The organism is Bordetella tumbae (assembly GCF_054780995.1).
Window position 1 is genome coordinate 115,344 of the sequence record NZ_BAAGVG010000004.1, and the last position, 90,655, is coordinate 205,998.

Here is a 90,655-nt window from a genome sequence, read left to right on the forward strand (position 1 = left end):
TGGCATCGACAGCGACGCAGATACCCAGTCTAGGCGTCTATATTGTCGATGTCAGGGACGACGCGCTTTTCATGAGGCTGCCTAAATTCCGCAGCGAGTCCCCTCATCATTTTGTCTTAGCCATCGGTGCCTTCAACGACGAAGCCCATAAGAGCCAGGCGTTACTTGCAGGCGCCGATGCCTGTCTTAACAGTGACTTTGGCGCCATAGAACTCGCAGCAAATCTGCATACGTTTTTCCGTAAGCATCCGGTTGCGCTCTCGGCGCACTCCCCATTCGCCCCATGCCCCAGACCCGAAGCCGCGCGGTCGATCAAGCTAACCCGCAGCAACGCGAGTGCGCCAGACGCAAATACAAGAGAAACCTGGGCGCTTTGTCACGACTCCTGGATCCTGCAAACCCCTGCGGGCAGCAAGCTGGAACTCTCCAAACACGAGCGCCGGATCTTTATTGAGTTATATCTACACCCCGACACGCCCGTCGATTTGTCGTCGATCGAGCAATTCGATCATGACCAGACAGATGGTGAGGAACCTGCAGCTGCCGGTCAGTCCGCCATGCGTACCCTGACTGTCGCAATCAGCCGCTTGAAAAAGAAAGCCATTCTGAATGGAAGCAAACTGCCGCTGATGAACGTACGACAACAGGGGTATATGTTCTTCGGAGAACTCATTCAAAAATAACGATTTAGCGGGTGCGTGCTGCCCCTGTTCATTCCTGAAGCCTTGAAGCGCGTTCCGAGATAGATGGTTATAGTGTCAACTATTACATACAGAAATGTGACCTATTTCTATGGACATGTTGGCAGCAATGCGAATATATATTCGCGTCGTAGAGTGCGGGACGCTTTCTGGCGCTGCGCGCGAACTGAACGTGGGCCAACCTGCTATCAGCGAGCGTTTGGCTCGGCTGGAGGACCATCTTGGCATCCAGCTCCTGACCCGCAGCGCACGGTCGCTGTCTTGCACCGAGGCCGGCAGAAAATTCTATGAACTAAGCATAAACACCATCGAAAGTGTCGATGGGGGTTTGCATGCGATCAAGTCTTTAGACACCAGTCCGTCGGGGACGTTGTGTATCGCTGTGCCGATTTGTTTTGACGACTACATCATGTCGTCTGCCCTGCTGAAAATTCGCAGCATTTTTCCCGAAGTCAGAGTTGAACTGAGGTTCTACGACGTGCAATCGGAATCAATGGGCGACGATGTCGACTTAATGATTCGGGTGGGGCCGACCAAAAATGAAAGGTTGATGGCATTTGACGTCGGGACGATTCACGGCCTGTTATTTTGCTCGAAAGAATACCTTGAGAAAAATAATGGCATACATCAAATCTCCGATCTGGAAAAACATCCCTTTATCAATCAACCCGGATTTTCTTCTGGAGAGAAGCTCTCGCTCGTCAATGACCAGGGCGGTAAAGCAGAAGTCATGATCAACGAAGTGATGGCGATCAACCACTGGGGCGCGATCTTTCAAATGATAAAGGAAGGACAAGGTATCGGCCTATTGCCGAATGTGATGAGCCTGTCTGCCACTGCCGAGAAAACGCTGGTCAGGATTTTCCCTGGCTACCGAACCGAAAAATCGGTGCCGGTATTTATCATGCTGCAAGAACGCCTGAAGAATTCGCTGAAGATCAGGAGCGCACTGGAAGCGATCAAGGATGCAATCCGGGGATGCGATAGCTAGTGCCGCGGGCGCTATCGCTCCAAAGAAACGAATAGGACCTCGAGGGTGACAGTATCATGCTCCCCGAGGCCCTGCAGGCAAGGCACAACACGGCCAATGCGCCAAATAGAGCAAACTGCGCCTCAATCCAGATGCACGCCCACACGATCCACCACCACCTTCCAATGCGCGGAGTCGCTCGAGACAGCCGCGGCAGTTTGTTCCGGAGATGACGGACGCGGCGTAATGCCAATGGCCAGCAGCTTTTTTCCCAGGTCGCCTTTTAACGCTGTCGTGACGACTTGATTGACCTGCTGCACGACCGCCTCCGGCGTCCCCGCCGGGGCGAACAAGCCGTACCAGGTCATCGATTCAAAACCCGGATAAGTTTCGGCAACAGTGGGCACATCTGGCAGTGCCGCCACACGCTCACGCGTCGTCACCGCCAACGCCTTCAGGTTCTGACTCTGTATCATGCCGATCACGGCCGGCACCTGATGGAACATCGCATCGATCTGTCCTCCCATGAGGTCCGTGACAGCGGTACCGGAAGACCGATACGGAACGTGCTGAATATCAACATCCGCGGTCATCTTGAACTGCTCTGCCGCGAGATGCATAGAGGTCCCGTTTCCGCTGGATCCATAATGCAGTTTACCGGGTTGGGACTTCGCCAGTGCTACGAAATCGGCGAGTGTGTTGACTGGCAGATTCTTGTTCACGATCAGCACATTCGGCACGTCGCCCAATATAGAAATCGGAGCAAAGTCCTTTTGCGTATCGAAAGGCAGCTTCCTGTAGATCAATGGATTGATCGCTTGCGTCGCCGAGGTGGCGACATACAACGTGTAGCCATCCGGAGCCGATTTTGCTACGACATCGGCGCCGATGTTACCTCCCGCACCGGGCCGCGGCTCCACATACACCGTCGCTCCAGTCTTCGCATGCAGTTGCTCTGCTATTTCCTGAGCCAGCATCTGGGTCGCTGCTGCGGCCGAAAAGCCATGCACAATGCGGATGGGCTTTTCGGTCGGCCATGATGCAGCCAGGACAGGGGAACTCATGAGAACGCCTAATGCGCCCATGATCAAAGCTTTTTTCATAGTTATCGACTCCTCCAGTACGTTATTTATCAATGGCTAGTGAAAAGCATCCATGCCAGTCAGCTTTCGGCCAATAATCAACTGATTGATCTGAGTGGTCCCATCAGGGATCGTGAGCATGCGTGCGTTTCGGAAATGACGCTCGACGGGAAACTCACGCGTCAAACCAAATGCGCCATGCACCTGTATGGCCTTGGATGTAATACGCTGTGCGGCTTCTGTGGTGAATGACTTGGCAATGGCCGCTTCCATTTCGCAGCGTTTTCCCTGCGACATCATCGACAGCGCGCGGTACACGAGCAAACGAGACGCGTCGAGCTCGCTCACCATCTCGGCCAGCAATCCCTGTACGAGCTGATGTCCCGCGATAGGTTTTCCGAACTGAGTCCGCTCACCAGCGTAAGACACCGCGTTGTCCAAAGATGCTTGCGCGATGCCCAAAGCCAGAGTGGACACGAAACAACGTGAACGATCGAAGCCTTTCATGGTTTCCCGCAATCCCGCTCCTAACGTTCCCAATAGATTCTCGGCGGGGACCACGACATCATCGAACACCATCTGCCCCATGGACCAACCATTCAGGCCCAGCTTTTCTATTTCCCGGGTTTCGAATCCGTGTTCACGACGATCAACCAAAAACATGGAGAATTCTTGCTCCCCGGTACGTGCGACGACGATCGCGATGTCCGCGACAGAGGCATTGGAGGTCCACATTTTCTCGCCAGAAATACGGAAATAGTTGCCGTCTCGCGTTGCACGGGTCCGCATTTCGCGCACGCTCGATCCAATACCCGGCTCACTGATCGCCGAACAGCCGATGATCTCGCCACTCAGCATTCCCGGCAGATAACGGTCACGTAACGCGGCGGAGCCATTCGTGTAGAGCTTCAGCGCAGCCCCTTCGGCCACCCATGCAAGCCCGGCGGCATCCGGCGACACACGGGCCAGCTCCTCGAATAGCAAGCCGCTGGTCAGAAAGTCATAGCCCGTACCACCGCCCTCCTCGGGAACCCAACCCGATCCCACACCATAAGGCGCCATCATCGACAGCAACTGATGCGCGACGTCCGGCGAAAACGCATGATCGCGAAATGGCAAAACCATAGGTGCAATTTCATTTTCAACAAAACGGCGCCAGCCATCGAGCGCCATCCGTTGTTCTTCAGTAGGTTCAAAGTCCACAATGTCTCCAGCCAATGAATGTCAATGAATCGGAATTTCGCGCGGGGAAAATTGCCCATCTCGGTCGAATGAAAGATGCGTCAACCACCGCGTATCGCTTTGAGGAAAATCTGTACGCTGATGTGCACCACGGCTTTCCGTACGTTGCAACGCCGCTGCCAAGACCATGACGGCGCAGCGGGTCATGCGCTCTGTCTCCAGCAACGCTACCGCTCCTGCCAAGGTTCTGGCACGCATGCTTTGCAGCTCGACGTCGAGCTGCTCCAACGTTGTTAAACCTTGATTCAGCCCCGTAGCGCAGCGCCAGATTCCGGCATGAGCGGCTACCGCCTGCTGAATACGGTGCTTCAGTGGGACAGGGTCGCCCTGCTCCTCTCCCCACCAGCGGCTCAATGCACGTAGCGAGATATCAATCGGCGCTTCACTGGCACACTCCAACGCTCGCGCCGCGCGCGCCGCATGCCTTCCCGCTACTGCGCCAAAGACCAGCGTGTCACTGCAACCATTCCCCGCGATACGGCTGGCGCCATGTACGCCGCCGCAAGCTTCACCCGCGGCATAGAGAGCCGTTACGCCAGTCCATCCACAATCGTCGACGAGTATGCCGCCCATCGCGCTATGCGCTGCGGGTGCGACGATCACAGCCTGGTTTGCGGGATCTACGCCTGCCGCACGCAATCGCGAACAATGAGAAACATAGCTTTCCCGTGTATCGGCATCCAACGACGTGGCATCGAACCACACGCCGCCCTCAGGCAACCCCCGACCCTCGTCGATTTCCTGTTGGATATATAGAGCCATACGCGCCTTCTCGATCTGGCGCTCGGCATGTGGCGGGTTATACCGGAGCATGAATCGTTCACCCGCCGCGTTCCGTAGCTGTGCCCCGTCGCCCAGCATTGCGGTTGGCATCTCCATGCCGCGGCATTGTGACGGCCATATCGTTACCACAGGTTCGAACTGCATGAACTCCATATCGATCAGCGTCGCTCCCGCCTCATAGGCCATCGCACAAGCATCGCCGGCGACATCTACGGGATAAGTGCTATCTGCGTAGAGTTGTCCCAGGCCTCCCATGGCGACGACCACGGTGCGCGCACGAACCAGTGTCAGCTGCTCGGTGTGCGGCTTCCATAACAGTGCGCCCTGTACGCCCGCCTCTCCATGCAACAACCCGATGACCTTCTCACCGCCTCGTTCGACTACCCCTAGCGTTCGAGCATGCCGAATCAAGGTATCGATGACCGCACGCCCCGTTCCATCAGGCACGTATACAGAGCGCGCATAGGAGTTTCCGGACAGATGGCGCTGCAATGCACGCTCCCGTTCTGCTTGCATGGCAAATGGCACGCCCAGCGCCTGCAATTCGCGATAAGCATCCGCAGCGCCGTGCGCCAATCGCCTCACCAACCGCCTGTCATTCAGACCATAACCACCACGCACCATATCGTCGAAATAGACGTCTGGACTGTCCCGGTCATCGCAGTGTCCCAATGGGGCATTAAAGCCAATCACATAGGGTGAAGCGCCTCGTCCGCGATAGGCCAGCACCACTTCGACACCCTCATTACGCGCGGCGATTGCAGCACGATATGCGGCCATGCCACCGCCTAGGACCAACACATCCGTTCGCATCTCCGTGACTCGGCTGGCGAGAGATGCCGCCGGGCCCCGTATATCGCTCATGTCAGGTAGATCGGAAAAAGCCGTTTTAGTCATGCAATTTTGTCGTGATGAAAGTGAGCACGACTTATTCTGAGCCGCTTGGTATAGGTATAACAAGCGATGTGTGCTTGTCACATCATGAGCTTTTGGTATAACCTGCGTGCATTATGGGCTGGCAACTTCCTTCTCTCGCTGCGCTGCGGACCTTCGAGGCCGCGGCCCGTCATCTCAGCTTCACCAAAGCGGCAGTCGAACTCAACCTGACGCAAAGCGCGGTGAGCCGACAGATACGCGTCATGGAAGACTATCTCGGTGTTTTGCTCTTTGAGCGCGTCAAACAGCGGCTGGAACTGACCCAGGCTGGCCGTTCCTATGTCGGAGAGATCCGCTCTGCACTCGAGCAAATGCAAACCGCGACGATCAATCTGCTCGCAAACCGCGGCGCCGGCGGTATCCTGACCCTCGCCACACCGCCTGCGTTTTGCGTCAAATGGCTGATTCCTCGGCTGGACCGTTTCAGCGCAGCGCATCCGCAAGTGCTCGTCAGCCTGGCAACCCGAGCAAAACCCTTTGACTTTGAAGCAGAGAAAATAGACGCCGCGATTTACTTTGGACGTCGCGACTGGCCTGGCGTGATGTCAGATCGCCTCGTCGGAGAAGATCTGGTCCTCGTGTGCTCGCCCGACTACCGCAGCTCGCAGCCTCGCCTGAAACGTCCGACGGATCTTGCTGCGCATACACTGCTGCAGCAAATACACCGGCCAAATTGGTGGAGCGATTGGCTGGTCGCCAAGGGCGGCAGTACCGTCAACGCGTGGGCCGGTCCCCGCTTTGAGCACTTCTATATGATCATGCAGGCGGCCGTAGCGGGCCTGGGTGTCGCGCTGCTGCCACGCCTGCTCGTCAAAGAAGACATAGCAGCCCGCAGGCTCGTCATACCATTCGAGTCGCCATTCGAGGGCCAAGACGCATACTGTCTTGTTTATCCGCCGGCCAAACGTTCCGACACGAGATTGGAACTTTTGCGTCACTGGCTGCTCGAAGAAGCCGCCTCCGAGCGGGCTGGCTAGCGTAATCTCATCAGATCGCTCCAACCTCACGCAGCGCCGCGATACGGCCATTGTCCAGACCCAGCCACTCACTCAGCACTTCGCTAGTGTGCTCGCCTAGCGTAGGAGGCGCAGTCCACTGTGCAGCCACATCAAAGGCCGAAAACTTCGCGGCCGACCCCACCTGCGGCAGCTTGCCATAGCCGGGATGCTCGACCTCACAGAGCATCTGTCGATGTCTCACCTGGCGATGGGTGAATACCTGCGAAAGATCATTGACCGGTGCGCACGGCACCTTGGCCGCCTCCAACTGCCCCAACAAACCCTCGACTGAATGTTTCGCGACCTCATCATCCAGTGTGGCGTATAACGCATCCCTGTTCACGACTCGATCGGCTTCGCTCGCGTAGCGCTTGTCGACCAACAGATCCTCTCGTCCCAGCACCCCCAAAAAGGCGGCAAATTGATTCTGATAACCTGCCGCCACGACCAGCCAACCATCATTGGCCTGAAACGCTTTATACGGCACCAATTGTGAGTGCTCCGATCCCCATTTTCCGGGGACTTTGTCAGTCAATTGATATTCCAGCGCCACATTCGCCAGGAAGGCAACCTCGCCTTCCAGCAGGCTGGTTTCGACTTTCTGACCCAGCCCGGTTTCCTTGCGCTGAAGCAACGCGGCAAGCACGGCTGCATAGCAATTCATGCCGGCCACGATATCAAAGGCGGAGGTCCCCAACTTCACTGGCGCACCGTCCCGTTCGCCGGTGATACTCATATACCCCCCCAACGCCTGTATCGTCAGATCAAAAGCCCCTTGCAAATGATCCGGCCCGTCCGCCCCCAGGCCCGATATCGACGCGTAGATCAGCTCAGGCCGCTGCGCGGATAATCGTTCGTAACTCAAGCCCAATCTCGGCATCACGTCAGGCCGGAAATTTTCCAGCACGACGTCCGCATGCATGCATAACTGATAAGCCAGCTCCTTACCTTCGTGCGTTTGCATGTCTACTGTCACCGACCGCTTGTTGCGGTTTGTCGCCAGGAATGTGACGCCTATGCCTGCATGATATGGCGGCCCTTGTACGCGTAACGGATCTCCCGTGCCAGGGATCTCGATTTTGACGACTTCAGCCCCCAGATCAGCGAGCAGCATTGCGCAATAGGGGCCCGCCAGCACCCGCGTGAAATCAACGATGCGTATTCCGGTCAGCGGTTTAAGGGCTGTATTTACAGGGGCTTGCTGCGTCATGACATGTGTCTCCAGGGCTCCCAAACCGACAGTGGTTCAGATACCTGGAAATTATCGGCATGCGTTGCTCAACTGAAAAACGATGCGTACTCACATAGTCATGAGGAATATGCATGACTTTTGCTCCACGCAACGCCCTGGATCGATGTGGATGCGAAACCCCACCCACGCGGAATGGACCTTGTGCGGAAAAGCCTGCATTGCAAAAAAATGCGGGTTTCCGAACCAGCCGGAAACCCGCATATTTACTTGGTAGCCCCCCTCGGAGTCGAACCGAGCACCAACGGATTATGAGTCCGCTGCTCTAACCAGGCATGAGCTAGAGGGCCTTTAAAACTGACTGCTTATTGCCCTTCGAGGAAGCTCTTGAGCTTGTCGGCCCGACTGGGGTGGCGCAGCTTGCGCAGCGCTTTAGCCTCTATTTGTCTAATGCGCTCACGCGTAACGTCGAATTGCTTGCCCACTTCTTCCAAGGTTTGGTCGGTGCTCATTTCGATACCGAAACGCATACGCAAAACTTTGGCTTCACGCGGGGTCAGAGAGTCTAACACTTCTTTGACGACATCGCGCATCGAACCATGCAAGGCAGCATCGGACGGCGCTAACGTAGCCGTGTCCTCGATGAAATCACCCAGGTGCGAATCATCATCGTCACCGATCGGCGTTTCCATGGAGATCGGTTCTTTGGCGATCTTGAGGATCTTGCGGATCTTGTCCTCGGGCATGTCCATCTTTTGTGCCAGCGTCGCGGGATCGGGCTCGCCACCCGTTTCCTGCAGAATCTGACGGCTGATGCGGTTCATCTTGTTGATCGTTTCGATCATGTGAACCGGAATCCGGATGGTACGTGCCTGGTCGGCGATCGAACGCGTAATGGCCTGACGGATCCACCACGTTGCGTACGTGGAGAACTTGTAGCCACGACGGTATTCGAACTTGTCCACGGCCTTCATCAAACCGATGTTGCCCTCCTGGATCAGATCCAGGAACTGCAGGCCACGGTTGGTGTATTTCTTGGCGATCGAGATCACCAGACGCAAGTTGGCCTCGGTCATTTCACGCTTGGCCTTGCGAGCCTTGGCTTCGCCGGTGGCCATGCGCTTGTTGACGTCTTTGAGGTCCTTGAGCGGCAGGACGACGCGCGTTTGCAGGTCGATCAGTTTTTGCTGCAGTTCTTGGACAGCGGGGACTTGGCGCTCGAGCGTCTCGGAATACGGATGGCCTGCGGCGACTTCGGTCAACACCCATTCCAGGTTGGTTTCGTGACCCGGGAATACTTTGATGAAGTGGCTGCGCGGCATGCCTGCGCGATCCACGCAGGTGTGCAGCACGGCGCGTTCGAGTTGGCGAACCTCCTCGACTTGCGCACGCAGCGTATCGGCCAGCTTTTCCACCATTTTGGCGGTAAAGCGGATGCCCATCATCTCGTTCAAGATGGCTTCTTGGGAGTTGACGTAGATGTCGGACTTGTAGCCGTCCTGTTCGTACGACTGACGCATCGTAGCGAACTGCTTGGCAATCTCGTCGAACTTGGCCAAGGCCTTGACGCGCAGGTCTTCGAGCTGCTTGCTCGACATACCGCCGGCGGGGCCGTCATCGTTCTCGTCTTCCTCTGCCGTCACACCGGCGCCGGCGTATTCTTCGCCGTCTTCGGGGTCGACCAGGCCATCGACGACTTCGTCGATCTGCGCTTGTCCGTCGCGCACACGCGAGACGTGGTTGAGGATTTCGTTGATGGTGGTCGGGCAGGCCGAGATCGCCATCACCATGTGTTTCAGACCGTCTTCGATACGCTTGGCAATTTCGATTTCGCCTTCGCGCGTCAGCAGCTCGACCGAACCCATTTCGCGCATGTACATACGCACTGGATCCGTCGTACGGCCAAAATCGGAGTCCACCGTGGTCAACGCGGCTTCGGCTTCGTCCTCGACATCGTCGTCGTTGGACGCAACCGGCGCATTTTCGCTCATGAGCAGCGTTTCGGCATCGGGGGCCTGGTCGTAGACCGCGATCCCCATGTCGCTGAACGTGCTGATAATGCCGTCGATGGCTTCGGCGTCAACCAGATCGTCAGGCAGATGATCGTTGATTTCGCCATAGGTCAGGTAGCCGCGATCCTTGCCCAGCTTGATCAGCTGTTTGAGGCGATTGCGACGGGCTTCGTATTCCTCGGGCGAAACGGGGCCGCGAGCGATGAGGTCTTTGGGATCGGCCTTGCCACGCTTGCCGCCGCGCTTGGGCGGCTTGAGATCGGGCAGGACCTCGCCTTCGCCATCCATCGAATCGTCGAAGCCGTCGTTGTCGTTATTCGCGTTCTTCGCAGGACGCCCAGGACGACGGCCGCTGGATGGGCGTGCACCGCCGCCCACCAGATCAGCCAGCTTGTCCTCGGCTTTTTTCGTGCGCGTTGCCTTGACCGCTTTCTCTCCGGTTGCGGGCTTTGCTGCCTTTTTGGCAGCGGTTTTCGTTGCTGTTTTAGAGACCTTCACTGCCGCTTTGGCAGGCGCTTTTTCCGCTGCCATGCTGACAGCACGCTTGGCCGTCTTGACCGGCGTGTCGGTCGCATCATTTGCAGGGGAGGTTTTGCCTGATGTTCTGGTCATAGTCGCTTCCGTGGTCGTCGCAACCCGTGATTGGGGCTATTGCACCGCAAGAACCGGCCGCACGCGCCAAAGCGCCGCGATCCGGTCGATGCGGGTAAAACAGGCAAGCGCGCTGAAATCGCGTGCGTTACATTGTCTGTAACGCGGGCCGCTCATCGGACCCCACAGATACTCCTCTCTGGCCAATTGGCCCAGGAGCATCTCGTATCGCGAACTCGTTCCGGCCGGGTTTCCGGGCATTGTGATGGGCTGTCTTGCCTGCGACAGGCTGGCAGTCTGAGGGGATCTTTCGCCCCACGCTGCTGCAATAGACACAGCCCCATCTGTTCAACACCGCTGGCCAAACCCTGGCCGGACTTGCGTACTTGCCACCTTTAATTGTAACAACTCCGGCGGCAAAATAAACGTAATCAACACGTCCACCCCTATAGGGCGTCGCAGCTGATCACGACATACCGCTGGAAAACCTTTAATTGTACCGTAATTAACGGATACCACTATGTTTTAAGACCACTAATCGCGCGGACAGTTCCTGGTAACGCTGCAGGGCGTCTGCGCTGCTCAAGCCCGCCTCGGCCAATTTGGCCATTTCTGCACGCGCCGCGTCGAATTCGATGCGCCGCAGCGCGTCGTCCCATTCGGTTTGGGGCTCGGGCAGGTCTTCCTGGGCAAGCAGATCGGCACGCATGCTTTTCAATACCGTGGCCAAGTCGGAATCCGGGTCGGCAGCCTGCAGCAGCGCACCCACGTGGCGCGCACCGCTGGTTTGGGCCAGCATGATCAAGTCTCTGACCAATCCTAGATGGGGTCCCTTGTCCAGGACTTCAAGCTGCTGGTCACCCATCGTATCGACTAATTCAGGGTGAGCCAGCAACAACGCCAGCAGACGTTTGGCCATGGACGGCATGGTGCGGCGCCCTTCGTAACCACCGACGCCATCGTCACGCTTGCCTTTCCAGTCGCCTTTACCGCCCTTCCAGTCGCCCTTTTTGCCGCCCTGCCAGTTACCCTTCTTGCCCTGCCAGTTTCCCTTTGAGCCGCCCTGGTCCCGCCAACCCGTATCTGGAGCCGGCGCATCAAAGGCCATATCAGCAGGCGGCTGGTCATCGTAGCCATAACCGACAGGCTCGTAGTCGAAATCCGGAGGGGGCACATCAAAAGGGTCGTAACCGTCGGTCCCGGCGGACGGGGACGAGGCAGCTGACGAGCCCGCTGAGGATGATGGCGCGGCGGAGGTTGAGCCGGCCGGCTTGCTTGCAGCAGGTTTGCCCGTGCCTGGCGGCACAAATGGGCGTGCGGGCGCCTGAGCGAGGATTTGAGCCATTTCCTCCGGCGTCAATTGCACCTGGCGCGCCATTTCGCGCTCGATTTGCAGGCGCAGGGCGCACTCGGGAATGGCCGCCAACAGGGGCTTGGCCTCGTGCAGGCAACTGGCGCGGCCTTCTGCTTCGCTCAGGTTGTGCCGTGAGGCGAGCTCTTCGAGCAAAAAGCGCGACAACGCGGTCGCCTCACCGAGGCATGTCCGAAACGCCTCTGCGCCCAACTCACGAACGTAGGAATCCGGATCGTGTTCGGTGGGTAAAAACAGAAACCGAATCGATATGTCATCCCGCAAGACAGGCAAACACGCCTGCAAGGCTCGCCAGGCGGCCCGGCGGCCGGCACCATCGCCATCGAAGCTGAAGACGACCTTGTCGCTGGCCCGCAGGAGCTTTTTGACATGATCGGGGGTGGTCGCCGTGCCCAGTGTGGCGACAGCGTGGGCGATGCCTTGCTGAGCCAGGCCTACCACGTCCATGTAGCCTTCGACGACGATTACCTGGCCTTCTTTGCGGATGGCCTGGCGCGCCTCCCAGAGTCCATAGAGCTCCTGGCCCTTGGAAAACACCGGGGTTTCGGGTGAGTTCAGGTATTTGGGCTCGCCCTTGCCGATAATGCGCCCGCCAAAGCCGATCAGGCTGCCGCGCGCATTACGGATGGGGAACATCACACGTTCGCGAAAGCGATCATAGCGGCGACCATCCTCGGACTCGATGACGAGCCCGGCTTCGACCAGCGTCGGATCGTCGTAATGCTCGAAAACCTTGGACAAACCATGACGATCGGTACCTGACCAGCCCAGCCCGAAATGCGCTGCGATCTCGCCGGTCAAACCGCGCTGTTTCAGGTACTGGATAGCGGCAGGCGACGCGCGCAACTGCTGCAGATAATGCGCCTGGGCAGCATCAAGGACCTGGGTATGGCGTGAGGTTTCGGCCTTGCGGCGCGCAGATTCGGCTTGTTGGCGAGGACTGCGGTCTTCTTCGGGGACCGTCATTCCCACCGAGCCGGCGAGCGTGCGCACGGCCTCGGGGAAACTCGAGCCCGTGTGTTCCATCAGGAAGGTGATGGCGGTACCGTGGGCGCCGCAACCGAAACAATGGTAGAACTGTTTGGTCGGGCTGACGGTAAACGACGGGCTTTTTTCGTTATGAAAAGGGCACAGGCCAAGTAAATTGGCCCCACCCTTTCGCAACTGCACATATCGCCCGACGACGTCTGCGACATCGACCCGGGCGAGTAAGTCTTGAATAAATGATTCTGGAATCAATAAATTCGGGAATCAAAAATCAATACATGCGGGGAGGCAGTTGCTGGCTACGAATCCGCTTGTAGTGGCGCTTGACCGCGGCGGCGTGCTTACGCTTGCGCTCAGCCGTGGGTTTCTCGTAGAACTCGCGCGAACGCAGCTCGGTGAGCAAACCGGTCTTTTCGATAGTGCGCTTGAAGCGGCGCAGGGCGGCTTCGAACGGCTCGTTTTCCTTCAGTCGGACAATAGGCATAAAAGTAGTAGGCCTGCTTGGGGTAACAAAAAAGTTGAAAACACAGGGCGCGCTGACTGCAAGCCTGGCATGGTTTGTTGATAGGTCTCTGCCCTATTCAGGCTCGTTTTTTGAGCCCGGCAGCCTCTAGTGACAAAGCCCGCTAAGCAAAAAACTGCAATAAACCACGCCCGTGCACCCTGGCACCCCCCTATGGGGTTTAGCGATAACCCGAGATTCTAACACGGTTTGAGTATTTTGATACTACTCGCACCAAACCTCAATACAACACTCACCCATAGCCACGGGGCGATCCAGCAGGGAAACTGCCCTGCCCGATCGAGCCTCAGGTGGACGTCGACCCCTTGCGGATCCAGGCTTCGAGCTGATGCGGACGCAAACTGTCGTAGTCCTCGAAGGGCTGGTGAATCCAGGGATTGGTGGGCAGTTTGTCCACGTAGTAGTCGGGAATCGCCTTGGAATGCCCCTTCCACCATAATACCGCGCTGCGCAATTCGGTAATCGCCGGGAATTGCTCCTGCAGATGCTCGCGCACCCGGTTGAACGTCAGACCCGTATCCACCATATCGTCCACCAGCAACACGCGCCCTGCCGGCGCGCCACGCGTGATGGTGATGAACTTGGCGATATCCAGCTCGCCTTGCTTGGTGCCGGCAGCCTCGCGGTAGCTGCTGGTTGCCAGGATACCCAGCGGCACATCGAAAATACGCGACATCACGTCGCCCACCCGCACGCCGCCGCGCGCCAGGCATAGAATCAGGTCGAACTCCCAACCAGACTGATACACCTGCAACGTCAGGCGTTCGATCAGACGGTTGTATTTCTCCCAAGTCACCCACACGTGGCTATCATCGTCGACAGGTGTGCTCATGGAAAAGGTCTCCTAGGAATGCAAAAAAGCCGCGATCGACGATAGCCGACGGCGGCTTGGAATCATAACCCGACTGGTGCCTGACCTGAAATCGGATTTGCGCGGCATGCTTCAGAGGCCTGCCGCGCTTTATTGACTGCGTATCAACCCTTGAGGGGGTGACGCAGCACGATGGTTTCGTTACGGTCCGGACCGGTGGACACGAGGTCGATCGGCACACCGCAGACTTCGGAGACGCGCTCCAGGTAGCGGCGCGCTGCCGCCGGCAGCTTGTCGTATTCGGTGATGCCGACGGTGGACTCGGTCCAGCCAGGCAGTTCCTCGAGGACGGCTTCGGCTTGGGCCACTGCATGGGCACCGTAGGGCAGCACGTCACGGAATTCGCCATTGACGCGATAGCCGACGCCCAATTGGATTTTTTCCAGGCCGTCGAGCACGTCGAGCTTGGTGATGCACAGGCCGGTGATGCCATTCAAACGCACCGAACGTTTCAGCGCTGCGCCGTCAAACCAGCCGCAACGGCGGGGACGGCCAGTCACCGAACCGAATTCCTTGCCGATGGTAGCCAGACGCGTGCCGACTTCGTCGACCAGTTCGGTCGGGAACGGGCCAGAACCCACGCGGGTGGTATAGGCCTTGGTGATCCCCAGCACGTAGTCGAGCGATTGCGGGCCCACGCCAGCGCCGGCCGAGGCCGCGCCCGCCAGGCAGTTGCTGCTGGTCACGAACGGATAGGTGCCATGATCCACGTCCAGCAGCGCGCCTTGTGCGCCCTCGAACAGCAGACGCTGACCGGCTTGTTGCAAGGCATACAAATTGCTGGAAACGTCTTTCACCATGGGCGCGATAGCGGGAGCCAAAGCCATGGCTTGATCACGCACCTGCGCGGCCGACACGGCCTCGGCGCCGAGGTATTTGGTCAACACGAAGTTGTGGTAATCCAGCAGCTCGGCGAGTTTTTCGTCGAACAGCGAGGGATTGAAGAGATCCTGCACACGCAGCGCGCGGCGAGCGATCTTATCTTCGTAGGCCGGGCCGATACCACGACCGGTGGTCCCGATCTTGCCGTCGCCTTTGCGGGCTTCGCGCGCCTGGTCCACAGCGATGTGGTACGGCAGGATCAGCGGGCAGATTTCGGAGATCTGCAAGCGCGAGCGCACATCCAGACCGGCAGCTTCGAGCTCTTCGATTTCCTTGAGGAGCGCCTCAGGCGACAGCACTACGCCGTTGCCGATGAAGCAGGTCACACCAGGATGCATGATGCCCGAAGGGATCAGGCGCAAGATGGTTTTCTTGCCATTGATCCACAGCGTATGGCCGGCGTTGTGACCGCCTTGGAAGCGCACCACGCCTGCGACGGATTCCGCCAGCCAATCGACGATTTTGCCTTTGCCTTCGTCACCCCATTGGGTGCCGATAACCACTACGTTCTTGCTCATTGTACGAATCGATATCGAGTTTCTCGGGAAATCCGGAAATCCCCCTGCGGCCCTCTTGCAGACAAGAGGGAGTCAGTTTTACAGCGTTCGAACCACCCAAGCGCCGTCTTGCAACGTCAGCTCACGGTCACAGATGAATTCGTCCTGGCTTTGCTCATGGCCGGGCAATACTTGTACGACAATCTCGCCGGACCGGCGTAGTTGCCGCACTGCCGCCACTAGCGCGGAATCCTGCCCCCAAGGCGCGAGCACAGCACGCGCACGATCTGCGGGAGGCAAGCCACGCGCCAGTTTGCGCAAGTCCAGGCTAAAGCCTGTCGCCGGGCGCGCCCGGCCAAAGGCACGGCTCACATCGTCGTAACGGCCACCACTCACCAATGCATCGTGCCACCCCTCTGCGTACAGCGCAAAGGTGACACCCGAGTGATAGCCATAGCCGCCGATATCAGCCAGATCCACCCCTAAAGCCACATCAGGGATGGCGTCAATGATGTTTTGCAAGGCATCGAGGGCCGTCGCCACGCCCGGCAACAGTGGCAAATCGCGCCGAGCCTGTTCGATAACCTCTGGACCGCCGTACAAACCCGCCAGCCGCTGCAAGGCAACGATGGTGTCGGCCCGAATGCCGCTCGCCTGTTGGGCCAAGTCCGCCAGTCCGGGGATGTCTTTTTCGCGCAGCAGCAGGACGATGTCCTGAGCGCGAGCCGTAGCTGCCGGGTCGGCCTCCAGCAGAGCCCGGACGACGCCGGGATGACAGAGGTCCAGGCGCGGCTGACGGACACCTGCCGTCGCGACGGTATCCAGGACGAGCGAAATGATTTCGAGATCCGCCTCAAAACCGGCATGACCGTAGATTTCGGCGCCGATCTGCAGCAGCTCGCGGCTGGACAGCAAGTCCGCCGGCCGGGCATGCAGGACGCTGCCGCAATAACAGAGCCGGGTCACAGCCGCACGATTGAGCAAATGCGCATCGATGCGCGTCACCTGGGGCGTCATGTCGGCCCGCACCCCCAGGGTACGGCCAGACAGTTGATCGACCAGTTTGCAGGTGCGCAGATCCAGATCGCTGCCGGTACCGGAGAGCAATGAATCGATGTATTCGACCAGGGGCGGCGCGACCAGCTCGAAACCGTAGCTACGGTAAAGATCGAGCAGTTCGCGACGTAGTTCCTCGATGCGCCGAGCCTCGGCCGGAAGTACGTCGGCAAGGCTTTCGGGCAGCAACCAGTTACCCATGAGTATTTACCTGAAGACTCTTGAAGAAATGCGTGAACGACGCCCAAAACAAAAGCGGCTGAGAGGGCGTAAGCCCACTCAGCCGCCTGAGGATTGTTTCTAGCTTACGCGGTATTGTACATGGTTTGAGGGTTTGTGCAGGCGCCTGATGGCAGCCTGCGTGTTTCCCTTTTGCCCTGTTACCGTTACCGCGTATTTTCCGAAAAGCAGCCGGGTCAGTTCGCCGGAGCGGCCTTGCCCGTGGAGCTCTTCATGAACTGGAAGTATTCCGAACTGGGGTCCACCACCAGCAGGTCGCTCGATTTCGAGAACGACTGACGATAGGCCTCTAGACTCTTGTAGAAAGTATAGAAGTCGGGGTCTTTGCCAAACGCGGCAGCGTATAGGCCGCTAGCCTCGGCATCACCCTCACCCATGACTGTCTGGGATTTGGCATAGGCCTCAGCCAGGATGACTTCGCGCTGACGGTCCGCCTCGGCGCGGATTTTTTCGCTTTCGGCAGCACCGATGGAGCGCAGCTCGTTGGCGACGCGAGTCCGCTCAGCCTCCATCCGGCGATAGACGGATTCGGAGATTTCGGGTGCGAACTCGATACGGCGCAGTCGCACGTCGACGACTTGCACACCCAGCGGCTCGGCGCGCTTGGCCACCGTCGTGAGGATCTCGCTCATGATTTTGTCACGCTCGGCCGACACGACTTCTTTGACGGTACGGACGTTGACCGAAGCGTTGAGTGCATCGCGAATCTGAGCCTGCAGGCGTTCTTGCGCGGCACGCTCGTTACCGCCGAACGTCACGTAGTACAGACGCGGATCGGCAATGCGCCATTTCACGTACGAGTCGATGAGCAGGTTTTTCTTCTCAGACGTCTGGATACGCTCGGCATCGTCGGACTCGATCGTCAAGATGCGCTTGTCGAGCGTCACGACGTTCTGGAACGGCGGAGGTGCCTTGAAATAAAGGCCCGGCTCGCTGATGACGGTACGCACCTCACCGAGTGAGAACACCAAAGCGTAATCGCGCTCGCGCACGACAAACACGCAAGAGGACAAGGCGGCCAGCACCAATACGAGGCCGACCAGGATAGGCATTAAACGTTGCATGATCTTGGGCTCCTCCGGATTAGCGCGTCAGACGATCGCGAGACAGCGTGTTGTTGCCGCTGCCAGTGTTGCTACCCGGATTGCCGGACGAACTTGCTGAGCCGGTGCTGCGCGCCGGCGGCTGAGGAACGCTGGGCTGGCTGGCGCCAGGCAAAGCAGTCGGCTGCTGTTGGCTCGACGCGTCGCGAGCCGTTTGCTGGATGATCTTGTCGATGGGCAAATACAGCATGTTGTTGCCGTTTTTGGTATCGACCATGACCTTGCTGGCGCGCGAGAAGATCTGCTGCATGGTTTCCAGATACATGCGTTCACGCATGATCTTGGGCGCCTTTTGGTACTCGGCCAAAATGCTGGTAAAGCGCGAGGCGTCACCACGCGCATCGCCGATGACCTTGGCACGATAACCCTCGGCCTGCTCGAGCATACGAGAAGCCTGACCACCCGCCAGCGGAATCACCTGGTTGGCATAGGCCTGACCTTCGTTGATTTGACGCTCGCGGTCCTGGCCGGCCTTGACCGCATCATCGAACGCTGCCTGCACCTGCTCGGGCGGCTGTACGTTCTGGATGGCCACGGTGCTGATCTGGATACCGGACTGATAACGATCGAGAATCTGCTGCATTAGGTTCTGGACCTCGACAGCCACCTCGGTACGCCCCTCGTACAGGACGAAATCCATGGGCTTTTTGCCCACGATCTCGCGCATCGCGGTTTCGGAGGCCTGACGCACCGAGTCGTCCGGGTCACGCATTTTGAACAGATAATCGGGCGCGCCATCGGCACGCAGGCGATACTGCACCACGAATTGCATGTCGACGATATTTTCGTCAGTGGTCAGCATCAGGGCCTCGGGCAACACTTTGTTGCGCGAACCGCCGCGGAATCCCACCTCAAAAGTACGAAGCTGGGAAATATTGACCGTCTCGGCGCTCTGAATGGGATACGGTAAGCGCCACTGGAACCCGGCGGGCGCCGTGCTCTTGTACTTGCCGAACTGGGTGACAACGGCGACCTGGCCTTCTTGGACGATATAGAAGCCGCTGGCCAACCACAGCAGCACCGCGACCCCCGCGACGATGCTCAGGCCGACCTTGGCTCCCCGTGGAGACGGCGGGGTGATGCCGCCGCGGCCCCCGCCGGGACGATTGCCCCCGCCGCCTTTGCGGCCGAACAAGGACCCGACCCGGTTGTTGAAGTCGCGCCAGACCTCGTCGAGGTCTGGCGGACTGTCTCCGTTGCCCTTTGGCTTTTTGGGCGGCTCGGAGCCATTGTTGTTGCCACGACCCCAGCCTGGGTCATTCAGATTGAATAGTTTGGTAATTCGAGGCATTGTTTCCCACGATCTGACCGATCTCCGCAATTGCCCCGCGCAACGCTTCCAGACCGGCGCGCTCGGTAGCGCTTACGAACACTCGCGCAATCGTACCACGGGCATCGCGCTCGATCCTCGGCTCGAGGCCTGCCCGATCAATCTTGTTGTGCACCAGGATGGTGGGAATGGACCCCGCGCCGATTTCATTCAGGACTTTATTGACCTCGGCGATCTGCTCATCACGCTGCGGACTGGCCGCATCCACGACATGCAGCAAGACGTCGGCGTGGATGGTTTCCTCTAGCGTTGCCCGGAAGGCGGCAATCAGATTCGGCGGCAAATCGCGAATGAATCCGACCGTATCGGACAACACCACCGACCCGGTGCCTTCGATCCAGATGCGGCGGGTGGTGGTATCAAGCGTAGCGAACAATTGGTCAGCGGCGTAGGCCCCTGCTCGCGTCAGGGCATTGAAGAGCGTGGATTTGCCGGCGTTGGTATAGCCCACCAACGAGACGGAAAGTGCCCCGCCCCGCGCCCGGGCGCGGCGCTGCGTCACCCGCTGACGTTCGACGCGGTCAAGCCGCTCTCGCAGCATTTTGACTTTGGCGCCGATCATGCGGCGGTCCATTTCGAGCTGCGACTCGCCTGGCCCGCGCATGCCGATACCGCCGCGCTGACGTTCCAAGTGAGTCCACATCCGCGTCAAGCGCGTGACCAGATGCTGTAACTGCGCCAACTCGACCTGCAGCTTGCCTTCGTGGCTTTTGGCGCGCAGCGCAAAAATATCCAGAATAAGCGCGACTCGGTCGACGACTCGTAAATTGAATTCACGCTCGAGGTTACGTTGTTGTGCCGGAGATAACGGCTGATCGAACAGCACGATGTCCGCTAACAAAGCGCCCGCCGTCGCAACGGCCTCTTGGACCTTGCCGGAGCCGATAAAAAATTTGGCGTCGGGCCGATCGCGCCGCGACGTGACGGTGCCGACGATCTCGGCGCCCGCACCACTCGCGAGCATGGCGAATTCTTCGGCATGCGCGACGAAATCGGGATTACCCAAGTCAACGCTGATGATTAGCGCACGCATACATTACCCCCTACGCTGCGCTTGCAGTTCGATGCACCAAATAGGCGCATTTTTAATGATAGTACCGGGTGACACGCCGGAGGACGCATGCTGGGCGAGAGAAAAACGTTCCCCACCACAGCGAAAATGCCCGCCGACACGATCCGTGCGGCGGGCAAAAAAAGGTACAGCTGGAGCTTGACGATTATTCAGCGGGAACATCCACCTGAAAGTTGACAGCGCGAGCGGGAACGACGGTGGAAATGGCGTGCTTGTACACCATTTGCGTCACGGTGTTGCGCAGCAAGACGACATATTGGTCGAACGACTCAATTTGCCCTTGAAGCTTGATACCGTTTACCAGATAGATCGACACAGGTACGTGTTCTTTGCGCAGCGTGTTTAAAAACGGATCTTGCAGAGTTTGCCCTTTATTGCTCATTGGCCAGGCTCCATTTGTTTGTTTTGAGTGGTGGCAGACGCCGAAATGTGTACTCTACAAGGTTTTCCGGGGCCGTGCCACTTGCCTTGCAGAGCAAATTCTTTCATAAGGTGTCTGACTTATTAATGCCGGGGCAAGTCGCCTCGCCCCGATCCTCACGCCAAAATGGCCTTGAGGGTTTCTATCAGACGCGCGCATTGCGACTCAGTTCCAACGGTAATACGTAAAAACTGATCGATGCGGGTCTGTTTAAAGTGACGCACAATAATACTGCGCTCACGCAATGCCGCCGCCAGGGCGGCGCCATCGTGTCCAGGATGACGGGCAAACACGAAATTAGCCGCCGACGGCAGAACTTCGAATCCCAGCGTCTGTAACTGACTGACCAAGTCCTTGCGCGTGGCAATCACGAATTGGCACGCCTGCTCGAAATAGTCCGTGTCTTCGATTGAGGCCACGGCGCCCGCCTCGGCGAGACGATCGATCGGATAGGAATTGAAGCTGTTTTTGACCCGCTCGAGTGCATCGATCAGCACGCGGCTGCCCATTGCATAACCCACCCGCAGCCCCGCCAGCGAACGGGATTTGGACAAGGTCTGGATAACCAGCAGGTTCTCATAACGAGAAATAAGGCTTGCAGCAGATTCCGCACCGAAATCGACATAAGCCTCGTCGATGACGACGACGATATCGGGGTTGGCCGCAACGATACGCTCGATGTCCGACAGCGGCAGCGCCCGGCCAGTCGGGGCATTCGGATTCGGGAAAATGATCCCGCCCGCCTGCCGCCCTGCCGATGGCAAGTAGTCCTGCACGTCGATGCTGAAATCAGCTTTTAGCGGTACAGCCTGATAGGCGATCTGGTACAGCCCGCAATACACGGGATAAAAGCTGTACGTGATATCTGGAAATAACAGCGGGCCGTCATGTTTAAGCAAGGCCTGAAAGGTGTGCGCCAGGATTTCATCGGACCCATTGCCTACGAAGACCTGGTCGGGCTGCACCTGATGACGAGCCGCAACAGCGCGGCGCAGTCGTTCCGAACCTGGATCTGGATAGAGCTTCAGGCTGTCGTTGCAAGCGGCTTGCATGGCCTGCAGCGCCTTGGGTGACGGCCCTAGCGGATGCTCATTCGTATTGAGCTTGACCAGATCTTGTAACTTGGGCTGCTCGCCCGGCACATACGGACTGAGTTCGCCGACGACAGAACTCCAGAAGCGACTCATGCTCAATTTTCCTGCGTGTAAGGATTGTGCGAGGATTTGAATTCGATGCGCAGCGGTGTGCCTGCGAGTTTGAACGCCTCGCGAAAGCGGGTTTCCAGATAGCGGCGATAGGAATCCGGAATGGCATCGAGTGCGTTGCCGTGGATCACCACCAACGGGGGATTTTGTCCACCTTGGTGGGCATAGCGCATCTTGGGACGGAAAATACCCTTGCGTGGAGGTGGCTGTTGTTCCACGGCGGCCTGCAACTCGCGCGTGAGCTTGGGCGTCGACAGCTTTGCAAACGCCGCGGCATGTGCGCCCACCACGGATTTGAGCAAGGGCTTGATGCCCTGGCCTTTCAGGGCAGAAATGGTGTGCGTCGGCGCAAAGGACAAGAATCGCAGCTTGCGGTTGTACTCGCGCTCAATACGTTCACGCTGATCGATGTCCAGGCCATCCCACTTGTTGATCGCCACGACGACCGCACGGCCCGTTTCCAGCACAAAACCGGCAATGTGCGCGTCTTGCTCTGAAACCTCGGTCTGGGCGTCCAATACCAAGAGCACCACATTGCTGGCCTCAATGGCCTGCAGCGTCTTGATGACAGAGAATTTTTCTACGGCTTCGAAGACCTTGCCACGGCGGCGCAAGCCAGCGGTATCGATCAAGGTGTATTTACGGCCGTCACGCTCGAAGTCGATCTCGATCGCATCGCGTGTCGTACCTGGCATATCGAACGCGATGACGCGGTCTTCACCCATCAACGTGTTGATCAAGGTGGATTTGCCCACGTTTGGCCGGCCGACAATGGCGAGCTTGATGCGATGATCGGGTGGCAATTCCCCATCGGCCGTTTCAGCGGCTTCGGGCTCGGGCTCGACCAGATCCCGCAATGCCAACTCGATCAGATCGACGATTCCGTCACCATGAGCCGCCGAGATGGGATGAGGCGTACCCAGCCCCAGCTCGTGAAACTCGCTGGTAGCGTTGCCTACGCCCATGCCTTCGGCTTTGTTGACTGCCAACACCACGCGCTGTTGCCCGGATTTACGCAGCAATTGGGCAATCTCGTGGTCGTGCGCGTTGACGCCGGCCCGAGCATCGACGAGGAACACCACCACATCGGCCTCGGCAATGGCTTGGCTCGTCTGCCGCGCCATTTCACGCAGAATGCCGGTTTTCGCGACGGGTTCGAAACCACCGGTATCAATGGCGATGAAGGGGATGTCTCCCACCCTGCCCTCACCGTAATGGCGATCGCGCGTCAAGCCGGAGTAATCGGCAACCAGCGCCGCGCGAGAACGCGTCAGGCGGTTGAACAGGGTCGACTTGCCCACATTGGGGCGACCGACCAGAGCGACGACGGGCTTGAAAGACACGATTGAGCCAAAAGAAAAAAATTAGTTGGTGCCAAGCAGCACAAGATTGCCATTGCCGGTTTGCACCAGCACGCCGGCAGACGTGGACTGCACAGGCGAAAGGATGGCGCCACCACCGACCGAGAGTCGTGCCAGCAAGCTGCCATCACTGCTGGACAGGAAATGCACATAACCGTCCAGATCGCCCACTGCCACCGCCCCGCCCAACGCGGCAGGCGCGGTCAGCTTGCGATTTTTCAGCGCGGTCTGCTTCCAGACATTGTTGCCGTTCTCGAGCGCAAAGGCGTTCATGACACTGTTCTGGTCTGGCGCATAGGCAAACTGGCTGTCCAACGTCATGCCGCTGGCGCTGGAGAAGTCCTTGGCCCACATGGGGCGGCCGCCTTGGCTGACGTTAAAGCACACGATACGGCCTTGGTATGCGACCGCGCACAGCAGAGGGCCGGCCAAACGCGGCGATCCGACGACGTCGGTCAGGCGCTCGAGATCGCTGGAGCCGCGCGGCGTGGCCACGGTGCCTTCCCACTGGACGTTGCCGCTGCCGACGTTGATGGCCAGCAATTTGCCGCCCGGCAAGCCGGTGATGACCAGGCCTTCGGCCATGACCATCTGCGCCGTGCTACGCAGCGCCAGAGCGGGGCCTGGGCGTTGCAGGCTCCAGAGGCGCTCGCCTGTTTCGATGTTGTAGGCTTGAATCCGATAATCACCGCTGCGCACGACCACAGCGCCGTATCCGACGACCGGTGCAATATCGACGTCGCTGCTGGCCTGGGCCTTCCATTTGACCTTGCCGGTGTCGTCAAACGCGATAACTTGGCCCAACGGAGAGGCCACGACCGTCGTCGACCCGTCGCTGCCCGGACCGGCGGAGAGCTTGGTATCGGCGTCGGCTTTCCAGAGGACTTTTCCGCTCGACAGCTCGACCTTGGCAACGGAGCCATCAGGGGTCGCAGCATAGACCGTATCACCCACAACGGCGGGCACAAATCCCAGACCCGATCCGCTACCGATAGACGTCGACCACACCGAGCGCACCGACATTCCGGCTGAATACTCAGTCAATGGAGCGGGCTCGTAACGGGCATCATCGCTGGCGCAACCGGCCAAAACCAACAAGCTGGCCACAAGCGCAGCACTACGCGCGGCTCGGTGAAAACGGAAAATAGTCATACGTTCATGCTCCGCTGAGAGCGTCCAGTTTCAGTTGCACGGCTTGACGCAAAGGATCGGCAGCACTCAGCCCATCCAGGGCGGCTTGCCAGGCTTTGCGAGCCTCTTCGGGCTTGCCTTGAGCGGCCAAGATGTCGCCGCGGCGGTCCGCATAGAGCGTCGCAAATGCCGCCGGCGGATTGTTCAACTGAGCCAAGGCGGCATCGTACTGTTTCTGATCCAGCAGCAGACCGGCCAGCCGCTCACGCGCTACCGGTTGCAGCGCCGAATGCTTGGATTGCGATGCCAGCCATTCGAGTTGCTGACGCGCGCCATCGAGGTCTTTTTGTTGGACGAGCGCCTGGGCAGCGACCAGTGCCCCACGGGCGGCATAACCTGTGGCCGCATAATCGTCGCGCAAGGTCGAGATAGCAGCCTTGATCCGTACCGAGGAATCGGTACTGCCCAAGCGGGCGGCGTCTTCGAGGGCTTCGAAGTAGCCCATTGCCTGATTGGCACGATGGCTTTGATAAGCCTTCCAACCCCACCAGCCACCCCATGCGAGCACAGCGATGGTCAGTAAAGTCATGATCAGCGTGCCGTAACGCGACCACCACGCCTTGAGCGCGTCGAGTTGTTCCTGTTCTTCGAGATCGTATGCCATGCTTACCCTAGGATTTCAAAACATCCGCCAAGCGGTCCAGCGAGACTTGCTGCTGAGCCGCCTCGTCGGCAGCATCGGCACGCAGGAATTTGACGCTGGCAGTCTGCGAGGCGACTTCGTCGGTGCCAAGAATAACCGCAACTCGGGCACCACTGGCGTCGGCCCGCTTGAATTGCGACTTGAAGCTGGCCGATCCGGCATGCACGATGACCGAAAATCCTGCATCGCGCAATTGCTCGCCCACCCGCGCCGCCAGGCGTTGGGCCGGCTCGCCCTGATGAACGACATAAATGTCACATTCTGTTGTGGCAGCCGCCGGCGCGCTTTGTTCCCAGAGGTCCAGCAGGCGTTCCATGCCAATCGCAAAGCCGACGGCCGGCGCGGGTTTGCCGCCCAGCAACTCGATCAGCCCGTCATAGCGGCCACCGCCGCAAACCGTACCCTGAGAGCCCAGACGGTCGGTGACCCATTCGAAAACGGTCGAGTTGTAGTAATCGAGGCCACGCACCAGACGAGGATTGAGACGGTACTCAATGCCCGCATCCGCCAGCAGTTGGCACAAACCGTCAAAATGCGCGCGCGATTCCTCGCCCAGGAAATCAAACAAATGGGGCGCGCTGTCGGCCATTGCCTGCATGGCTGGATTTTTGGTATCCAGGACGCGTAGCGGATTGCTATACATGCGGCGCAGGCCATCCTCGTCGAGCACGTCGCGATGTTGTTCCAAGTGCGCGATCAGTGCGGCGCGATGCGCGGCGCGTTCGGCAGGCAGCCCCAGGGAATTGAGCTCCAGGCGCACGTCCGTTAGCCCCAGTTGTTTCCACAGACGTGCCAACATGATGATGAGTTCGGCGTCGACATCCGGACCGGCAAAGCCCAGCGCCTCAACGTCGATCTGATGAAACTGGCGATAACGGCCGCGCTGGGGACGCTCGTGACGAAATACCGGGCCGATGCTATACACCCGTTGCGGCCGGTCGTAGAGCAAATTGTGCTCGATGGTGGCACGCACCACGCCAGCGGTCATCTCGGGACGCATGGTGAGCGATTCACCGTTCAGCGCATCAGTAAAGGTGTACATCTCTTTTTCGACGATGTCCGTGACTTCGCCGATGCCGCGCGTAAACAGACGCGTGTGCTCGAGCACAGGCGTGCGCACATTGCGATAGCCATAGCTGCGCAACCAGCCACGCACGATGTCTTCGAATTGCTCCCACCGGGCGCCATCGGCCGGCAGGACGTCATTCATGCCGCGGATTGCGGCGACTTTCTGAAACGCTTGCGTCATCTTCATCATGCCGCGGCGAATCGCACCATGCGATCCGCCTGACGGCTCAGCCCTTACTTTTAATGAGTGGCCTGCGCGCCGTAACGGCGCGCGACGTAGTCTTCGACAATGGTCTGGAATTCTTCGGCGATGTGGTCACCCTTGAGGGTGACGGTACGTTCGCCATCGATGAACACCGGTGCGGCTGGCACCTCGCCCGTACCGGGCAAACTGATCCCGATATCTGCATGGCGGCTTTCACCGGGGCCATTGACCACACAGCCCATTACCGCGACGTTCATACTCTCAACGCCGGGATAATGGGCGCGCCACACCGGCATCTGGCGACGTAAATAAGACTGAATGCTGTCGGCCAGTTCTTGAAAAAAAGTGCTGCTGGTGCGTCCACACCCTGGGCATGCCACGACCATCGGCGTGAATGCACGCAGATTCATGGTTTGCAGGATTTCCTGCGCTACCACGACCTCGCGCGTACGATCACCGCCGGGTTCGGGGGTCAGCGAAATACGGATGGTGTCGCCGATACCTTGTTGCAGCAAGACGGACAACGCAGCCGTCGAGGCCACGATGCCTTTGCTGCCCATGCCGGCCTCGGTCAGCCCCAGGTGCAACGGATAATCGCAGCGCGCGGACAGATCGCGATACACGGCGATCAAGTCCTGTACGTGGCTGACTTTGCAAGACAGGATGATGGCATCGCCACGCAGGCCGAGCTCTTCGGCGCGCTGGGCATTGCTGATCGCGGACACGACGAGCGCATCGCGCATCACGGCCTGGGCTTCCCAGGGCTGGGCGCGACGGCTGTTTTCGTCCATTTTGCGCGCCATCAATTCGTGATCGAGACTGCCCCAGTTGACCCCGATACGCACGGGTTTATCGTGGCGGCAGGCGACCTCGATCATTTGCGCAAAGTTGTCGTCACGACGCTTGCCACCGCCCATGTTGCCGGGGTTGATCCGGTACTTTGACAGGGCTTGCGCGCAGTCGGGAAACTGGGTCAACAGCTTGTGGCCGTTGTAGTGGAAGTCCCCCACCAGCGGCACCGATACACCCATACGGTCCAGTTGCTCGCGGATGGCGATGACTTCGCGCGCCGCCTCGGGCGTGTTGACCGTGATACGCACCATTTCCGACCCGGCGAGCGCCAGTTCTTTTACCTGAATGGCCGTCGCAATGGCATCCGCGGTATCCGTATTCGTCATGGACTGGACCACGACCGGGGCCTGGCCACCGATGTGGACAACGCGTTCGCCCCATTTCACGGCAACCGAGCGCGTCGGGCGGCGTGAGGCTGCGCCGACTTCGGGAGGCGGGGCATCTTGGCAGGGCACAGACAACTCTTGCATGCGTATATTGAATTACGGTTTTTCACCGGACAGCCAGGATGGCAGCCAATCGGCAGGGAGCCAGCCTTGCCAGAAAGCATAGCCGCCCAGCACTGCCAGCAATACGACGATCACCAGTATCCATCCCCACGGCGTGGAGTTGCGGTGGTCACTGTGCGCGCTGACCGCCACAGGAATCGTACGCGATACCCGATGAACGGAACCAGGCGAGCTCAGTGCCCCGACCTGGCTTTCCACTGAGGAAACGATCGCCGCCGGATCGGTATCGAGCAAGCGCGCATAGCTGCGGACCAAGCCGCGCAGCGAAACGCCCTTGGGCAACTTGTCCCATTGCTCGCCTTCCAGAGCCTGGATCTGACGCGGCGCAAACTTGATGCGGCTCGAAACCTCCTCGAGAGACCAGCCCTTTGCGACGCGCAAGTCCTTCAGGGCCTGGCCAACGGTAGCCGTCGTGCCAGCGTTTGCTGGCTGATCCGGAGTTGCCGATTCCTTGGAAAGCGCCGCCGCGTTGAGCTCCTGCGTCATGCCTGCACCTGTGCAATGGGTATGGTCCGCCCGGCATTACGCTGGGCGACACGTGTACGATCGCGAACCTCGCCCGCCAATTGTCCACAGGCCGCATCGATATCGTCGCCACGCGTCTTGCGTACCGTCGTCACAATGCCGGCATCCATTAGGCGCTGGGCAAAGACCTTGACCCGCGCAGAGGGCGAACGCTTGAGGCCGGAGGCCGGAAACGGATTAAAAGGAATCAGGTTGAGCTTGCAGCGGATCTGCCGAGCCACCTGGATGAGCGCCTTGGCATGTTGATCGGTGTCATTCACACCATCCAGCATGCAGTATTCGAAAGTAATGAAATCACGCGGCGCGCTGGCGAGATAGCGTTCGCACGCAGCCAGCAATTCAGCCAACGGATATTTTTTGTTCAGCGGCACCAGCTCGTCGCGCAACGCATCCGTAGGTGCATGCAACGATACGGCCAACGCCACAGGACAGTCTTTTGCCAACCGGTCCATCATGGGCACAACACCCGACGTGGACACGGTCACGCGACGGCGCGAGAGGCCGTACGCATTGTCATCCAGCATCAAACGCAGCGCAGGCAACAGCTGGTCGTAATTGAGCAGGGGCTCGCCCATGCCCATCATGACGACGTTGCTGATCACACGCGTGTCATCGCTGCGCGCCCCGCCCAGGCGAGCCGTACCGGCGTCGGCCTCGAGGATGCGCTTGGCCCACCACAGCTGGCCGATGATTTCGCTGGCCTGCAGGTTGCGGTTAAAGCCCTGGTGACCAGTAGAGCAGAAACGGCAGTTGACCGCGCAGCCTGCCTGGCTGGACACGCACAGCGTGCCGCGATCGTCTTCGGGGATGAAGACCGTTTCGATGGCGTTACCCTGCCCCACGTCGAACAGCCACTTGCGTGTGCCGTCCGAGGAGCGCTGCTCGGTATTGACCGGCGGCGCCTGGATCAGGCAGTGCTCTGCCAGTTGCCCGCGAAACTCGCGAGCCAGATCGGTCATGGCGTCGAACGAGTCAGCCCCACGCTGATGCACCCAACGCTGCAATTGGCGGGCGCGAAACGGCTTGCCCCCCCACTGCCCGACGAGGTCGGACAGTTTGGCGGCATCGAGGCCCAGGAGATTGACGCGTTCGGCGGTTTCCATGACGTACTCAGGTAATGCTAACCCAGATCAACGGCTGTGGATGTTGATTTCGGGGAAGAAGAAGGCGACTTCGACGGCGGCGGTTTCGGGAGCATCCGAACCGTGCACGGCGTTGGCGTCGATGCTGTCAGCGAAATCGGCGCGGATGGTGCCGGCCTCGGCTTTCTTGGGATCGGTCGCGCCCATCAGGTCGCGGTTTTTCTGGATGGCGTCAGCGCCTTCCAGGACCTGCACGAACACGGGGCCCGAGACCATGAAGTCAACCAGGTCCTTGAAGAAGGGGCGTTCTTTGTGCACGGCATAGAAGCGCTCGGCGTCGGCACGCGACAGTTGTTGCAGGCGTGCGGCGATGACTTTCAGGCCAGCGTTTTCGAAGCGGGCGACGATCTGACCGATGACGTTCTTGGCCACGGCGTCGGGCTTGATGATCGAGAGAGTACGTTGGACGGACATGGAGACTCCAAATTCCTAATAAAAACAGGGACTTCTGTAGGGTTTACAGTAACCCGACATTCTAACACGCCGTCAAGACCGCAATACATCTTAAAATGAACGGTTTGCTTGGCCACCAATCGGCCGGGCCCTCGCCTTTTGCCGGAACCCAGTAATGACCGAAGCCGCTGCCCCGATCCCGTCTGACACCGATACCGCCGACCTGCCCAAAAGCTTTGAGCCCGCAGCGCTCGAAGCCCACTGGTACACCGAATGGGAGCGCCGCGGCTATTTCGCGGCAGGCCAACACGTAAAAACAGGGACGGACTCCCAGCCCTACGTCATCCAGTTCCCTCCGCCCAATGTAACAGGCACGCTGCACATGGGGCACGCGTTCAACCAGACCATCATGGATGGCCTGGTGCGCTATCACCGCATGCGCGGCGACGACACGGTCTTTATTCCCGGCACCGATCACGCCGGCATTGCCACCCAGATCGTGGTGGAACGCCGCCTGGACGCCGAAAAAGTCTCGCGCCACGACCTGGGCCGCGAGAAATTCATCGAGAAAGTCTGGGAATGGAAAGAGCAGTCCGGCAACACCATCACCAGCCAGGTTCGCCGGCTGGGCGCGTCCGCCGACTGGCCCCGTGAATACTTCACCATGGACGACCGCATGTCGCGCGGCGTGGTGGAGACCTTTGTCCGTCTGTACCAGCAGGGCCTGATCTATCGCGGCAAGCGCCTGGTCAACTGGGACCCGAAACTATTGACGGCCGTCTCCGACCTCGAGGTGCAATCCGAGGAAGTCGACGGCCATATGTGGCACATTTTGTATCCGTTTGTCGACGGTCCGCAGACTATTGTGGACAAGGACGGCCAGACCGTCACGCTGCGCGGCTTGACGATCGCTACCACCCGGCCGGAAACCATGCTGGCCGACGGCGCGCTGTGCGTACACCCCGATGATCCCCGCTATCAGCATCTGATTGGCAAGCTGGTCGAGCTGCCGCTGTGCGATAGAAATATCCCGATCATTGCGGACGACTTCGTCGATCCGGAATTCGGCACCGGTTGCGTCAAGATCACCGGCGCTCACGATTTCAACGACTATGCCTGCGCGCAGCGCCACAATCTGCCCCTGATTGTGATTTTCACGCTGGACGCGCACATCAATGAAAACGGCCCGAAACAGTTCCAGGGCCTGGAACGCTACGAGGCCCGCAAAGCCGTCGTGGCTCAGCTCGAAGCCGAACACTACCTGGTCAAGGTCGAGCCGCACAAAATGATGCAGCCCAAGGGCGACCGTACCGGTGTCGTGCTGGAGCCCATGCTGACCGACCAGTGGTTTGTGGCGATGAGCAAGCCCGCCCCCGAAGGCACGTTGAATCCGGGCAAGAGCATCACCGAAGTCGCACTGGATGTCGTGGCCAATGGAGAGATCAAGTTCTACCCAGAAAACTGGACCACCATCTACAACCAATGGCTGAATAACATCCAGGACTGGTGTATTTCACGCCAGCTCTGGTGGGGCCACCAAATCCCGGCCTGGTATGCCGAGGATGGCCAGGTTTTCGTTGCACACTCCGAGGCAGATGCTCAGGAACAAGCCCGCGCCGCTGGCGTGACGGGCCCGTTGACCCGCGACCCGGACGTACTGGATACGTGGTTCTCGTCGGGCCTGGTGCCCTTCACCACCCTGGGCTGGCCCGAGAACACCCCCGACCTGCAACGCTATCTGCCCTCCAGTGTGCTGGTCACGGGCTTTGACATTATTTTCTTCTGGGTCGCGCGCATGGTCATGCTGACCACGCACATGACGGGCCAGATTCCGTTCAAGCACGTGTACGTGCATGGCCTGATCCGTGATGCCGACGGCCAGAAGATGAGCAAATCCAAGGGCAATACGCTCGATCCGGTGGATCTGATCGACGGCATCGACCTGGATGGCCTGGTCGCCAAGCGCACTTATGGATTGATGAATCCGAAGCAAGCCAGCACGATCGAGAAAGCAACGCGCCGCCAGTATCCCGATGGCATTCCGTCATTTGGCACGGACGCGCTGCGCTTCACGATGGCAGCCTACGCCACGCTCGGACGCAACATCAATTTCGATCTCAAGCGCTGCGAGGGCTATCGCAATTTCTGCAACAAACTGTGGAACGCGACGCGCTTTGTGTTGATGAACACTGAGGGGCATGATCTAGGCGGCGATCAAACGGCCGAGCTGTCGTTTGCCGATCGCTGGATTGTCAGCCAATTGCAGGCCCTGGAGGCCGAAGTCGAACGCGGCTTTGCCGACTACCGTTTCGACAACGTCGCCAACGCGCTTTATCGCTATGTCTGGGATGAATACTGCGATTGGTACGTGGAGTTGGCCAAGGTACAGATCCAGAACGGCACGCCTGCTCAGCAACTGGGCACGCGCCGCACCTTGATTCGTGTGCTCGAGGCCGTGCTGCGTTTGGCGCATCCGATCATTCCGTTCATTACTGAAGCCCTGTGGCAGAAAGTGTCGGTAGTGGCAGGCAAACGCGCAGACGGCGCGACCGACAGTGTCAGCGTTCAGCCCTACCCCCGCAGCAATCCGGATGCAGTTGACACGGCAGCCGAGGCAGATGTCGCTGAATTGAAAGCTCAGGTTGAAGCAGTACGCGCCCTGCGTGGCGAAATGAATCTGTCGCCTGCTCAGCGTGTTCCCCTCGTGGCTCAAGGTGATGCCGCGACGCTCACACGCAATGGACCGTACTTGGCCGCGCTGGCCAAGTTGAGTCAGGTCGATGTGGTCGATACGCTGCCTGATGCCGGGGCGCCGGTACAAGTGGTGGGTACGGCTCGCCTGATGCTGCACGTGGAAATCGATGTTGTTGCTGAACGCGCGCGCTTGGACAAGGAAATCGCCCGCCTCGAGGGTGAAATTGCCAAGGCCAATGGCAAGCTGGGTAATGCCAGCTTTGTCGAGCGTGCGCCAGCGGCGGTCGTTGCACAGGAGAAAGGCCGATTGGCGCAGTTCAATGAGACGCTGGCCAAGGTGCGTGAGCAGCGGGTCAAGCTGGGATAAGAGCGGAGCCCATGGCGCTGTCGATGTTCAATGGCGCTATGGGCTGTTCTTGGAATCGGCTTGCGAAGATGTGGCGGCCTCAGGCTAGCTAGTTGTCCATGCTGATGCCTGCGACCTTGACGACGGTTTTCCAACGCGCAATCTCGTTCAACTGGAATGCGCGCAATTTGTCGCCCACGGCATCGCCGGGTTTGGCGCCGATGTCTTGAATCGATTTGATGGTATCGGGCTCATGCAGGATCGCTGAGACATTACGCTGCAGTATTTGCAGAGGGTCTGCGGGCGTTTTGGCGGGGGCAAACAGGGCGTACCACGCTGTTGCAACGTAGTCGGCAACACCGGCTTGCTGCATGGTCATCACTTCGGGAATGACGGCGTTGCGGACGGGATCGCAGACGGCCAGTGCGCGTAATGCGCCGCTTTGGATGTTCGGCAACACTAACGGCAAGTCGGCAAACATGACAGGGACTCGTCCGCTGACAAGATCTACCAATGCGCCCGCGCTGCCTTTGTATGGCACGTGCAGCATTGACGTCTGCGTCGAGTATTTGAACAGTTCGGCGGCGAGATGCTGCGAGGCGCCCACACCGCCAGAGGCATAACTGATCGAGCCTGGACGGCTCTTCAGTAATTGCACCAGTTCCTTGACGCTTTGTACCTTGAGATCAGGATGAACGACCAAGACCAGAGTGACCTCGCCCGCCAGCGCAATGGGAGCGAAGTCTGTCACCGGGTCGTAGGGCATGTCGCGGTAGATCAAGGGATTGGTGGCATGCGTGCCAATGGATCCCATGACCAACGTATAACCGTCGGGCGGCGATTTGGCCACATAGTCTGCAGCGATATTTCCGCTCGCCCCGGTGCGGTTCTCTACGGTCACAGGCTGCTTTAAACGTCCAGACAATTGTGCACCTATCAAGCGCGTCAAGACGTCCGTGGAGCCGCCCGGCGCAAAGGGTACGATCATGCGTATAGGTTTGCTCGGAAAAGCATCCTGGTCGGCGGCACGCGCCAGAGAGGGTCCCAGTACGCACGCAGCGGCGAGGCTGCGCAAGATATCCCTGCGGGTACAGGATGGGGCGCTCATGCCGATGCCTCGATTTGCGCAATATGGCCGGAAGGCGTACCCAATACGGTGGTTCGCTCTAAATGCCGCCGGTATCGAGGGTCATAGTCACCCAGCGCCAGATGCGCTGTACAGCGGTTATCCCAGATCAATAGGTCTTTCGGCTGCCAGTTATGGCGGTACACAAAATGCGGGCGCGTGGCATGACGGATCAGAAAGTCGATCAACGGTCTGCTTTCCTCTGGCGTCATGCCCTCGAAGCATTTGACCTTTTCGCCTATGTATAGCGCCTTGCGGCCCGTTTCGGGATGCACGCGCACGACGGGTTGCGCGACGGGTGGATTCAAACGCTGATTTTCCTTTTCCCAAGACGTGGATAGTCCGGAGTTTTTCCGTTCAGAGTGATGAATGCCGTTCAGCCCCTCGATCATCTGTTTCATCCGCTCTGACAGCGCGTCATAAGCGACATACATGTTCGCAAACAGGGTGTCCCCTCCTACGGGCGGAACCTCGACTGCACGCAAAAGCGACCCAAGCGCTGGGGCCAGTGTGAACGACATGTCGGAATGCCACATCTGCCCTGTGTATCTGGAGTTCGAGGGGCTGCCATCAGGCTTCTGGTCATTCGTCACCATCAACAGCTCTGGGAACGTCGCATTCCGATCCAAGGGCAAGGACTCGTGCTCATCCAGATCGCCGAACCTGCGGCTGAATCCGATGTGCTGTTCACGAGTAATAGACTGGCCTCGAATCAGCAGGACACCATATTGCAGGAACGCCTGGTGCACGCCTTCCCAGTCACTGTCCGAGATAGGGGAACGCAAATCCAGCCCGAGGATTTCGGCGCCCAAGGCGAATGACAGGGGTCTACATTCAATGGCCATGTTTTGTCTCCTTTTGCGGACCATTGAATCACTCGCCGATGATTTTGATAATCGGTAATATTAGAAAAATTATTCAGCTTTTCTAAAAAATATGAATCTACGCCGTATCGAGAGCTTTATTGCCGTGGCCGAGCTGCGCAGCTTTAGCGCTGCGGGCATCAAGCTGCATCGCTCGCCTGCTGCGATCAGCACCCACATACAGCAACTCGAAACCGAGTTGGGTGTGCCGCTCTTTGATCGCACGACGCGCCAAGTCGCCATGACAACGGAGGGGCAGCTGTTTTACACGCGCTGCCAGACGGTAGTTCGCGAGCTGATGGAAGTCTCGCGAGAACTCGGGGAAAGATCGGAACTGCGCGGGGGCCACGTATCGATTGGCACAGTCCCGTCGATCTCAAGCTTGAAACTGCCCTCTGTTCTGGGCGAATTCAAAAGCAAATATCCGAATATCACGCTGGAGCTGCACGAAGGCCCTATCAATCAGATTCACAGAGACCTGAGCGAACGTGTCACTGACTTTGCCGTGGCTCCCCTGCACGAGGACTCATATGATCTGGATCACCAAGCGATCGTCAATGACCCGTTCGTCGCTATCCTGCCTCGCGCCATGACCACCAACCGGAAATACATCACGCTGAAGGCGCTGAATCAGATCGATCTACTGGCACTATCTCATGACACCGCAGTGCGGGCCACTGTAGAGTTGGTCTTTAGAAATGCGGGGCTGCGGTATCGGCCCAAAATCGAACTCACCCATCATCAAACGGTCATCAGCATGGTGGAGGCGGGGCTCGGCGCCGCGATCTTGCCTACGATATGCGTCCCAAAGGAAGAGAACGCTGATTATCAGGTCTTGCCTATACGCCCAGGAGTCCTTACGCGGCAGATCTGCATTGTCACCGTGAACGGCAAGAGACTCAGCCCAGCGGCTCAAGCGTGTGCGAATCAGATCGTTCAGGCATTGAGAGAGTCGGCGTGAGTGATGGGGGGGTTTAGTGCTATTGACGTCGATGCGGGGCAGTGGCCGCGCGGGCGCTTCACGTGGCCGGGCCGATTGCCTCGGCTCGACGACCAACAGAAAACCTGACGTCCGCCCAAGCCCGTGCACGCAAACCAACAAACTAGCCCAAGAGAACCCTACCGAGCAGCCTTCAACGCCGTCAGAAACTTCTCATCAGCACGCGTCAGCCACCCATTAGCCCGCGCCCGCTCAAGCAAATCAGGACGACGCTGCGCAGTCAATCGCAGCGACTGCTCCCGTCGCCACCGCGCAATATTGGCATGATGCCCACTCAGCAACTCAGCAGGCACAGCCTCCCCGTCATACACCTCGGGCCGCGTGTAATGCGGGCTATCCAGCAACCCCGACAACGTGTCATTGAAAGAGTCCTGAAGCGCCGAATCACCGTCATTCAACACACCCGGCACCAGACGCACCGCAGCATCAATCACCGCGAGCGCGGCAATTTCCCCGCCAGACAACACAAAATCGCCGAGCGAGATCTCATCGGTAACGCAGCGATCAATAAAGCGCTGATCAATGCCCTCATAGCGGCCACAGATCATGATGGCCCCCTCGCCATTAGCCAGCGCCTGAGCACCCTGCTGATCATAGCGACGCCCTGTCGGTGACAGCAGCACCACCGGCGCGACCCCTAGACCCTGCTGCGCACGATCCGATTGCGCAGCAGCAACAGCGGCCTCTAACGGGGCCGCCATCATCACCATGCCCGGACCACCCCCATAAGGGCGATCGTCGACCGTGCGATGAACATCGTGGGTATAGTCGCGTGGATTCCAGGCGCGCAACGCCCATAGTCCCTGGGAATGCGCTCTGCCGGTAACGCCCAAGTCGCGCACAGTTCCGAACATGTCCGGAAAGAGCGTGACGACATCAAAGCGCATCAGATTTCCGTGGGCCAGTTGCTGTCGATACGACGCGCGGACAGGTCCACCGCCAGGATATGCGCGGCGACAAAAGGCACCAGCATTTCCATTGGGCGACCCTTGGGATCGAGCCTGGCCTCGGGCTCTGCGCCAGGCGCAGGTGCGCGCTGCAACACCACACGCAAGATCGCGTGGGCGCCGTTATCCATGACGTCCTCGACGATACCGACGCGAGCAGGCTCGCCCTCCGCATCCGAATAGAATGCGCAGCCGATCAAATCGACCCAGTAATACTCGTCGTCGGCAGTCGCCGGAAACTCGCTGCGCGGCACCTGTACGGTGTAGCCGCGCATAGATTCGGCCTGATCACGATCTGCAACGCCGTCAAGCTGCGCCACAACGGCCGTGCCCTGAGGCCGGGCCTGCAGCACTCGATGAGCAGTCGGTACAGACGTGACAACGCCTCGCGCCGTTTCAGGGGCGAGGCGAGTCAGCCACCAGGTCTTTGCCCGGCATAAACCATCAGCCTGTGCGGAATGCGGCTGTACCTTGACCCAACCCTTGACACCATACGCCCCGGTAATGCGGCCCAACTCGACTAAGTCGTCAGGCGCTGCATTGCGAGTAATGGCATCAGACGGCATCAGGCCAACAGCCGAAAGCGACACACAGGTTTCCTGCTAGCCCTTAGGCTGCAGCGGAAACCTTGGCCGAGTAGTCTTTGACCAGACGCTCAACGGCGGGCGACAGTTGTGCACCGCTGTTGGTCCAGTATTGGACGCGATCCAGCGCAATGCGCAGTTGCTCCGAGCCTTCGCTGGCGACGGGGTTGTAAAAACCCACGCGCTCGATGAAGCGGCCATCGCGACGGTTGCGCGAATCGGTAGCTACCAGGTTGTAGAACGGACGCTTCTTGGAGCCACCGCGGGCCATGCGAATCACCACCATAGGTAATCCCTTGAATTAGTTGTGAAAAACGGAAGATTCTAGCATTAAATCGAAGGCCATAGCAAGCCTTACTTAGCGGCGCCGCAAATAATGCAACACCGAATCCTGAGCCTCGTGCTGCGCCACCAAGCCATTGCCGCTCTGTTTGGCAAACGCCTGAAAATCGCGCACGGCCTTGGGGTCGGTCGTCGTGACACGCAACACCTGGCCGCTTTCCATCTGCGCCAAGGCTTTCTTGGCGCGCAAGATGGGCAGCGGACACGTCAGCCCGCTGGCATCGACCTCGTGCTGGAACTCAGGCAGGCTCTCCGTCGGTGCGGGAGCCCCTGCCGCTCCAGCGGCATTCGGCAATTCAGAGGCGCTCATCGATCCATCCTGCCACACTGGCGATCGCGGCCGGCAATGCCTGAGCATCGGTGCCGCCACCCATCGCCATATCCGGACGGCCACCGCCCTTGCCGCCGACCTGGCTGGCCACAAAGCCCACCAGCTCGCCGGCCTTGACGCGCCCTGTCAAATCGGCGGTCACACCGCCCACCACGCTGATTTTCCCATCGGCGCCAGCGCTGGCCAGCAACACGATGGCGGATTTCAGACGGTCCTTGAGGTTGTCGACCATGCCGCGCAAGGCCTTGGGATCCACATCACCCACGTTAGCGGCCAGGACCTTGGCCCCCTTGATGTCGACGGCCTTGGCAGCCAGATCGTTACCCGCGCTTGCGGCCAGCTTGCCGCGCGCCTGCTCTAGGTCTTTTTCCAGCGCGCGGACTTGGTCCTGCACCTGCGCGATACGCTCGGGCAGATCAGCCGGCGTGCTGCGCAACACGCCTGCCGCACGCAGCAGCAAGGCTTGTTGATTCTGCACCCATACCAACGCGTTATCGCCAGTGATCGCCTCGACCCGGCGAACGCCCGCGGCGACGCCGCCCTCGGCCACGATCTTGAACAAACCGATATCGCCCGTACGGGTTACGTGCGTGCCGCCACACAATTCGCGCGAAAAACCAATGTCCAGCACACGCACCGTGTCGCCATATTTTTCGCCAAACAGCGCCATGGCGCCACCCTTGACGGCATCGTCGTAGGCCATCACCTGAGCCTGAGTGGGCTGGTTGGCCAACACTTCGGCGTTGACGATGGCCTCGACCTGAGCAATTTGCTCGGCGGACATCGGCGCGTCATGAGCAAAGTCAAAACGGGTTTTGTCGGGGTCAACCAGCGAGCCGCGCTGTTGCACATGCCCGCCGAGCACCTGGCGCAGCGCCTTGTGCATCAAGTGCGTCGCCGAGTGGTTGCGCACGGTACGGGCGCGGCGCACGGCGTCCACACGAGCCAAGAGCGTATCGCCAACAGCCAAGGCGCCGGACTCCAGCTCGCCATGATGCCCAAAGACACCAGCCTGGATCTTGAGCGTATCCGCCACGGCAAAACGCGCCCCGCCACCCTCGAGCAAGCCGGTATCACCGACCTGACCGCCCGACTCGGCGTAAAACGGCGTGGCGTCCAGCACCACGACGGCCTTTTGGCCGGCCTGGACACGGTCGACCTGCGTACCGTCCACATACAGAGCGGTGACCTTCACGTCGTCCAGCTCGAGTTTTTCGTAGCCCTCGAAGCGCGTCTCGGCGCCCTCGTAGCTCAGGCCCTCGGCCATTTTGAATTTCCCGGCGGCGCGGGCCTGGTCACGCTGGCGCGTCATCGCCGCCTCGAAACCGGCCATATCGACCTCGACATTGCGTTCGCGGCAAATGTCGGCCGTCAGATCCACCGGGAAGCCATACGTGTCGTATAGCGTGAACAGCGTCCTGCCGTCCAACTGCCCGCCAGCGGGTACGCCAGCCAAGGCGCCGTCCAGGATCTTCATGCCGTGTTCGAGGGTTTCGCCAAAGCGCTCTTCTTCTTGCTTGAGCACCTGTGCCACGCGGTCGGCCGCCTGAGCCAGCTCAGGATAGGCTTCGCCCATTTCAGCGACCAGATCCGGCACCAATTTGTAGAAAAACGGCTTGGTCTGGCCCAATTTGTAACCGTGACGCAAGGCGCGGCGCACGATACGGCGCAGCACATAGCCGCGGCCCTCGTTGCTGGGAATGATGCCGTCGACGATCAAGAAGGAACACGCGCGGATGTGATCGGCGATCACCTTGAGCGAGTTCTCTGCGAGGTCACTGACCCCGGTTTCGCGCGCAGCCGCCTGGATCAGGTGACGGAATAAATCGATTTCGTAGTTGGAATGGACGTGCTGCAACACCGCAGCGATACGCTCCAGGCCCATCCCCGTATCAACACACGGCTTGGGCAGCGGATTCATATTGCCAGCCGCGTCGCGCTCGAACTGCATGAACACGAGGTTCCAGATTTCGATATAACGGTCGCCGTCTTCTTCGGGCGAGCCCGGAGGACCACCCCAGATCTCGGGGCCGTGGTCGTAGAAAATCTCGGAACACGGGCCACACGGTCCGGTATCGGCCATCTGCCAGAAGTTGTCCGATGCGTAGCGGGCGCCCTTGTTGTCACCGATGCGGATAATGCGCTCGGTCGGCACGCCGATCTCTTTGGCCCAGATGTCGTAGGCCTCGTCGTCCTCTTGGTAGACGGTGACCCAGAGCTTTTCGGCCGGCAACTTGTATACCGTGGTCAGCAATTCCCAGGCGTATTGGATGGCGTCACGCTTGAAATAGTCGCCAAAGCTGAAATTGCCCAGCATTTCGAAGAACGTATGGTGCCGGGCGGTATAGCCGACATTCTCCAGATCGTTGTGCTTGCCGCCGGCGCGCACGCTGCGCTGCGAGGAGGTCGCGCGCGAATAGGAACGGTTTTCCTTGCCGGTAAAGACGTCCTTGAACTGCACCATCCCGGAGTTGGTAAAGAGCAGCGTGGGGTCATTGCCCGGCACGAGCGACGCCGAAGGCACAATCGTGTGCCCCTTGGACTGGAAAAATTGCAGGAACTTCTGGCGAATCTCTGAGGATTTCATGCGTGCACGAACCGGAAATAAGGCGAATCTTTAATTATAGAGGCTAGTCCGCCCAACGCCATCGAGACCCCAGGATTGCCTCAAGGCGCGCCTGGCTGCTCCCGACGCCCACCGCTACCCGAGCTCCTCTATGAGGAGGAGATCTCCCACTCGGTAAATTCAACGAAAATTCGACGGCAGGCCCTGCATGCTCAATAATCCGTCAAACTGTCACCAACGCTCCTGGCGCATGGAGCGCCTGCCTTTAACAGCGCACGTCACTGCCAGCATCAACCCACATGAAAACCGTTTCGGCCAATGTGCACTACCAGGTACTGATTGTCGAAGACGATCTGACGATCGCGGGAAACCTGTACCAATTCCTCGAACTCAGTGGATTCACTCCGGACGTAGCCTACGACGGCATGACCGCATTGCGCATGCTGCAGAACCAGCATTTTGACGCCGTCGTGCTGGATATCGGCCTGCCTGGCAAGGACGGCTACCAGGTTCTGCACACGCTGCGCAGCGAATGGCGCAAGGCGATTCCCGTGTTGATGCTGACGGCTCGGGATACGCTAGAGGACAAGCTCGCCGGGTTCGGCCATGGTGCGGACGATTATCTGACCAAACCTTTTGCATTGGCCGAGGTCAAGGCTCGGCTGCAGGCACTGATACACCGCGCCAAAGGAAAAGTGGTCGACGCCGTGCAAACGTGCGGCCCGCTGCAATTCGACGGGCGTACCAGAGAGGTGTCCATTTCAGGCCAGGCATTGCACCTCACCCCCAAATCGGTCCTCATTGTCGAAACCCTGATACGTACCCCCGGCCAAGTGGTATCGAGAGAGGAGCTCGAAGCTATTCTCTGGAATGACGTCCCGCCCTCAAGCGACGCCTTGCGCAGCCAGGTGCATTTGCTGAGACGAGCGCTTTCCGACGCCGGTTTTGATGGCATCGAAACAATACATGGCGTGGGATGGCGGATGGCCGAGCCCGGAGCAGGCGCATGAAAAGCGGCACCCTCACCCAGCGCGTCATTTGGGCGCTGACGGGCGTGGTTTCGATTTTTGTCGCCGTCCTGGCGTTGCTGGCTTACCTGGCCTTCGATCAAATGGAAGATGGACTGGTCGAGCAGATCCTCACCTCCGAAGGCAATCGCATTATCCAGCACCTGGAATCCGACGCGAATTATGCGGTTCCGCAAGAGTCGTCTGAACTGACAGGCTCGATTCGCGCATGGCTGCGCCACAATGATATTCCCCAAGGCATGCCGGTGCCGCTGCGCGACTTGGTCCCTGGCTTGCATGAATTGGAGCCTGACGACGAAACGTGGCACGTCATGGTCGAAGACACCGCGCGCGGGCGGCTGTATGTGCTGTATGACGCCACCGCGCACGAGGCCCGTGTGCGTGAGTTCGGCTTGATCGTGCTGGGCGTGGGCGTTCTGTGCATCATTGTCGCCTATGCACTGTCGCGTCGGATTGCAGGTGTTGCCGTGGGCCCGCTGCTGGACTTGACGACTCGCTTGTCAGACTGGGCGCCAGGGTCGCCAGACATCGCCATCACTCGCGATGACGAAGCAGGCCGCCTCATCGAGGCGTTCAATCGCGTCCAGAACCAGGTCGATCATTCGATCGCGCGTGAGCGTGAGTTTGCTGCCAACCTCAGCCACGAAGTCCGCACGCCGCTGGCTGCAATTCGCTCCGACAGCGAAATCATGCTGCTCAATACCGCATTGCCCACGGACCCAAAAGACCGCCTGACGCGCATTGTGGCCAATGTGGATCATATTGCAGCCTCACTGGAAAGCGCACATTCCATGGCCCGGGATCAGCCTCGCCCAGCCGAGCCTGTCGATCTGAATGGTTGCATGGACGACGCATGGCGCGGACTGGAAGCGATCGCAGAGGCTTGCGACCTGGTGTTCCGCAACCACATCCCGCCCGAAACGGTGCGCATGCTCGACAAGTACGCCCTGTTGACCGTGCTGCGTAATTTGGTGCGTAACGCCATAGATCATGCAGCCCCTGCCACGCTGACGGCACTGCTGACGGTCGACGGCGCCATCGAGTTGCGCGATACAGGCAAGGGCATCGAGGCCTCGGAATTGCCTTTTTTGTTCGAACGGTATTACAGCGGGCGACTGGCCGACGCGTCTACACCGGCTACGGATCATGGTGGTTTGCGGCACGGATTGGGCCTGGCCATTGCGAAACGAGTCTGTGATATGCAGGGCTGGGAACTGGATATCAGATCACAACACGGCGGCCCGCAGTCGGGGACGTGCTTCACCCTGAGATTTAGCTGAACATCGTTATCCCACTGTCCCATTTACGTTTTCCGCAATCTATTTAACGAAAATTCGACGGGCTGCCGCGCATACTGGGCTCTCTTGCACTGCCAGGGTACCCATGTATGGCCCTCGAATTTCGTTTAGACGCGCAAGCCCATGCCTTGCCCACGCCGTCCATCACGGCGCCGCTGATCACCACCTCGTCCAGATCCGACAAATTTGACGACGCTCGGATCAGCTGCATCATTCCCTGCCTGAATGAGTGCGACAACCTGCACCTGTTGCTGCCGGCATTGCGCCAGGAGCTGAAGTCGCTGTCCACACAATGGGAAATCATTGTCATAGACGATGGCAGCACCGACGGCACCGAGGACCTGATGACCGAATGGACGGTACATGACGGCATGCGCTATCTGCAGCTATCGCGCAACTTCGGCAAAGAAGCAGCGTTGTCCGCAGGATTCGAAGCGGCGGACGGCGACGTCGTCATTTGCCTGGATGCAGATTTACAGCACCCTACCGCGCTGATCGGCCCCATGCTCGAACGCTGGCGCTCGGGCGCCGACATGGTGTATGCCGTACGCGAACATCGCGATGACGAATCGTGGATCAAACGCACAGGCAGCCATTGGTTTTATCGCCTGCTCAGTGGCACCAACGGTGTACAAGTGCCCGCCCACGCCGGAGATTTTCGGCTAATGGACCGGCGGGTCATCGAGGCGCTGATGGCGCTGCCCGAACGCACGCGCTTTATGAAGGGCTTGTATGCCTGGGTCGGCTTCCGTAGCGAACCCCTGCCCTACACGCCCGATGCTCGCGCCAATGGCGCGAGCCGCTACAACACGTGGCGCTTGGTTCGTCTGGCCTTGACGGGACTGACTGCGTTTACCACCTGGCCATTACGCATGGTCAGTTTGCTGGGGTGTGTTTTTGCGCTGCTGTCGTTTGCCTACGGTGGCTATCTGGTCCTGGACTATCTGATCAACGGCAACCATATCTCAGGCTGGACGACCATCGTCACCGCACTGTTGTTTTTCGCAGGGGTGAATCTGATTTCCCTGGGTGTCGTCGGCGAGTATGTAGCTCGGATCTTTGACGAGGTCAAAGGCCGCCCGCTGTTTGTCGTACGTCAACGTCGCGGACGCGCCCGCCGCGCCAGTTCCGCCCGGGTGCAACCATGAACACCCGCAACAACGCCGGCGCCCATTTCTGGGTGCCGCCCGCGGCGTGGCTGCTTCTGGGCTTGGGCATATGGTTGGCCTGTCTGTCGTGGGCGCGCGTACTCACCCTGCCGGATGAAGGCCGCTATGCTGGTGTGGCTTGGGAGATGCTGCGTAGTGGCTCACATGCCGTGCCGTTGTTGGACGGCATGCCCTATTTTCACAAGCCGCCGCTTTACTACTGGCTGACAGAAATCGGGTTCAAGCTTTTCGGGTTAAACGAATGGGCGGCACGCATGCCGTCGTGGTTGGCCGCCTGGGCAGCGTCATCGGGCCTTTATGCGTTCGTGCGGCGTTACCGCAATGCAACAACGGCGACGATTGCGGTCGTGATTTTGGCCACCACCCCGTTCTTTTATGGTGGCGCGCAGTTTGCCAACACGGACATGTTGGTTGCTGGGTTGATTACGTTGGCCGTCCTGGCAGCGGCAGACAGTGTGCTGCGTGCCGAAGCGCAGCGACCCTTTCGCCTGATGTCATTGGCAGCGGCGGCACTCGCGGGTTTGGCGGTGCTGGCCAAGGGCCTGATCGGGCTGGTATTACCTGGCGCCACGATTTTCTTTTGGCTGATTCTGAGCCGGCGGTGGCATGGTTTTCGAGTGCTGCTGTGGCTGCCCGCGCTACTGATGTTTGCGCTCGTGGCCGTTCCGTGGTTTTGGATGATGCAGGCGCGATTTCCGGGCTTTTTTCACTATTTCTTCGTGTACCAGCATTTCGAACGATTTGCGCAATCGGGATTCAATAACGCGCAACCGTTCTGGTTTTACCTGCCTGTCACTGTCGGCCTGATATTGCCTTGGTCACTTTGGGGTGGCGGTGTGCTGCGCAAAGATTTCTGGCAGATGCCCGACCCTGCCGGACTGCGCAGTTTGATGGCAATCTGGGCTGTCGTGGTACTCGGTTTCTTTTCCATTCCCAGCTCAAAGCTCATTGGCTATGTCGTGCCCGCACTGCCGCCACTGGCCGTCATCGTGGCTGAAGTGATACAACGCGCGATCAGTCAAAGTACGACTGGGCAAGCCCGTCTCTGGGCCTACCGATGCGCCGCGGGTTCTGTCTTGTTGTGTGTCGTGCTGGTTGGCGTATTCGTAGCCAACCCACGCCGCAGCGCAGAACCATTAGGCCGCCAGATCGCCGCGGAAATGCAGACGAGCGACACCTTGGTAACGCTGCACTCATACCCTTTTGATTTAGGCATCTATACGGGCGCGACGCAACCCGCCTGGGTCGTCGACGACTGGAGCAACCCGAAAATCCCGTTGCGCGATAACTGGCGCAAAGAACTGTATGACGCCGGGCTATTTGCGCCGCAGACTGCCGCACATCTGCTGGTATCGCCCGAGACATTTCTGTCTCGTCTATGTACTGCGGCGTCCGGCAGCCGGTTCTGGGTATGGGGCGAACCCGAAGACGCACAACATTATCCCGCTTTGCGAGGACTGGCACCCAGATTTTCTGACCGTCATTACACGGTATGGCGGATCGACATCGATCACGATTTCAATGCTCGGCTTTGCGGCGAAACGCCCACAGCCGGCTCGCCAGGAAAGTAAGCACCGCCAATCCGATCAAGATCAATGCGAGCAACACGTCATAACGCAAGGATGTGGCATGCAGCAACCAGGCATAAGCAGCCTCGTTCAGCAGAAACCCACATGCAGAAATGAGAAAAAATCGCCGTGCGGCCGTCATCCAGTGTGAGGCCAAGTGGCGAAAGGTAAGTCGATAATGACCCGAGAACGATACAACGAATGCTATCAGCCAGCCCACCGCATTGGCGGTGAGTGGCGGCATCTGCAGGCCTTCGACGCAGGCCACAGCGATCGCCCAATGCGTAGCGGCCGCGGCACAGCCGACAACGACAAACCAGGCAATCTGTTTAATCAAGGCACGCATGAAGGCTTGAATGAGAGCAGTCTAGATAACGACGGACGATGCTGGAAACACATCGTTGTGTGTGGCGACGATTTTGGCATGAATTCGAGCGTTGATGCGGGGATGTTTCAACTGGCGCAATTGGGCCGGCTCAGCGCCATCAGTTGCCTCACGCAAGGGCCCACGTTTTCTGCCAATGCACGGCTATTGCGCGACGCGAATGTCGAGGTAGGCCTGCATTTGAACCTCACGGAAGCATTTGGGCATCGGGACCAGCTGGCGGTCATGCCGCTGTCTGCATTGGTTACCCGCGCCTACGCGGGCTACTTGAATGACGAACAGATAGACGCACAGCTGGCCCGCCAGTTTGACGCGTTTGAACGGGTGCTGGGACGCGCACCAGATTATGTTGATGGACACCAGCATGTCCATCAATTGCCCCGCGTGCTGCCACGTTTGCTGCTGCTGTTGCGAAAACGGTATGGCAGCTATCGGCCTTGGTTACGGTATACCGCGCCCGGTATGCAAGCAGGTATTCCCATGCAGGAGTCCGCCAAAGCCCATGTCATCGCTGCCCTGGGCGCCAGCGCCGTCGCGCGCGCCGCACAGCGTGATGGCTGGCGCACCAACCGCCGATTGCTGGGAGTATATGGACTCAACGGCGGCGCGCGCCACTACGCCGGCTTGCTCCATCAATGGCTGAGTAATGCGCGAGATGGCGATCTGTTGATGTGCCATCCAGCGGTTGCCGGCGCGGGGGATAAATTGGCCGGCCAGCGTGCCGCGGAATTCGAGGTACTCGCCCGGCCCGAACTCGGCCAATGGATGCGCCAAAATGGCGTACACATCGATCGGCCGTCGTGGCACTAGGGCTTTTTCTGCACCTGTGCGAGCGCATAACGCAGCCCGTGCACCTGGTCGATGAGATGCAGAATGATATCGATGCCCTCATCGTTGGCGCCGATATTGACTCTCAGATCCTGAATCAGATGCACGCGTGCGAGGTCCATTTCGCAAAACGTGACGCCTGCGGAGGTCTGCTCCGGAATGATCCATTGCTGCTCGAGATACAGCTCCAGCGTCGGAGCAGGCAGCTCGCAAGAAATCAGAAACTCCTGTTTAGTCATTTTCATGATTTACCTTCCTCCCGAGGGTTGAAGTCTTTGCCCCGGGTCCAATTCGATACGAAATTTTCGAGATCCGGATCAGGAGATTTCGGCAATACGATTTTCAGTTTGACAAACTGATCGCCAAATCCGCCGCCACGGCGGGGAGCCCCCTTACCTTTCAGGCGTAGCGTCGTCCCGGTATTGGAGCCTTTGGGCACGGTCATCACGACCTCGCCTGTAGCGGTGGGCACCGTCACGCTGCCGCCCAGCACGGCTTCGGACAGGGACACGGGCAACTCCAGCGAAATATCATCGCCCTTGCGCGTAAAGCGCGCATCGGGCAACACCTCAACCTCGATGAGCGCATCCCCCGGACCGCCCCTGCCCGCACCGGGCTCGCCCTTGCCTTTCAATCGAAGCACTTGCCCACTCACCAGCCCTGGAGGAATCGTCACGTCCAGGACATCGCCGCCAGGCAAGGTCAATCGCTTGCTGGCGCCGGTAATCGACTCGGCGAAATGAATCTCCAGACGGTAGTGCATATCCTGCCCACGGCGATTGCGCTGCGCTTCTTGGCTGCGTCTGAGTATCTCGGCAAAGGCGTCGTCATGCATAAAGTCCGCAAAGCCTGATGCATCTGCATAAGGGTGGGCTTGATCCGATGACGCGAAATCACGGTAGTAGTGATGCTGCGGACGCTCTTGGCCGGTTTCATCGATCTCGCCTGCGTCATAACGCTTGCGCTTTTCGTCGTCGCTCAGCAACGCGTAGGCACTCGCGATCGCCTTGAACTTCTCCTCAGCGGGTTTATCGCCGGGGTTCAGATCAGGGTGGTATTTCTTTGCCAGTCTGCGATATGCATGCTTGATCTCGGAAAGCGATGCCGTCGATGCAACGCCGAGAACTTCGTAGGGATTGGTCAAGGTTCACTCCAGGCGCCATCCATTGACGCTATCACGACGCTTGCCGTCGGACGCTCCAATTTTCTGCCGTGCACCACACTATGCCCGGCAGCCACTACATCATCCATCGTTACCTGGAATAAGTGTACATGCGTCCTGACCGGAAGAATATGGGAACAACTTCACCCTAACCACCGCCCCTCTACCCACGCCCCTGAGACCACCGCATTCCGCGCCTCGTCTCTCAATACATCCACCGTGCATTGGACAGCGCGAGAGATAGGTCGGTTGGTCGGCAATCCCAACACAATCGTGCGCGTAATGTCCGGCTCGGCCAACGGCGCGCCTCTCAGTTGATTTCTGCGCAAGTCGTCTGCGACCGCAATGGGCGGCAGAATCGTCCAACCATGTCCGCCCAATACCAGGCTGCGTTGTACGCTCAGGGCGTTGGTTTCAACCGATACATCCAGCGTGACGTGCGCAACCGCACATGCGTGCTCCATCAAGGTGCGTATGCCGTGCGGCGCGCTGGGCAGCACCAGTCTCTGGCCGACCAGATCCGCCAGCGCGACCGGGCGGTCCGGACGCAATGCGCTGTGCTTCGGCCCGATGACCCAGAGCGGCTCTTCGATCAGTGGCGTGGACTCGATATCAGGCGACCGTTCCACCCCATACAGCAAGGCAGCATCCACCTCGCCCGATGCCAGCCAGCGCTGGAGCGTCCCCGCGTATCCCATGGCGATACGTACGCGGATGCCGGGATAGGCAGCCGCTACGGCAGACGCCAGCGGGCTGGACAACATGTCGATACTGCTGGGCAAAAGCCCTAGCGTCACCAAGCCGCTGATGCCCTGCCCCACGCCGTTGATTTCCACGCGCGCCCGGTCCAGTTCCAACAATGCCCGGCGCGCATAACCGACCAGTACCTGGCCTGCCTCGGTCAGGACCATACCGCGGCGCTCGCGTTCGAACAACGGCGTGCCGATGTCCTCCTCCAGCAAACGGATCTGGCGTGAGACGGCGGGCTGCACCAGATTGAGCACGTCGGCCGCCCGCGTCACGTTGCCGGTTTCGACAACCGTCAGGAAAGCTCGCAGTTGTTTCAAATCCATCTTGCTGTGCCTCGATCAGGAATCGTGATTGGATCATGCCAAATTTCTATTTTATTTATATATCCATCACATTTTATGATTTCTACGTCGTTCAACTCTAGGGATCTCCCCCAATGAACCAAGCATCCATTACGGCTCCCGCCTGGCAGGAAGCCATTTTCAATGTGTTAAAGAAAGGCGGCGTACAGCAGATTGCCTACGTGCCAGATGCCGGCCATTCACACGTCATACGCAGCGCCATCGCCGATCCGGATATCCAGGACATCGTGCTGACGACCGAGGAAGAAGGGGTTGCGCTGGCTAGCGGCGCTTGGCTAGGCGGCCAGCGTGCTGTGTTGCTGATGCAAAGCAGCGGCGTGGGCAACTGCGTCAATATGTTTTCGTTGCTGCAAGCGGCCGACTTTCCGTTTTTCACGCTGGTCACCATGCGCGGCGAATATGCGGAGTTCAACCCCTGGCAAGGGCCGATGGGCAGAGCCACACAGGCCGCTCTGGAACTGATGGGCATACATGTGCTGCGCGTCTCTCGTCCCGAAGAGGCGGAGGAGATTGTCAGCGCGGGATTCGATGCCGCATTCGAAGCTGGCGATAAAGTCGCTGTGCTATTGGGACAGAATCTGATCGGACGAAAAAAGTGGGAGCGCAACTGATGAATCAGACTCAACAAAAGCCGGGTGTCCAACGCCGGGAATTCGTAGCACGACTGCTGGCCGGCGTTCCCGATGCACTGGTTGTAACTGGCCTGGGCTCAGCCTCGTACGATGTTTATGCCGCTGGCGATCGCGACAGCAACTATTATCTGTGGGGCGCCATGGGTGGCGCGGCGCCTTTGGGATTAGGCCTGGCATTGGCACAACCGGACAAGTCAGTTGTCGTGATCACGGGCGATGGCGAGCAGCTCATGGGTATAGGCAGCCTGGCGACAATCGCAGCAAAACAACCACGCAATCTCACCATCGTGGTACTGGACAATGGGCATTTCGGTGAAACCGGCATGCAGCGCAGTCATTCCAGCCTGGGTACGGATCTGGTCGCGGTCGCCAAGGGTTTTGGTATCCAAGGTGCGTCCTCTACCGACAGCCTGGAGGGCTGCGATGAGGTCATCCGCCGCATTCAAGCTCGCGACGAGGTAACGTTCGCACAGGTGTTTATCGAGGCGAATGAGCCTCCACGAATGCTGCCTCCTCGAGATGGGCCGTTTATCAAGAACCGGTTTCGCGGTGCGCTAGGGTTACAACCATTTTGATTGTTGTCCCTGCCCGGCGACGTGGACGGGGAAGACCCGTATCACAACGCCGGGCGAATACATTGCCCTCTCATCCCATATACCTATATACGGAGACAAATCCATGGGAAAGACGCTCGGCAGTATCCTGTTGGTAAGCGCTGGCATGCTGTCACAGCCGGCCATGGCGGCTTGGCCCAACGATAGACCCATCGAACTGGTGGTGGGCTTTGCCCCCGGCGGCGGCACTGATGTCATGGCGCGTAATCTGGCGCGCTTTATGGAAAAGCGCCTGGGAGAGTCGGCCCGGATCGTCGTGGTCAACAAGCCGGGCTCAGGCGGCGAGATCTCTGCCAACTATATTCAGCATGCCAAACCGGATGGATATACCTTGGGCATGGTCAATATACCGGGCTTTATTTTTCAGCCGATGTATCGCAAGACCTCTTATCACCCGGATCAGATCCGACTCATCGCCCGCATCGTCGACGATCCGATCATGCTGGTGGCCAATCGAGATGCGGGCAAGCCTGTCACGCTAAAAGAATTCATCACACAATCCAAGAAAACGCCGTTCTCGATAGGACATTCCGGCGAAGGAACGACAGGGCATCTGGGGATGCTGGAGTTGGGACGGGATGCGGGATTCCAGTTCATGTCCATTCCCTTTAAAGGCAACGGCGAAGCCAAGACTGCGCTGTTAGGCAAACATGTCGATTACGTCATGATGACCACGGGCGAGGTATTGGAGCTCGGACAGCCAGGCGTTCCACTGACAGGTGTGGCGATCTGGGCCGACAAACGCGCTACCAACAATGTCCCTACGCTGGCCGAGCAAGGCTATGATCTGAAAATATCATCCGAGCGCGGGATAGCGGGGCCGCTTGGCTTGCCTGATGACATCGCACAACGCGTACAGGATGCAGTGCAAGCCACAATGAAAGATCCAGGATTTCTGGAGGCAGGCAAGGCCGATGCGCCTGTACTGGCTTTTTTGCCTGGAAAGCAATGGGCTCAACAGCTGCAGCAACTGGGGCAGCGGATGAAGACGCTGGTGGTGTTGATGGGGAAGACGAACTAGGTGTGAGCAGGACGGGGACATGAGTTCTGGTGGACGTCGAAGCGGGGCAGTGACCGTGTTGGCGCTTCACGTGGCCGGTCGGCCGCCTGCGCGGCCGACACCGCTTCGTCAACCTCGTCGCTACGCTCCTTCGGTTTCCCTCGCTCGTCCACGAGGCGCGCCAACACGGTCACTGCCCCGCTTCGACTCGCAGCATCTCTTGTTCCCTCGTCGCTGGCACGAACTGTCTACGTAGGCTTCGTGGGCAATGATTTCTGCAAAGACAAAGATCTTGCAGGGTGGCGATTCATGGCCGCCTACGAGCGCGGCCATGAATCGCGTTCGTGATCGGCATGCGACGGTCTTGGCATCAGGGATGAACGGAAGATCTCTCGAGTGACGGCGTCGTGACACCTGGAGATTCGCTATGCGTCATCGTCACAGGCATCAACTATCACCAAGCAGATCTTCCAACTTGGCACTACGCCACCCCGCCGCATGCCCGGACCGATCGCTATTCGCGCGTGTGCAGGGCACGCGCGAATAGCAGCACCGCAAGATCTTTCTCTTTGCCAACACGGTCACAGAAAAACGCCAAGCAAGAGACTCGTGCCAGCGATGTGATGAGCTTGAATTACTGCGAGTCGAGCCGAGGCAATCGGGCCGGGAGGGCGCCTCAAAGCCGAGTGGAGCGGATGCTGAAGGTAGGCCCGAAGGGGCCGGACGAAGCGAGCGAACACGATGTCCGGCGCCCGCGCGCCGGACCGGCTTTGTGAAGCCCTCACGGCCCGATTGCCTCGGCTCGACGTCCAATAAGCACGCCACCCTCGATCAATGAGTACCGCATAACATAACAAGACCAACGCTACTCAGAGTCATCCAGACATAACCATCACCCAACCGGCGTAACCAAAGGCTTACCCGCGTAGAATTGCTCCGCATTTTCCAAGAACTTACGCACCGACATATCAATCGCCTGTGGCGAAATCCCAGCGATATGCGGGGTCAACACAGCATTATCCAGATCCAGCAGCGGCTGCGGCGGTGTAGGCTCGTTCTCGTAGACGTCCAGCGCCGCCGCCATCAATCTGCCATCGCGTAATGCCTGTGCGACCGCGTCCGTATCGACCAATGTGCCACGAGCAATGTTCACCAGCACGCCCTGCGGGCCGATGGCATTGATGATGGTCTCATTGATGATGTGATACGTTTCCTTGCCCCCGGGCGCAGCAACCACCAGAAAATCGCACCATTCAGCCAGGCTTTTCACGTCCCCGAAGTACTGAAAATCCACGTCCTCGCGTGGCCGGCGGTTGTGGTAGCCGATTTCCATATGGAAACCCAAGGCGCGGCGAGCGACTTTTTTCCCGATCGCCCCCATGCCCAAAATGCCCAGCCGACGATACGACACATGCGGCGGACGCGGAATATCGTCGCGCCACAAGCCATGCCGTACGCCATTATTGAGAAAGGGTAAACGTCGAATAGCCGCCAACAACAGCATCATCGCATGATCGGCGACACAGTCATCGTTGGTACCCGCCGCATTGGCAACAGGGATCCCACGCGCTCTGGCATGTTCAACGGCCACATTTTCATAACCGACACCCACCGTACAGATCAGCTCCAACGCGGGCAGGCGGTCGATTTCGCTGGCCAATAAGCCGTTGGTGCCATTCGTCAACACCACTTTGATTTCATGTCCACGGGCAGCGATCTGCGTCTCACCGTTGGACCGGTCCTTGCCCAAATGCGCATTCGGTGCGTAGATCATGTCGAATCGCTCGCTTACCAAAACACGATGCTCTTCTGACAAAAACACCAGGACCAGCAATACAGGTTTCATGCAACATGTCTCCGTCAACGGGATTTGATTATTGAATACTCGCGCCCGACAGTTTTACCAGCTCGCCCCATTTTTTGATTTCGGTACCCACCAATTGCTGGAAAGCTTCCGGCGTATCACCCGCGGGAGTCGAACCCTGATCACGCAGGATTTTCTTCACATCTGGATCGTTCAGCACCGCGTTGATGGCCAGGTTCATACGCTGAATGATAGGCTTGGGTGTGCCTGCGGGCGCCCATACCCCGTTCCATAATACGATCTCATAGCCGGGCAAGGCTTCAGCCACTGCCGGCACATCAGGTAACCGTGGCGACCGTTCTGCCGTAGTGACCGCCAATGGGCGCAGTTTTCCGCTATCGATGAACGGCAGTATCTCGACCATAGGCGAGAAAACGGCTTGTATCTGGCCTGCCAGCAGATCAGTGTTCGCGGGTGCGCCGCCCTTATAGGGTACATGCGTCATATCCGCACCCACCATCTGGCCGAACAAGGCGCCCGATAACTGCTGCGACGTGCCATTACCTGCGGAACCGTAATTGACGGCGCTCTTGTGCTCTTTCACATAGCTAATGAAATCGGCCAGCGTCTTGGCCGGAAAACTCGTATTGACCATCAGGACGTTCGGGATGAGCGAAACGCGAGACACCGGAGCCAGATCCTTTTGCACATCGAGCGGCATTTTCTTGTAGAGCGTCACGTTGGTCATCAACGTACTGGTATGCATCAGGAAGGTGTATCCATCCGGCGCAGCCTTTGCCACATAATCCGCACCGATATTGCCACCCGCGCCTGCACGGTTCTCGACTACCACAGGCTGTCCCAGCTCTTTCGGCAGCTTCTGGGCTATCAAGCGCGCAGTTGCATCGGTGCTGCCGCCAGGGGCCAGCGGCACCACCAACGTAATTGGGCGCGTGGGCCAATTTTCAGCGTGAACCAAAGGGGCAGCGGCGAGGCACATCACGCCTGCCATGATGGTGGTAACTGTCTTGATCATGCTTGTCTCCTTGCTGGCGTGCGTCGCCCCGACATCGGGATCCGCGCAACACCTATCGATTTATAAAAATATGGCGCCGTCCCAAAGTGGAAATGCGCCATATCGCACGCCCTCATTCCAGTGCTCTGGTGAGGGCGAAGACACTCAACGTTGGCCGTCACCAACCGTCAGATTATCGGCGCGCAAGCCGCCCAGGCGCTCATGTACACGAGTACCGGTGGAAACAACCAATGCGTACAGCAGCTCATCGGGACGCGGGCTGTCAATGGCGCCTACGTCCATGGTGCTGAAGTGGCTGCGCACATAGCAGGCTTCGATATGATGCAGTGGGATCTGCAAGCGAGTGCCTGCCGAAGCGACTACCTTGGCTGCGGGCACAATGGATTTTGCTTTGGGCAACACCGCACGCATCGTCCAGCCGCCGGCCTCATGCCAGATGGCCCCGTGTTCCAGTTCACCATTCACCCCCACGATCGCGCCTTTGCCGTAGGCCTCGACGTTCTGGGGTCCGCCTACGGCTTCCATGAGTTCGGGCACGATCTCCTTGGCCAGCACTTTGGAGTCCTCGACCAGCTGAGACAGATCTTCTACATAGCGGCCCGCATAGGGATTCTTGATGACCACCGCGATCGACGCCATCTTGATAGGCTTGTCACGCACGGGGCCGCCTTCGTGATAGATCGACTCGACGTTCAACAGTTTTTTGCGGATCTGGATTGCCATATGGATTGACTCCTTTGTTTCGTGAATGAAAATAAATGCCGGCACGGCATGCTATGCCGTGCCGATAATGGCTACTGAGGGGTTAGACCGGCATCGGCAAACACCTTGCCCCATTTGTCGATATCAGATGCGATCAATTGCTGGAACCCCTCAGGGGTAGACGTGCGCACAGTCAGCCCATTGGTCGCGAACTGCTGCTGCACCGATGAGGACCGCAAGACGCTCCCCAAGGCGGTGTTGACACGCGCAACCACGTCTGCCGGCGTGCCGGCCGGAGCGGCTACGCCGAACCATACGTTCAAGTCGTAATCTGGCAGCCCAGCCTCTGCAAGGCTAGGCAACTCCGGGGCTAATGGCGAACGCGTCTTGCTGGTGACACCCAGGGCTTTAACGCGCCCTGCCCGCGACTGCTGCAGGCCGTTGACCATGTCGGCAATCGTGAAATCCAATACCCCGCCCATCAGGTCTGTCATGGCCTGGGGCACGCCACGGTAGGCCACGGCCGTGGCGGTAAACCCGCCCATGGACACGACCTGCGCACCGCATAACTGCGCGCTACCCGATCCATAGCCATAGGAGAGTTTGCCCGGATTCGCTTTGGCGTAGTCAATCAGGCCCTTTACGCTATTTACCGGCAAATCGCCGCGCGAGACCAACATGAAAGGCGCTTCGGCAACGAGACCGATGGGTGCGAAATCCTTGCGGGGGTCATAGGGCAAGGACTTGAATGCACTGACGTTGCTGGCCCCAGTACTGACGCCTACCATGAACAAGGTGTACCCATCCGGCTCGGAGCGTATCGCGGAAGCCGTGCCCACTGTGCCGTTGGCGCCAGCGCGATTTTCGACTACAACAGATTGCCCCAACTCGCTATCCAGGCCCTGGGCCAGCGCACGCGCCACCACGTCCGTAATGCTGCCCGGCGTAAAGGGTACGATCAAACGAACAGGCTTTTCTGGATAGGCCGCCCACCCTAGCACGGGCAAGGCGCACACCAAGGCCGCGAACAGACGTCGCTTCATTAACTGTCTCCTCATCTGTCTCAGTGCGCCGCCGTCACTGCGGCTTGGCGCCAAACTCCACGCCCGCCCATTGCTCGATATGCCGAATGGGATAGACGTTGTCGCGCTGGCCGTCGCCCTGTGTGATCGCGAACGCCAGAAATTGCCGCGCCGCCGGATTCACCAACATGGGAACACCGAGTTTCTCGGCTTCGTCGATGCACATCTTGACGTCTTTGTGCAGCAACTCTGTCGTAAAACGCACGGGAAAGCTGCGGTCCAGGACGCATTGCGGAATACGTTCCAGCGTCGCGAACGAGCGTCCGCTGGAGACATTGATCACGTCCAGCAGCGTTTGAGGATCCAGCCCGGCCTTCACGCCATAGACCAGGGCCTCGCAGCTGGCCACCATGCTGGTGGCATAGAGCGTGTTGTTGATGATTTTCGTGGTCTGACCCAGACTGGGATCGGCCCCGAGATAGAACACGTTCTTGCCGATGACGCGCAGCACCGGCTCGATTTCGTCAAATGCCTCTTTAGGGCCGGCCGCCATCACGGCCAACGTGCCCTTTTCCGCAGCCACCGTACCGCCGCTGACAGGCGAGCCGATCATGGCGATACCCTGCTGGCTCAACAAGGCTTCGACAGTCTTGGTAACGGACGGCCCCGTCGTCGACAAGTCGACCAGGATACGTACGTTCTTTACCTTGGCGACTTGGGCGCCAACCTCGGCGACAACAGCGGGCATCGGCAAACACAACAGCACAATGGGCGTCTGCTCCGCCAGTTCCTCGACGCTGCCCGCGCCTTTTGCGCCACGCGCCACGATGCGCTCCTGCGCCGCAGACGAGCGATCATGCACAATCAGCTCATGGCCGGCGGCCAACAGACGATTTGCAAAATGCTGACCAATGTTACCCAGACCTATCAGTCCCAACTTCATTATTGCTGTCTCCACAGGATTCACGATTCGCGCCGGCCAATGGCCTGGCGTCATCAATGGAATCCTAGGGATCGGGAGGGAACTGGGCGAGTGCTGATTCCTCGATGGGGTATAGCTTCAGGTTAATCGTGCTTCAGCAATAGCTCGATAAACTTCGTGGCATGCGTCTTTCCGGTATCGAAGGCCGATCGCACGATACTGGGATTCAGCGGAATATCTTCTGCCAGCGGCAATACCTGAATGTCCGGCCAGTCCATGCTCTCGGCGGTGAACTGATCCACCATCGCGACGCCGGCGCCGGCTCGCACCAGGCTGCAGGCCATGTCGGTGTGATGAATATAGATGGATGCCTGCAGACTGATATTGGCCTTGTTGAATGCCGCCGACACCAGCTGACCAAAGGGGATGCTGGGGTGATGGGCAATCAACGGATATCTCGCCAGATCCGCGATGCTCACGCATTTCAGCTCGGCCAGCACATGGCCGCGCGGCACGACGCACACCATACGGCCGGACAAGAACGGCGTTACATGCAGATTGGGATGCTCGACGGGCAGCACGGAGATGGCCAGGTCCACCTTGTTGCTCAATACGTCTTGCGCCATGCTGTTCAAGAGCGTCAGGCAGTAGTTCACCTGAATATTGGGATACTGCTGAACGAACCGAGTGATCGTCCGCGCCACAATGCCACGGCTGAGCGCGGGACTGCACGCCAGATTCAGCACCCCCGACGGGCCGCTGACCAGCCCACGCGCGAAATCGTCCACGCGCAGCACCTGCTGGTAGCACTGATCCACCTCGCGAAACAGGGCCTCGGCCTCTGAGGTTGGGACCAGTTTGCCTTTGACCCGGTTAAATAGTGTCAGCCCCAGCGTCAACTCCGTATGCGCGACAATGCGGCTCAGCGCAGGCTGCGAGGTAAAGAGCAAGCGAGATGCTCCTTTGATCGAGCCGGTCAGCATGACCGCTCGAAATACTTCCATCTGACGCAAGCTGAATCGCATGCGGGTGTCTCCCCGTCTTGAACTAGATGCAGTTTAGAGCTTACGTGCCAACATCGCACCGCCTACCGCCAGCGGTAACAGCATCAGTGCCACTAATGTCCAGCCGCCGGCTTGTGCCAGCGCGCCAGCTGACATCGGCCCTATCAATTGGCCCGCATAGCTGCCCTGCAACATCAAGCCAATCGTCGGTGCGACCAGCGCAGGGCTGGGAGCCACTCTGGGCGCAATGGCAGTCAACGCGCCTGGGATGCCGCCCATGCAGCCGATCATTGCCACAGCAACAGCAACGGCAACGACGGGCGGCAGGTGCAGCCAAAACAACGCCGGTATGCAGAGGGCTGCAATAATGAAGTTGGCCGACACAATCCGGCGCGAGGCAATGCCGCGCCGCATCAACATGCCTGCACCAATGTTCCCCACCACATTGGACGCCACGATTGCCGCACTCGCAAAGCCTGCTTGTATGGGCGCCAGGCCCAGAAGATCGCGCAGCAACAAGGGCAGAAATCCGGAAAACGCAAAGTAGACAATCGCGTACAGGGCGAAACAGATCGCGATGAACTGCGGGCCACGTGCTATGCCCACATCGCGTATGGCATGCCACGCGCTCCCCGTCTGCGGATTCCGGGAAGGTGTTCCATCGAGATGTGGCGATGCGATGGCAGGCATCGACGGCAAGCCTAACAACATCACGATGGCGCATACGATGGCCAATCCCGCGTTGATGTGCCAAATCGCAGGCCATGACAGCGGCTGACCCAACGATGAGATCAGGGTGGTCGTGAACATCACCAACGCAATCCCACTGGGAACGGCAGTACTCGAAAAGGCCATCGCCAAGTCGCGGTCTTCGAGGGACGCCTGACGCCCGACGATACTCGACGCGCAGATCAAGAGCATGACAACGGCTATGCCCTCGAGAACGCGTGATACCAGCAAGACTGCGACGCTCGACGCGCCACCGCCCAAAAAGCTGGTCACCGCGATGATGACCAATCCGCCCACGAGGACCTTACGCGCGTCAAAGCGTGCAATAAGCACGCCGAGCGGCATCGCCAATATGGCGCCGACAATCGCCAAGGCCGATATCACCAGTCCCGTTTGCCCCAAACTCAGATGCAATGGATCGCCTTGCAACAAGGGCGCAGCGATGATGGCCTTGCCAATCTGGAATGAGGCGATGAGCGCGGCAAGGATCGCCAGGGCGATGTTGCGCCAGGAGGTACTGGTTGGTGGTGTCATGTCAGCCAATCACAGGTTCATGAGCCGGTGCGCGACGCCTGTTCTGGATATCTGAACAGTGTCCCCCTGCAGCGGGTCACTGCAAGTGATGCATCCGGACTCGAGGATGGCTGAAGTCTAGAAATTAAAGCTGACTTTAAGTCAAGTGTTGTTTTGGCTCGCGTGCGGCATCGAGCACTGGGGCTGCATACAGAATGCAGCCCCAGAAGAACCCCTGACTAAACCGCGCTCGAAAATGTGCGGCCTAGCCCAATCCGCCGTTAGCCTCCAACACCGCCAGCGCCGCCATATTGACGATCCGACGGACACTGGCGCTCGAGGTCAGGATATGCACCGGCGCGTTGACGCCCAACAGGAATGGCCCCACGGCGACGTTGCCGCCCGCGACGGTCTTGAGCAGGTTATAGGCGATGTTGCCCGCGTCCACATTCGGGCAGACCAGCAGGTTGGCCGCGCCTTTCAAGGGAGACTCGGGCAACAGGCGCTGGCGCAGCGCCTCGTCCAGCGCGCAATCGCCGTGCATTTCGCCGTCCACCTCGAGGTCCGGCGCCTGTTCATGTATCAACTCCAGCGCCCGGCGCATTTTGGCGCCGGATGCGGAGCTGCCCGAGCCGAAGTTCGAACGCGACAACAGGGCGACCTTGGGCATCACGTCCAGGCGCCGCATGGTCTGAGCGGCCATTGCAGTGTATTCGGCAATCTGCTCGGCGGTGGGGTCATCATTGACGTGCGTGTCGACCAGCGCGATGGTCTGCTCGTTCAGCAACAGGATATTCATCGCGGCGTAGACGTCGTGCCCTGGTTGCAGGCCGATGACTTCGTCGATAAACCGCAGGTGATCGTGATACGCCCCCACGGTGCCGCAGATCATGCCGTCCGCGTCGCCCAGGTGCACCATCATCGCGCCGATCAAGGTCATGCGGCGGCGCATTTCCACACGGGCCATTTCCTTGGTGATGCCACGACGGCACATCTTGTCCCAGTACGTCGTCCAGTACTGGTGAAAACGCTCGTCGAATTCGGGATTGGTCACTTCGACGTCTTGGCCCAGGCGCAGGCGCAATCCGAATTTCTCGATACGCGCCATCAACACGGCCGGACGGCCGACCAGGATGGGTTTGGCCAGACCCTCATCGACCACCACCTGCACCGCCCGCAGGACGCGCTCGTCCTCGCCTTCGGTAAAGACGATGCGGGCCTTGCCGCCTGTACGCACCAGACGTTTGGTGCTGGCGAACAGCGGTTTCATGAAAGCGCCGGAACGGTAGACGAACTGCTGCAGTTGTTCGGCGTACGCCTCTAGGTCCGCCAAAGGCCGTGTCGCCACACCGCTTTCCATCGCGGCAGCGGCTACGGCGGGTGCGATGCGCACGATCAAACGCGGATCAAAAGGTTTGGGGATCAAGTAGTTAGGACCAAACCGCAGGTCGTAGGTCCCGTAAGCGGCCGCCACGACCTCGTTTTGTTCTTCCTCGGCGAGGGCTGCAATCGCACGGACTGCGGCCATCTCCATTTCGCGCGTGATCGTGCTGGCGCCTACGTCCAGCGCGCCACGGAAAATGTACGGAAAGCACAATACGTTGTTGACCTGATTCGGGTAATCCGAGCGTCCGGTAGCCATGACGACGTCGTCGCGGACCGAATGAGCCACCTCGGGCAGGATCTCTGGCGTGGGATTGGCCAGCGCCAGGATCAACGGCCGAGCGGCCATAACTGCGACCATTTCGGGCTTTAGCACGCCGCCGGCGGACAGGCCCAGGAACACGTCGGCCCCGGCGATGACGTCGGCCAATTTACGCGCATCGGTCTTCTGCGCGAAAGTGGCTTTCTGCTCGTCCATGAGCACGGTACGTCCTTCGTACACCACGCCTTCGATATCGGTGACCCAGATGTTTTCACGCGGCAAGCCCAGATCCACCATCAGGTCCAGACAGGCCAGCGCCGCGGCACCAGCACCGGATGCGACGACCTTGACCTGTGTGATGTCCTTGCCGACGACTTTCAACCCGTTAATGAATGCCGCGCTCACGGTGATCGCGGTTCCGTGCTGGTCGTCGTGGAACACGGGGATGCTCATGCGTTCGCGCAGCCGGCGTTCGACGGTGAAACACTCGGGCGCCTTGATGTCCTCGAGGTTGATGCCGCCAAAGGTAGGGCCTAGTGAGGCGATGATATCGACCAGTTTGTCAGGGTCGGTCTCGTCGATTTCGATATCGAATACGTCAATGCCGGCGAATTTTTTGAACAGTACGGCCTTGCCTTCCATGACAGGCTTGGAGGCCAACGGGCCGATATTGCCCAGCCCCAGTACGGCGGTGCCGTTGGTGATCACGCCAACCAGATTGCCACGGGCCGTAAACCGGAAGGCATTGACCGGGTCCGCGGCGATCTCCTCGCAGGCGGCGGCGACGCCGGGGGTGTAGGCCAGCGCGAGATCACCCTGAGTGACCAGCGGCTTGGTCGCAGCGATGGAGATTTTTCCCGGAACGGGAAACTCGTGGTAGTCGAGGGCGGCTTGGCGATCGCTCATGGTGATTTTCCTGATGACGGCGAATTGTGCGAAAGAACAGCCATTCTATGGGGTGAGTTATCATTGAAATATTCTGATTAAAGATATATCCATATCATTTATCTAATATCTCACCCCATTCCGGCATGTCCGAATCCGTTTTTTCCTCCGATGACGTTGTCCGCCGGCTGATTTCCCGGCTCAAAATGCGCCACCTGCAGTTGATCGTGCAGGTTCATCGGCTCGGCTCGCTGACGCGGGTCGCCGAGCAAATGGCGACCAGCCAGCCCGCGGTGACCAATACGTTGTCGGAACTGGAGTCCATGTTTGGCGCTCCGCTGTTCGTGCGGACGGCGCGCGGGATGGCCCCCACCGACATGGGGCGTGTGGTGGCGGCCCGAGCGCAGGCGATCTTGCAGGACCTGGGGCACCTGGTGCGGGATATGGAGGCGTCCAGCGTCGGCCTGGCTGCACGCCTGCACGTGGGCGTGACGCCGTATGTTTCGGGGCGGTTGATCGCCGATGCCGTCTGTGCGGTGCAGACCGGCACTCAACGGTTGGCTGTGCGCATTCACGACGGCACCAGCGAGAGCCTGCTGCGCGCGCTGCGCGATCATGAATTGGATGTGGTCATTGCGCGGGCAAGCCCCCAATTGGACCTGCAAGGACTGGTGTTCGAGCCGCTCTATCATCAACAGGCCAGACTCATCAGCAGCAGACAATTGGCGGCGCAGTTGGGCCGAGTGCCGCTGTCCTGGGCGCAACTGGCTGAACTGGATTGGGTGCTGGGAGAGCCGAACACCGCGCTGCGCGAGCAGGTCGCCAGCCTGTTCATCCAGGCCGGCATTGCGCCACCCGTGCCGATCACTGAGGGTTATTCGGCAAAGCTCATCGGTGAAATCATCGCCTCGTCCGAACGTGCGGTGTCACTATTGCCAGCGGATATTGCGACTGAGCTCGTGCATATCGCGGGCGTGGCGATCGTCCCGTACACCATCGAATGGAACTTGCCGCCGGTGGCGGCGATTGTTCGTAATGATGTAGGCAATAGCGAATCTCATCGACGTTTTCTGGAAGCCGTGCGGCATGCGTCGAGCGGTATGCCGCGCAGGGCTGCACATCCGGAACGGCAGACGGATTTCTGAGCGTCGAGGTCCGTTTTCCTACCGCTCAAATCGCTGTCACGCTGAGGCGCAACCCCATCGCATGGAGCACCTTGTGTACCGTGGTGAGTGTCGGATTCCCCTTGTCGGACAGCGCACGAAACAAGGTTTTCTCACCCACATCCGCCCGGCGTGCCACCTCCGCCATTCCGTGCGCCTTGGCAACCTGCCGTAATGCCACAAGCAAGGCAGCCGGATCGTCCAACTCGATTACTGCCGCCAGATAGGCCGCGGCTTCTACAGGATCACGCATTGCCGCAATGGTCGATCCGTCGTAGCTTGTGTCACGTGCACTCATAGTTCGCCTCGCTCACGCCAATCATTCAGGTCCTTAGCGCAATCAAAATGGTATCATACAAGATACCAACAACGTGAGCTGAAACATACTTCGACTGCCTTTCACGGCGCGCTCCTCGATCCCCTGCCACGACCGGAGTCGTCAACATCGGAGACGTGCGGCATATGCTGCTTTTCTACTCGCGCCACCTGATGCCCGCCGCGCACAATCAATACGGGCCACATACCGTCCACGATGACGTAGGGATCCTGCCGTTCATACGGCAGCGGTTGCAGTCCGGTGGGCGTTTGCGCGAATAACGCCGGAGGCGTACGCCCCGGCGCGAACTGCAGCCAGATACGTCCGGCTCCGCTGAACACCTGCAATGGGGCGACCATGGGATCGCCGGACAACCGCCAGTTGAAATCGTAGTCAGTCACAGGCGCGCCATCGCGTGGCCAGCCGGGTGCATTATTTGGCCCTGTCATGCACCCAGTGAGACACAGTGACAGCACGCCTGCGCATAAACCTCGAACCATGCTTTTCCTGAAATCAAGAAGCGCTCCAAAAGAGAGCGCATTCCCAGCATGGTGACGAGTTGCCGCGATGTTGACTAGACTGACTTATACGAACGGACTTTTTCGTTCACTTTGGCGATAAGGCGCTTGCACAACACCAGCGTTAATCAACGCGATATCGCTCGATAACGTCTTCGCGTAAACGTACCCCTAGCCCAGGCTCCTGAGGGACTTCCATATAACCGTTCTTGATCTTTGGAAATCCATCGGGCAGTTCCCATAACAAGGGGTCTCGCTGCTTGTTGGCAAAGATTTCAACAAAGAGGCCATGAGGATTCGCCGCGATCAAATGGATCGCGACTTGCGGTTCCTCGTGATGCGCCATCTCGACATTCATGAAGCGAGCCATGTCTGCTACACGTTGCCACTCGGTCACGCCGCCACAAAGCGTGCAATCCAGATTGAGGATTGAAACGCCCCCTTTGGTAATCAAATCCCGGCAGGCCCGCCCGCTGATTTCCCCCTGGCCCACGTTAATCGGAATAGAGGTTTTCGTAGCCAGGAGCATCAAGCCGTCTGTCTGGTCGTACCACTTGATCGGCTCTTCCATCCACCGCACGCCCAGATCGGCGCGCTCCATTTCCACGCAGAATTTGACCGCATCCAACGGATCCCACCCCTGGTTGGCATCGACCGTAATCACGAAGTCGGGGCCTCCTGCCTTGCGGGCAGCACGCACGCGGGCGAGGTCTTCGTCCAGGCTGGCCCGTCCGACTTTCATCTTGATGCCGATGCAGCCCGCTGCACGCACCATATCGACTTCTTCGGCAATGGCGTCGAGGGGATCTTTGCCGTCCTTGGGGTAATACCCGCCGATAGAAATCACGGGTACGCGGTCCCGTACACCGCCTAACAGTTTATAAACCGGCACGCCGTAGAGCTTTCCTCTCGCGTCCCACATGGCGTTATCCAGACAACTCAACGCCTGCATCAGAATGCCACGCGGATGCATGTCCAGCTGATGCAAACCTCTGTTGCCCAGGTCTAGGTCAATGTTGAACATCGCATCCCACAGACGCTGAAAATCACGCACGTCCTGGCCGATCAACAGCGGCGCCATGTGCTCACGAATGACCCGCACGATCTCGCGTTGCGTATGAAACTCATCGCCACCGTAGGTCTCGCCGATCAGGCCGTTTTCCAGATGCACACGCGTAATGATGGTAGGTCGAGTGCTGACCTGGTACGTTCCCCCCTTGAATACTTGACTCAAATTCATATCCAACGCGATGGCTTCGACATGGACGATTTTCATTGACTTCCCTTTTATGTGGTTTGCCACTCCGTAGCCAGGATGTCTGGCTACGGGTATTGCCGAACAAGCCCCTCACCTCACTCGACGTGACGGGCCATATTCATGATCGCTATTGCGGTGTGATCCCTGCGTCGCGAATCACACGTTGCCACTTGGCTTGTTCGCTGCGCGTGAAATCACCAAATGGACCCGGCTTGACCTGATCAGCGGCCAACACATCGATACCGTTATTTTTCAGTCCGTCGGTAAATGATTTGTCTGCCAGGGCTTTCAGATAGGCTTCTCGCAATACGTCGATCACAACCGAGGGAGTTCCAGCAGGCGCATAGATGCCATACCAGGTGGACGCCAAGAAGCCCGGCAACTCACGCTCTGTCAATGTCGGAACGCCCGGGAAAAGCGGCATGCGCGACTGCGATGTCAACGCCAATGCCTTGAGACGTCCGCCTTGCACCTGAGGCAACGCAACGTTGGTCTGATCCAACATCACATCGATCTGGCCGCCCATCAGGTCTGTCATGGCGGGGCCTGTCCCCTTGTAGGGAACAAAGGTGAATTTGGCTTTGATGGTGGCTGCCAGGTGTTCTGCAGCCAAATGAGAAGACGACCCCACCCCTGCTGTCCCGAAGGTCAGCTTCTCCGGATTTTTACGCGCGGCCTCGAATAACTCACTAGCCGTCTTGAAGGGCGAATCGCTCCTTACCAACAGCGCCATAGGCGTATCCGGAAAGCGAAATACCGGCACAAAGTCCCGCAACGGATCGTAGTTGAGAGCGTTGAACAAATAAGGCGCTGCCGCCATGGTACCGATATGGCCAACGAATAAGGTATAGCCATCGGGCTTGGTCCGCGCGGCACGCGTTGCGCCTAGCGTGCCGCCCGCCCCTGGAACGTTGTCAACGATGATCGACTGCCCGAGTTCGGTCGCAACACGTTGTGCGACCGTGCGAGCCACCGCATCGGTCGGCCCACCGACAGCGAACGGCACGATCCATGTGACGGCTCGATTTGGATAGTTCGATTCTGCAGCGCTCACAGCGCCTGCCCCCGCCACAGCCACGGCAACGCCCGCAGCCAAGCGCAATATCACCTTTGTCAGGCCAACCATATTGTCTCCCCATTTTTAGATGACATGGCCCGTCAATCGGGCCATACCGGCTACCGTGGTTCGCCATCAACATGGCTCGCCAACACGGCACGGGAGAAATCATAGAGGCCACAGTTAGATCTACAATCAGGCAGATTGTCACTTCATGATGCACGAATCGTGGCCAATCTACCCAACCTCTCTGATTTGCGTTTGTTTGTCGAAGTCGTCCGCCATGGAAGCTTTGTGCGAACGGCGACCGAGCTCGGCATGTCGCCGTCCTATGTCAGTAAACGTATTGGTTTGCTTGAAGACGACCTGGGTGTCCGGCTATTGCATCGCACGTCGCGGCAGATCAGTACGACCCATCAGGGAGAAAAAACGTATGAATGGGCCCGGGGAATTCTGGGCAGTGTGCAACAAATGCGTGATGCACTTGCCGAAGACGACAGCGAGCCGCAAGGCGCATTGCGTGTGAGTTCGAGCTTTCGTCTCGGTCGCAATCACGTGGCGCCAGCCATCTCATTGCTGGCCAAACGCTACCCGCAGCTGGAGATCTCGCTGACCGTATTGGATCGCCCTGTTGATCTGCTGAGCGAAGGGTTCGATATTGATATCAGGATCGGGCAAGTGCCAGAACCGCATCTCGTTGCGCACCGCATTCTGCAAAGCCACCGGATACTATGCGCCGCCCCCGCCTACCTGGAACGGCATGGGACGCCCACACAACTGGCTGATCTGGCGAAACACTCTTGTCTTGTTTTCCGCGAACGTGACCAGCCGTTCGGTACGTGGCGTTTGACTGGCCCTAAAGGGTTGGAATCAGTCAAAGTGACAGGCACGCTGTCGTCCAACAATAACGACATCATCCGGCAATGGGCACTGGATGGACATGGCATTGTGCGGCTAGCAGAATGGGATTGCGCCAAGAGCCTGAATGACAAGACCTTGGTCCACGTACTGCCCGCGTATCGATGGCCGGCCGATATCTGGGCGGTAACGACGGGTCGATTGTCTGAGTCGACCAAGGTCCGCGTTTGCGTGAATTTCCTGAAGGAGCAACTGACCGCCGGGCCTTATGCGCTGTGGCCCACGCCCGGCGCACGCCAGCCTATTCGATCGTGATCCCGCGCTCCTCGATCAGATCTTTCCAGCGCTTGAATTCCTGAGCCTGGAAAGCAGTGAACTCCGCGGGCGTATTGGCGACGATCTCCAGGCCCTGCTCTTCGAGTTTACGGGCGACTTCAGGGTCTTTGAAACTGGCGATCGCGGTCTCGGCGAGTTTGGTTTTGACATCGGCGGGCAAGCCTTTGGGGGCCGATAACCCTTGCCAGGAATAGATCACGACATTCGGCACGCCGGCTTCAGTCAGCGTAGGCACGTCGGGCAGCACGGCGGAGCGCTTTTCGCCGGTCACAGCGATGGCGCGCAATTTACCGGCGCGGATGTACTGCAATACGGAGTTCACGTTCTGGAATGAATAATCGACTTGGGCGCCCATCAAATCATTGATCGCGGGAGCGCCTCCCTTGTAGGCCACGTGCATGCCTTCGGTATGCGTCTGCTGCAGAAAGACTTCGGCAGATAAATGATCCGAGGCGCCGTAACCCGAATTGGCGAAACTGACTTGCCCGGGTTTGGCTTTCAATTCGGCGATGACGTCTTGTACTGTACGTGCCGATTTGGTGGGTGGCGTGACCAGGACGTTGGGCGTCTGTACCGCGACGGTGATGTAATCGAAATCCTTGAGAGCGTCGTAGGGCGTGGATTTGATCAGGTGCGGCGCGATGACGTAGGTGCCCAGCGAGGAAAACATCAGCGTATAACCATCGGGTTTTTCGCGCGCGACCTGTCCGCCGCCGATGGTGCCCGTGGCGCCGGGCCGGTTATACACCACGAACGATTGGTCCAAGCGGCGCTGCAGTTGCTCTGCCATCATCCGGCCGAGCGTATCGGTGGCACCTCCTGCAGGGAACGGCACGACGACTTGCACGGGCTTTTCTTTGGGCCAAGGCGTTTGTGCGGCTGCGGTGAAGGCGGCGCATGACAGCATCATGGTGGCCAATAGTTTTTTCATTGTTTTGTCTCCCTGGTGTAAGCATTTGAGCGGCCGCGCGGACGGCGGCGTCGCTTATTTATCGATATGTGTGGATGTAGTGATGCCGTTATGCGAGACCGATTTACGTCACGACTTCGCCACGCTCTCGCGCACAACAGCGTCTTGTCTGGTTTTGATCGCAGGATTCAAACTCGTCCCCAGCCCTGGCGCGCTGGGCGCCAGCACCATGCCGTTGTCGACGATAGGCAAATGCGTCACGAGATCGCGATACCAGGTGCTCAATGTGGCGCGCACGACTTCCTGGAAAATCGCCGTAGGCGCATGCATGGCCAGGTGCAGGCCGGCGATCAGCGTGACGGGGCCCGTGCAATCGTGAGGCGCCAATGGCCGTGCGTAGGCTTGGGCCAATGCGGCGATTTTGCGTCCTTCGGTCAGGCCGCCACACCAAGCCAGGTCCAGCATCACGATGTCCAAAGCGTCTTTGGCCAGCAAATCACGGAATGGCACGGTACCGGCCAGTGTCTCGCTGCCGCAAATCGGCACGCTGGTCTGACGGCGCAAGTCTGCGAGCGCCTGGGCATCGTCCATCTTGCTGATGGGGTCCTCGGCCCAGAAGACGCCGTAGTCCTCCAGTCCGCGGCAGATACGCAATGCCGCATTGGCGCCCCACAGGCTGTGCAGTTCGCACATGATTTCAATGCGGTCACCCACGGCCTCGCGGACTTTTTTAAAGGGCTCGAGACCTCGCTTCAAATCTTGTGCGCTAATCAAATGCCCACCCGTGGCAGCCGCATAGGCATCGAAGGGCCAGATTTTCATGGCGGAGTAACCCTCGTCCAGCAGGCTTTGTGCCAGAGTTCCCGCGTCGCGCATGAACGCGATCTGGTCATCGTACGGCCCGGCGGACAGCTCAGTACCGTCGGTGCTGCGGCGCGCCACGCCCCCCGTGTTGTAGGCGTAGCCGGCGCAGGTGTTATAGGCACGGATACGATCACGCACGCCCCCGCCCATGGCGATGTAGGTCGGCACGCCTTGGCGCTGGCCCGCCAAGTCCCACAACGCGATATCGACGGCGCTCGCTGCACGAACCTCGGCACTGGCGCTGTGAAATCCCAGGTATGGGTTCATGAGCTGCTGCGAGACAGCTTCGATATGCCGGGCATCGCGACCCAACAGCCAGGGCGCAACGGTCTCGTGCAGAACGGCCTCGACGGCTTGCGCGCCGCGAAATGACTCGCCCAGGCCAATCAAACCCTCGTCGGTTTCGATTTCCACCCAAATCAGATTGGGACGTTCGTTGATGCGAATACTACGTAATGCCGTGATGGTAGCCATGCCGTGAATCTGCTCTTGTCTGTGGAAAGGAAAGGCGAATCGGGTATTGCCGGAATCGGAATCGGAACCGAATCACACCGATCTGTGCGCGAGTTGTCATGCTCGTGGCGAGCAGTTATCTTGTCAATAAAATGACAAAGTAGTATTACTACTTTGGCAATATCGATTTACAGATCATGGACGACGCTAATGGCCATTTCCCCGCTCAGCGATTTCGCCTACAAGCAGGTGCTGGAAATCATCGAAAAGCAGGAGCCAGACAATAGGCTCCCCAGCGAAGACGAACTGGCGCGCAGGCTGGGCGTATCGCGTCCAGTCCTGCGCCAGGCCCTGGCCCGATTACGTTCAGAAGGATGGGTCTATGCCCGGCGCGGCTCGGGAAATTTTGTCGGGAAACCGCCTGCCCTGCAAAGCACGACGTTCGGCCCGCTGCACAGCATTCCGGATGTGCGCAGCTTTTTGGAGTTTCGCTGTCTGATCGAGGGCGAAAGCGCTGCCGAGGCCGCTCGATGCACCGATGCACAGATGCTCGCGGAAATCGAACGGCGTCAGCGCCTGCTGGAATCCGCCTGGACGCGAGGTGAAGTCGGAATCGAAGAAGACATTGCTTTTCATGACGCCATCGCGGCGGCCAGCGGCAATCGTTTTTTCAGCATGACAATGGCTGCGCTGGCTGAACAAACGCGGGTTTCCATCAAACTGATCCGCGAGCTCTCGCCATTGCCGATGGTCAGACGTGCGGTCGATGTCCGCCACGAACATCGCGCGATTGGCGAAGCGATCAGGACGGGCAACGCCGAGGCGGCACGCACGGCGATGGTCGATCACCTGCGCGGCGGGATGGCGCGATTATTTGGTATCGATAATGTGCGAAACCCCGGCGGCCATAATCCGTCCGGGGTTTGAAAACTCGACTCGGCGTGCGACGGAATGCGTCCGTAAAGGCCTAGGGACTTATTGCTGAAATACCGCCTTTGCAGCGAGGCCTGCACACCCTCTCACTCGACGCACGCACCAGCATCAAGGATGCGCGCGTCGTGCCCAACGGCCGCACCTGGATCGATGCGGCCGCCGATTACCCTCAGCGTATCGTCGGCATGGCGAATTCCGCGCCCTTGCCGATGCTCTCAGGCCAGCGCTGCATGATGCTCTTTTGACGGGTGTAAAAGCGTACGCCCTCTTCGCCATACGCGTGCATGTCGCCAAACAAGGAACGTTTCCAACCGCCAAAACCATGCCATGCCGCCGGCACGGGAATCGGCACATTCACGCCCACCATGCCGACCTCGATTTGGCGGCCGAACTCACGCGCGACGTTGCCATCACGCGTAAAGCAGCTGACGCCATTGGCGAACTCGTGGTTGTTGATCAATTGCACCGCCGAGGCGAAATCAGGCACGCGCACGCACGACAGCACCGGGCCGAAGATTTCTTCTTTGTAGATGCGCATGTCAGGGGTGACGTTGTCGAACAGCGTACCGCCCAGCCAGAAGCCATTGTCGCAGCCCTCGCCTGCCTGCGCGCCCTTGAACTCGCGGCCATCGGCCAACAGGGTCGCGCCTTCGTTGATGCCGATGTCGATATAGCCGGCAATGCGTTGACGCGCTTCCGCTGTCACGATGGGGCCCATTTCAGCCTGGGCGTTCGTACCGTTCAATACTTTCAGTTGCTTCAAGCGCTCGGCTACGCGCGGCACGACCTGATCGGCAGCAGAGCCGACCAAGACAGCAACCGAGATCGCCATGCAGCGCTCACCAGCCGAGCCGTAGGCAGCGCCCATCAAGGCATCGACGGCTTGATCCAGATCCGCATCGGGCATGATGACCATGTGGTTCTTGGCGCCACCCAAGGCTTGTACGCGCTTGCCGTTGCGTGCGCCAGATTCGTAGATTTGTTGCGCGACCGGCGTCGAGCCCACAAACGAAATTGCCTTGACGTCGGGGTCTTCGATCAATGCCTGCACGGCATGATGATCGCCCTGCACCACGTTGAAAACGCCATCGGGCAGGCCGGCCTGCTTGAGCAGATCGGCGATGAACAACGATGCGCTGGGATCAATCGGGCTGGGCTTCAGGATGAAGGTATTGCCGGTGGCCAGCGCCATGGGGAACATCCACATGGGCACCATCACCGGGAAATTGAACGGCGTGATGCCTGCCACCACGCCCAGCGGCTGGCGCAAGGTCCAGTTATCCATGCCGGACGACACCTGTTCGGTGAAGTCGGTTTTCAGCAACTGCGGCGCGCCACACGCGAATTCGACAATGTCGATACCGCGGGCGACTTCGCCTTGGGCGTCACTGAATACTTTGCCGTGCTCGGAGGTAATGAGGCGGGCCAGATCGTCCTGGTGGCGATGCAGCAACTCGAGAAAACGGAACAACACCCGTGCACGGCGCAGCGGCGGCGTGGCGGCCCAAGCGGGAAATGCCTTGCGGGCGGAGGCCACGGCAGCCTGGACATCTGTCGGCTCGGCCAATGCGACACGCGCCGACACCTGTCCCAACGCGGGGTTGAAAACGTCGCGGGTTTTAGGGGATTGCGGATCGACACGATGGCCGTCGATCCAGTGACCAATCAGGGGCGTGGAAGCGTTGGAGGATGCGGTAGTCACGAGCGGTATCCAGATTGAGTTGATCGGAAAACAGCCTCAGTCTACGGCTGCGACCGGCTCGCGAGAAGACCGTTTTTGCAACATCAGTGTTTGATAAAATGAACAATCATCAGCCCGGGAATCATCACAATGGCCACTGATCAGATTGCGCCGCTCGTGGCGGATATTTATTTATTGACCGCCCTGGCGGAAACCCGCAGCTTTACCCAGACGGCCAAACGCCTGGGCGTGTCCAAGGCCTCGGTCAGTACTCGCATCAATGCGCTGGAAAAGGCCGTCGGCCTGCCGCTGGTGCGCCGCACGACACGGCACGTCATGTTGACCGAGGCGGGACACAATCTGGTCGAGAATGCGGCGCCGGCGTTCGATCGCATCAGCGCAGGGTTTTTGGCCGTCAAGGATTTGTCGGATGTACCGCGCGGCACGGTGCGCGTGACAGCGCCTGTCGCGTTTGGCCGGCAGCACCTGGCGCCGGTCCTGCCTGCATTTCTACGGCAATATCCTGAGGTGCGCATCGACCTGGAGCTGGTCGACCGCCTGGTGAACCTGGCGCACGAGGGCTTTGACCTGGCGATCCGCCATACCGATCATCCGCCGGAATCCTACATCGCCTGGGAGCTCTGCTCGTCGCGCTCGATGCTGGTCGCCAGCCCGCAATACCTGCAGACTCACGGCCAGCCGCAGCATCCGCGTGACCTGAGCGATCATGCCTGTGTCACCTATCTCGGCAATCGCACCTATGAAACCTGGTCGTTCGTGCGCGAAGGACGGCGCCAATCGGCGCAGCCCATCGTGATACCGATACGCACCAATTTTCGGGCAAATAACAGCGAGGTCCTGCGTCAAGCCGTACTCGAAGGCGCGGGAATCGGTATGCTGCCAGACTTCAGTGCCGTGACGACGCCCCCCAATGGTCTCGTCGAGGTCCTGCCCAACTGGCGGGTGCATGGCTTTTTTGGTGGCAAACTCTATGCCTTGCGCCCCTGGTCCGCGCATGTGCCGCAATCGGTGAAATGCCTGGTGGAGTTTTTACGTGACAAGTATTCGCAAGGATTCTAAGGTGAGCAAAACCACGACGCGCCCCGGACGGCGCAGCGGTGGCGGCGTCACGCTGACCGACGTCGCACGCCAGGCGGGCGTATCCGTCATGACGGCGTCGCGCGCCTTGAATCAACCTCATCTGGTATCCGATGACACGCGCAAACAGGTACTCGAGGCCGTTGCCAACAGCGGCTATGTGCCGAATCTGCATGCGGCCGGACTGCGTTCAAAACGCACGCGAATGATTGCGCTGATGGTGCCATCCATTGCCTCGGGCTCGGCATTTTTGCTGGCCGTGCATGCCATGACGGAAATACTGGTCGAGGCCGGTTATCAGGTGATGTTGAGCGAACGCGGCTATGACCGCTCACGCGATGATGTGGTCCTGGACTCGGTGATTGCCCGCCGGCCAGACGGGATTGTGCTGACAGGACTGATGGAGTCGCCCCGTGCGCGGCAGCATCTCGCCGCATCAGGCATCCCGGTCGTAGAGACCTGGGAAATGACCGATACTCCCATCGATATGCTGGTCGGGTTTTCTCACTATGACGTGGGTGTGGCCATTGCGCGCTATTTCCATGAACAAGGCAGGCGCTGTGTTGCCTCTATCGCAGCAACGGAGGCACGCACGGCGGCGCGATTCCACGGCTTTGCCGATGAGGCCCTGCGCCTGGGTATCGCGGGCCGCCATTTGCAGGAAGGCTCGTCGTTCGTGATTGAACCTCCCAGCCAGCTCGGCCACGGACGCAGCGGCCTGGTTCGAGCGCTAGAGGGCGATCCCGATGTCGATGCTATTTTCTCGGCCACTGACATGGTGGCCTTGGGCACCCTGATGGAAGCGCAATTGCGCGGACTGCGTGTTCCAGAGGATCTCGCCGTTGTGGGGTTTGGCGACTTTGATTTTGCCTGCAACGTCACCCCTGCCCTGACTACCGTGCGGGTGGATCACGAGGATATCGGACGGCGCACGGCCAGCATGCTGATCAATCGTATCGAAGGCATTGCGCCGGACAACCCCATCCAGGATGTCGGCTTCACGCTGGTCCAACGCGAAAGCGGCTAACCGACAATCCTATTCAGGTTTGAGGTTGTTTTCCTTGACGACACGCGTCCATCGAGCCTCTTCGCCCCGGACATAGGCATCCAGCTCTGCAGGCGCACCGGCAGTGACTTTCAGGCCTTCTTCTTCAATCTTGCTCGCAAATTCAGGCGATGCGGCGGCTTTACGGGCCGATGCGTTCAATCGATCAATGACGGGACCCGGTGTCCCCGCGGGGACATACAAGCCGTACCAGCTTTCTACCTGGTAATCCGGTACGGTGGACGCGATCGTCGGTACGCCCTTGAAGGCCGCGGATGGCTCAGCCGTGGTCACCCCGATCGCTTGCAGTTTGCCATTGTCGATAAAGGCAGAAACGGCTGCGGCGGTAGCAAACATCATGTCGACCTGTCCACCCAATAAATCAGTCAGGGCAGGCCCCGCGCCACGATACGGTACGTGCGTGAGCGAGACTTTTCCCAAGTTGGCAAACATCTCGCCTGCCAAGTGTGCAGAGGTCCCAATACCCTGCGAGGCATATGTCAATTTTCCCGGGCTGGCTTTTGCCGCCTGCAGAACATCGCTGACTGAATGATAGGGGCCGTCTGGACGCACCACCAGGACGTTAGGCCCCCGGCCGATGAGCATCACTGGCGCAAAGGCTTTGTTGCTGCCGTAAAGCAGTTTCGGCTGCAAAGAGGGATTGACCGCGTGTGCAAAAGACGCGACCACGACGCTATATCCATCGGGAGCGCTTCGAGCGACATTGTCCGTGCCTATCATCGTGCCTGCGCCGGGCTTGTTCTCTACGACGACAGGCTGCCCGAGATCCTTGGCCATGCCCGTTGCAAGGGTACGCGCAATCAAATCAGTGCCGCCCCCAGGTGAGAATGGCACAACGAGGCGGATGGGTTTGTCGGGATACGCGGCCAGCGCCGTCGTGATGCAAGCGCTGCCAACGACAGCGACACACGCATGCATCAGCACACGCGGCAAAAATGATTTCATTCGGACGTCTCCTTGTTCTCAGTTTCTCTGTAGCGGCCACAGCAACCTCCCCTCTGTGCAGCAGCCCGAAAGCAGACTGTAGTTCCCGAAACCGCGTTTGAGAGCCCATGAATTCCACTGGATGGAATATCCGGATAAAGCCCATCAAGCACATCCGTTGCAGTAAAGCCATCGTGTTTCATCGAACGCGATAGGCCGCGTCGATCGCGTAGGGCCAGCCGCCTGCATTTACCCGAGCGTGTATCAAACACGTTGACGCCGAAAATAGTTAACGTTAACATTCACAACATCAACGATCATCCCTTTATTCCCTTTCTCAGCCTCTAGGTATGTCGACCTGTACTTCATCCGCTATGGCAGTGGCCTCGCCCGCCACTGATACTCCGCGTGCGATCAGCATGCATCCGAACGACAACGTCGCCATTGTGGCCAACCTGGGCGGCCTCGCCGCCGGGGCTCAATTGCCGAATGGTCCGCAGCTGCGCGAGCGCGTCCCGCAAGGCCACAAGGTCGCCCTGACCGATATCGCCGAGGGCGCGGAGGTCCGCCGTTACAACGTGACTATCGGCTATGCGAATCGTGATTTGCCCGCGGGCAGTTGGGTCAATGAAAACGTATTGACGATGCCAGCGGCGCGCGGTCTGGATGATCTGCCGATGGCCACCCACACGCCGGCCGCCCTGCCCCCGCTGGAGGGTTATACGTTTGAGGGATATCGCAACGCCGATGGCACGGTAGGCACGCGCAATTTGCTGGCGATCAGCACCACGGTGCAATGTGTGGCGGGTGTGGTGGAACATGCATTGCAGCGCATTCGCGCTGAACTGTTGCCGCGCTATCCGAATGTGGACGGCGTGGTTGTGCTGGAACACGGTTATGGCTGCGGTGTTGCCATCGATGCACCTGACGCGATAGTTCCGATACGTACGCTGCGCAACATCAGCCGTAATCCGAACTTCGGCGGCGAGGTCATGATCGTGAGCCTGGGCTGCGAAAAATTGCAGCCCGAACGTTTGATGCCGGCCAACAGTATCCCGATTCAGGCTGATGGCTCGATGAGCCAGGGGCTGGACGTCATGCGGCTGCAGGACGATGAACACGTCGGTTTCCAAGCGATGATCGACGCCATTCTGGCTCAGGCCGTGCCTCATCTGGAACGGCTGAATCAACGCCGGCGCGAGACATGTCCGGCATCGGATCTGGTCGTAGGTGTGCAGTGTGGCGGCAGCGATGCATTCTCGGGCGTGACGGCAAATCCCACGGTCGGTTTCTGCGCGGACCTGCTGGTGCGGGCAGGCGCTACCATCATGTTCTCTGAAACGACCGAAGTGCGTGACAGCGTCGAGCAATTGACCAAACGCGCGGAATCGGTCGAGGTCGCCGAATCCATCGTTCATGAAATGGCCTGGTACGACGCGTATCTGCAACGCGGACAAGCAGACCGCAGCGCCAATACATCGCCCGGCAATAAAAAAGGCGGACTTTCAAACATCGTCGAAAAAGCGATGGGCTCGGTGATCAAATCCGGGACGGCCGCCATTAATGGGGTCTTGAGTCCAGGCGAGAGCTTGCGCGATCGCGGCATCAAAAAGGGCCTGGTTTATGCTGCCACGCCAGCGAGCGATTTTATTTGCGGCGCACTGCAATTGGCCGCCGGGATGAACCTGCATATCTTCACGACGGGCCGCGGCACGCCGTACGGCCTGGCAGAGGTACCCGTCGTCAAAGTCGCGACGCGCAGCGATCTGGCGCGCCGTTGGCACGATCTGATGGACGTGAATGCCGGACGTATCGCCGATGGCGAGATGACCATCGAGGAGCTCGGCTGGGAGATGTTCCACCTGCTGCTGGATGTCGCCAGCGGCCGCAAGCAAACCTGGGCGGAACGCTGGAAATTGCACAACGCACTGGTGCTGTTCAATCCGGGTCCGGTGACCTGATAAGGAAACCTGATAAGCAAAAAAGGCCTGGATCCTCAACGGATTCAGGCCTTTTTGCTGTGCGGTTGGATTGCTGCCCCATGCTGCGCCTAGCAACCGAGCAACGGCGCTCCCGACGCGCTGTGACGGCAAAAACGACTGCCGCCACGTGCCTCCGATTAACGTTGCTGCACGATTTTTCGTGCTTGATCCGAGGCGCTGTTCAGCGCAGCCACGGGAGGCGTTTTGCCCTCCAGTGCCTGGCTCAACTCGTTGCTCAAGACGGGCTCGACACGGTCATAGTTGGCCATACGGAAACCCCGGCTAGTTGCGCCCGCATCGCCTCTCATCGAATCTACGAGCGCTTTCGCGCCAGGGACTTTGTCGTAGAACGACACGTCAGCCGCACGCAATGCCGCGTCGGTCAAAGGCAGATAACCGGTTTGCTGATGCCACTCGGCCGCATTGACCGGCTTGGACAGCCAGGCCAGGAACTGTGCTGTTGCTTTTTCCTGGTTTTGCGGACGGCCATCGATCGCCCACAACGCGGAACCGCTGACAAAAGGACGTCCGGCGCTGGGCGTCGCCTGCGGATAGTACGGCAACGGCGCGACCCCGAACGAGAGGTTGCGCGTATGCATGAACGTACCGGCCGAACCGGATCCCGACATCAGCACGCCGCATTTACCTTGGGCGAACAATGCATCGCTTTGGGTGCCTTCAGAGTGCGCAGTGAGCAGGAACGAGCGCTTCCAGCTGACCATCAACGAGATATGACGCATGTACAAGGTATCGAACTTCAGCACGGGCACAGCTTTGCTGGCAGCCAGGCCGTTGTCGTTGGAGGTGTACAACTGCTTGTTGATGGGCGCCAGATTTTCCAGGTGAACCTGCACCTGATTGCTGGAGGCATACGGGCAATCCAGGTTGGCCACGTCACGGAGCTTGAGCAGGTCGCCTTGCAGGTCCGCCCAGGTGCGCGACGGATTGTTGGGATCCAGGCCGGCTTTTTTGTAGTAGCTCAGGTTGTAGAACATAACCGGGACTTCGGCCATCCACGGAAAGGCCAACAAGCGCCCCTTGCTGTCGCGGATAAAACTGGAGGTGGACGGCAGGAACCAGTTCAAGTCCTTGATCGGATACTTGGCCAGTAATTGATGCAAAGGCAAGATCGCCTTGTGCTCGGAGACCATCTCGGGCGAGCGGTTGTCCGCTAATTGCACGAGGTTGGGACCGGCCTTTTTCTTACTAGCCTCGGTGGCCGCAGCTTGCAGGGCTTTGGTATCCGGGAAGTCGCGCAATTCAACGACGACCTCGTCCTGCTCTTTGTTGTACTTCTTGGTGAGCTTTTCAAATTCGGCTTTGTTGGGGCCACTCAGGGTATGCCACACCTGAATCTCGACGCCAGCACCGTGCGCGGCTCCTGCGACCGCCATAGCTACGCTGAATACCAAGGTGCGCCGGTTGGCGCCCAATCCACGGGCCAAGCCCGCCAATTGCAGTGTCTTCATAGGTTTTGTAGACCAAGAAAAGGAAATTCAGGCTCTGGTTTACGTCCGCTGAGCAGATCGGCCAAAGCCCGACCCGAACCGACACCCATGGTCCAACCCAGCGTGCCATGGCCTGTATTCAGATACAGGTTGGAAATGCGGGTTCGGCCGATGAGCGGCACGTTCGAAGGGGTGGCCGGGCGCAAACCCGACCAATAGCTGACGCCCTCGAAATCGAGGGCGCCGGGAAACAATTCACGCGCCAGGCGCGTCAAGGCCTCGCAACGGCCCATATTCAGTGAACGGGAATAGCCGGACAACTCGGCCGTCCCCGCCATGCGCAGGCGATTGCCCAAGCGCGACACCACGACTTTGTGGCTGCTGTCGGTCAGGCTGACAGACGGCGCACGGGCCGGATCCACGACGTCGAACGTCGCCGAATAGCCTTTGGCCGGATACACATTGCACGGCACACCCAAGGGCCGCAGCAGGCGCGGGCTGAAGCTGCCCATCGCGACGACATAGGCGTCCGCCGCAATGCGGGCATAGCGGCCATCGGACTGGATGACTTCCAGGCTTTGTACCTGGCCGCCTTCGGTGATCAGTCGGGTCGCGCTGGTCTCGAAACGGAATTCGACACCTGCGGCTTCACATTTGTGAGCCAGGCTCGTGGCAAACAAGTGCACGTCGCCGCTTTCGTCTTCCGGGGTGTAGTCGCCGCCGACGATCGTCGCCCGGCAGGACGCCAGCGCGGGTTCGATGGCAACCACCTCATCAGCGGTGACGACACGGCGCTCGACACCGAAATCGCGCATCAACCCCGCAGCCTTTTGCGAGGTTTCGAACTCGCGTTGATCCCGATAGAAATTGAGAATGCCGCGCTCCAGGTGGTCGTAGGAAATCCCTAGCTCAGCGCGCATGCCCTGCAAGGTGCTGCGGCTATATTCGGCCAGGCGCACCATGGCACGGATATTGGGGGCCAACCGCCCCGGCAGGCATTCACGCAGAAAGGCCAAGGCCCAGACCCATTGCCGCCAATCGAGTTGGGGACGGAACAGCAGCGGCGCATCGTCCTGAAACATCCATTTCAGCAGTTTCAGTGGTGCTTGGGGGTTGGCCCAGGGCTCGGCGTACGACACCGAGATCTGTCCACCATTGGCCAGGCTGGTTTCCTGCGCTGCGCCGGGGCGACGATCAATCACCACGACGTCATGGCCGGCCTGGTTCAGCCACCAGGCGCTGGAAATGCCAATAATGCCGCTACCCAAAACCACAACTCTCATGCGCGACTTGCTCCTTGCGCCGCTGGCCGCAGGGTCATGCCCCCTGCTGTCGCAGCTTGAATCCGATCAAAGTTTCGTGCCGCAGTGTACAGCGCCAGCGGACCCTCGCCTATGACATAAAAGCAGGGTCGGTATCTATTTACACCCAAAGGTTTCGGTGCGGCTTTTTAGCGACGGCCGTTGCTGGCATGAGCGGCATTGCTGTCTCAGCCTCCGGCGACGGCCAGATCCGCCTGCGAGGTGAACGCATCGGCGTAGAACTCCTCGGCCGGCAAGCCGCATTGAGCCGCAAACTCGCGGCGTGCTGCATCCACCATCGGAGGCGCGCCGCAGGCATACACCTGGTAGCCCGACAGGTCCGGCAGGTCCTGCATGACCGCCTCATGGACAAAGCCCGTGCGGCCCGTCCAGGCATCCTCGGGCAAACCGTCGGATACAACCGGAATGTAACGAAAATCCGGCAAGGTGTCGGCCCAGGACTGCGCCAATTCATTCATGTACAGGTCCTGGGGACGGCGACCGCCCCAGTACAGTGATACAGGACGTTGAATATTGTGATGCGCCATGTGCTCGACAATCGCCTTGACCGGTGCAAAGCCCGTGCCACTGGCCAACAGTACGATCGGCTTGTCGGAGTCTTCACGCAGGAAGAACGAGCCGAACGGCCCCTCCAGGCGCAGGATCTCACGGACTTTCATTTGCGTATCACCCGCGCCAAAGACGTGATCCGTAAACAGGCCTCCCGGCATATGGCGGATGTGCAGTTCCAGCGGACTGCCGGTATGCGGCGCGCTCGCCATGGAGTAACTGCGCCGCTTGCCGTCTTTCAGGATGATTTCGACGTATTGTCCAGCGTAATAGCGGAAAGGGTCGGCAGCAGGCAGTTGCAGACGCAGCACCGTCACATCCGGCGCGACCAGGGTCATTTCTTGTACACGTGCGGGTAGCTTGCGAATCTGGATGTCGCTGGCCAGCCTGACCTCGGTAGACTCAACAACCAGGTCCGATTGCGGGCGAGCCTGGCAAAACAGCGTATAGCCCTGGGACAGCTCCTCAGGAGAGAGGATCTGGGCGGGATACTCGCCGGCATCGACTTGGCCGGAGACGACCTTGCCTTTACAGGTAGAGCATGCGCCATTGCGGCAGCTATAAGGCAGCACGATACCGGCGGCCAAGGCGGCGTCCAGCACGGTCTGGCCGGCCTCGACGGAAAATTGATGCTGGCTGGGTTGAACAGTGACCTGGAAACTCATGTGTACGAATCTTTAGGAAAATGCGTGGCGCCGGCACCGTGACTGGGATAGAGGATCCCCTGCCACCCGGCGGTCAATTTGCTATTCTATAATCTTTGCTGCTCCGGGACGGCCCGGCGCAGCCGCCGGCGACCTGCCGGCCGCTTTCCTATCCGGGGACGGCCCCTGTGCCAGCATCTCGCTGGCTATTGAAAAGGGGCACATCATGGCCTGGATTATTCTTGTACTCGCGGGGCTTTTTGAGGTCGTTTGGGCCGTCGGCCTGAAATACACCGAGGGTTTTACCCGTCTCGTTCCCTCTGTCATCACCCTGATCGGCATGTTGATCAGTTTCTGGCTGCTCTCGCTCGCCATGAAAACGCTGCCACTGGGTACCGCCTATGCCATTTGGGTCGGCATAGGCGCGATCGGCGCATTCGTCGCCGGCCTGGTGCTGTTTCATGAGGCCGCGAGCCCCATGCGAGTGCTCAGCGTGCTCTTGATCGCGGCCGGCTTGATTGGGCTGAAACTGTCCAGTTAAGCGACGAGCTTTCCTGCACGAGGATCGTGGCGTGCCAGGCGCGTCAGCAGATGATCGACCTCGCTGCGCGCTGCAGGCGTCAGCGCGCCACCGGGACGGCGCTGTGCGGCGCTGGACAGGATGCCGCGCCGCATCATGACGTATTTGCGTACCGCCAGGCCGACGCCGGGCTGTTGCTCGTAACGCAGCAGCGGCAAGTGTGCGTCAAAAAGGTCGTGCGCCTCTTCTTTTTGGCCCTCGCCGATCATGCGGACAAAATCGCACAGCATGTCGGGAAAACAATAGCCCGTGTTGGCGCCGTCTGCACCGCGATTCATTTCGTAGTCCAGGAATAGGCCGTTATTGCCGCACAGGATCGAGATGTGACGCATGGCGCCCTCGGCCTCGTAGCGGCGCAGCGTGGAGATTTTCTCCAGCCCGGGCCAGTCCTCGTGCTTCAGCATCACGCATGAGGCCAGATCGTCCACGATACGCTTGATCACGCCAGGCGCCATCTGTACGGAAAAGGTCAGCGGATAGTCTTGCAGCACAAAGGGCACATCGTCGCCGATGGCTTCCACGGCCTGATGGTAGTAATTGACGATCTGGTCGTCGGTACGCAGGGTGTTGGGCGGCGCAATCATGACCCCCGCAGCACCGCGGTCCATGACTGCCCGTGTCAAAGAGCGCATCGAAGCAAAGCCCGGCGCGGACACGCCAACGACGATGGGGATGCCGGCGGATTTGCCGATGACCTGAGAGGCAATTTCCAGCGATTCGCTGAAATCCAGTTTGGGGGCTTCGCCCAGTTGGCCCAACACGGTCAGCCCGGTGGATCCGCAGCCATGATAGAAATCCATCATCCGATCGATAGAAGCATGGTCCACAGTCCCATCGTCAAAAAAAGGCGTGGGAGCGATGGGAAATACCCCGCGGGCATCGGCTGTCAGTTTCATTCGGTCATCCTCGACTATGCACATAGAATTTCCTGGCCATTGTGATACATGACAGCGAGGAATGAAAACCTGAAAATATTCAGGTATATCATTCGTTTTTTGAATGATCTTGTCGCCGCACACCTCAACGTAGCCATGTGGGGCACTAGGCCGCACACTCGCCGCAGCAATGAATCCACGCCGACTGACGCCTTCCATGTCGCTATTGCTGGCCTTTGAGGCCAGCGCCCGTCACTTGAGTTTCACCCGCGCGGCGACGGAATTGGCGTTGACACAAAGCGCGGTCAGCCGACAAGTACAGGCGCTGGAGGACTTGCTCGAGGTCTCGTTGTTTCGGCGCGAAAAGCGCCGTATCGCGTTGACGGAAGCCGGCGAGCTTTATCAACAGGAGGTGGCGGAGGCCCTGCAGCGCATCCGCAGCGCGTCACTGCAAGCGATTTCCTATCGATCCGGCCGAGGCGCCTTTCATCTGGCGGCACTGCCCACTTTCACCGCCAAATGGCTGATGCCGCGCCTGAATCGCTTTTATGCACGTCATCCGGGAATATTGGTGCATCTGCACTCGCGGGTGACGCGTTTCGACCTGGACTTGGCAGGCATCGATGCCGTCATTGCCGTGGGTGACGGAGATTGGCCTGGTCTGGTCCCGCATTTATTGATGACGGAAAAAGTGGTACCGGTCATCAGCCCTGCCCTGGCCGGCCAACCGCCGCGCAGCAATCCGGCGAACCTGGCCGATCATATGCTCCTGCAGGTCGCTGCCCGCCCCGCGATCTGGCGCCGATGGTTCGAAGCGCACGGCTTGCCCATCCGCACGATGCGCATGGGCGCGCAATTCGAACTCACGACTCATTTGATCCAGGCGGTGGCATCCGGCATTGGCGTTGGATTGCTGCCAACGTTTCTGGTTCAGGACGAGCTGGAACAAGGCGTGTTGGCGCCGGCCCTGGACGAGGAATTCAACACGGGGGCGGGCTATTATTTTTTAGCTTCGCCGGACAAACTCGCCACTCCGGCAGTGGCGGCGTTTCGGGATTGGCTGCTGGAGGAAAGCACACAGCCGCAGCGATAGTCGTCCAGTGATTTTTTGTACGCCGCACCGTCAGGGCCGGCCAGCGACAAAAAATTTGGGCTGCAATCCGAAACAGATCGCAGCCCAAATGACCGAGGACGCGTATCCCCTGATGGCTGACGTCGGCTAGAGCACTGGCGACAGCAACACCGGCAGCTTGGGCCGCACATCCAGCGCCCGGCCTTTGCGAGCGCGCTTGCCGATGTACGGCGCGAGCGTCGGGCCAACCAGGATGTCTTCGGTTTGCTTGTTGCGATACACGCCTGTTGCGCGCAACCCGCCTACCCCGACAGGTACAGCTTGTTCGAGTTTGTCTGCTGCGTCCAGGCCCATCAAGATGGTGCCGCGGCCACCACCCGACAGGGACTTGACCTCGTCCAACCCAAACACCAGGCACTTGCCTTTGGCCGACAACAATGCCAGTTGCTGAGCCCCGGCAAACAACGGGACCGGCCGCAACAACGCATCACCGTCTTCGAGCGTGATGAATTGCTTGCCCGCACGCTGACGCGAGGTCATATCGCTGAGCTTGGCTGCGAAACCAAAACCGCGTTGCGTGGCCAGCAGCCAGCGGCTATCTGAGGCCGCCGCGATGCTATGGACGATGCGCGTACCCGGCGACAGATCGATCATCGTGGTGACGGGCTGCCCGTCGCCTCTCGCCGAGGGCAAACCGGAAACTGCGACGGTATATACCCGGCCGTTGTCGCCCACCGCGATCAGCATATCCGTGGTGCGGCACTCAAAGGCGCCATACAGATCATCGCCCTGTTTGAAACCAAACTGCGAGGCATCATGGCCATGCCCCTGACGCGCGCGCAGCCAGCCTTTTTGCGACACAACGACCGTGACGGGCTCGTCCAGCACCTTGGTTTCCAGTACGGCGCGCTCGGCGGTTTCGATCAAGGTGCGGCGATCGTCGCCGTATTGCTTCGCGTCGGCCTCGATTTCCTTGATCAGCAGGCGCTTGAGCGAGGATGGGTTATCCAACAATTCTTGCAGCTTTGCCTGTTCGGCGCGTTTGTCAGTCAGCTCCTGCTCGATTTTGAAGCCCTCCAGACGCGCCAATTGCCGCAAGCGCATTTCGAGGATGTCTTCAGCCTGGCGTTCGGACAACGAGAAACGCTGCATCAACGCCGCCTTGGGCTCGTCGGATTCGCGGATCGTCTGAATGACCTCATCGACGTTCAGGTACACGACCATGCGGCCTTCGAGCACATGGATGCGATCGGTGACCTTGTCCAAGCGATGGCGGGTACGACGCACGACCGTGTCGGTGCGGAACGCCACCCACTCGGTCAAAATGTCGCGCAGTCCCTTTTGACGCGGCCGGCCATCGGTGCCGATGCACACCAGGTTGATCGGCACACTGCTTTCCATGCTGGTCTGCGCGAGCAGCGTATTGACGAACTCATCGCGATCCACGCGCGAGGTCTTGGGTTCGAACACCAGACGTACGGCGGCGTCCTTGCCGGACTCGTCGCGCACGGCGTCCAGCAAGTTCAGCATGACAGCCTTGGACTGCTGCTGGTCGGCCGTCAGGCTCTTTTTGCCGGACTTGACCTTCGGGTTCGTGAGCTCTTCGATTTCCTCGAGGACCTTCTGGCAGGACGTGCCGGGAGGCAGCTCATGCACGACCAGTTGCCACTGACCGCGCGCCATTTCCTCGAATTGCCAGCGCGCGCGCGCCTTGAGCGAGCCACGGCCACCCTGATAGATCTGCGCGATGTCGGCCGCCGGCGTGATGATTTGACCGCCACCGGCGAAATCGGGGCCCGGCACCATCGCGTGCAGCTCGGTGTCGGGCAGGCTCGGCTGCTTGATCAACGCGACACAAGCCTGCGCCACCTCGCGCAGATTGTGCGACGGGATTTCCGTGGCCATCCCCACGGCAATGCCCGAAGCGCCATTGAGCAGCATCACCGGCAAACGTGCCGGCAACATTTGCGGCTCTTGCTGGCTGCCGTCATAGTTCGGCGCGAAATCGACGGTGCCCTCGTCGAGCTCGTCGAGCAGCAGACGCGAAAACGGCGTCAAACGCGCTTCGGTATAACGCATCGCGGCGGCATTGTCGCCGTCGCGCGAACCAAAGTTGCCATGGCCATCGATCAGCGGATAGCGCAGCGAAAAGTCCTGCGCCATGCGCACCATGGCGTCATACGCCGCCTGGTCGCCGTGCGGGTGATATTTACCCAGCACATCGCCCACCACGCGCGCGGATTTGACGGGCTTGGCGCCTGGGCCCAAGCCCATGTCCTGCATGGCGAAAAGGATACGGCGCTGTACCGGCTTTTGCCCATCACCCACATCGGGCAAGGCGCGGCCCCGCACCACGGAAACGGCGTAGTCCAGATAGGCCTGCTCGGCATAGCGGCCCAGCGTGATGGCCTCATCGGCCCCGCCGGCGGCTTCATCAAACAAGCCAGGTTGATTGCTGTCAGTCATGTGTCGTCGAAATTGCTGTCAGGAAAAGCCTCCGCTGCGCTTACGCACTGGCTGCCCTTTGCAGGGCGGACTGTGCAGAGCACAGTCCAGGAGGCGTTCTTACCGGGTCGGCCAAGGCAGTGTTGATCCATGTTGGTCTGGCTGCCTGATCAGGCCAGAATCAAATATCGAGCTCAGCGAGATTACCCTTTTCCTCGATCCAGGCACGGCGTTGCGATGACTCGCCTTTACCCATCAGCATGTCGAACATGCTGGTGGTGTCCTCGGGGGTCAGCGCACCATAGCCCACAGGCAACAGGCGTCGCGTATCGGGATTCATCGTGGTTTCCCACAACTGCTCCGGATTCATTTCACCCAGCCCCTTGAATCGGCTGATGCTCCATGCACCCTCGCGCACGCCTTCTTTGAGGAGCTTGTCTTGTGCTGCCTCGAGCTCGCCCTGATCCAGGCAATAGATCTTGCGCGCGGGGCGCTTGCCTTGAGCGGGAACGTCCAGACGGAACAAAGGCGGCTTGGCTACGTACACGTGCCCCGCCTCGACCAGCTTGGGAAAATGGCGATAGAACAGGGTTAACAGCAGCACCTGAATGTGCGAGCCGTCCACGTCGGCATCTGACAAGATGCAGATGCGGCCATAACGCAGCCCCGACAAATCCGGCGAGTCATTCGGGCCGTGCGGATCCACCCCGATCGCCACGGAAATATCGTGGATCTCGTTATTGGCGAACAGCCGGTCGCGGTCGACTTCCCAGGAATTCAGGACCTTGCCGCGCAGCGGCAGGATGGCCTGGAATTCCTTGTCGCGCCCCATTTTGGCCGAGCCGCCAGCCGAGTCGCCCTCGACCAGGAACACCTCGGTACGAGTAGCATCAGAAGACTCGCAATCGGTCAGCTTGCCCGGCAACACCGCCACGCCCGAGCTCTTGCGCTTTTCGACTTTCTGCGCCGAACGCGCCCGAGCCTGGGCCTGACGGATCGCCAACTCGGCCAATTTTTTGCCGTATTCGACATTGCTGTGCAGCCAGAGGTCGAGCGCGCTTTTTGCAAAGCCGCCAACCAATCGCACCGCGTCGCGGCTGTTCAGGCGTTCTTTGATCTGGCCCTGGAATTGTGGATCGAGGACCTTGGCCGACAGCACGAAGCTGGCGCGCGAGAACACATCCTCCGGCAACAGCTTGACGCCCTTGGGCAGCAGACTGTGCAGCTCGGCAAACCCCTTGACCGCCGAGAACAGGCCCTCGCGCAGACCGGACTCGTGCGTGCCGCCTGCTGGCGTCGGAATCAGGTTGACGTAGGACTCGCGCACCGCATTGCCGTCCTCGGTCCAGGCCACGACCCACTGTGCGCCCTCGCCATCGGCAAAGCTCTCGTGATCGGCCCCGGCATACTGCTGGCCCTCGAAAAACGGCACCATCAGTTCCGAACCGGACAGCGCCTCGGCCAAGTAACCACGCAGACCATCGGTGTATTGCCAGACTTTGGTGTCGCCGGTTTTTTCGTTGATCAGCGTGACTTTCACGCCCGGCAGCAGTACAGCCTTGCTGCGCAGCAGGTGATTCAGCTCGCCCAGCGGGATCTGGGGGCTGTCGAAATATTTGCCGTCGGGCCAGACACGCACGCGGGTGCCGGACTTTTTGCGTCCTGCTTCCGGATACGGCGCCAAGGGCTCGGTCACATCGCCGCCCTGGAAAACCAGACGGTTGGTCGCGCCATCGCGCCAGACGACGACTTCGAGCCGCGTCGCCAGTGCGTTGGTGACGGACACCCCGACGCCATGCAGGCCGCCGGAAAAGGCATAAGCGCCCCCGCCCTGCTTGTCGAATTTGCCCCCGGCGTGCAGCCGGGTAAAGACCAATTCGACCACCGGCGCGTTTTCTTCGGGGTGCAGGCCGACGGGAATACCGCGTCCATCGTCCTCGACCGACACGCTGCCGTCGGCATGCAGGGTGACCTGGATCTGCTTGCCATAGCCGGCGAGCGCCTCATCAGCGGCGTTGTCGATGACCTCCTGCACGACGTGCAGGGGATTTTCGGTGCGGGTGTACATACCCGGACGCTGACGCACCGGCTCCAGTCCCTTCAGGACTCGGATGGAGGCTTCGGTGTAACGTGGTGTAGCCAAGTTATCCCCAAGATCTGTGGAAAAAAACCGACATTTTACGGATAAGTCTAGATTTTGCGCGGCCTTAGGTAGGATGCGCACGTCCTGACCAGTCCGAATTCGGTAGGATAAGTAGTTTGCAGGTCAAAGAATGACAGAATGGCAGTTTGCCAGTTTCTGAATTCCGTCGACCACGACGCAACATGCTACACAAAACTGGCAAACCCTGTTGTTTTCAACAGTGGTATGCTTAATGCCTCACCTACCTTTTAGTAGAACAAAAATGGCAGGGGCGTCTGACGCCCATCATGCCGCGGAACCGAGAATCACCATGAGCGAGCAAATCAAGAACGTCAGCGATGCAAGCTTCGATGCCGATGTGATCAAATCCGGTCAGCCGGTGCTGGTCGATTACTGGGCGGCCTGGTGTGGCCCCTGCAAGATGATCGCCCCTCTCCTGGAGGAAGTCGCCTCCGAGTACGCCGGCCGCCTGACGGTCGCCAAGCTGAACGTCGACGAAAACCAGGACACCGCCGCCAAATACGGCATCCGTGGCATTCCCACGTTGATGCTGTTCAAGGACGGTCAAGCCGCCGCCACGAAAGTCGGCGCCCTGTCGAAATCGCAATTAACTGCTTTCCTGGACGGCGCGTTGTAATACACTACGTGTTGTAAATCCGTGCGCCGGCCTGGTCGGCGCCCCGTCTGAGATTACCGCGCGGGCCCGTCCGTGGCCTGCCGCCAAGACCCTTCTCTACTATCCCCCTTTCACCGCGATGCACCTCAATGAACTGAAGGCGCTGCACGTTTCGCAGTTGCTGGAAATGGCCGCCGGCCTGGAAATCGAAAACGCCAACCGCTTGCGCAAGCAAGAGCTGATGTTCGCCATCATGAAACGGCGGGCCAAACAAGGCGAGCAGATCTTCGGCGACGGCGTACTGGAAGTCCTGCCCGACGGCTTTGGCTTTCTGCGTTCTCCCGAGACCTCCTACCTGGCCAGTACCGACGACATCTACATTTCGCCGTCGCAGATCCGCCGTTTCAACCTGCACACCGGCGACTCCATCGAGGGCGAGGTCCGCACCCCGAAAGACGGCGAGCGCTACTTTGCCCTGGTCAAGGTCGACAAGGTCAACGGCTCGGCTCCCGAAGCGATCAAGCATCGCATCATGTTCGAAAACCTGACGCCGCTGCACCCGAATCAGCCGATGCGTCTGGAACGCGACATCAAGAGCGAAGAAAACCTGACCGGCCGGATCATGGACATCTTTGCCCCGATCGGCAAAGGCCAACGCGGTCTGATCGTCGCCAGCCCCAAGTCGGGCAAGACGGTGATGATGCAGCACATCGCGCACGCCATCACCACGAACTACCCCGAAGCCGTCATGATCGTCCTGCTGGTCGACGAACGGCCCGAGGAAGTCACCGAGATGCAGCGCACAGTGCGCGGCGAAGTCGTCGCCTCGACCTTTGACGAGCCCGCCACCCGCCACGTGCAAGTCGCGGAAATGGTCATCGAAAAGGCCAAGCGCCTGGTCGAAATGAAAAAAGACGTGGTGATCCTGCTGGACTCCATTACCCGTCTGGCACGTGCCTACAACACCGTGGTGCCCGCTTCGGGCAAGGTCCTGACCGGCGGTGTCGATGCCAACGCCCTGCAACGCCCCAAACGTTTCTTCGGCGCTGCCCGCAACCTCGAAGAAGGTGGCTCGCTGACGATCCTGGGTACGGCACTGATCGAAACCGGCAGCCGCATGGACGAAGTCATCTACGAGGAATTCAAGGGCACCGGTAACTCCGAAGTCCACCTCGAGCGCCGTCTGGCCGAAAAACGCGTCTATCCCGCGATCAATCTGAACAAATCCGGCACCCGCCGCGAAGAACTGCTGATCAAGCCCGACCTGCTGCAAAAGGTCTGGGTATTGCGCAAATTCATCCACGACATGGACGAAATCCAATCGATGGAATTCATCCTGGACAAGATGCGCGCCACCAAGACCAACGCCGAGTTCTTCGACATGATGAAGAAATAAACCCGAGGCACCGGGGCTGCTCGTACGTTGATACGCGGCCCTGCCACAGGTCTATATCGGGCGCCTCTCGGGCGCTCGATTTTTTTACCGCCTGGCCGCCCCAAGATAAAAACGCCCCCTTGGGGGGCAGCAAGCCGAAGGCGCAGCGTGGGGGCTTTTTTTATCGCTGTTGGTGTTGTGGGCGTTTGCTGCTCTTGATTGTCTCTCTGAAGGCGTCCCTGCCGCGTGCCTGGGCGTGGCGCCGGGCCTATCGCACGGACTCGGCCCATGACCAGGGGCCTCGGTCCGCTTCGCGGACTAAATCCGTGCTCAACGGCCCGGCACCACGCCCAGGCACGC

At 59.3% G+C, this 90,655-nt stretch carries 79 protein-coding genes and 1 tRNA gene (1 of these 80 running past the window's edge); 23 read left to right on the plus strand and 57 right to left on the minus strand.

Annotated features, from left to right (window positions below; translation table 11 throughout):
* A protein-coding gene (locus tag ACYVI2_RS03860) for a helix-turn-helix domain-containing protein (RefSeq protein WP_415821232.1) crosses the window boundary here: on the plus strand, nt 1-683 show its 3' portion. Its footprint begins 106 nt before the window's first position; only the last 683 of its 789 coding nucleotides appear in the window; its start codon lies off the left edge, out of view; it ends in the stop codon at nt 681-683.
* Nucleotides 684-792: 109 nt separating this feature from the next.
* Nucleotides 793-1,692 (plus strand): LysR family transcriptional regulator, encoded by a 900-nt coding sequence (locus ACYVI2_RS03865; RefSeq protein ID WP_415821233.1) that lies wholly within the window; start codon nt 793-795, stop codon nt 1,690-1,692.
* Nucleotides 1,693-1,814: 122 nt separating this feature from the next.
* Here the strand turns inward: ACYVI2_RS03865 and ACYVI2_RS03870 are convergent, their stop codons facing one another.
* From ACYVI2_RS03870 to ACYVI2_RS03880, 3 genes are read right to left on the minus strand one after another with little or no spacing between them, the layout of a single operon-like run.
* Nucleotides 1,815-2,774, minus strand: coding sequence for a Bug family tripartite tricarboxylate transporter substrate binding protein (locus ACYVI2_RS03870; RefSeq protein ID WP_415821234.1), 960 nt, complete (start codon nt 2,772-2,774; stop codon nt 1,815-1,817).
* Between the two features lie 36 nt (nt 2,775-2,810).
* Entirely contained in the window at nt 2,811-3,956 is a 1,146-nt protein-coding gene (locus ACYVI2_RS03875; RefSeq protein WP_415821235.1) for an acyl-CoA dehydrogenase family protein, read from the minus strand.
* Nucleotides 3,957-3,977: 21 nt separating this feature from the next.
* The gene (locus tag ACYVI2_RS03880; protein ID WP_415821277.1) at nt 3,978-5,642 is read right to left on the minus strand and encodes an FAD-binding protein; all 1,665 of its coding nucleotides are present in this window, start codon (nt 5,640-5,642) and stop codon (nt 3,978-3,980) included.
* Nucleotides 5,643-5,788: 146 nt separating this feature from the next.
* On the opposite strand from ACYVI2_RS03880, the gene gcvA reads away from it, so the two are divergent.
* The gene (gene gcvA, locus ACYVI2_RS03885) at nt 5,789-6,691 is read left to right on the plus strand and encodes a transcriptional regulator GcvA (protein ID WP_415821236.1); all 903 of its coding nucleotides are present in this window, start codon (nt 5,789-5,791) and stop codon (nt 6,689-6,691) included.
* 10 nt (nt 6,692-6,701) lie between these two features.
* On the opposite strand, the gene ACYVI2_RS03890 is transcribed toward gcvA, so the two are convergent.
* The 21 genes from ACYVI2_RS03890 to ndk all read right to left on the minus strand — a co-directional run bounded on the left by ACYVI2_RS03890 (nt 6,702) and on the right by ndk (nt 29,973).
* Complete coding sequence (locus tag ACYVI2_RS03890; protein ID WP_415821237.1) at nt 6,702-7,922, minus strand: CaiB/BaiF CoA transferase family protein; 1,221 nt, start codon at nt 7,920-7,922, stop codon at nt 6,702-6,704.
* 250 nt (nt 7,923-8,172) lie between these two features.
* Nucleotides 8,173-8,251: transfer RNA gene (locus ACYVI2_RS03895), tRNA-Ile, on the minus strand.
* A 15-nt stretch (nt 8,252-8,266) separates the two neighbouring features.
* Nucleotides 8,267-10,525 (minus strand): RNA polymerase sigma factor RpoD, encoded by a 2,259-nt coding sequence (gene rpoD / locus ACYVI2_RS03900; protein ID WP_415821238.1) that lies wholly within the window; start codon nt 10,523-10,525, stop codon nt 8,267-8,269.
* A 484-nt stretch (nt 10,526-11,009) separates the two neighbouring features.
* Nucleotides 11,010-13,115 carry a DNA primase gene (gene dnaG / locus ACYVI2_RS03905; RefSeq protein ID WP_415821239.1) on the minus strand — a complete coding sequence of 702 codons (2,106 nt, stop codon included), beginning with the start codon at nt 13,113-13,115 and terminating at the stop codon, nt 11,010-11,012.
* A gap of 19 nt (nt 13,116-13,134) precedes the next feature.
* The gene (rpsU, locus tag ACYVI2_RS03910) at nt 13,135-13,347 is read right to left on the minus strand and encodes a 30S ribosomal protein S21 (protein ID WP_012417992.1); all 213 of its coding nucleotides are present in this window, start codon (nt 13,345-13,347) and stop codon (nt 13,135-13,137) included.
* A gap of 325 nt (nt 13,348-13,672) precedes the next feature.
* The gene (locus tag ACYVI2_RS03915; RefSeq protein WP_415806506.1) at nt 13,673-14,218 is read right to left on the minus strand and encodes a phosphoribosyltransferase; all 546 of its coding nucleotides are present in this window, start codon (nt 14,216-14,218) and stop codon (nt 13,673-13,675) included.
* 143 nt (nt 14,219-14,361) lie between these two features.
* Entirely contained in the window at nt 14,362-15,657 is a 1,296-nt protein-coding gene (locus tag ACYVI2_RS03920) for an adenylosuccinate synthase (RefSeq protein WP_415821240.1), read from the minus strand.
* Nucleotides 15,658-15,735: 78 nt separating this feature from the next.
* Nucleotides 15,736-16,893, minus strand: a complete 1,158-nt coding sequence (locus ACYVI2_RS03925) for an ATP phosphoribosyltransferase regulatory subunit (protein WP_415821241.1) — start codon at nt 16,891-16,893, stop codon at nt 15,736-15,738.
* 215 nt (nt 16,894-17,108) lie between these two features.
* Complete coding sequence (gene hflC, locus ACYVI2_RS03930) at nt 17,109-17,996, minus strand: protease modulator HflC (protein ID WP_415821243.1); 888 nt, start codon at nt 17,994-17,996, stop codon at nt 17,109-17,111.
* Nucleotides 17,997-18,015: 19 nt separating this feature from the next.
* Nucleotides 18,016-19,326 (minus strand): protease modulator HflK, encoded by a 1,311-nt coding sequence (hflK, locus tag ACYVI2_RS03935; protein WP_460490266.1) that lies wholly within the window; start codon nt 19,324-19,326, stop codon nt 18,016-18,018.
* Nucleotides 19,292-20,398 (minus strand): GTPase HflX, encoded by a 1,107-nt coding sequence (gene hflX, locus ACYVI2_RS03940; protein ID WP_415821245.1) that lies wholly within the window; start codon nt 20,396-20,398, stop codon nt 19,292-19,294. Before hflX ends, hflK begins: the two co-directional genes overlap by 35 nt.
* A 184-nt stretch (nt 20,399-20,582) precedes the next feature.
* Entirely contained in the window at nt 20,583-20,819 is a 237-nt protein-coding gene (gene hfq, locus ACYVI2_RS03945; protein WP_012248943.1) for an RNA chaperone Hfq, read from the minus strand.
* Nucleotides 20,820-20,974: 155 nt separating this feature from the next.
* Nucleotides 20,975-22,045 carry a histidinol-phosphate transaminase gene (hisC, locus tag ACYVI2_RS03950; protein ID WP_415821246.1) on the minus strand — a complete coding sequence of 357 codons (1,071 nt, stop codon included), beginning with the start codon at nt 22,043-22,045 and terminating at the stop codon, nt 20,975-20,977.
* 2 nt (nt 22,046-22,047) lie between these two features.
* Entirely contained in the window at nt 22,048-23,406 is a 1,359-nt protein-coding gene (gene der, locus ACYVI2_RS03955; RefSeq protein ID WP_415821247.1) for a ribosome biogenesis GTPase Der, read from the minus strand.
* 21 nt (nt 23,407-23,427) lie between these two features.
* Complete coding sequence (bamB, locus tag ACYVI2_RS03960) at nt 23,428-24,576, minus strand: outer membrane protein assembly factor BamB (protein WP_415821248.1); 1,149 nt, start codon at nt 24,574-24,576, stop codon at nt 23,428-23,430.
* A 4-nt stretch (nt 24,577-24,580) separates the two neighbouring features.
* Complete coding sequence (locus ACYVI2_RS03965; RefSeq protein WP_415821249.1) at nt 24,581-25,219, minus strand: YfgM family protein; 639 nt, start codon at nt 25,217-25,219, stop codon at nt 24,581-24,583.
* Nucleotides 25,220-25,226: 7 nt separating this feature from the next.
* Nucleotides 25,227-26,507: a histidine--tRNA ligase gene (gene hisS, locus ACYVI2_RS03970; RefSeq protein WP_415821278.1), complete on the minus strand. Its 1,281-nt coding sequence runs from the start codon at nt 26,505-26,507 to the stop codon at nt 25,227-25,229.
* A gap of 59 nt (nt 26,508-26,566) precedes the next feature.
* Complete coding sequence (gene ispG / locus ACYVI2_RS03975) at nt 26,567-27,853, minus strand: flavodoxin/ferredoxin-dependent (E)-4-hydroxy-3-methylbut-2-enyl-diphosphate synthase (protein ID WP_460490267.1); 1,287 nt, start codon at nt 27,851-27,853, stop codon at nt 26,567-26,569.
* Between the two features lie 12 nt (nt 27,854-27,865).
* Complete coding sequence (locus tag ACYVI2_RS03980) at nt 27,866-28,378, minus strand: helix-turn-helix domain-containing protein (RefSeq protein ID WP_415821250.1); 513 nt, start codon at nt 28,376-28,378, stop codon at nt 27,866-27,868.
* Nucleotides 28,375-29,520: a dual-specificity RNA methyltransferase RlmN gene (gene rlmN / locus ACYVI2_RS03985; RefSeq protein ID WP_415821252.1), complete on the minus strand. Its 1,146-nt coding sequence runs from the start codon at nt 29,518-29,520 to the stop codon at nt 28,375-28,377. Before rlmN ends, ACYVI2_RS03980 begins: the two co-directional genes overlap by 4 nt.
* Before the next feature lie 27 nt (nt 29,521-29,547).
* The gene (gene ndk / locus ACYVI2_RS03990) at nt 29,548-29,973 is read right to left on the minus strand and encodes a nucleoside-diphosphate kinase (RefSeq protein ID WP_415821254.1); all 426 of its coding nucleotides are present in this window, start codon (nt 29,971-29,973) and stop codon (nt 29,548-29,550) included.
* Nucleotides 29,974-30,127: 154 nt separating this feature from the next.
* On the opposite strand from ndk, the gene ACYVI2_RS03995 reads away from it, so the two are divergent.
* On the plus strand, nt 30,128-33,013 hold the full coding sequence (locus ACYVI2_RS03995; protein ID WP_415821256.1) for a valine--tRNA ligase: 2,886 nt from the start codon (nt 30,128-30,130) through the stop codon (nt 33,011-33,013).
* Between the two features lie 88 nt (nt 33,014-33,101).
* Here the strand turns inward: ACYVI2_RS03995 and ACYVI2_RS04000 are convergent, their stop codons facing one another.
* Both ACYVI2_RS04000 and ACYVI2_RS04005 read right to left on the minus strand, forming a co-directional pair.
* Nucleotides 33,102-34,100: a Bug family tripartite tricarboxylate transporter substrate binding protein gene (locus ACYVI2_RS04000; RefSeq protein ID WP_415821257.1), complete on the minus strand. Its 999-nt coding sequence runs from the start codon at nt 34,098-34,100 to the stop codon at nt 33,102-33,104.
* Nucleotides 34,097-34,963: a TauD/TfdA dioxygenase family protein gene (locus tag ACYVI2_RS04005; RefSeq protein ID WP_415821258.1), complete on the minus strand. Its 867-nt coding sequence runs from the start codon at nt 34,961-34,963 to the stop codon at nt 34,097-34,099. The genes ACYVI2_RS04000 and ACYVI2_RS04005 overlap by 4 nt, the downstream gene beginning before the upstream one ends.
* A gap of 91 nt (nt 34,964-35,054) precedes the next feature.
* Between ACYVI2_RS04005 and ACYVI2_RS04010 the strand changes: the two genes are divergently transcribed.
* Nucleotides 35,055-35,942 carry a LysR family transcriptional regulator gene (locus ACYVI2_RS04010; RefSeq protein WP_415821259.1) on the plus strand — a complete coding sequence of 296 codons (888 nt, stop codon included), beginning with the start codon at nt 35,055-35,057 and terminating at the stop codon, nt 35,940-35,942.
* A 158-nt stretch (nt 35,943-36,100) separates the two neighbouring features.
* On the opposite strand, the gene trmD is transcribed toward ACYVI2_RS04010, so the two are convergent.
* The 5 genes from trmD to alaS form a co-directional block, all read right to left on the minus strand.
* Nucleotides 36,101-36,868: a tRNA (guanosine(37)-N1)-methyltransferase TrmD gene (gene trmD, locus ACYVI2_RS04015; RefSeq protein ID WP_415821260.1), complete on the minus strand. Its 768-nt coding sequence runs from the start codon at nt 36,866-36,868 to the stop codon at nt 36,101-36,103.
* Nucleotides 36,868-37,494, minus strand: a complete 627-nt coding sequence (gene rimM, locus ACYVI2_RS04020; protein WP_415821279.1) for a ribosome maturation factor RimM — start codon at nt 37,492-37,494, stop codon at nt 36,868-36,870. The genes trmD and rimM overlap by 1 nt, the downstream gene beginning before the upstream one ends.
* Before the next feature lie 43 nt (nt 37,495-37,537).
* Entirely contained in the window at nt 37,538-37,798 is a 261-nt protein-coding gene (rpsP, locus tag ACYVI2_RS04025) for a 30S ribosomal protein S16 (RefSeq protein ID WP_094820518.1), read from the minus strand.
* A 72-nt stretch (nt 37,799-37,870) separates the two neighbouring features.
* The gene (locus ACYVI2_RS04030) at nt 37,871-38,164 is read right to left on the minus strand and encodes a sulfurtransferase TusA family protein (protein WP_415821261.1); all 294 of its coding nucleotides are present in this window, start codon (nt 38,162-38,164) and stop codon (nt 37,871-37,873) included.
* Nucleotides 38,151-40,772, minus strand: a complete 2,622-nt coding sequence (alaS, locus tag ACYVI2_RS04035) for an alanine--tRNA ligase (RefSeq protein WP_415821262.1) — start codon at nt 40,770-40,772, stop codon at nt 38,151-38,153. Before alaS ends, ACYVI2_RS04030 begins: the two co-directional genes overlap by 14 nt.
* A gap of 278 nt (nt 40,773-41,050) precedes the next feature.
* On the opposite strand from alaS, the gene ACYVI2_RS04040 reads away from it, so the two are divergent.
* The 4 genes from ACYVI2_RS04040 (at nt 41,051) to ACYVI2_RS04055 (ending at nt 45,817) form a co-directional block, all read left to right on the plus strand.
* Entirely contained in the window at nt 41,051-41,761 is a 711-nt protein-coding gene (locus ACYVI2_RS04040; RefSeq protein WP_415821263.1) for a response regulator transcription factor, read from the plus strand.
* Nucleotides 41,758-43,059, plus strand: a complete 1,302-nt coding sequence (locus ACYVI2_RS04045; protein ID WP_415821264.1) for a sensor histidine kinase — start codon at nt 41,758-41,760, stop codon at nt 43,057-43,059. Before ACYVI2_RS04040 ends, ACYVI2_RS04045 begins: the two co-directional genes overlap by 4 nt.
* A gap of 107 nt (nt 43,060-43,166) precedes the next feature.
* Nucleotides 43,167-44,225, plus strand: a complete 1,059-nt coding sequence (locus tag ACYVI2_RS04050; protein ID WP_415821265.1) for a glycosyltransferase family 2 protein — start codon at nt 43,167-43,169, stop codon at nt 44,223-44,225.
* Nucleotides 44,222-45,817, plus strand: a complete 1,596-nt coding sequence (locus ACYVI2_RS04055) for an ArnT family glycosyltransferase (RefSeq protein ID WP_415821266.1) — start codon at nt 44,222-44,224, stop codon at nt 45,815-45,817. The genes ACYVI2_RS04050 and ACYVI2_RS04055 overlap by 4 nt, the downstream gene beginning before the upstream one ends.
* Here ACYVI2_RS04055 and ACYVI2_RS04060 read toward each other — a convergent pair.
* Nucleotides 45,765-46,160, minus strand: coding sequence for a GtrA family protein (locus ACYVI2_RS04060; protein ID WP_415821267.1), 396 nt, complete (start codon nt 46,158-46,160; stop codon nt 45,765-45,767). The genes ACYVI2_RS04055 and ACYVI2_RS04060 overlap by 53 nt on opposite strands.
* 78 nt (nt 46,161-46,238) lie before the next feature.
* On the opposite strand from ACYVI2_RS04060, the gene ACYVI2_RS04065 reads away from it, so the two are divergent.
* Nucleotides 46,239-47,009, plus strand: coding sequence for a ChbG/HpnK family deacetylase (locus tag ACYVI2_RS04065; protein ID WP_415821268.1), 771 nt, complete (start codon nt 46,239-46,241; stop codon nt 47,007-47,009).
* Here the strand turns inward: ACYVI2_RS04065 and ACYVI2_RS04070 are convergent.
* From ACYVI2_RS04070 to ACYVI2_RS04080, 3 genes are all read right to left on the minus strand, one after another.
* Nucleotides 47,006-47,272 carry a chaperone modulator CbpM gene (locus ACYVI2_RS04070; protein ID WP_415821270.1) on the minus strand — a complete coding sequence of 89 codons (267 nt, stop codon included), beginning with the start codon at nt 47,270-47,272 and terminating at the stop codon, nt 47,006-47,008. The genes ACYVI2_RS04065 and ACYVI2_RS04070 overlap by 4 nt on opposite strands.
* Nucleotides 47,269-48,171 carry a DnaJ C-terminal domain-containing protein gene (locus ACYVI2_RS04075; RefSeq protein ID WP_415821271.1) on the minus strand — a complete coding sequence of 301 codons (903 nt, stop codon included), beginning with the start codon at nt 48,169-48,171 and terminating at the stop codon, nt 47,269-47,271. The genes ACYVI2_RS04070 and ACYVI2_RS04075 overlap by 4 nt, the downstream gene beginning before the upstream one ends.
* A gap of 161 nt (nt 48,172-48,332) precedes the next feature.
* Nucleotides 48,333-49,262: a LysR family transcriptional regulator gene (locus tag ACYVI2_RS04080; protein ID WP_415821272.1), complete on the minus strand. Its 930-nt coding sequence runs from the start codon at nt 49,260-49,262 to the stop codon at nt 48,333-48,335.
* Between the two features lie 113 nt (nt 49,263-49,375).
* Here ACYVI2_RS04080 and ACYVI2_RS04085 point away from each other — a divergent pair, with 113 nt between their 5' ends.
* From ACYVI2_RS04085 to ACYVI2_RS04095, 3 genes are all read left to right on the plus strand, one after another.
* Nucleotides 49,376-49,912: a phosphonopyruvate decarboxylase gene (locus ACYVI2_RS04085; protein WP_415821273.1), complete on the plus strand. Its 537-nt coding sequence runs from the start codon at nt 49,376-49,378 to the stop codon at nt 49,910-49,912.
* On the plus strand, nt 49,912-50,508 hold the full coding sequence (locus tag ACYVI2_RS04090; protein WP_415821274.1) for a thiamine pyrophosphate-dependent enzyme: 597 nt from the start codon (nt 49,912-49,914) through the stop codon (nt 50,506-50,508). The genes ACYVI2_RS04085 and ACYVI2_RS04090 overlap by 1 nt, the downstream gene beginning before the upstream one ends.
* Nucleotides 50,509-50,611: 103 nt before the next feature.
* Nucleotides 50,612-51,568: a tripartite tricarboxylate transporter substrate binding protein gene (locus ACYVI2_RS04095; protein ID WP_415821275.1), complete on the plus strand. Its 957-nt coding sequence runs from the start codon at nt 50,612-50,614 to the stop codon at nt 51,566-51,568.
* Nucleotides 51,569-52,439: 871 nt separating this feature from the next.
* Here the strand turns inward: ACYVI2_RS04095 and ACYVI2_RS04100 are convergent.
* The 8 genes from ACYVI2_RS04100 to ACYVI2_RS04135 form a co-directional block, all read right to left on the minus strand.
* The gene (locus ACYVI2_RS04100; RefSeq protein ID WP_415821540.1) at nt 52,440-53,393 is read right to left on the minus strand and encodes a 2-hydroxyacid dehydrogenase; all 954 of its coding nucleotides are present in this window, start codon (nt 53,391-53,393) and stop codon (nt 52,440-52,442) included.
* Nucleotides 53,394-53,421: 28 nt separating this feature from the next.
* Nucleotides 53,422-54,387, minus strand: coding sequence for a tripartite tricarboxylate transporter substrate binding protein (locus ACYVI2_RS04105; protein WP_415821541.1), 966 nt, complete (start codon nt 54,385-54,387; stop codon nt 53,422-53,424).
* A 144-nt stretch (nt 54,388-54,531) separates the two neighbouring features.
* The gene (locus tag ACYVI2_RS04110) at nt 54,532-55,110 is read right to left on the minus strand and encodes an amino acid synthesis family protein (protein WP_415821542.1); all 579 of its coding nucleotides are present in this window, start codon (nt 55,108-55,110) and stop codon (nt 54,532-54,534) included.
* Nucleotides 55,111-55,181: 71 nt separating this feature from the next.
* On the minus strand, nt 55,182-56,132 hold the full coding sequence (locus ACYVI2_RS04115; RefSeq protein ID WP_415821543.1) for a Bug family tripartite tricarboxylate transporter substrate binding protein: 951 nt from the start codon (nt 56,130-56,132) through the stop codon (nt 55,182-55,184).
* A 34-nt stretch (nt 56,133-56,166) separates the two neighbouring features.
* Nucleotides 56,167-57,108, minus strand: coding sequence for an NAD(P)-dependent oxidoreductase (locus tag ACYVI2_RS04120; RefSeq protein WP_415821544.1), 942 nt, complete (start codon nt 57,106-57,108; stop codon nt 56,167-56,169).
* A gap of 68 nt (nt 57,109-57,176) precedes the next feature.
* Nucleotides 57,177-58,058 (minus strand): LysR family transcriptional regulator, encoded by an 882-nt coding sequence (locus ACYVI2_RS04125; protein ID WP_415821545.1) that lies wholly within the window; start codon nt 58,056-58,058, stop codon nt 57,177-57,179.
* A gap of 33 nt (nt 58,059-58,091) precedes the next feature.
* Nucleotides 58,092-59,300, minus strand: a complete 1,209-nt coding sequence (locus tag ACYVI2_RS04130; protein ID WP_415821546.1) for an MFS transporter — start codon at nt 59,298-59,300, stop codon at nt 58,092-58,094.
* A gap of 244 nt (nt 59,301-59,544) precedes the next feature.
* Nucleotides 59,545-61,830, minus strand: coding sequence for an NADP-dependent malic enzyme (locus tag ACYVI2_RS04135; protein WP_415821547.1), 2,286 nt, complete (start codon nt 61,828-61,830; stop codon nt 59,545-59,547).
* Between the two features lie 125 nt (nt 61,831-61,955).
* Between ACYVI2_RS04135 and ACYVI2_RS04140 the strand changes: the two genes are divergently transcribed.
* Nucleotides 61,956-62,954: a LysR substrate-binding domain-containing protein gene (locus ACYVI2_RS04140; protein ID WP_415821548.1), complete on the plus strand. Its 999-nt coding sequence runs from the start codon at nt 61,956-61,958 to the stop codon at nt 62,952-62,954.
* Nucleotides 62,955-62,979: 25 nt separating this feature from the next.
* Here ACYVI2_RS04140 and ACYVI2_RS04145 read toward each other — a convergent pair whose 3' ends face one another.
* From ACYVI2_RS04145 to ACYVI2_RS04160, 4 genes are all read right to left on the minus strand, one after another.
* Nucleotides 62,980-63,270, minus strand: coding sequence for an addiction module antidote protein (locus ACYVI2_RS04145; protein ID WP_415821549.1), 291 nt, complete (start codon nt 63,268-63,270; stop codon nt 62,980-62,982).
* A gap of 101 nt (nt 63,271-63,371) precedes the next feature.
* Complete coding sequence (locus ACYVI2_RS04150) at nt 63,372-63,689, minus strand: TrbG/VirB9 family P-type conjugative transfer protein (protein ID WP_415821550.1); 318 nt, start codon at nt 63,687-63,689, stop codon at nt 63,372-63,374.
* A 241-nt stretch (nt 63,690-63,930) separates the two neighbouring features.
* Nucleotides 63,931-65,082: a mandelate racemase/muconate lactonizing enzyme family protein gene (locus tag ACYVI2_RS04155; RefSeq protein WP_415821551.1), complete on the minus strand. Its 1,152-nt coding sequence runs from the start codon at nt 65,080-65,082 to the stop codon at nt 63,931-63,933.
* Nucleotides 65,083-65,191: 109 nt separating this feature from the next.
* On the minus strand, nt 65,192-66,190 hold the full coding sequence (locus ACYVI2_RS04160; RefSeq protein WP_460490268.1) for a Bug family tripartite tricarboxylate transporter substrate binding protein: 999 nt from the start codon (nt 66,188-66,190) through the stop codon (nt 65,192-65,194).
* 159 nt (nt 66,191-66,349) lie between these two features.
* On the opposite strand from ACYVI2_RS04160, the gene ACYVI2_RS04165 reads away from it, so the two are divergent.
* On the plus strand, nt 66,350-67,294 hold the full coding sequence (locus ACYVI2_RS04165) for a LysR family transcriptional regulator (protein ID WP_415821553.1): 945 nt from the start codon (nt 66,350-66,352) through the stop codon (nt 67,292-67,294).
* Here the strand turns inward: ACYVI2_RS04165 and ACYVI2_RS04170 are convergent.
* Together ACYVI2_RS04170 and ACYVI2_RS04175 are read right to left on the minus strand one after the other, a co-directional pair.
* Nucleotides 67,281-68,246, minus strand: a complete 966-nt coding sequence (locus ACYVI2_RS04170) for a Bug family tripartite tricarboxylate transporter substrate binding protein (protein WP_415821554.1) — start codon at nt 68,244-68,246, stop codon at nt 67,281-67,283. The genes ACYVI2_RS04165 and ACYVI2_RS04170 overlap by 14 nt on opposite strands.
* Nucleotides 68,247-68,354: 108 nt before the next feature.
* On the minus strand, nt 68,355-69,563 hold the full coding sequence (locus ACYVI2_RS04175) for a mandelate racemase/muconate lactonizing enzyme family protein (protein ID WP_415821555.1): 1,209 nt from the start codon (nt 69,561-69,563) through the stop codon (nt 68,355-68,357).
* 189 nt (nt 69,564-69,752) lie between these two features.
* On the opposite strand from ACYVI2_RS04175, the gene ACYVI2_RS04180 reads away from it, so the two are divergent.
* Nucleotides 69,753-70,469, plus strand: a complete 717-nt coding sequence (locus ACYVI2_RS04180) for a FadR/GntR family transcriptional regulator (RefSeq protein ID WP_415821556.1) — start codon at nt 69,753-69,755, stop codon at nt 70,467-70,469.
* A 175-nt stretch (nt 70,470-70,644) separates the two neighbouring features.
* Here the strand turns inward: ACYVI2_RS04180 and ACYVI2_RS04185 are convergent, their stop codons facing one another.
* A complete protein-coding gene (locus ACYVI2_RS04185) occupies nt 70,645-72,144 on the minus strand; it encodes a CoA-acylating methylmalonate-semialdehyde dehydrogenase (protein WP_415821569.1) in 1,500 nt (499 codons plus the stop codon).
* A 162-nt stretch (nt 72,145-72,306) separates the two neighbouring features.
* Between ACYVI2_RS04185 and ACYVI2_RS04190 the strand changes: the two genes are divergently transcribed.
* Together ACYVI2_RS04190 and ACYVI2_RS04195 are read left to right on the plus strand one after the other, a co-directional pair.
* Nucleotides 72,307-73,236: a LysR family transcriptional regulator gene (locus ACYVI2_RS04190; protein ID WP_415821557.1), complete on the plus strand. Its 930-nt coding sequence runs from the start codon at nt 72,307-72,309 to the stop codon at nt 73,234-73,236.
* Between the two features lies 1 nt (nt 73,237).
* The gene (locus ACYVI2_RS04195; RefSeq protein ID WP_415821558.1) at nt 73,238-74,281 is read left to right on the plus strand and encodes a LacI family DNA-binding transcriptional regulator; all 1,044 of its coding nucleotides are present in this window, start codon (nt 73,238-73,240) and stop codon (nt 74,279-74,281) included.
* 9 nt (nt 74,282-74,290) lie between these two features.
* Here the strand turns inward: ACYVI2_RS04195 and ACYVI2_RS04200 are convergent, their stop codons facing one another.
* Nucleotides 74,291-75,238, minus strand: coding sequence for a tripartite tricarboxylate transporter substrate binding protein (locus ACYVI2_RS04200; protein WP_415821570.1), 948 nt, complete (start codon nt 75,236-75,238; stop codon nt 74,291-74,293).
* Between the two features lie 356 nt (nt 75,239-75,594).
* Between ACYVI2_RS04200 and garD the strand changes: the two genes are divergently transcribed.
* Nucleotides 75,595-77,205 (plus strand): galactarate dehydratase, encoded by a 1,611-nt coding sequence (garD, locus tag ACYVI2_RS04205; protein WP_415821559.1) that lies wholly within the window; start codon nt 75,595-75,597, stop codon nt 77,203-77,205.
* Between the two features lie 158 nt (nt 77,206-77,363).
* Here garD and ACYVI2_RS04210 read toward each other — a convergent pair whose 3' ends face one another.
* From ACYVI2_RS04210 to ACYVI2_RS04220, 3 genes are all read right to left on the minus strand, one after another.
* Entirely contained in the window at nt 77,364-78,695 is a 1,332-nt protein-coding gene (locus ACYVI2_RS04210; protein WP_415821560.1) for an extracellular solute-binding protein, read from the minus strand.
* The gene (locus ACYVI2_RS04215) at nt 78,692-79,957 is read right to left on the minus strand and encodes a D-amino acid dehydrogenase (RefSeq protein ID WP_415821561.1); all 1,266 of its coding nucleotides are present in this window, start codon (nt 79,955-79,957) and stop codon (nt 78,692-78,694) included. Before ACYVI2_RS04215 ends, ACYVI2_RS04210 begins: the two co-directional genes overlap by 4 nt.
* 206 nt (nt 79,958-80,163) lie before the next feature.
* Complete coding sequence (locus ACYVI2_RS04220) at nt 80,164-81,210, minus strand: CDP-6-deoxy-delta-3,4-glucoseen reductase (protein ID WP_415821562.1); 1,047 nt, start codon at nt 81,208-81,210, stop codon at nt 80,164-80,166.
* Between the two features lie 205 nt (nt 81,211-81,415).
* Between ACYVI2_RS04220 and sugE the strand changes: the two genes are divergently transcribed.
* Complete coding sequence (gene sugE / locus ACYVI2_RS04225) at nt 81,416-81,730, plus strand: quaternary ammonium compound efflux SMR transporter SugE (protein WP_415821571.1); 315 nt, start codon at nt 81,416-81,418, stop codon at nt 81,728-81,730.
* On the opposite strand, the gene ACYVI2_RS04230 is transcribed toward sugE, so the two are convergent.
* Complete coding sequence (locus ACYVI2_RS04230) at nt 81,727-82,665, minus strand: dihydrodipicolinate synthase family protein (protein WP_415821563.1); 939 nt, start codon at nt 82,663-82,665, stop codon at nt 81,727-81,729. The genes sugE and ACYVI2_RS04230 overlap by 4 nt on opposite strands.
* A 169-nt stretch (nt 82,666-82,834) precedes the next feature.
* On the opposite strand from ACYVI2_RS04230, the gene ACYVI2_RS04235 reads away from it, so the two are divergent.
* Nucleotides 82,835-83,737, plus strand: coding sequence for a LysR substrate-binding domain-containing protein (locus ACYVI2_RS04235; RefSeq protein WP_415821564.1), 903 nt, complete (start codon nt 82,835-82,837; stop codon nt 83,735-83,737).
* Between the two features lie 126 nt (nt 83,738-83,863).
* Here ACYVI2_RS04235 and parC read toward each other — a convergent pair whose 3' ends face one another.
* Entirely contained in the window at nt 83,864-86,182 is a 2,319-nt protein-coding gene (gene parC, locus ACYVI2_RS04240; protein WP_415821565.1) for a DNA topoisomerase IV subunit A, read from the minus strand.
* A 160-nt stretch (nt 86,183-86,342) separates the two neighbouring features.
* On the minus strand, nt 86,343-88,304 hold the full coding sequence (locus ACYVI2_RS04245; protein ID WP_415821566.1) for a DNA topoisomerase IV subunit B: 1,962 nt from the start codon (nt 88,302-88,304) through the stop codon (nt 86,343-86,345).
* A gap of 310 nt (nt 88,305-88,614) precedes the next feature.
* Between ACYVI2_RS04245 and trxA the strand changes: the two genes are divergently transcribed.
* On the plus strand, nt 88,615-88,941 hold the full coding sequence (trxA, locus tag ACYVI2_RS04250; protein ID WP_415821567.1) for a thioredoxin TrxA: 327 nt from the start codon (nt 88,615-88,617) through the stop codon (nt 88,939-88,941).
* Between the two features lie 118 nt (nt 88,942-89,059).
* A complete protein-coding gene (gene rho / locus ACYVI2_RS04255; RefSeq protein ID WP_415808783.1) occupies nt 89,060-90,316 on the plus strand; it encodes a transcription termination factor Rho in 1,257 nt (418 codons plus the stop codon).
* The last annotated feature ends 339 nt before the right edge of the window (nt 90,317-90,655 follow it).

What these genes read in the sequence shown, in the direction of transcription:
- ACYVI2_RS03865 (WP_415821233.1), top strand. Translation starts at nt 793, where the DNA reads ATGGACATGTTGGCAGCAATGCGAATATATATTCGCGTCGTAGAGTGC.
- ACYVI2_RS03870 (WP_415821234.1), bottom strand. Translation starts at nt 2,774, where the DNA reads ATGAAAAAAGCTTTGATCATGGGCGCATTAGGCGTTCTCATGAGTTCC.
- ACYVI2_RS03880 (WP_415821277.1), bottom strand. Translation starts at nt 5,642, where the DNA reads ATGAGCGATATACGGGGCCCGGCGGCATCTCTCGCCAGCCGAGTCACG.
- gcvA (WP_415821236.1), top strand. Translation starts at nt 5,789, where the DNA reads ATGGGCTGGCAACTTCCTTCTCTCGCTGCGCTGCGGACCTTCGAGGCC.
- ACYVI2_RS03890 (WP_415821237.1), bottom strand. Translation starts at nt 7,922, where the DNA reads ATGACGCAGCAAGCCCCTGTAAATACAGCCCTTAAACCGCTGACCGGA.
- rpoD (WP_415821238.1), bottom strand. Translation starts at nt 10,525, where the DNA reads ATGACCAGAACATCAGGCAAAACCTCCCCTGCAAATGATGCGACCGAC.
- rpsU (WP_012417992.1), bottom strand. Translation starts at nt 13,347, where the DNA reads ATGCCTATTGTCCGACTGAAGGAAAACGAGCCGTTCGAAGCCGCCCTG.
- ACYVI2_RS03915 (WP_415806506.1), bottom strand. Translation starts at nt 14,218, where the DNA reads ATGAGCACACCTGTCGACGATGATAGCCACGTGTGGGTGACTTGGGAG.
- ACYVI2_RS03920 (WP_415821240.1), bottom strand. Translation starts at nt 15,657, where the DNA reads ATGAGCAAGAACGTAGTGGTTATCGGCACCCAATGGGGTGACGAAGGC.
- ACYVI2_RS03925 (WP_415821241.1), bottom strand. Translation starts at nt 16,893, where the DNA reads ATGGGTAACTGGTTGCTGCCCGAAAGCCTTGCCGACGTACTTCCGGCC.
- hflC (WP_415821243.1), bottom strand. Translation starts at nt 17,996, where the DNA reads ATGCAACGTTTAATGCCTATCCTGGTCGGCCTCGTATTGGTGCTGGCC.
- hflK (WP_460490266.1), bottom strand. Translation starts at nt 19,326, where the DNA reads ATGCCTCGAATTACCAAACTATTCAATCTGAATGACCCAGGCTGGGGT.
- hflX (WP_415821245.1), bottom strand. Translation starts at nt 20,398, where the DNA reads ATGCGTGCGCTAATCATCAGCGTTGACTTGGGTAATCCCGATTTCGTC.
- hfq (WP_012248943.1), bottom strand. Translation starts at nt 20,819, where the DNA reads ATGAGCAATAAAGGGCAAACTCTGCAAGATCCGTTTTTAAACACGCTG.
- hisC (WP_415821246.1), bottom strand. Translation starts at nt 22,045, where the DNA reads ATGAGTCGCTTCTGGAGTTCTGTCGTCGGCGAACTCAGTCCGTATGTG.
- bamB (WP_415821248.1), bottom strand. Translation starts at nt 24,576, where the DNA reads ATGACTATTTTCCGTTTTCACCGAGCCGCGCGTAGTGCTGCGCTTGTG.
- ACYVI2_RS03965 (WP_415821249.1), bottom strand. Translation starts at nt 25,219, where the DNA reads ATGGCATACGATCTCGAAGAACAGGAACAACTCGACGCGCTCAAGGCG.
- hisS (WP_415821278.1), bottom strand. Translation starts at nt 26,507, where the DNA reads ATGACGCAAGCGTTTCAGAAAGTCGCCGCAATCCGCGGCATGAATGAC.
- ispG (WP_460490267.1), bottom strand. Translation starts at nt 27,853, where the DNA reads ATGCAAGAGTTGTCTGTGCCCTGCCAAGATGCCCCGCCTCCCGAAGTC.
- ACYVI2_RS03980 (WP_415821250.1), bottom strand. Translation starts at nt 28,378, where the DNA reads ATGACGCAGGAGCTCAACGCGGCGGCGCTTTCCAAGGAATCGGCAACT.
- rlmN (WP_415821252.1), bottom strand. Translation starts at nt 29,520, where the DNA reads ATGGAAACCGCCGAACGCGTCAATCTCCTGGGCCTCGATGCCGCCAAA.
- ndk (WP_415821254.1), bottom strand. Translation starts at nt 29,973, where the DNA reads ATGTCCGTCCAACGTACTCTCTCGATCATCAAGCCCGACGCCGTGGCC.
- ACYVI2_RS03995 (WP_415821256.1), top strand. Translation starts at nt 30,128, where the DNA reads ATGACCGAAGCCGCTGCCCCGATCCCGTCTGACACCGATACCGCCGAC.
- ACYVI2_RS04000 (WP_415821257.1), bottom strand. Translation starts at nt 34,100, where the DNA reads ATGAGCGCCCCATCCTGTACCCGCAGGGATATCTTGCGCAGCCTCGCC.
- ACYVI2_RS04005 (WP_415821258.1), bottom strand. Translation starts at nt 34,963, where the DNA reads ATGGCCATTGAATGTAGACCCCTGTCATTCGCCTTGGGCGCCGAAATC.
- ACYVI2_RS04010 (WP_415821259.1), top strand. Translation starts at nt 35,055, where the DNA reads ATGAATCTACGCCGTATCGAGAGCTTTATTGCCGTGGCCGAGCTGCGC.
- trmD (WP_415821260.1), bottom strand. Translation starts at nt 36,868, where the DNA reads ATGCGCTTTGATGTCGTCACGCTCTTTCCGGACATGTTCGGAACTGTG.
- rimM (WP_415821279.1), bottom strand. Translation starts at nt 37,494, where the DNA reads ATGCCGTCTGATGCCATTACTCGCAATGCAGCGCCTGACGACTTAGTC.
- rpsP (WP_094820518.1), bottom strand. Translation starts at nt 37,798, where the DNA reads ATGGTGGTGATTCGCATGGCCCGCGGTGGCTCCAAGAAGCGTCCGTTC.
- ACYVI2_RS04030 (WP_415821261.1), bottom strand. Translation starts at nt 38,164, where the DNA reads ATGAGCGCCTCTGAATTGCCGAATGCCGCTGGAGCGGCAGGGGCTCCC.
- alaS (WP_415821262.1), bottom strand. Translation starts at nt 40,772, where the DNA reads ATGAAATCCTCAGAGATTCGCCAGAAGTTCCTGCAATTTTTCCAGTCC.
- ACYVI2_RS04040 (WP_415821263.1), top strand. Translation starts at nt 41,051, where the DNA reads ATGAAAACCGTTTCGGCCAATGTGCACTACCAGGTACTGATTGTCGAA.
- ACYVI2_RS04045 (WP_415821264.1), top strand. Translation starts at nt 41,758, where the DNA reads ATGAAAAGCGGCACCCTCACCCAGCGCGTCATTTGGGCGCTGACGGGC.
- ACYVI2_RS04050 (WP_415821265.1), top strand. Translation starts at nt 43,167, where the DNA reads ATGGCCCTCGAATTTCGTTTAGACGCGCAAGCCCATGCCTTGCCCACG.
- ACYVI2_RS04055 (WP_415821266.1), top strand. Translation starts at nt 44,222, where the DNA reads ATGAACACCCGCAACAACGCCGGCGCCCATTTCTGGGTGCCGCCCGCG.
- ACYVI2_RS04060 (WP_415821267.1), bottom strand. Translation starts at nt 46,160, where the DNA reads ATGCGTGCCTTGATTAAACAGATTGCCTGGTTTGTCGTTGTCGGCTGT.
- ACYVI2_RS04065 (WP_415821268.1), top strand. Translation starts at nt 46,239, where the DNA reads ATGAATTCGAGCGTTGATGCGGGGATGTTTCAACTGGCGCAATTGGGC.
- ACYVI2_RS04070 (WP_415821270.1), bottom strand. Translation starts at nt 47,272, where the DNA reads ATGAAAATGACTAAACAGGAGTTTCTGATTTCTTGCGAGCTGCCTGCT.
- ACYVI2_RS04080 (WP_415821272.1), bottom strand. Translation starts at nt 49,262, where the DNA reads ATGGATTTGAAACAACTGCGAGCTTTCCTGACGGTTGTCGAAACCGGC.
- ACYVI2_RS04085 (WP_415821273.1), top strand. Translation starts at nt 49,376, where the DNA reads ATGAACCAAGCATCCATTACGGCTCCCGCCTGGCAGGAAGCCATTTTC.
- ACYVI2_RS04090 (WP_415821274.1), top strand. Translation starts at nt 49,912, where the DNA reads ATGAATCAGACTCAACAAAAGCCGGGTGTCCAACGCCGGGAATTCGTA.
- ACYVI2_RS04095 (WP_415821275.1), top strand. Translation starts at nt 50,612, where the DNA reads ATGGGAAAGACGCTCGGCAGTATCCTGTTGGTAAGCGCTGGCATGCTG.
- ACYVI2_RS04100 (WP_415821540.1), bottom strand. Translation starts at nt 53,393, where the DNA reads ATGAAACCTGTATTGCTGGTCCTGGTGTTTTTGTCAGAAGAGCATCGT.
- ACYVI2_RS04105 (WP_415821541.1), bottom strand. Translation starts at nt 54,387, where the DNA reads ATGATCAAGACAGTTACCACCATCATGGCAGGCGTGATGTGCCTCGCC.
- ACYVI2_RS04110 (WP_415821542.1), bottom strand. Translation starts at nt 55,110, where the DNA reads ATGGCAATCCAGATCCGCAAAAAACTGTTGAACGTCGAGTCGATCTAT.
- ACYVI2_RS04115 (WP_415821543.1), bottom strand. Translation starts at nt 56,132, where the DNA reads ATGAAGCGACGTCTGTTCGCGGCCTTGGTGTGCGCCTTGCCCGTGCTA.
- ACYVI2_RS04120 (WP_415821544.1), bottom strand. Translation starts at nt 57,108, where the DNA reads ATGACGCCAGGCCATTGGCCGGCGCGAATCGTGAATCCTGTGGAGACA.
- ACYVI2_RS04125 (WP_415821545.1), bottom strand. Translation starts at nt 58,058, where the DNA reads ATGCGATTCAGCTTGCGTCAGATGGAAGTATTTCGAGCGGTCATGCTG.
- ACYVI2_RS04130 (WP_415821546.1), bottom strand. Translation starts at nt 59,300, where the DNA reads ATGACACCACCAACCAGTACCTCCTGGCGCAACATCGCCCTGGCGATC.
- ACYVI2_RS04135 (WP_415821547.1), bottom strand. Translation starts at nt 61,830, where the DNA reads ATGAGCGATCGCCAAGCCGCCCTCGACTACCACGAGTTTCCCGTTCCG.
- ACYVI2_RS04140 (WP_415821548.1), top strand. Translation starts at nt 61,956, where the DNA reads ATGTCCGAATCCGTTTTTTCCTCCGATGACGTTGTCCGCCGGCTGATT.
- ACYVI2_RS04145 (WP_415821549.1), bottom strand. Translation starts at nt 63,270, where the DNA reads ATGAGTGCACGTGACACAAGCTACGACGGATCGACCATTGCGGCAATG.
- ACYVI2_RS04155 (WP_415821551.1), bottom strand. Translation starts at nt 65,082, where the DNA reads ATGAAAATCGTCCATGTCGAAGCCATCGCGTTGGATATGAATTTGAGT.
- ACYVI2_RS04160 (WP_460490268.1), bottom strand. Translation starts at nt 66,190, where the DNA reads ATGGTTGGCCTGACAAAGGTGATATTGCGCTTGGCTGCGGGCGTTGCC.
- ACYVI2_RS04170 (WP_415821554.1), bottom strand. Translation starts at nt 68,246, where the DNA reads ATGAAAAAACTATTGGCCACCATGATGCTGTCATGCGCCGCCTTCACC.
- ACYVI2_RS04175 (WP_415821555.1), bottom strand. Translation starts at nt 69,563, where the DNA reads ATGGCTACCATCACGGCATTACGTAGTATTCGCATCAACGAACGTCCC.
- ACYVI2_RS04180 (WP_415821556.1), top strand. Translation starts at nt 69,753, where the DNA reads ATGGCCATTTCCCCGCTCAGCGATTTCGCCTACAAGCAGGTGCTGGAA.
- ACYVI2_RS04190 (WP_415821557.1), top strand. Translation starts at nt 72,307, where the DNA reads ATGGCCACTGATCAGATTGCGCCGCTCGTGGCGGATATTTATTTATTG.
- ACYVI2_RS04200 (WP_415821570.1), bottom strand. Translation starts at nt 75,238, where the DNA reads ATGCATGCGTGTGTCGCTGTCGTTGGCAGCGCTTGCATCACGACGGCG.
- garD (WP_415821559.1), top strand. Translation starts at nt 75,595, where the DNA reads ATGTCGACCTGTACTTCATCCGCTATGGCAGTGGCCTCGCCCGCCACT.
- ACYVI2_RS04210 (WP_415821560.1), bottom strand. Translation starts at nt 78,695, where the DNA reads ATGAAGACACTGCAATTGGCGGGCTTGGCCCGTGGATTGGGCGCCAAC.
- ACYVI2_RS04215 (WP_415821561.1), bottom strand. Translation starts at nt 79,957, where the DNA reads ATGAGAGTTGTGGTTTTGGGTAGCGGCATTATTGGCATTTCCAGCGCC.
- ACYVI2_RS04220 (WP_415821562.1), bottom strand. Translation starts at nt 81,210, where the DNA reads ATGAGTTTCCAGGTCACTGTTCAACCCAGCCAGCATCAATTTTCCGTC.
- sugE (WP_415821571.1), top strand. Translation starts at nt 81,416, where the DNA reads ATGGCCTGGATTATTCTTGTACTCGCGGGGCTTTTTGAGGTCGTTTGG.
- ACYVI2_RS04230 (WP_415821563.1), bottom strand. Translation starts at nt 82,665, where the DNA reads ATGAAACTGACAGCCGATGCCCGCGGGGTATTTCCCATCGCTCCCACG.
- ACYVI2_RS04235 (WP_415821564.1), top strand. Translation starts at nt 82,835, where the DNA reads ATGAATCCACGCCGACTGACGCCTTCCATGTCGCTATTGCTGGCCTTT.
- parC (WP_415821565.1), bottom strand. Translation starts at nt 86,182, where the DNA reads ATGACTGACAGCAATCAACCTGGCTTGTTTGATGAAGCCGCCGGCGGG.
- trxA (WP_415821567.1), top strand. Translation starts at nt 88,615, where the DNA reads ATGAGCGAGCAAATCAAGAACGTCAGCGATGCAAGCTTCGATGCCGAT.
- rho (WP_415808783.1), top strand. Translation starts at nt 89,060, where the DNA reads ATGCACCTCAATGAACTGAAGGCGCTGCACGTTTCGCAGTTGCTGGAA.